The organism is Streptosporangium sp. NPDC023963 (assembly GCF_040639135.1).
In the GTDB taxonomy this organism is placed as follows: Bacteria; Actinomycetota; Actinomycetes; order Streptosporangiales; family Streptosporangiaceae; genus Streptosporangium.
The window spans coordinates 406,358-520,470 of sequence record NZ_JBEZZK010000001.1 but is presented as its reverse complement, the minus strand read 5'-3'; the positions used below and the strand labels follow the sequence as shown (position 1 = coordinate 520,470).

The 114,113-nt window shown below is 72.4% G+C and carries 103 protein-coding genes (2 of these 103 running past the window's edge); 68 read left to right on the top strand and 35 right to left on the bottom strand.

Translation table 11 applies throughout. The annotated features are described in order from the left end of the window. Together AB0F88_RS02145 and AB0F88_RS02140 are read right to left on the bottom strand one after the other, a co-directional pair. Positions 1-520, bottom strand: the beginning of a protein-coding gene (locus tag AB0F88_RS02145) for a DUF58 domain-containing protein (RefSeq protein WP_362676402.1). The gene continues 737 nt to the left of window position 1, outside the view; 520 of the gene's 1,257 nt are visible here — the first part of the coding sequence; it begins with the start codon at positions 518-520; its stop codon lies beyond the left edge, outside the window. Beyond that, positions 517-1,494: a MoxR family ATPase gene (locus AB0F88_RS02140; protein ID WP_362676400.1), complete on the bottom strand. Its 978-nt coding sequence runs from the start codon at positions 1,492-1,494 to the stop codon at positions 517-519. Before AB0F88_RS02140 ends, AB0F88_RS02145 begins: the two co-directional genes overlap by 4 nt. Before the next feature lie 490 nt (positions 1,495-1,984). Between AB0F88_RS02140 and mraZ the strand changes: the two genes are divergently transcribed. The 18 genes from mraZ to AB0F88_RS02050 all read left to right on the top strand — a co-directional run bounded on the left by mraZ (position 1,985) and on the right by AB0F88_RS02050 (position 23,958). Beyond that, positions 1,985-2,416: a division/cell wall cluster transcriptional repressor MraZ gene (mraZ, locus tag AB0F88_RS02135; protein WP_362676398.1), complete on the top strand. Its 432-nt coding sequence runs from the start codon at positions 1,985-1,987 to the stop codon at positions 2,414-2,416. 226 nt (positions 2,417-2,642) lie between these two features. After that, on the top strand, positions 2,643-3,635 hold the full coding sequence (gene rsmH / locus AB0F88_RS02130) for a 16S rRNA (cytosine(1402)-N(4))-methyltransferase RsmH (RefSeq protein WP_362676396.1): 993 nt from the start codon (positions 2,643-2,645) through the stop codon (positions 3,633-3,635). A 133-nt stretch (positions 3,636-3,768) separates the two neighbouring features. Continuing rightward, entirely contained in the window at positions 3,769-4,140 is a 372-nt protein-coding gene (locus AB0F88_RS02125; protein ID WP_362676394.1) for a hypothetical protein, read from the top strand. A gap of 941 nt (positions 4,141-5,081) precedes the next feature. Then, positions 5,082-6,971, top strand: coding sequence for a penicillin-binding protein 2 (locus AB0F88_RS02120; RefSeq protein WP_362676393.1), 1,890 nt, complete (start codon positions 5,082-5,084; stop codon positions 6,969-6,971). 40 nt (positions 6,972-7,011) lie between these two features. After that, the gene (locus AB0F88_RS02115; protein ID WP_362676392.1) at positions 7,012-8,556 is read left to right on the top strand and encodes a UDP-N-acetylmuramoyl-L-alanyl-D-glutamate--2,6-diaminopimelate ligase; all 1,545 of its coding nucleotides are present in this window, start codon (positions 7,012-7,014) and stop codon (positions 8,554-8,556) included. 12 nt (positions 8,557-8,568) lie between these two features. Beyond that, the gene (gene murF / locus AB0F88_RS02110; protein ID WP_362676391.1) at positions 8,569-10,206 is read left to right on the top strand and encodes a UDP-N-acetylmuramoyl-tripeptide--D-alanyl-D-alanine ligase; all 1,638 of its coding nucleotides are present in this window, start codon (positions 8,569-8,571) and stop codon (positions 10,204-10,206) included. Further along, the gene (gene mraY / locus AB0F88_RS02105; RefSeq protein WP_362676390.1) at positions 10,203-11,261 is read left to right on the top strand and encodes a phospho-N-acetylmuramoyl-pentapeptide-transferase; all 1,059 of its coding nucleotides are present in this window, start codon (positions 10,203-10,205) and stop codon (positions 11,259-11,261) included. The genes murF and mraY overlap by 4 nt, the downstream gene beginning before the upstream one ends. A gap of 40 nt (positions 11,262-11,301) precedes the next feature. Then, entirely contained in the window at positions 11,302-12,705 is a 1,404-nt protein-coding gene (gene murD / locus AB0F88_RS02100) for a UDP-N-acetylmuramoyl-L-alanine--D-glutamate ligase (RefSeq protein ID WP_362676388.1), read from the top strand. Continuing rightward, positions 12,702-14,000 carry a putative lipid II flippase FtsW gene (gene ftsW, locus AB0F88_RS02095; RefSeq protein WP_362676386.1) on the top strand — a complete coding sequence of 433 codons (1,299 nt, stop codon included), beginning with the start codon at positions 12,702-12,704 and terminating at the stop codon, positions 13,998-14,000. The genes murD and ftsW overlap by 4 nt, the downstream gene beginning before the upstream one ends. A 14-nt stretch (positions 14,001-14,014) precedes the next feature. Then, positions 14,015-15,103 carry an undecaprenyldiphospho-muramoylpentapeptide beta-N-acetylglucosaminyltransferase gene (gene murG / locus AB0F88_RS02090; RefSeq protein ID WP_362676384.1) on the top strand — a complete coding sequence of 363 codons (1,089 nt, stop codon included), beginning with the start codon at positions 14,015-14,017 and terminating at the stop codon, positions 15,101-15,103. Positions 15,104-15,224: 121 nt separating this feature from the next. Then, on the top strand, positions 15,225-16,631 hold the full coding sequence (gene murC, locus AB0F88_RS02085) for a UDP-N-acetylmuramate--L-alanine ligase (RefSeq protein WP_362676382.1): 1,407 nt from the start codon (positions 15,225-15,227) through the stop codon (positions 16,629-16,631). A 40-nt stretch (positions 16,632-16,671) separates the two neighbouring features. Beyond that, on the top strand, positions 16,672-17,340 hold the full coding sequence (locus AB0F88_RS02080; protein WP_362676380.1) for an FtsQ-type POTRA domain-containing protein: 669 nt from the start codon (positions 16,672-16,674) through the stop codon (positions 17,338-17,340). A 235-nt stretch (positions 17,341-17,575) separates the two neighbouring features. Continuing rightward, on the top strand, positions 17,576-18,982 hold the full coding sequence (gene ftsZ / locus AB0F88_RS02075; protein ID WP_362676378.1) for a cell division protein FtsZ: 1,407 nt from the start codon (positions 17,576-17,578) through the stop codon (positions 18,980-18,982). Positions 18,983-19,072: 90 nt separating this feature from the next. After that, on the top strand, positions 19,073-19,777 hold the full coding sequence (locus AB0F88_RS02070) for a YggS family pyridoxal phosphate-dependent enzyme (protein WP_362676376.1): 705 nt from the start codon (positions 19,073-19,075) through the stop codon (positions 19,775-19,777). A 120-nt stretch (positions 19,778-19,897) separates the two neighbouring features. Next, entirely contained in the window at positions 19,898-20,401 is a 504-nt protein-coding gene (sepF, locus tag AB0F88_RS02065; protein WP_329093101.1) for a cell division protein SepF, read from the top strand. Between the two features lie 82 nt (positions 20,402-20,483). Beyond that, entirely contained in the window at positions 20,484-20,771 is a 288-nt protein-coding gene (locus AB0F88_RS02060; RefSeq protein ID WP_362676374.1) for a YggT family protein, read from the top strand. Positions 20,772-20,820: 49 nt separating this feature from the next. Beyond that, positions 20,821-21,678 (top strand): DivIVA domain-containing protein, encoded by an 858-nt coding sequence (locus AB0F88_RS02055; RefSeq protein WP_350973933.1) that lies wholly within the window; start codon positions 20,821-20,823, stop codon positions 21,676-21,678. Between the two features lie 42 nt (positions 21,679-21,720). Further along, complete coding sequence (locus AB0F88_RS02050; RefSeq protein ID WP_362676372.1) at positions 21,721-23,958, top strand: hypothetical protein; 2,238 nt, start codon at positions 21,721-21,723, stop codon at positions 23,956-23,958. 238 nt (positions 23,959-24,196) lie between these two features. On the opposite strand, the gene ileS is transcribed toward AB0F88_RS02050, so the two are convergent. Then, on the bottom strand, positions 24,197-27,355 hold the full coding sequence (gene ileS, locus AB0F88_RS02045) for an isoleucine--tRNA ligase (RefSeq protein ID WP_362676370.1): 3,159 nt from the start codon (positions 27,353-27,355) through the stop codon (positions 24,197-24,199). A 480-nt stretch (positions 27,356-27,835) separates the two neighbouring features. Between ileS and AB0F88_RS02040 the strand changes: the two genes are divergently transcribed. From AB0F88_RS02040 to AB0F88_RS02030, 3 genes are read left to right on the top strand one after another with little or no spacing between them, the layout of a single operon-like run. Then, entirely contained in the window at positions 27,836-28,255 is a 420-nt protein-coding gene (locus AB0F88_RS02040) for a TraR/DksA C4-type zinc finger protein (protein ID WP_362676368.1), read from the top strand. Continuing rightward, positions 28,219-28,863 (top strand): signal peptidase II, encoded by a 645-nt coding sequence (locus AB0F88_RS02035; protein ID WP_362676366.1) that lies wholly within the window; start codon positions 28,219-28,221, stop codon positions 28,861-28,863. The genes AB0F88_RS02040 and AB0F88_RS02035 overlap by 37 nt, the downstream gene beginning before the upstream one ends. Continuing rightward, a complete protein-coding gene (locus AB0F88_RS02030; protein WP_362676364.1) occupies positions 28,856-29,785 on the top strand; it encodes an RluA family pseudouridine synthase in 930 nt (309 codons plus the stop codon). The genes AB0F88_RS02035 and AB0F88_RS02030 overlap by 8 nt, the downstream gene beginning before the upstream one ends. Here AB0F88_RS02030 and AB0F88_RS02025 read toward each other — a convergent pair. From AB0F88_RS02025 to AB0F88_RS01995, 7 genes are all read right to left on the bottom strand, one after another. Then, positions 29,782-31,410, bottom strand: a complete 1,629-nt coding sequence (locus AB0F88_RS02025) for a protein kinase (RefSeq protein ID WP_362676362.1) — start codon at positions 31,408-31,410, stop codon at positions 29,782-29,784. The two genes, AB0F88_RS02030 and AB0F88_RS02025, sit on opposite strands and share 4 nt — an antisense overlap. Positions 31,411-31,453: 43 nt before the next feature. Beyond that, positions 31,454-32,830 (bottom strand): acetyl-CoA carboxylase biotin carboxylase subunit, encoded by a 1,377-nt coding sequence (locus AB0F88_RS02020; RefSeq protein ID WP_362676360.1) that lies wholly within the window; start codon positions 32,828-32,830, stop codon positions 31,454-31,456. Continuing rightward, on the bottom strand, positions 32,827-33,417 hold the full coding sequence (locus AB0F88_RS02015; RefSeq protein WP_362676358.1) for a biotin/lipoyl-containing protein: 591 nt from the start codon (positions 33,415-33,417) through the stop codon (positions 32,827-32,829). Before AB0F88_RS02015 ends, AB0F88_RS02020 begins: the two co-directional genes overlap by 4 nt. Further along, positions 33,410-35,095: an acetyl-CoA carboxylase carboxyltransferase subunit alpha gene (locus AB0F88_RS02010; RefSeq protein ID WP_362676356.1), complete on the bottom strand. Its 1,686-nt coding sequence runs from the start codon at positions 35,093-35,095 to the stop codon at positions 33,410-33,412. Before AB0F88_RS02010 ends, AB0F88_RS02015 begins: the two co-directional genes overlap by 8 nt. Beyond that, positions 35,092-35,430, bottom strand: a complete 339-nt coding sequence (locus AB0F88_RS02005) for a TcmI family type II polyketide cyclase (RefSeq protein WP_362676354.1) — start codon at positions 35,428-35,430, stop codon at positions 35,092-35,094. Before AB0F88_RS02005 ends, AB0F88_RS02010 begins: the two co-directional genes overlap by 4 nt. 217 nt (positions 35,431-35,647) lie before the next feature. Then, positions 35,648-36,322 (bottom strand): response regulator transcription factor, encoded by a 675-nt coding sequence (locus tag AB0F88_RS02000; protein WP_362676352.1) that lies wholly within the window; start codon positions 36,320-36,322, stop codon positions 35,648-35,650. After that, the gene (locus AB0F88_RS01995; protein WP_362676350.1) at positions 36,301-37,182 is read right to left on the bottom strand and encodes a histidine kinase; all 882 of its coding nucleotides are present in this window, start codon (positions 37,180-37,182) and stop codon (positions 36,301-36,303) included. Before AB0F88_RS01995 ends, AB0F88_RS02000 begins: the two co-directional genes overlap by 22 nt. Before the next feature lie 636 nt (positions 37,183-37,818). Between AB0F88_RS01995 and AB0F88_RS01990 the strand changes: the two genes are divergently transcribed. The 9 genes from AB0F88_RS01990 (at position 37,819) to AB0F88_RS01950 (ending at position 45,109) form a co-directional block, all read left to right on the top strand. Beyond that, complete coding sequence (locus tag AB0F88_RS01990; protein ID WP_362676348.1) at positions 37,819-38,172, top strand: SchA/CurD-like domain-containing protein; 354 nt, start codon at positions 37,819-37,821, stop codon at positions 38,170-38,172. Then, positions 38,169-38,915, top strand: coding sequence for an SDR family oxidoreductase (locus tag AB0F88_RS01985; protein ID WP_362676346.1), 747 nt, complete (start codon positions 38,169-38,171; stop codon positions 38,913-38,915). The genes AB0F88_RS01990 and AB0F88_RS01985 overlap by 4 nt, the downstream gene beginning before the upstream one ends. Further along, complete coding sequence (locus AB0F88_RS01980) at positions 38,912-39,334, top strand: antibiotic biosynthesis monooxygenase family protein (protein WP_362676344.1); 423 nt, start codon at positions 38,912-38,914, stop codon at positions 39,332-39,334. The genes AB0F88_RS01985 and AB0F88_RS01980 overlap by 4 nt, the downstream gene beginning before the upstream one ends. Beyond that, positions 39,331-40,497: an FAD-dependent monooxygenase gene (locus tag AB0F88_RS01975; RefSeq protein WP_362676342.1), complete on the top strand. Its 1,167-nt coding sequence runs from the start codon at positions 39,331-39,333 to the stop codon at positions 40,495-40,497. Before AB0F88_RS01980 ends, AB0F88_RS01975 begins: the two co-directional genes overlap by 4 nt. Further along, positions 40,494-41,363 carry an SAM-dependent methyltransferase gene (locus AB0F88_RS01970; protein ID WP_362676340.1) on the top strand — a complete coding sequence of 290 codons (870 nt, stop codon included), beginning with the start codon at positions 40,494-40,496 and terminating at the stop codon, positions 41,361-41,363. Before AB0F88_RS01975 ends, AB0F88_RS01970 begins: the two co-directional genes overlap by 4 nt. A gap of 144 nt (positions 41,364-41,507) precedes the next feature. After that, positions 41,508-41,753, top strand: a complete 246-nt coding sequence (locus AB0F88_RS01965) for an acyl carrier protein (RefSeq protein WP_362676339.1) — start codon at positions 41,508-41,510, stop codon at positions 41,751-41,753. A 16-nt stretch (positions 41,754-41,769) separates the two neighbouring features. After that, entirely contained in the window at positions 41,770-42,606 is an 837-nt protein-coding gene (locus AB0F88_RS01960; RefSeq protein ID WP_362676337.1) for a cupin domain-containing protein, read from the top strand. Next, positions 42,603-43,865, top strand: coding sequence for a beta-ketoacyl-[acyl-carrier-protein] synthase family protein (locus tag AB0F88_RS01955; protein WP_362676335.1), 1,263 nt, complete (start codon positions 42,603-42,605; stop codon positions 43,863-43,865). The genes AB0F88_RS01960 and AB0F88_RS01955 overlap by 4 nt, the downstream gene beginning before the upstream one ends. After that, positions 43,862-45,109: a beta-ketoacyl synthase N-terminal-like domain-containing protein gene (locus AB0F88_RS01950; RefSeq protein ID WP_362676333.1), complete on the top strand. Its 1,248-nt coding sequence runs from the start codon at positions 43,862-43,864 to the stop codon at positions 45,107-45,109. The genes AB0F88_RS01955 and AB0F88_RS01950 overlap by 4 nt, the downstream gene beginning before the upstream one ends. A gap of 252 nt (positions 45,110-45,361) precedes the next feature. Here AB0F88_RS01950 and AB0F88_RS01945 read toward each other — a convergent pair whose 3' ends face one another. Beyond that, positions 45,362-47,545, bottom strand: coding sequence for an MMPL family transporter (locus AB0F88_RS01945; protein WP_362676331.1), 2,184 nt, complete (start codon positions 47,543-47,545; stop codon positions 45,362-45,364). A gap of 121 nt (positions 47,546-47,666) precedes the next feature. On the opposite strand from AB0F88_RS01945, the gene AB0F88_RS01940 reads away from it, so the two are divergent. Then, positions 47,667-48,353 carry a response regulator transcription factor gene (locus AB0F88_RS01940; protein WP_362676329.1) on the top strand — a complete coding sequence of 229 codons (687 nt, stop codon included), beginning with the start codon at positions 47,667-47,669 and terminating at the stop codon, positions 48,351-48,353. Next, the gene (locus AB0F88_RS01935) at positions 48,353-49,522 is read left to right on the top strand and encodes a HAMP domain-containing sensor histidine kinase (RefSeq protein ID WP_362676327.1); all 1,170 of its coding nucleotides are present in this window, start codon (positions 48,353-48,355) and stop codon (positions 49,520-49,522) included. The genes AB0F88_RS01940 and AB0F88_RS01935 overlap by 1 nt, the downstream gene beginning before the upstream one ends. Here AB0F88_RS01935 and AB0F88_RS01930 read toward each other — a convergent pair. The 6 genes from AB0F88_RS01930 to AB0F88_RS01905 form a co-directional block, all read right to left on the bottom strand. Then, on the bottom strand, positions 49,491-49,802 hold the full coding sequence (locus tag AB0F88_RS01930) for an AzlD domain-containing protein (protein WP_362676325.1): 312 nt from the start codon (positions 49,800-49,802) through the stop codon (positions 49,491-49,493). The two genes, AB0F88_RS01935 and AB0F88_RS01930, sit on opposite strands and share 32 nt — an antisense overlap. Then, on the bottom strand, positions 49,799-50,479 hold the full coding sequence (locus AB0F88_RS01925) for an AzlC family ABC transporter permease (protein WP_362676323.1): 681 nt from the start codon (positions 50,477-50,479) through the stop codon (positions 49,799-49,801). The genes AB0F88_RS01930 and AB0F88_RS01925 overlap by 4 nt, the downstream gene beginning before the upstream one ends. Before the next feature lie 23 nt (positions 50,480-50,502). Then, complete coding sequence (locus tag AB0F88_RS01920) at positions 50,503-51,336, bottom strand: AraC family transcriptional regulator (protein ID WP_362676321.1); 834 nt, start codon at positions 51,334-51,336, stop codon at positions 50,503-50,505. Beyond that, a complete protein-coding gene (locus AB0F88_RS01915; protein WP_362676319.1) occupies positions 51,333-53,336 on the bottom strand; it encodes a protein kinase in 2,004 nt (667 codons plus the stop codon). Before AB0F88_RS01915 ends, AB0F88_RS01920 begins: the two co-directional genes overlap by 4 nt. Before the next feature lie 45 nt (positions 53,337-53,381). After that, the gene (locus tag AB0F88_RS01910; protein ID WP_362676317.1) at positions 53,382-55,913 is read right to left on the bottom strand and encodes a protein kinase; all 2,532 of its coding nucleotides are present in this window, start codon (positions 55,911-55,913) and stop codon (positions 53,382-53,384) included. Positions 55,914-56,175: 262 nt separating this feature from the next. Further along, the gene (locus AB0F88_RS01905; protein WP_362676315.1) at positions 56,176-56,508 is read right to left on the bottom strand and encodes a helix-turn-helix transcriptional regulator; all 333 of its coding nucleotides are present in this window, start codon (positions 56,506-56,508) and stop codon (positions 56,176-56,178) included. A 163-nt stretch (positions 56,509-56,671) separates the two neighbouring features. Between AB0F88_RS01905 and dnaE the strand changes: the two genes are divergently transcribed. Then, the gene (gene dnaE, locus AB0F88_RS01900; protein WP_362676313.1) at positions 56,672-60,193 is read left to right on the top strand and encodes a DNA polymerase III subunit alpha; all 3,522 of its coding nucleotides are present in this window, start codon (positions 56,672-56,674) and stop codon (positions 60,191-60,193) included. A gap of 75 nt (positions 60,194-60,268) precedes the next feature. On the opposite strand, the gene AB0F88_RS01895 is transcribed toward dnaE, so the two are convergent. Together AB0F88_RS01895 and AB0F88_RS01890 are read right to left on the bottom strand one after the other, a co-directional pair. Beyond that, positions 60,269-61,336, bottom strand: a complete 1,068-nt coding sequence (locus tag AB0F88_RS01895; protein ID WP_362676311.1) for a ferritin-like protein — start codon at positions 61,334-61,336, stop codon at positions 60,269-60,271. Between the two features lie 84 nt (positions 61,337-61,420). After that, complete coding sequence (locus AB0F88_RS01890) at positions 61,421-61,552, bottom strand: hypothetical protein (protein ID WP_362676309.1); 132 nt, start codon at positions 61,550-61,552, stop codon at positions 61,421-61,423. Positions 61,553-62,113: 561 nt separating this feature from the next. Here AB0F88_RS01890 and AB0F88_RS01885 point away from each other — a divergent pair. Both AB0F88_RS01885 and AB0F88_RS01880 read left to right on the top strand, forming a co-directional pair. Further along, positions 62,114-62,824 carry a HAMP domain-containing sensor histidine kinase gene (locus tag AB0F88_RS01885; RefSeq protein WP_362676307.1) on the top strand — a complete coding sequence of 237 codons (711 nt, stop codon included), beginning with the start codon at positions 62,114-62,116 and terminating at the stop codon, positions 62,822-62,824. Positions 62,825-62,852: 28 nt separating this feature from the next. Beyond that, on the top strand, positions 62,853-64,079 hold the full coding sequence (locus tag AB0F88_RS01880; RefSeq protein ID WP_362676305.1) for a PAS domain-containing sensor histidine kinase: 1,227 nt from the start codon (positions 62,853-62,855) through the stop codon (positions 64,077-64,079). On the opposite strand, the gene AB0F88_RS01875 is transcribed toward AB0F88_RS01880, so the two are convergent. Then, a complete protein-coding gene (locus tag AB0F88_RS01875; protein WP_362676303.1) occupies positions 64,076-64,252 on the bottom strand; it encodes a hypothetical protein in 177 nt (58 codons plus the stop codon). The genes AB0F88_RS01880 and AB0F88_RS01875 overlap by 4 nt on opposite strands. Positions 64,253-64,379: 127 nt before the next feature. On the opposite strand from AB0F88_RS01875, the gene AB0F88_RS01870 reads away from it, so the two are divergent. Further along, positions 64,380-65,681: a serine hydrolase domain-containing protein gene (locus AB0F88_RS01870; RefSeq protein ID WP_362676301.1), complete on the top strand. Its 1,302-nt coding sequence runs from the start codon at positions 64,380-64,382 to the stop codon at positions 65,679-65,681. A 102-nt stretch (positions 65,682-65,783) separates the two neighbouring features. On the opposite strand, the gene AB0F88_RS01865 is transcribed toward AB0F88_RS01870, so the two are convergent. Both AB0F88_RS01865 and murA read right to left on the bottom strand, forming a co-directional pair. Continuing rightward, positions 65,784-68,159, bottom strand: a complete 2,376-nt coding sequence (locus AB0F88_RS01865) for a transglycosylase domain-containing protein (RefSeq protein WP_362676299.1) — start codon at positions 68,157-68,159, stop codon at positions 65,784-65,786. Between the two features lie 52 nt (positions 68,160-68,211). Continuing rightward, complete coding sequence (gene murA / locus AB0F88_RS01860; RefSeq protein WP_329093170.1) at positions 68,212-69,528, bottom strand: UDP-N-acetylglucosamine 1-carboxyvinyltransferase; 1,317 nt, start codon at positions 69,526-69,528, stop codon at positions 68,212-68,214. 98 nt (positions 69,529-69,626) lie between these two features. On the opposite strand from murA, the gene AB0F88_RS01855 reads away from it, so the two are divergent. Further along, a complete protein-coding gene (locus AB0F88_RS01855) occupies positions 69,627-70,175 on the top strand; it encodes a hypothetical protein (RefSeq protein WP_362676297.1) in 549 nt (182 codons plus the stop codon). A 38-nt stretch (positions 70,176-70,213) separates the two neighbouring features. On the opposite strand, the gene AB0F88_RS01850 is transcribed toward AB0F88_RS01855, so the two are convergent. Together AB0F88_RS01850 and ybaK are read right to left on the bottom strand one after the other, a co-directional pair. Beyond that, positions 70,214-71,602 (bottom strand): amidase, encoded by a 1,389-nt coding sequence (locus tag AB0F88_RS01850; protein WP_362676295.1) that lies wholly within the window; start codon positions 71,600-71,602, stop codon positions 70,214-70,216. 182 nt (positions 71,603-71,784) lie between these two features. After that, positions 71,785-72,285 carry a Cys-tRNA(Pro) deacylase gene (gene ybaK, locus AB0F88_RS01845; RefSeq protein ID WP_362676293.1) on the bottom strand — a complete coding sequence of 167 codons (501 nt, stop codon included), beginning with the start codon at positions 72,283-72,285 and terminating at the stop codon, positions 71,785-71,787. A gap of 99 nt (positions 72,286-72,384) precedes the next feature. Between ybaK and hisD the strand changes: the two genes are divergently transcribed. From hisD to AB0F88_RS01785, 12 genes are all read left to right on the top strand, one after another. Beyond that, the gene (hisD, locus tag AB0F88_RS01840; RefSeq protein WP_362676291.1) at positions 72,385-73,692 is read left to right on the top strand and encodes a histidinol dehydrogenase; all 1,308 of its coding nucleotides are present in this window, start codon (positions 72,385-72,387) and stop codon (positions 73,690-73,692) included. A gap of 181 nt (positions 73,693-73,873) precedes the next feature. Further along, on the top strand, positions 73,874-74,944 hold the full coding sequence (locus tag AB0F88_RS01835; RefSeq protein WP_362676289.1) for a histidinol-phosphate transaminase: 1,071 nt from the start codon (positions 73,874-73,876) through the stop codon (positions 74,942-74,944). 53 nt (positions 74,945-74,997) lie between these two features. Further along, entirely contained in the window at positions 74,998-75,597 is a 600-nt protein-coding gene (hisB, locus tag AB0F88_RS01830) for an imidazoleglycerol-phosphate dehydratase HisB (protein ID WP_362677907.1), read from the top strand. Positions 75,598-75,628: 31 nt separating this feature from the next. Beyond that, on the top strand, positions 75,629-75,784 hold the full coding sequence (locus AB0F88_RS01825; protein ID WP_350950340.1) for a hypothetical protein: 156 nt from the start codon (positions 75,629-75,631) through the stop codon (positions 75,782-75,784). Then, positions 75,778-76,413 carry an imidazole glycerol phosphate synthase subunit HisH gene (hisH, locus tag AB0F88_RS01820; RefSeq protein WP_362676286.1) on the top strand — a complete coding sequence of 212 codons (636 nt, stop codon included), beginning with the start codon at positions 75,778-75,780 and terminating at the stop codon, positions 76,411-76,413. Before AB0F88_RS01825 ends, hisH begins: the two co-directional genes overlap by 7 nt. A 144-nt stretch (positions 76,414-76,557) precedes the next feature. Further along, positions 76,558-76,899, top strand: a complete 342-nt coding sequence (locus AB0F88_RS01815) for a hypothetical protein (RefSeq protein ID WP_362676284.1) — start codon at positions 76,558-76,560, stop codon at positions 76,897-76,899. A 4-nt stretch (positions 76,900-76,903) separates the two neighbouring features. Next, positions 76,904-77,626, top strand: coding sequence for a bifunctional 1-(5-phosphoribosyl)-5-((5-phosphoribosylamino)methylideneamino)imidazole-4-carboxamide isomerase/phosphoribosylanthranilate isomerase PriA (gene priA, locus AB0F88_RS01810; protein ID WP_362676282.1), 723 nt, complete (start codon positions 76,904-76,906; stop codon positions 77,624-77,626). A 10-nt stretch (positions 77,627-77,636) separates the two neighbouring features. Then, positions 77,637-78,407, top strand: coding sequence for an imidazole glycerol phosphate synthase subunit HisF (gene hisF, locus AB0F88_RS01805; protein ID WP_362676280.1), 771 nt, complete (start codon positions 77,637-77,639; stop codon positions 78,405-78,407). Positions 78,408-78,629: 222 nt separating this feature from the next. After that, positions 78,630-80,276 (top strand): serine/threonine-protein kinase, encoded by a 1,647-nt coding sequence (locus AB0F88_RS01800; RefSeq protein WP_362677905.1) that lies wholly within the window; start codon positions 78,630-78,632, stop codon positions 80,274-80,276. Continuing rightward, positions 80,273-83,167: a BTAD domain-containing putative transcriptional regulator gene (locus AB0F88_RS01795; RefSeq protein WP_362676278.1), complete on the top strand. Its 2,895-nt coding sequence runs from the start codon at positions 80,273-80,275 to the stop codon at positions 83,165-83,167. Before AB0F88_RS01800 ends, AB0F88_RS01795 begins: the two co-directional genes overlap by 4 nt. 95 nt (positions 83,168-83,262) lie before the next feature. Beyond that, the gene (locus AB0F88_RS01790; RefSeq protein ID WP_362676276.1) at positions 83,263-83,907 is read left to right on the top strand and encodes a hypothetical protein; all 645 of its coding nucleotides are present in this window, start codon (positions 83,263-83,265) and stop codon (positions 83,905-83,907) included. Further along, complete coding sequence (locus tag AB0F88_RS01785) at positions 83,891-84,451, top strand: OmpA family protein (protein ID WP_362676274.1); 561 nt, start codon at positions 83,891-83,893, stop codon at positions 84,449-84,451. The genes AB0F88_RS01790 and AB0F88_RS01785 overlap by 17 nt, the downstream gene beginning before the upstream one ends. On the opposite strand, the gene AB0F88_RS01780 is transcribed toward AB0F88_RS01785, so the two are convergent. After that, on the bottom strand, positions 84,435-85,175 hold the full coding sequence (locus AB0F88_RS01780) for a hypothetical protein (RefSeq protein WP_362676272.1): 741 nt from the start codon (positions 85,173-85,175) through the stop codon (positions 84,435-84,437). The two genes, AB0F88_RS01785 and AB0F88_RS01780, sit on opposite strands and share 17 nt — an antisense overlap. A 223-nt stretch (positions 85,176-85,398) precedes the next feature. Here AB0F88_RS01780 and AB0F88_RS01775 point away from each other — a divergent pair, with 223 nt between their 5' ends. Then, positions 85,399-85,857: an ATP-binding protein gene (locus AB0F88_RS01775; protein ID WP_362676270.1), complete on the top strand. Its 459-nt coding sequence runs from the start codon at positions 85,399-85,401 to the stop codon at positions 85,855-85,857. A 219-nt stretch (positions 85,858-86,076) separates the two neighbouring features. Further along, positions 86,077-86,619 (top strand): Uma2 family endonuclease, encoded by a 543-nt coding sequence (locus AB0F88_RS01770; protein ID WP_362676268.1) that lies wholly within the window; start codon positions 86,077-86,079, stop codon positions 86,617-86,619. 29 nt (positions 86,620-86,648) lie between these two features. Here the strand turns inward: AB0F88_RS01770 and AB0F88_RS01765 are convergent, their stop codons facing one another. The 4 genes from AB0F88_RS01765 to AB0F88_RS01750 all read right to left on the bottom strand — a co-directional run bounded on the left by AB0F88_RS01765 (position 86,649) and on the right by AB0F88_RS01750 (position 90,865). After that, positions 86,649-88,076: a VCBS repeat-containing protein gene (locus AB0F88_RS01765; RefSeq protein WP_362676266.1), complete on the bottom strand. Its 1,428-nt coding sequence runs from the start codon at positions 88,074-88,076 to the stop codon at positions 86,649-86,651. A 52-nt stretch (positions 88,077-88,128) separates the two neighbouring features. After that, positions 88,129-89,526 carry a glutamine synthetase family protein gene (locus AB0F88_RS01760; RefSeq protein ID WP_362676264.1) on the bottom strand — a complete coding sequence of 466 codons (1,398 nt, stop codon included), beginning with the start codon at positions 89,524-89,526 and terminating at the stop codon, positions 88,129-88,131. 117 nt (positions 89,527-89,643) lie between these two features. Beyond that, on the bottom strand, positions 89,644-90,285 hold the full coding sequence (locus AB0F88_RS01755) for a putative Ig domain-containing protein (protein ID WP_362676262.1): 642 nt from the start codon (positions 90,283-90,285) through the stop codon (positions 89,644-89,646). A gap of 418 nt (positions 90,286-90,703) precedes the next feature. Continuing rightward, positions 90,704-90,865, bottom strand: a complete 162-nt coding sequence (locus tag AB0F88_RS01750; protein WP_362676260.1) for a hypothetical protein — start codon at positions 90,863-90,865, stop codon at positions 90,704-90,706. A 676-nt stretch (positions 90,866-91,541) separates the two neighbouring features. On the opposite strand from AB0F88_RS01750, the gene AB0F88_RS01745 reads away from it, so the two are divergent. Beyond that, positions 91,542-91,835: a hypothetical protein gene (locus tag AB0F88_RS01745; RefSeq protein WP_362676258.1), complete on the top strand. Its 294-nt coding sequence runs from the start codon at positions 91,542-91,544 to the stop codon at positions 91,833-91,835. Between the two features lie 175 nt (positions 91,836-92,010). On the opposite strand, the gene AB0F88_RS01740 is transcribed toward AB0F88_RS01745, so the two are convergent. Continuing rightward, on the bottom strand, positions 92,011-92,640 hold the full coding sequence (locus AB0F88_RS01740) for a TIGR03085 family metal-binding protein (RefSeq protein ID WP_362676256.1): 630 nt from the start codon (positions 92,638-92,640) through the stop codon (positions 92,011-92,013). A gap of 152 nt (positions 92,641-92,792) precedes the next feature. On the opposite strand from AB0F88_RS01740, the gene AB0F88_RS01735 reads away from it, so the two are divergent. Beyond that, a complete protein-coding gene (locus AB0F88_RS01735) occupies positions 92,793-94,595 on the top strand; it encodes an ABC transporter ATP-binding protein (RefSeq protein WP_362677903.1) in 1,803 nt (600 codons plus the stop codon). 106 nt (positions 94,596-94,701) lie between these two features. Next, positions 94,702-96,474, top strand: a complete 1,773-nt coding sequence (locus tag AB0F88_RS01730) for an ABC transporter ATP-binding protein (protein WP_362676254.1) — start codon at positions 94,702-94,704, stop codon at positions 96,472-96,474. A 4-nt stretch (positions 96,475-96,478) separates the two neighbouring features. On the opposite strand, the gene AB0F88_RS01725 is transcribed toward AB0F88_RS01730, so the two are convergent. The 4 genes from AB0F88_RS01725 to AB0F88_RS01710 form a co-directional block, all read right to left on the bottom strand. Continuing rightward, a complete protein-coding gene (locus AB0F88_RS01725) occupies positions 96,479-97,099 on the bottom strand; it encodes a GNAT family N-acetyltransferase (protein WP_362676252.1) in 621 nt (206 codons plus the stop codon). Continuing rightward, on the bottom strand, positions 97,096-98,094 hold the full coding sequence (locus AB0F88_RS01720) for an ABC transporter substrate-binding protein (RefSeq protein ID WP_362676250.1): 999 nt from the start codon (positions 98,092-98,094) through the stop codon (positions 97,096-97,098). The genes AB0F88_RS01725 and AB0F88_RS01720 overlap by 4 nt, the downstream gene beginning before the upstream one ends. Before the next feature lie 127 nt (positions 98,095-98,221). Further along, the gene (locus tag AB0F88_RS01715; RefSeq protein ID WP_362676248.1) at positions 98,222-98,986 is read right to left on the bottom strand and encodes an amino acid ABC transporter ATP-binding protein; all 765 of its coding nucleotides are present in this window, start codon (positions 98,984-98,986) and stop codon (positions 98,222-98,224) included. Then, positions 98,983-100,071, bottom strand: a complete 1,089-nt coding sequence (locus AB0F88_RS01710; protein WP_362676246.1) for an amino acid ABC transporter permease — start codon at positions 100,069-100,071, stop codon at positions 98,983-98,985. The genes AB0F88_RS01715 and AB0F88_RS01710 overlap by 4 nt, the downstream gene beginning before the upstream one ends. A gap of 387 nt (positions 100,072-100,458) precedes the next feature. Between AB0F88_RS01710 and ppk2 the strand changes: the two genes are divergently transcribed. From ppk2 to AB0F88_RS01640, 14 genes are all read left to right on the top strand, one after another. Further along, positions 100,459-101,415: a polyphosphate kinase 2 gene (gene ppk2 / locus AB0F88_RS01705; RefSeq protein WP_362676244.1), complete on the top strand. Its 957-nt coding sequence runs from the start codon at positions 100,459-100,461 to the stop codon at positions 101,413-101,415. 231 nt (positions 101,416-101,646) lie between these two features. Beyond that, complete coding sequence (gene hisI, locus AB0F88_RS01700; RefSeq protein WP_362676242.1) at positions 101,647-101,994, top strand: phosphoribosyl-AMP cyclohydrolase; 348 nt, start codon at positions 101,647-101,649, stop codon at positions 101,992-101,994. After that, complete coding sequence (locus AB0F88_RS01695) at positions 101,991-102,593, top strand: Trp biosynthesis-associated membrane protein (RefSeq protein WP_362676240.1); 603 nt, start codon at positions 101,991-101,993, stop codon at positions 102,591-102,593. The genes hisI and AB0F88_RS01695 overlap by 4 nt, the downstream gene beginning before the upstream one ends. 141 nt (positions 102,594-102,734) lie before the next feature. Further along, complete coding sequence (locus AB0F88_RS01690; protein ID WP_362676238.1) at positions 102,735-103,193, top strand: DUF4190 domain-containing protein; 459 nt, start codon at positions 102,735-102,737, stop codon at positions 103,191-103,193. Between the two features lie 161 nt (positions 103,194-103,354). After that, entirely contained in the window at positions 103,355-103,798 is a 444-nt protein-coding gene (locus tag AB0F88_RS01685; protein ID WP_362676236.1) for a DUF2752 domain-containing protein, read from the top strand. A 170-nt stretch (positions 103,799-103,968) separates the two neighbouring features. Continuing rightward, on the top strand, positions 103,969-104,778 hold the full coding sequence (gene trpC, locus AB0F88_RS01680) for an indole-3-glycerol phosphate synthase TrpC (protein ID WP_362676234.1): 810 nt from the start codon (positions 103,969-103,971) through the stop codon (positions 104,776-104,778). 27 nt (positions 104,779-104,805) lie between these two features. Further along, positions 104,806-106,026 carry a tryptophan synthase subunit beta gene (trpB, locus tag AB0F88_RS01675; protein WP_362677901.1) on the top strand — a complete coding sequence of 407 codons (1,221 nt, stop codon included), beginning with the start codon at positions 104,806-104,808 and terminating at the stop codon, positions 106,024-106,026. A 65-nt stretch (positions 106,027-106,091) separates the two neighbouring features. After that, entirely contained in the window at positions 106,092-106,886 is a 795-nt protein-coding gene (gene trpA, locus AB0F88_RS01670; protein WP_362676232.1) for a tryptophan synthase subunit alpha, read from the top strand. A gap of 205 nt (positions 106,887-107,091) precedes the next feature. Then, entirely contained in the window at positions 107,092-107,625 is a 534-nt protein-coding gene (locus AB0F88_RS01665; RefSeq protein ID WP_362676230.1) for a MauE/DoxX family redox-associated membrane protein, read from the top strand. Continuing rightward, positions 107,625-108,389: a thioredoxin domain-containing protein gene (locus tag AB0F88_RS01660; RefSeq protein ID WP_362676228.1), complete on the top strand. Its 765-nt coding sequence runs from the start codon at positions 107,625-107,627 to the stop codon at positions 108,387-108,389. The genes AB0F88_RS01665 and AB0F88_RS01660 overlap by 1 nt, the downstream gene beginning before the upstream one ends. Positions 108,390-108,415: 26 nt before the next feature. Further along, positions 108,416-109,762: a prolipoprotein diacylglyceryl transferase gene (lgt, locus tag AB0F88_RS01655; RefSeq protein WP_362676226.1), complete on the top strand. Its 1,347-nt coding sequence runs from the start codon at positions 108,416-108,418 to the stop codon at positions 109,760-109,762. Between the two features lie 148 nt (positions 109,763-109,910). After that, entirely contained in the window at positions 109,911-110,630 is a 720-nt protein-coding gene (locus tag AB0F88_RS01650; RefSeq protein WP_362676224.1) for a VIT1/CCC1 transporter family protein, read from the top strand. Beyond that, positions 110,627-111,469, top strand: a complete 843-nt coding sequence (locus tag AB0F88_RS01645; RefSeq protein WP_362676222.1) for a hypothetical protein — start codon at positions 110,627-110,629, stop codon at positions 111,467-111,469. The genes AB0F88_RS01650 and AB0F88_RS01645 overlap by 4 nt, the downstream gene beginning before the upstream one ends. 285 nt (positions 111,470-111,754) lie before the next feature. Then, complete coding sequence (locus AB0F88_RS01640; RefSeq protein ID WP_362676220.1) at positions 111,755-112,369, top strand: hypothetical protein; 615 nt, start codon at positions 111,755-111,757, stop codon at positions 112,367-112,369. On the opposite strand, the gene AB0F88_RS01635 is transcribed toward AB0F88_RS01640, so the two are convergent. Continuing rightward, positions 112,344-114,113, bottom strand: the 3' portion of a protein-coding gene (locus AB0F88_RS01635; RefSeq protein WP_362676218.1) for a bis-aminopropyl spermidine synthase family protein. Its footprint extends 9 nt past the window's final position; only the last 1,770 of its 1,779 coding nucleotides appear in the window; its start codon lies beyond the right edge, outside the window — the gene reads right to left on this strand; it ends in the stop codon at positions 112,344-112,346. The genes AB0F88_RS01640 and AB0F88_RS01635 overlap by 26 nt on opposite strands.

Below are 114,113 nucleotides of genomic sequence, written 5' to 3'. Positions count from 1 at the left end.
CGTGGGGCAGGGCCACCACCTGGGGCGTCACCATCAGGGTGTCGCTGATGGTGAACGACCTGGTCAGCTCGACCAGGCCGAAGGGATCGCTGATCCGGATGGAGAGCGGTCCGATGCCGAAACGCCCGCGCAGGTCGGAGCGGACCCGGTAGTCGATCTCCCGGATGCCCTGCGCCTCCACCCGGTCCAGGACGAACCTGGGGCGGGCGCCGAGGGCGTAGGGAACGGTGTCCTCGATCATCAGCAGGCCGGTCGGCAGCCGGGTGACGTTCTCCAGCCGCAGCGTCACGGTGGCCTCGCTGCCCACCTCGGCCCTGGGCGGGTCCAGGCGCCGGGCGCAGCTCAGCCGGTAACGGGTGCGGGCGACGACCATGGCCGCCAGCAGCGGCAGCGAGATGACCAGCACGCCGATCCTGAGCAGGTCGTGCTCGCCGAGGATGAAGGCGCACAGCAGCGCCGCGACGCCGGACGCGAGGAAGGACCGGCCGCGGGCGGTGAGCGCCTTGAGGCCGGAGGTCACCGGGTCTGAGCCTCGGGCACGGGCACCCGGCGGACCAGGTCGGCGATCACCTGCTCGGGCGGGCGGCGCTGCCCCTGGGCCTCGATGCTGGGCAGCAGCCGGTGCGCCAGGACGGGGACGCACAGTTCCTGCAGGTCGTCCGGGATGACGTAGTCGCGGCCCGCGAGCGCGGCGTGCGCCCGCGCGGCCCTGACCAGCTGCAGGGTCGAACGGGGGGAGGCGCCCAGTCGCAGGTCGGGGGACTGGCGGGTGGCGGTCACCAGGTCGATCGCGTACTTCTTGATCGGCTGGGAGACGTAGACCCCGCGCACCGCCTCGATCAGCGCCTTCACCTGCTCGGTGGTGGCCACCGGCTCCAGCTTGTCCAGCGGGGAGGCGGCGCCGTGCACGTCGAGCATCTCCAGCTCCGCGGAGGGCGCGGGGTAGCCCATCGCGATCCGTGCGGTGAACCGGTCGCGCTGTGCCTCGGGAAGGGGATAGGTGCCCTCCATCTCGATCGGGTTCTGCGTCGCGATCACCATGAAGGGGGAGTCCAGCCGGTAGGTCGCGCCGTCGACGGTGACCTGATGCTCCTCCATGCACTCCAGCAGCGCCGACTGGGTCTTCGGCGACGCGCGGTTGATCTCGTCGCCCACCACGATGTTGGCGAAGACCGGGCCGGGCTTGAACTCGAACTCCCTGGTCTGCTGGTTGTAGGCGCTCACTCCGGTGATGTCGCTCGGCAGCAGGTCGGGGGTGAACTGCACGCGGCGCACCGGGCAGTCGATGGATCGCGCCAGCGCCTTGGCGAGCATGGTCTTGCCGACTCCGGGCACGTCCTCGATGAGGAGGTGCCCCTCGGCGAGCAGTACGGTCAAGGTCAGGCGGACGACGTCGCTCTTGCCCTCGATCACCGATTCGATCGACTGGCGGATCCGGTGCGCGGTGACGACAAGATCATCGAGCTGTGGTGAGACGTCATGGGTTACTGCCACCAGGCCTCCATGAGGGTGCGGCGGTTGCGCGCCGGGGGGTTGCCGTTGCGGAATCTTTGCGATCCCGTAACTCATTCTGCTTACCGACACTACGGCGCCGTGCGTTCCCTCGGCGACTTTATGCGGTCATCAGGGCTGATTCCGGGTAAACGTCCATAGTGTGTGTCGCCACCGTCGCGGTCCTGTACGGAAGGCGTGCCGATCCGGTGACGGGACGGGGATCCGCCTTCCACCATTCTTCACCGCGCTCCGGTTTATTTCATGATCTTTAGTCTATTCGGCGGCCTTACCCGACACGCCCAGGGCGTACGAGGGGCCGCTTACCCCCTCCACTCCGCACCACCCCATTTGAACTGGGGAAATGGCGGCGAAACCCGTCGTGAAGAGGCGTGGAATCAGTTGACGGTGGAGAGAAGTGGAGTATGGTGGTGCGCAGTGGAGGGCAGGGCTGTGACGCCTGGCGCTCCGCTGGGCACGGGAGGTGAGGCCGGTGTTCCTCGGCACCCACCACCCGCGTCTCGATGACAAGGGACGGCTGTTCCTGCCGGCGAAGTACCGCGAGGAGCTGGCGGAGGGTCTGGTGATCACCAAAGGCCAGGAGCGCTGCCTCTACGTCTTTCCCGTAGAGGAGTTCCAGCGCATAACCGAGGCTCTGCGCACCGCGCCGGTCACCGCCAAGGCGGTCCGTGACTACAGCCGTGTCCTCTTCGCCAGCGCGTCCGACGAGGTCGCCGACAAGCAGGGCCGGATCACCGTTCCACATGCTCTGCGCGAATACGCCAGCCTGCGCCGCGACTGCGTCGTCATCGGGGCCAACACCCGGCTGGAAATCTGGGACGCGCACGCCTGGAGCGCCTATCTGGCCGACCAAGAGCAGGCTTTTGCCGATCTGTCGGAGGAGGTGCTGCCAGGGATTCTGTGACTCCACGGTCGACTCATCGGTAAAACGTCGTTCGGCGAGGTCTCCACCCGCAACCACCTGCCCGTCAGCTGATGCACCTTCCCCGGTGTCAGGTGACGGGCGGACACGCGGGTGCGGATGGGGACCTGGCCGGACGGCCCCGGGGGTGGGGGCCAGTTTTCAAGACACCGGTGAGCGTCCGCCGCGCGTCCACGGGACGGGGCGGGAAAGAGGGGGGTTGCGCTTCATGCGCGCCGAGAACCACAACCATGATCTCCAAACGCCTGGGGGTCACGTCCCCGTCATGCTCGACCGGGTGCTGGAGTTGCTCGCTCCGGCGCTGGCCCGCCCCGCGCCCGTCCTCGTCGACGCCAACCTGGGCCTCGGCGGTCACGCCGAGGCGCTGCTCGCCGCGCATCCCTCGCTCCACCTGATCGGGATCGACCGCGACCCCACCGCCATCGAGCGCTCCACCGCCAGGCTCGCCCCGTACGCCGACCGGATCACGCTGGTCCGCGCGGTCTCCGACGAGCTCCCCGAGGTGCTGGCCGAGGTGGGTCGCCCGCGCGTCGACGCGGCGCTGTTCGACCTGGGCGTCTCCTCCCCGCAGCTGGACGAGGCCGAGCGGGGTTTCGCCTACTCCTACGACGCGCCGCTGGACATGCGGATGGACCGCGACGAGGAGCTGACGGCCGAGGTCGTGGTCAACACCTACCCGGCCGCCGAGCTGATCCGGATCCTGCGGGATTACGGAGAAGAACGATTCGCCCCGCGTGTCGCGCACTTAATCATCAAGGAAAGGGCCAGAGAGGCCATAACGTCTACCAAGCGGCTTGCGGAGATCGTCAGGACGGCGATCCCGGCCGCTACGCGCAGGACCGGGGGAAACCCCGCCAAAAGGACTTTTCAGGCGTTGCGGATCGAGGTGAACGCGGAGTTGACGGCGCTGGAACGCGCGCTCCCAGCCGCGCTCGACGCATTGACGCTGGGCGGGCGCGTCGTCGTGCTCGCCTACCACTCCCTTGAGGACCGGCTGACGAAGCAGGTCATCACCGCGCGGACCAGGGACACCGGCCCTCCCGGCCTGCCGGTCCCGCTGCCGGCTCACCAGCCGCGGTTCGCGCTCCTGACAAGGGGAGCCGAGCTTCCGAGCGAAGAGGAGGTGGCCCGCAACCCGCGGGCGGCCTCCGCCCGGTGTCGGGCGGCAGAGAGGATCCGTGAGGCAGTTGACGAGGAGTGAGACAGACGTCCGTCGCGCCGCGCCCAGCCGCGGCGCGCGCCCTGTGCGCGTCCCCCGCGCGGTGCCGCAGGGATACGGGACCAGGCCGGCCAGGCCGGCGCCCGCCGCCGCCCCGGCCGCGCAGGTCAAGGCTGTGGCATCCGGGGGCCCCGCGCCCCGTCGCGCCCGGCCGCCGAGGGCTCCCTTCCTGCTGCTCGTGGTCGGCCTGCTCTGCGGCGGCCTGGTCAGCCTGCTGCTGCTGAACGCCGTGCTCGCCAAGGACTCCTTCAGGGCCAACGGGCTGCGCAACGAGATCAACGGCCTGCGCATCGCGAAGGAGAGCAAGGAGAGCGCCATCATGCGGCAGGAGATGCCCGAGGCGGTCGCGAGGAGGAACGAGCTCCAGGGGCTGGGGTCCGACTGGGACAGGATGCACGTCATCGACCCCGACAAGCCCTCCGTCGGGGTCGCCGGTGACGTCCGGACGCCCGCGGGGCAGGAGCGAGTGCCGGGCACGGGCCAGTGAGGGAGAGCGGCGGCCAGACCGGCGGCCCCGGCCCCGGACAGGGCCCCGGGCAGGGTCGCGGTGGTTCCACCGGGGGGTCGGCCGGAGGTTCGGGCCGCCGCTCTCCCGGCGGCCCCGGCCGCGCGGCCAGGCCGGAGGGTTCACCGGACGTTCCGGGCAGGCAGGGGAGACCGGGAGCGTCCGGGGACGCCGGTGCTCCCGGCGTGCCCGGCGGCCCCCAGGGGCCCGCCTCCCCGCGCAGGTCTCCGGCCCCCGGTTCGCCGGGCAGGCCGGCCGGTTCGGGCTCCTCCGGCGGTTCCGGCCGCGCGGGTTCCTCCGGCGCGGCGCGCAAGGCCGACGGGACGGGCAGGTCCGGTGCGCCGGGCGGGCCGTCCGGCTCCGGCCGCGGGGGTTCCCCCGATGGGCCGGGCTCCCCGGGCAGGCCGTCCGCCGCCTCCGGCAGGGGAGGCTCTCCCGCCAGGGGGCAGGGGGCCGACAGGGGGCGGCCGTCCCCCGCCGACGGTCCCGGCAAGGGGACCGGCAGGCCCGGTCCGGCCGGGAGACCACCCGCCCAGGGCGGTTCCGGCAGGGCGTCCGGCTCCGGTGGTTCCGGCAGGTCCGGCTCGTCGGGCAGGCCCCCGGCGCCGGGCGGGACCGGCAGGTCCGACAGATCTGACAAATACGATAAATCGGCTAGGCCGGGCTCCTCGGCGAGGCCGCCGGCCGCGGGCCCGTCCGGCAGGTCCGGCGCCCCGGGCAGGCCGGGCCCCGCGGGCAGGTCCGGCCCCGGCGCGCGACCGTCCGCCTCCGACGGGCCGGGCAGGACCGCGCGGCCCGACGGCAGGAGCGGTGTTCCCGGCTCCTCCGGGGCTCCAGGCAGGCCCGCCCGCCCCGAGGCGCCGGGCAGGACCTCAGGCTCCCGGCCGGGTGGCCCGCCGGGTTCCGGGGAGCCGCGAGGGCCGGTGCGTTCCTCGCGGTCGGAGGAGCCGCCGGACCCGCTGGGCTGGGTGCGGTCCGTGCCGAGGCGCGCGGCCGGGCGGCCCGGGGATCACGAGCACACCCGCACGACGACGCGCGGTGGCGGTGGCAGGCCGCCGCGACCCCCGGCGCGCCCGTCCGCGGTGCTGCGCCTGGGCAACCCCCGCAGGCGCATCGGCATCGGCCTGATGGCGATGACCTTCGTGCTGTCCATCTTCGCGGGGCGGCTCATCCAGCTCCAGGGCCTCGACTCGAAGGTCTACACGGCGGAGGCGGCCAAGCAGCGCGTGCAGGGTGAGAAGCTGCCCGCCAGGCGAGGCTCGATCACCGACGTCAACGGCCACGAGCTCGCGCTGACCCTGGAGGCCCGCGAGATCTTCGTGGACCCGTCCGAGGTCTCCGCCGCGCAGCGCGACCGGGTGGCCACGATCCTGGCCAAGGAGCTGGGCACGCCCAAGGAGCCGATCGCCGCCAAGCTGGCCCAGAGCACCAGCCACTACCAGCAGCTCGCCGCGGCCGTCGACCCGGCGCTCGCGCAGCGGATCATGGCGTACGACCTCAAGGGGGTCGGCAGCAAGCACCGCTACCGGCGCGACTACCCGGGCGGCGACCTGGCGGGCACCCTGCTGGGTTTCGTCGGCACCGACGGCACCGGGCTGGCCGGGCTGGAGAGCACCTACGACAAGCTGCTCGCGGGCCGCGACGGCGAGCAGATCATCGAGACGGGCGCCAGGGGGCAGCGCATCCCGATGACCCGCAGCACCGTGCGGGCGCCCGTCGAGGGCAGGGACGTGCGGCTCACCATCGACCGCGACGTCCAGTGGGCCGCGCAGAAGGCGATCAGCGAGCAGGTCAAGGCGACCGGGGCGCGCACCGGCAGCGCCATCGTGATGGACACCCGGACCGGCCGGGTGGTCGCCATGGCCAACGCGCCCGAGCTCGACCTGAGGAACTGGATGAACTCTCCCGGCGCCGACCGGGTCAACCGGTCCGTCACGGACGTGTTCGAGCCGGGCAGCACCAACAAGGTCATCACCGCCGCGGCGGCCCTGGAGTCGGGAGCCGTGCGGCCGGACAGCCTGTTCACGGTCGACGACGAGATCAGGTGCGCCGACCGGGTGCTGAAGGACTCCCACCCGCACCCCACCGAGCGCCTGACCTTCTCCGGCATCGTGGCGACCTCCAGCAACGTGGGCACGATCCTCGCCACCCAGAAGATCGGCGACGAGAAGCTCCACTCGATGCTCCAGCGCTTCGGGTTCGGCACGAAGCCCGGCACCGGGCTGCCGGGGGAGGAGGCCGGGCTCCTGCCCGACTGGAAGAACTGGTCGGGCAGCCAGCGCTGCACGATCGCGTACGGCCAGGGGGTCTCGGTGACGGCGCTGCAGACGGCCAGCGTCTACCAGACCATCGCCAACGGCGGGGTGCGCGTCACCCCGCAGATCGTGGCCGGCACCACCGGGGAGAACGGCGTGTTCACGCCGTCCCCGCCGGGCAGGCAGACCCGGGTGGTCGGCGAGCGCACGGCGCGGGAGGTCGCCACCATGCTGGAGGCCGCCGTGAGCGAGGAGGGCACTGGGAACCTCGCCGCGATCGACGGCTACCGGGTGGCGGGCAAGACGGGGACCGCGATGCGCTACGACACCAGATGTCAGGGCTACTGCGGGTACACCGCGACATTTGTTGGTTTCGCCCCCGCGGACAAGCCTCGGCTGGTCGTCCTGGCGGTCCTCCAGGACCCCCAGGAGGGCCACTACGGTGGGGAGATCGCCGCCCCGGTCTTCAAGAAGGTGATGACGTTCGCGTTGAAGAGCGGGAAGATCCCGCCGACCGGAACCAGGCCGTCCCCGGTGCGGATACGCGCCGGAGAGTGACGAGTGAAGGTACGCTCTCGCCGTGCATCCCCCGTCGTCAATGCGACCCTCAACCAGTTCACCCCGTCCGCTCTCGGGGCTGGCGAGCCTCATCGGCGCGCCCTCGGGCACGTCGCGCGCTCCGCTGGCCGCGGTGTCCGGGATCACCATCGACTCGCGCCAGGTGTGCCGGGGAGATCTCTACGTCGCGCTGCCGGGGGCCACGGCCCACGGGGCCGACTTCTCCGCCCAGGCCCTCGCCGCGGGTGCCAGCGCGATCCTGACCGACGAGGCGGGCAGGCGGGCCGCGGTCGCGACCGGCCTGCCGGTCCTCGTCGTGCCGAATCCGCGCGGCCTGCTCGGGCAGGTCTCCGCCTGGGTGTACGGCAACCCGGTGGCGGACGTGATGGTCATCGGGGTCACCGGGACCAGCGGCAAGTCCACCGTCACCTTCCTGCTGGAGGCGGGCCTGCGGGCCGCGGGGCACACCCCCGGGCTCGTCGGGGGCGTGGAGATCCACGTCGGTGATCTGCGCTTCACCCCGAAGCTCACCACGCCGGAGGCCAGTGACCTGCAGGCCCTGTTCGCCCTGATGCGCGAGCGGGGCGTCACCGCCGCGGCCATGGAGGTCTCCAGCCACGCGCTGGCGCTCGGCCGGGTCGACGCGGTGTCCTACGACGTGGCGCTGTTCACCAACCTGTCCCAGGACCACCTCGACTTCCACCGTGACCTCGACGACTACTTCGCGACGAAGGCCCGGCTGTTCACCCCCGAGATGAGCCGCGTGGGGGTCGTCAACATCGACGACGCCCACGGGCGGGAGCTCCTGGGCATCGCGAAGATCCCGATGACCACCTTCTCCGCCGAGGGCGCCCTCGAGGCCGACTGGCGGGCGGTGGACGTGCGCCTGGGCCCCGAGGGCAGCACCTTCACGGTCGTGGGCCCCGGAGGCGTCGAGGAGGCCGCGTCGGTCGCGCTGCCCGGGCCCTTCAACGTGGCCAACGCCCTGGGCGCGATCGTCGCGCTGGTGGAGGCGGGTGTGCCGCTGCGGGCCGCGGTGGCGGGCGTCGGTACGCTGGCGGGGGTTCCCGGCCGGATGGAGCGGGTCCCCGGCGGCGAGGACTTCCAGGCCATCGTCGACTACTCGCACAAGCCCGGCGCGGTCGAGTCGGTCCTGCGCTCGCTGCGCGAGGTCACCGAGGGCAGGCTCATCGTCGTGCTCGGCTGCGGAGGTGACCGTGACCGTGGTAAACGCCCAATGATGGGAGAAGCCGCCGCAAGGTTGGCAGATGTGGTTATTCTCACCAGCGACAACCCCCGCTCCGAGGACCCCCTGCGGATCCTCGCGGAGATGATGGACGGAGTTCTCGGCGTGTCCCAGGACGGGCGCGCACATGTGATCATTGAGCCGGACCGCGCCGCGGCCATCGACCTGGCCATCGGCCGGGCGGGTCTCGGTGACGTCGTCGTCGTGGCCGGCAAGGGCCACGAGCAGGGCCAGTACGTCGGCGACCAGGTGCTTCCTTTCGACGACAGGCAGGTCGTGGCCGACGCGATCGTCAGGCGCAGGAACCGCACCGGGCGCCGAAGCACGTATGGAGAGTAGGGAAGACGCATCATGATCCCGTTGCCGCTGGCCAGGATCGCCGAGATCACCTCGGGGGCCCTCGCGGGCATGGCCGACCCACGCGCGGTGGTGCGCGGCCCGGTCGTCACCGACTCCCGCGCCGTCGAACCGGGGTCGCTGTTCGTCGCGATCAAGGGCGAACGGGTCGACGGGCACGACTTCGCCGCCCAGGCCGTCGCGGCCGGGGCGGTCGCCGTGCTGGCCTCCCGGCCCGTCGACGCTCCCGCCGTCATCGTCGGCGACACCGTGGCCGCCATGACGGCCCTGGCCACCGCGGTCTGCGCGGCCCTGCCGGCGACCACGGTCATCGGCCTCACCGGCTCCGCGGGCAAGACCACCACCAAGGACCTGCTGGCCAGGCTCACCGCCAGGATCGGCCCGACGGTCGCCACGTCCGGCTCGTTCAACAACGAGATCGGCCACCCGCTGACCGTGCTGAAGTCCGGCGAGGACACCCGCTACCTGGTGCTGGAACTCGGCGCGCGGAGCGCGGGGCACATCACCCACCTGACCCGCGTCGCCCCGCCGAGGATCGGCGTGGTCCTCAACGTCGGCACCGCCCACCTGGGCGTCTTCGGCGGCAAGGACGAGATCGCCAGGGCCAAGGGCGAGCTGGTCGAGGCGCTGCCCGCCGAGGGCGTGGCCGTGCTCAACGCCGACGACCCGCTGGTGGCCGCGATGGCCGGCCGCACCGGCGCCCGCGTCACCTGGTACGGCCGGGCCGAGGGCGCGACCGTGCGGGCCGAGAACGTGACCGTCGACGAGCGCGGACGCGCCTCCTTCACGCTGCGCACCCCCTCGGGCGCCGCCCCGGTGGCCTTGCGCCTGTACGGCGAGCACGCGGTGGAGAACGCGCTGGCCGCCGCCGCGGCCGCCTACGAGCTCGGCCTGCCGGTCGCCACCATCGCCGAGGAGTTGTCGGAGGCCGAGCCCCGCAGCCGCTGGCGGATGGAGGTCACCGACCGCGCGGACGGCGTGACCGTGATCAACGACGCCTACAACGCCAACCCCGACTCCATGCGGGCCGCCTTCGGCGCCCTGGACGCGCTCGCGGGCGACCGCCGCCGCTTCGCGGTCGTCGCCGCCCTGCGCGAGCTGGGTGACGAGAGCGTCGCGCTCAACGAGGGCCTGGGGCGCCTGGCCGGGGGCGCGGGCCTCACGGGCCTGTTCGTCGTCGGCCCCGACGCCGATCCGGTCCTGGCCGGGGCCAGGGCCGCCGTACGGGCCGCGCGGGAGGCCGCGGGTCCCGTACCGGCCGGTGTCCCCGCCGTCGCGCACGCCGGAGCGGTCTCACACGCGGCCGCCTCGCACGGGGCGCCCTACGGGACGGGGGAGCCGCCGGGCGGCGCGGGCGAGCCGCCCGGCAACGGCGCGGCCGGCCGTCTCTCGCCCGTGGCCGCGTTCGGCGAGGCCACCGAAGACGCTGCGGACGCCGAGGACGCCGAGGACGCTGCGACCGGCGGCGGGGTTCCGGCCGTCACCCGGGTCTCGCACGCCGCCGACGCGGCCCAGGCGGGCGCGGAGCTGTCGGCGATGCTGGCACCGGGAGACGTCGTGCTGGTCAAGGGACCGCGCGCCGCGGGCCTCGAACGCGTGGCCGCGGCGCTGCTCGGAGGTGACGGCCGATGAGGGAGATCCTTGTCGCGGCCGTGGTCAGCCTGCTGCTGTCCATGCTGGGCACGCCGCTGGCGATCCGCCTGTTCTCCCGGCGCGGCTACGGGCAGAGCATCCGGGAGGAGGGACCCTCCGGCCACCACGACAAGCGCGGCACCCCCACCATGGGCGGCACCGTGATCGTGATCGCCGCGCTGGTCGGCTTCGCCTGTGCCCACCTGTACAGCTTCACGCCCCCCACGGTCTCCGCCGTCCTCGTGCTGTTCCTGATGACGGGACTGGGCGCGGTCGGCTTCCTCGACGACTTCATCAAGATCTACAAGCAGCGCAGCCTCGGTCTGCGTAGCGGTGCCAAGGCGCTGGGCCAGCTCATCGTCGGCGCGGTCTTCGCGGTCCTGGTGACCCGTTTCCCCAACGCCTACCTGATCACCCCGGCCGAGACGCGCCTGTCGTTCCTGCGGGACTTCGGCCCCTCCATCGGCCTCATCGGGTTCATCATCTGGGTGCTGATCATGATCGTCGGCTTCTCCAACGCGGTGAACCTCACCGACGGCCTCGACGGCCTGGCCAGCGGCGCCACCGGCGTGGTGCTGACCTCGTACGTGCTGATCGGCAACTGGCAGCTGCGCAACAGCTGCACCACCCAGCTCGGCCCCAACTGCTACTGGGTCCGCGACCCGCTGGACCTGGCCGTGGTCGCCGCCGCGGTGCTCGGCGCGCTGGTCGGGTTCCTGTGGTGGAACGCCCCGCCGGCGAAGATCTTCATGGGCGACACCGGCTCGCTGGCCCTGGGCGGCGTGCTGGCCGGGCTGGCCATCACCACCAGGACCCAGCTCCTGCTGATCATCCTCGCCGGGATGTGCGTGCTGATCACCATGTCAGTGATCATCCAGGTCGGGTCCTTCAAGCTGACCGGTAAACGGGTCTTCAGGATGGCCCCGCTCCAGCACCACTTCGAGCTGAAGGGCTGGGCCGAGACGACCATCGTGGTCCGCTTCTGGCTGATCGCCGCCCTGTGCGCCGCCGGCGGGCTGGGGATCTTCTACGTGGAATGGATGCCCAGGCTGTGAACGAGCGGACGAGGCGGGCGAGCGCGGCGGGGGAGGGCGCGTGATCTGCGTCGCGGGGCTGGGGGTCTCGGGCGTCGCCGTCGCCCGCACGATGGCCGGGCGCGGCGAGAAGGTCGTCGTCCTGGAGGGCCGGGACGGCGAGCGGGCCAGGGCGGTCGCCGCGGAGCTGGCCGCGCTCGGCGTCGAGGTCCGCTTCGGCGAGCCCGCCGAACCTCCCGCGGGCACCTCCCTGATCGTCACCACGGGCTGGCCGCCGCACCACCCGCTGCTCGCCGCCGCCGCGGCGGCCGGGATCGAGGTGATCGGCGAGGTCGAGCTGGCCTGGCGGATCCGCCCCGAGGGCGCCGCCCCCTGGCTGGCGCTGACCGGCACCAACGGCAAGACCACCGCAGTGCGCATGCTCACCTCGATGCTGCTGGCCGCGGGCCGCCGGGCGCTCGCCGTCGGCAACGTCGGCACCCCGGTGGTGGAGGCCGTCACCGGGCCCTCGGACGTGCTGGCGGTGGAGCTGTCCAGCTTCCAGCTGCACCGCGCACCGGGCATCGCCCCGTACGCGGCCGCGGTGCTCAACGTGGCGCCCGACCACCTCGACTGGCACGGCTCCATGGAGGAGTACGCCCGCGTCAAGGGGGAGATCTTCGCCAGGGCCGGGACGGTCGTGCACAACGCCGACGACGAGTGGGCGGCCCGCCTCGCCGCGCCGTACGAGGACGCGGCCGGGCGCGGCGGCGCGGTGCGGAGCGTGGGCTTCACCCTCGGGGTGCCCCGGCCCGGCCAGCTGGGCGTGGTCGAGGACCTGCTGGTGGACCGGGCGTTCGTGGCCGAGCCGGAGAGCAACGCCGAGGAGCTCGCCTCGCTCGCCGACGTGCGCCCGTTCGCCCCGCACAACGTGGCCAACGCGCTCGCCGCCGCGGCCCTGGCCAGGGCCTACGGGGTGCCCGCCGCCGCCGTACGCCGGGGGCTGCTGGACTTCGTGCCCGACCCCCACCGGATCGCGCACGTGGCCAGGGTCGCCGAGGTCGACTACGTGGACGACTCCAAGGCCACCAACCCGCACGCCGCCTCCGCCTCGCTGGCCGCCTACCCGTCGATCGTCTGGGTCGCCGGAGGACAGCTCAAGGGCGCCGACGTCGGCGAGCTGGTGCGCCGCGCCGCGCCCCGCCTGCGCGGCGCGGTGCTTCTGGGCGCCGACCGCGAGCGAATTCGCGAGGCTCTGGCGCGACACGCCGGGAATGTTCCGGTGGTGGAGGTCGCGGGGCAAGACACTGGGGTCATGGACCGTGTCGTCACCGAAGCCGCCAGGCTCGCCGCCCCCGGAGACACCGTGCTGCTGGCCCCGGCCGGCGCCTCTCTGGACATGTTCGCCGGTTACCCCGCCCGAGGGGAGGCGTTCGCCCGGGCCGTGCACCGTCTCGCCGAGGGGCACGACGGGGGAGCGGCGTGAGCGCGACCACCCAAGAGGGAGCGCCCGCCCACAAGGGGGCGCCCGCGCGGCCCGACGGGTTCCGCGAGCACCTGCTCGCCTTCCGCGAGCTGCTCAACCGGCCGCTGACCTCGTACTACCTGATCCTGGGGTGCAGCGCCCTGCTGCTCACCCTCGGCCTGATGATGGTGCTGTCGGCCTCCAGCATCGAGGCGCTGCAGGAGATGGGCGACCCCTTCTACTGGTTCTTCAAGCAGTCGATCTCGGCCGCGCTCGGCCTCCCGCTGATGTGGATCTGCGCGCAGCTGCCGCCGAGGTTCTTCAGGCTCGCCGGATACCCGCTGATGGCGCTGGCGATCCTCGGGCTGGTGCTGGTGCTGTTCGTCGGCACCTCCCAGCTCGGCGCCCAGCGGTGGATCGACCTCGGACCCATCTACCTGCAGCCGTCCGAGCCCGCCAAGCTCGGGCTGATGCTCTGGGGCGCCGACCTGCTGGCCCGCAAGGCGCGCAACGGCATGATCGAGTGGCGCAGCCTGTTCATCCCGCTGATGCCGGGCACCGCCATCCTGGCCGTCATGGTCATGCTGGGCAGTGACCTCGGCACCACGCTGGTGCTGATGATGATCTTCCTGTCGCTGCTGTGGGTGGTGGGGGCGCCGCTGAAGCTGTTCGGCGGGATCCTCGCGGTGGCCGTGCTCGCGACCATCGTCATGATCAGTACGGAGGGGTACCGCTCGGAGCGGATCACCGGGTGGCTCGACCCGTGGGGCAACGCCCAGGGCTCGGGCTTCCAGGCCGTGCAGGGACAGATCGCCATCGGCAGCGGCGGCTGGTTCGGGCTGGGCCTGGGCTCCAGCAGGCAGAAGTGGAGCTGGATCCCGCACGCCGAGAGCGACTTCATCTTCTCCATCCTCGGCGAGGAGCTCGGCCTGATGGGCACGCTCGTCGTGGTGGCCCTGTTCGGGCTGCTCGGCTACGCGGGGCTGCGGGTGGCGACCAGGGTCAAGGACCCGTTCGTCAGGCTCGCCTCCGCCGCCGCGGTCGCCTGGATCGCGGGCCAGGCGATCGTCAACATCGGCGCGGTCATCGGCGTGCTGCCCATCACCGGCATCCCGTTGCCGCTGGTCTCCTACGGTGGATCGGCCCTGCTGCCCACCCTCGCCGCCCTCGGCATGCTCCTGTCGTTCGCCAAGCACGAGCCCGGCGCACGCGAGGCTCTCGCGGCCCATGGCCCCGGACCGGTGGCGCGGGGCCTAAGCTGGCTTGGCCTGGGTGGTCCGGCCGGAAAACGACGGCCGGGCCGCGGAAGACGATAAGCGAAAGGACCGACATGAGGGTGGTCCTCGCCGGTGGCGGGACGGCCGGTCATATCGAACCGGCGCTGGCTCTGGCCGACGCGTTGCGCCAACTCGACCCGAACATCGGGATCACCTGCCTCGGCACCGAGCGCGGTCTGGAGACCAGGCTGGTGCCCGCCCGGGGATACGACCTGCAGCTGGTGCCCGCGGTGCCGCTGCCCCGCGCCCTGACGCCCCAGCTGCTGAGCGTGCCCGGACGCCTGGCCGGCGCCATCAACGCGGCCGCCGGCATCATGGACCAGGTCCGGGCCGACGTCCTGGTCGGCTTCGGCGGCTACGTGGCGACCCCCGCCTACCTCGCGGCGCGCCGGCGCAACGTGCCGATCGTGGTGCACGAGGCCAACCCGCGCCCCGGCCTGGCCAACCGGCTGGGCGCGCGCCTCACCGAGCACGTGTTCACCGGCCACCCCGACACCCCGCTGAACCGCGCCGAGCACATCGGGATCCCGCTCCGCAGGGAGATCGTCAACCTGGACCGGCTGTCCATGGGCGACAAGGCCCGGTCCTGGTTCGGCCTGGAGGCCGACCTGCCCACGCTGCTGGTCACCGGCGGCTCCCAGGGGGCCCGCTCGCTCAACCGGGCGGCCCTGGCCGCCGCCCCCGCGCTGCGCGGGGCCGGGGTGCAGGTGCTGCACGTCATCGGCCCGAAGAACACCCTGGAGGAGGAGCCGCCACCGGGTGACCCGCAGTACGTCGTGCTGCAGTACGTCGACCGGATGGACCTGGCCTACGCGGCGGCCGACTTCGCCCTGTGCCGCGGCGGCGCGATGACCTGCGCCGAGATGACGGCCGTGGGCCTGCCGGCCGCGTACATCCCGCTGCCGCACGGCAACGGCGAGCAGCGGCTCAACGCCACCCCGATCGTGCAGGGCGGCGGCGGCCTGATGATCGACGACGCGGAGCTGTCGGCGGAGTGGATCGTCCGGAACGTGCTGCCCATCCTGTCCGACCCCGATCGCGTGGGCACCATGTCGGAGGCGGCCTCCAGGATGGGCCGGAAGGACGCCGACGTGACGCTGGCGCGCAGGGTGCTGCAGATCGCGGCGCGGGGGAGGGGCTGAGTGGGCACGGAGGGATCACGGGGCGGGTCCGGCGCGCCGGGCGCGAGGCCGGGGAAGACGGAAGACGGCCGGACGCGGCGCGGACGCGCCCGCACGGCGAACGAGGAGAAGTGAGCGGCCGATGAGCCTGGTCAAGCTGGTGGATCCGGTCGCGGCCGGTGACCTGGGACGGGTCCATTTCATCGGGATCGGCGGTTCCGGGATGTCCGGGATCGCGCGCATCCTGCTCAAGCGGGGCGTGCCGGTCTCCGGCAGCGACGCGCGAGGCTCGGACATGGTGACGGAGCTGCGTGACCTGGGGGCGAGGGTCCACATCGGCCACGCCGCCTCGCACATCAAGCACGTCGACACCGTCGTGGTGTCCACCGCGATCCGCGACTCCAACCCCGAGCTGGGCGAGGCGCTCCGCCAGGGCCTGCGGGTCATCCCCAGGGCCGCGGCGCTCGCCTCCGTGATGGCGGGCAAGACCGGCGTCGCGCTGGCCGGCACCCACGGCAAGACCACCACGACCTCGATGCTCACCGTGGCGCTGCAGAAGTGCGGCACCGACCCCTCGTACTGCGTGGGCGGGCAGCTGGTGACGACGGGCCTGGGCGCCGACGAGGGCTCGGGCGAGGTGTTCGTCGCCGAGGCCGACGAGAGCGACGGCTCCTTCCTGATGCTCGCCCCCGACATCGCCGTGGTGACCAACGTCGAACCCGACCACCTGGACAACTACGGCGACCCGCGCGCGGTCCACGACAGCTTCGCCAGGTTCGTCGAGCGCGTCACCGGCACCATGGTCCTCTGCGCGGACGACCCCGGCTCCGCCGCGCTGATCCCGATCGCCCGCGCCCGCGGCCTGAAGGTGATCACGTACGGTGAGGCGGAGGACGCCGACCTGCGGGTGAGCGGGATCGTCCCCGAAGGGCTGGGCATCACCTTCACGATCGTGGGACGCGGGGAGGTCAGGCTCGCGGTGCCCGGCCGCCACAACGCGCTCAACGCCGCCTCCGCCATCGCGGTGGCCGGGGAGCTGGGCGTCTCCTTCGACGAGATCCGCGACGGCCTGGCGGCCTTCACCGGTGCCAAGCGCCGCTTCGAGGCGAAGGGGGAGGCGGGCGGGGTGGCGGTCTTCGACAGCTACGCCCACCACCCGACCGAACTCGCCGCCGACCTGCGCGCGGCACGGGACGTGGTGGCGTCCTTCTCGGGCGACGGCAGGGTCATCGCGGTCTTCCAGCCGCACCTGTACTCGCGCACGAGGTTCTTCGCCGACGAGTTCGGCGCCGCGCTCGGGCTGGCCGACGAGGCCATCGTCCTGGACGTCTACGGAGCCCGCGAGGACCCCGAGCCCGGCGTGTCGGGCGCGCTGGTGGCGGGCAAGGTGCCGCTGCCCGCGGAGCGGGTGGCCTACGCCCCCCACCGCGACGGCGTGCCGGCCCTGGTGGCGGGCCGGGCCAGGCCCGGCGACATCGTCCTGACCATGGGCGCGGGCGACGTGACGGAGCTGGGCCCCAGGATCGTGGCGGAGCTGGCCGCGCGGTGACCCACGTCGGCGGGCGCGGGTCGCCGGAGGGGGAGTGGCGATGAACGGGGTCTGGCGGTCGGCCTTCCTGGCCCTGCTCACCGTGGGGGTGGTGGGCATCGCCGCGTGGCTGGTGTTCTTCTCCCCGGTGCTCGGGGTGCGGGACATCCAGGTGGTCGGCAACGCGGGCCTGTCCGCCGAGCAGATCCGGCGGGCGGCGCAGGTGGCCGCGGACACGCCTTTGGCCACCGTCGACGTGGCCGAGGTCGAGGGCAGGGTCGGCAGGATCCCGCAGGTCGAGTCGGTGACGGTCAGCCGCGGCTGGCCGGCCACCCTGCGCGTCGAGGTCGTGGAGCGCGAGCCGGTCGCGGTGGTGCCGGTCGGTGAGAGGTCCGCGCTGATGGACCGCCACGGGATGGTCACCGAGGTCAAGGACGTCGCGCCCCCGGCGCTGCCGGTGCTGCGGGTGTCGCGCCCCGGCCCGGCGGATCCGGCGACCGCGGCGGCGCTCACCGTCATCACCGCGCTGCCGGAGAATCTCGCCCGCAAGGTCGCGGAGGTGCTCGCGCCGTCGGCGGAGACGGTCTCGCTGCGCCTCAAGGACGGCCGCGCGATCGTGTGGGGCGGCGGTGACCGTCCCGCCGACAAGGCGCGGATCCTTGTTACGCTGCTCAAGCGCCCGGCCGACACCTATGACGTCAGTTCGCCTGACGTCGTGACGGTCAGGTGATCTCATCGGATGGCGGGCGTTCCCGGAGCGTTCCCGGAAAAGGGCGGCCCGCGACACGCTGGACGCGCTGCGGCGCGGTTAGTTGACCCGCCAGGAGCGCAACTCCTACTGTCCGTATCACTCCTCAGGTTGACATAAAGCTAAATCTCAACTTGAGGGTGAGGGTTTTGGAAACGACGGCACGGGCCCCGTGCCGCATGAAATTGCAAGTCAACGAGCGGAAAGGCCCCTCGTCGTGGCAGCACCGCAGAACTACCTCGCGGTCATCAAGGTTGTAGGAATCGGCGGAGGCGGAGTCAACGCCGTCAACCGGATGATCGAGGAGGGACTCAAGGGCGTCGAGTTCATCGCCATCAATACCGACGCCCAGGCGCTGCTGATGAGTGACGCCGACGTCAAGCTCGACGTCGGGCGCGAACTCACCCGCGGCCTCGGCGCGGGAGCCAACCCCGAAGTCGGGCGCAAGGCGGCCGAGGACCACCGCGAGGAGATCGAGGAGGTCCTCAAGGGGGCCGACATGGTTTTCGTCACGGCCGGTGAGGGCGGCGGCACGGGCACCGGCGGCGCCCCGGTGGTGGCCAACATCGCCCGCACGCTGGGCGCGCTGACCATCGGCGTGGTGACCCGGCCCTTCAGCTTCGAGGGACGGCGCAGGGCGATGCAGGCCGACGCCGGCATCGAGACCCTCCGCGAGGAGGTCGACACCCTCATCGTGATCCCGAACGACCGGCTGCTGTCGATCTCCGACCGGCAGGTGAGCGTGCTGGACGCCTTCAAGGCGGCCGACCAGGTGCTGCTCTCCGGTGTCCAGGGCATCACCGACCTGATCACCACGCCCGGCCTGATCAACCTCGACTTCGCCGACGTGAAGTCGGTCATGTCCGGGGCCGGCTCCGCCCTGATGGGCATCGGCCACGCCCGCGGCGACGACCGCTCGGTCGCGGCGGCCGAGATGGCCGTCTCCAGCCCGCTGCTGGAGGCCAGCATCGACGGCGCGCACGGCGTGCTGCTGTCGATCGCCGGCGGCTCCGACCTCGGTCTGTTCGAGATCAACGAGGCGGCCCAGCTCGTCTCCACCGCCGCGGCGCCGGACGCCAACATCATCTTCGGTACGGTCATCGACGACGCCCTCGGCGACGAGGTGCGCGTCACCGTGATCGCGGCCGGGTTCGACGAGCCGGCTCCCGAGCCCAAGCCGCTCGCGCAGCCGGCCGCGCGCCCGCAGTCCGTCTCGCGGCCGGCCCAGCCGCCCTCGGCGACCCCTCCGGTCCGCCCGCTGGCGCCCACGGTCAAGGCCGAGCCCCGTCCGGAGCCCCGCCCCGAACCGCGCCCCGAGCCCAGGGTCGAGCACGCGCCGCCCCCGCCGATGCGGCCGGTCTCCAGCCCGCAGCCCGCCCCGGCCGAGCCGGCGCCCCAGCCGCAGCAGATCTACCCGGTCCAGCAGGCGCAGTCCTCGGCGGAGCACGCCGAGCCGCACCGCGTGGAGGAGCCGCACTCTCCGCCGTTGTCGATCCCGCGCCCGGCTCCCGAGCCCTCGCAGCCGACGCCGATCTCCGCCAGGGCCGCCGACCCCGCCCGGCGCCGGCCGGTGATCTTCGAGGAGCAGGAAGAGGAGCTGGACGTCCCCGACTTCCTGAAGTGACATCTCTCACGGTGGGGGCGGTGCCGGACCGCCCGGCCGTGCCGGGAAGAATGGGCTCCGCCGGTTTGCCAGTGTCCGAGCGGCGGAGATGTGACGGAAACAACACGACGTGACGAGATCGCGGCCGGGCTGGCCCGGGTCGAGGCGGAGATCGCCGAAGCCTGCCGGGCCGCCGGCCGTCGCCGTGAGGAACTGACCCTCATCGCGGTGAGCAAGACCTACCCCGCCTCCGACGTGCGGTTCCTGGCCGAACTCGGGATCACCGACGTCGGGGAGAACCGCGACCAGGAGGCCGCCGCCAAGGCGCGCGAATGCGCCGGGCTCGGTCTCCGCTGGCACTTCGTCGGCCAGCTGCAGACCAACAAGGTCCGCTCGGTGGTCGGCTACGCGGACGTCGTCCACTCGGTCGACCGCCCGCGCCTGGTCACCGCGCTCAGCAGGGAGGCGCTCGCGGCGGGACGCCCGGTCACCTGCCTGGTGCAGGTCGCGCTCGACGGCGATCCCGGCAGGGGCGGGGCGAGACCCGGGGAGGTGGAGGCCCTGGCCGACGCCGTCGCCGCGGCGGAGGGGCTGGAGCTGGGCGGGGTGATGGCGGTCGCGCCGCTGGGCGAGGAGGCGGGCGGGGCGTTCGCGAGGCTGAGGGAGATCGCGCGGTCGGTCCAGAAGACCCACCCGGGCGCCGGTGTCATATCGGCGGGAATGAGCGGGGACATATCCCAGGCTATCGCCAACGGCGCGACACACCTGCGTGTTGGTACGGCGTTGCTCGGTCGCAGGAAGCCCTTCGTCAGGTAATGTCCCTTCAAGTGGGCCTTGGCGTCCGCGTATCCGGACAGCGGTCGAACGGTGGTGAGCTCAAGGCGGTCGGGCTGGCCCCTCGGGCACATCTGAAGTAAGACGGAGGAAGAAGTAGCGATGGCCGGCGCGATGCGCAAGATGGCGGTCTACCTCGGTCTTGTTGAGGACGACCGCTACGAGAGATACGACAGCTACCCCGACGACGAGTACGAGGAGTTCGACGACGCGCGCCGCGAGGGTGACGAACGCCCTGGCACGGTCCACGACCTCCAGGACGACACCGATCCCGGTGTGCCCGCTCCGAGGCCCGCGACGGCCCTCCTGGAGCGCCGTACGACCGATCTGGCGCGCATCACCACGCTCCACCCTCGCACGTACAACGAGGCGCGGACCATCGGTGAGCACTTCCGTGACGGCACCCCCGTCATCATGAACCTGACCGAGATGGTTGACAGCGACGCCAAGCGGCTCGTCGATTTCGCGGCAGGTCTGGTCTTTGGCCTACACGGCAGCATCGAACGTGTTACCAACAAGGTGTTCCTGTTGTCCCCAGCCAATGTTGAGGTGACCGCCGAGGACAAGGCCCGAATCGCGGAACGCGGATTCTTCAACCAGAGCTAGAGTTCCACCATGAACAGTGACCGGCCCGACAGGTCCCGACAGGACAGAGGACGGCAGAGCGGAGTGGAGGCGGGTACGGACCGTGGGGATCGTTAGCGGGATCTTGGTCTTCATCCTGTCCATCTATCTCATCCTGCTGATCGGCAGAATGATCTTCGAGACGGTGCAGGCGTTCGCACGTCAGTGGCGCCCCACCGGCATCGTCCTGGTGCTGGCGGAAGCCGTGTACACGGTGACCGATCCGCCTCTCAAGTTCCTCCGCCGTTTCATTCCACCACTCCGGTTGGGTACGGTGGCCTTTGACCTAAGCTTCACAGTGCTGTTCATTGTGGTCTTGGTCTTGATCCAACTCGTGTCCGCGCTTCGTTGATCGGGTACCGTCCCCCCGGACAGACTCCAAGCGCGCCAAGGAGACCGAAATGCCGCTGACGCCCGCCGACGTGCGGAACAAGCAATTCAGTACGACCCGACTCAGGCCGGGTTACGACGAGGAAGAGGTAGACGCCTTCCTCGATGAGGTCGAGTCCGAGTTGGACCGTCTCATTCAGGAGAACGAGGAGCTCCGCGCCAAGCTGGCGGAGTGCCTGCGGGGCAAGGTCCCCGGCGGTATGGGCATGGCCATGGCGCCCGCCCCCATCGCCGAGCCCAAGCCCGAGATGATGATGCAGCAGCCGGAGCCGATGCGCGCTCCCGAGCCGGTGCAGCATCAGCAGCCCGTTCCCGTCGGAATGGGAATGCCTCCGGCCGAGGACAACATGGACACCGCGGCCCGGGTGCTCGCCCTCGCGCAGCAGACCGCCGACCAGGCCATCGCCGACGCCCGCCGGGAGGCGGACGAGACGGTGACCCGGGCGCGCCGCGAGGCCGACGACATCCTCGGCAAGGCACGTCGCCAGGCCGAGCAGGTCATCGGTGACGCGCGTGCCCGAGCGGAGACGCTGGAGCGCGACGCGCAGGAGCGGCACCGTCAGGCCATGGGCTCCCTGGTGCAGACCCGCGACGAGCTCGAGCGCAAGGTCGAGGAGCTTCGCAGCTTCGAGCGCGAGTATCGCAGCCGTCTGAAGCTGTACCTGGAGAACCAGCTTGCCGAGCTGAACGTGGCTGCCGAGGGCAGCGGCGGGTTCCCGATCGTGAGCGGGCCTCCGGCCATGTCCCACGCGGTGGCTCAGGGCGGTCAGCCGACCCTCCAGAGCGCGCCCAACCCGTTCGGCGGCGACCCCTCGCAGCATTCTGGCGCCTTCCAGGGCGTTGACGGTCCTCACAACGACCGCCGCTAAGGTGTCGGGTCATCCCTTTGGCCCGCATCCGGGAGTCTTTCTGTGATCCTCATCAGCGCCGGTTTGGTACTCACGGCCATCGTCCTGCTCATCGCGGGGTTCGTGCTGGCCAAGCCGTTCCTGGTCATATGGTCGATCGCGGTCAGCATGCTGTCCGCAGTCTTCCTGGTGATCGGGGCGTTGTTGCGCCGCCACGAGTTGTTCCCCGGCGGGGACGCCGGGGCCTCTCAGCCCCTTCCCCCGAAGGGACCGATGCCGGCCGGGCCACTCCCCGCGCCGCACGGTATGCCGGTCCGGCCGCACGGCATGCAGGCCCAGCTGCCGAACCAGCCCTCCGCGCCGCAGCAGATGATGGTGCGGCACGGGATGCCGCAGGTGCCCGCCGTCCCGACCCAGCCGCGACGCGGTCCGGTGGCCGGGCCGGCCACCGCCGCCGCGGCGAGGCGGGGCGCCCTGGACCCCGAGGCGATCGTGCTGGTCATCCCCGGCCGCAAGCGCTACCACGTCGCGGGATGCCGCCAGCTGGCCGGCAGGGATCATGAGGAGCTCACCTACGAGGAGGCGCGGGAGGAGGGCTTCACGCCCTGCACCACGTGCCTGCCCGCCGACGCCGGCTCCGGGCCCCAGCCGCGGGAGACCTCTCCCGGGGCGCGCAAGCCCGAAGCGCCGCTGAGCGTCTCCCACGAGTCCGGCTCCCCCGGCGACGCTCGCGAGCCGGGCCCTCAGGAGGCCACAGCCCGCTTCGCCTCCCCGTACCGTCCCGTGCAACCCCCCGTGCAATCCGCGGCCCCGTCCGGCGGGCAGCAGGCTCCCGGAGCGCGGCCCGAGTCCCAGCGGCCCGAAGCTCAGCGGCCCGAAGCTCAGCGGTCCGAAGCTCAGCGGTCCGAGTCGCAGAGGCCCGGAGGCGAGGCCACGCAGGCCCGCTTCGAGGCTTCGCAGACCAGGGCTGAGTCTCCAGTGGCTCCGGCGTCCCGGGTCTCCCCGGCGTCCTCGGTGTCCTCGGCGCCTCCGGCCGCCGGACGCGACGCCGCACCCGCAGGGCCGGCAACCTCCGCGACCGGGCGCGAGAGCACCGCGTCCCGCCAGGAGGCCGCGTCCCGCCAGGAGACCCAGCGCTCCCCGCAGGAGCCCGTCGTCCCGGTAGCCCGGCCCTACGTCCAGTCTCCCGAGCCGCAGGGGCGGCCTCAGGAGGCCGCGAGCTCCCCGGCCCGCCCGGCGGAGCAGCCGACCCGCCCGGCGATCCAGCTGCCGAGGGTTCCCGAGATCCCGCACGCCGCGTCCGAGGCCACCAGCTGGTTCAGCCGCGACGTGGTCGCGCAGGCCTCCGGGCAGGAGAGCACGGAGACCTCCGCGAAGACCGACTCCGCGCAGGCCGAGCCCGCGAAGGCCGGGTCCAAGGCCGCCACCTCCGGTCCGGACCGGCCCGCCGAGAGCGAGCCCGCCGTCTCCGGCTCCTCCGGGACGCCCGCCTCCGCGAGCCGGGCCGAGGCGCCCGAGTCCGAGCCGGGCACCCCCGGGGTCGCGTCCGCGAGGCCCGGGTCCACCGAGCCCGAGCATGCCGAGGCCGAGCCGACCAGGCCCGCCAGGACCAGGCCCGCGAAGGCCGAGGCCGCCGAAAGCGATTCGGCCAAGCCCGAGTCCGCGAAGACCGAGCCCGCGAAGCCCGGTCCCGCAGGCGGGAAGGCCCGCGCCGGGGCCGTCTCCGGAGGCGAGGCCTCCACGGAGGCGGAAGCGGAGACCACGACCGCCGCCGGGCGGGACGCCTCCCCGGAGCCCTCGGGTTCCGGGAGAGAGACGACCGCCGAGGGCGGCGCCCCCGAACCGGTGGAGCCGGCCGAGACCGCACCCGGGCGCGCCGGGCGGCAGGTAGCGGCCGACTCCACCTCCGCGGAACCCGCTCCGTCCCCCGGGGCGGCCCCGGCCGGCGCGACGCCCGAGGCCACCGTGGCCGGGGCACCCGCCACCGGCTCCTCCCACGACGACTATGACGTCCCCGACCGTGACGCCTCCCATGACCAGGGCGATGACCGGGGCGACGACACCTCCCCCGGCGGTGTCCCCGCCGTCAAGGACCGGCCGCGTCCCGCGCCCCGGGAGCGGGAGGCGGACGGCGAGACGGTCACGGTCATCGTCGGCACCCGCCGCTTCCACGATTCCGACTGCCCCCTCGTCAAGGGCGCCGGCATCGGCGGCAGCGGCGTCGAGACCATGTCCCGGGCCGAGGCCGAGAAGGCCGGCCTGAGCAACTGCCCGATCTGCCGGCAGGACCGCCGGACGTGAACCGGCCGGGCCTCGGGCCGCTCACCTCCGAGCCACCCGGGCACCGGGCCCGTCATCGTGGTGAACCAGGATCGTGGTGAACCAGGACGGCCGGGGTCGCGGGGAGACATCCCCGCGACCCCGGCCGTTTTCGATCTCATCGGCCTTCCCCGGCCCGCTGGAACGGGTCTGATCGGCCTTCCCCGGCCCGCCTGAACGGGCCTGACCAGACTTGACGGTCAGGCCCGTTCGAACCGGTTCAGACCGTCGTCGTCGTGCGGCGGAGCTGGAAGGTCAGGCCCAGCTCGGCGTCGCTGTGGGCGGGGAGGTCGTCGGCGCCGCCCTCGGTGAGGGAGACGGCGAGGACCTCGTCGGCCACCGCCTGGCCCTGGGTCCGCAGAGCCTCGGCCAGGTCGGCGTCACCGGTGGACCACCACACGTCGATCCGGTCGGTGATCGACAGGCCGGTGGACTTGCGGGTGTCCTGGAGCAGGCGGATGACGTCGCGGATCAGGCCCGAGCGGCGCAGCTCGTCGGTGATGGTCAGGTCGAGGGCGACGGTCTCACCGGCGCCGGCCTCCACCGCCCAGCCGGACCTGGGCTGCTCGGTGACGATCACGTCGTCGGCGCCGAGCTCCACGGTGCCGAGCTCTGCCGCGTCCACCGAGACCGGCGAGCCGGTACGGAGCGCGCGGGCGAGCTCGGCGGGGTCGGCGGCGGTGACGGCCGAGGCGACCAGCTTGGTCTGCGAGCCGAACCGCTTGCCCAGCGCCCGGAAGTTGGGCTTCACGGTGAAGGACACCAGGTCCGCCCCGATCCCGGACAGGTCCTCCAGGTCCTTCACGTTGAGCTCGTCGGCGATGAGCTCGCGCAGCTCCGGGGGGAGCGAGGCCCAGCCGGGGGCGCCGACCAGGGCGCGGCCGAGCGGCTGGCGGGTCTTGACCCCGCTGGAGGCGCGGGCCGAACGGCCCAGCTCCACCAGGCGGCGGACCAGCGCCATCCGCTCGGACAGCTCCGGGTCCAGCAGCTCGCCGTCGACCTCGGGCCAGGTGGCCAGGTGGACCGAGGAGGGGGCGTCCGCGTCGCGGAGCACGTCCCAGACGTAGTCGGTGGTGAACGGCACCACCGGTGCCATCAGCCGGGTGACGGTCTCCAGGCACTCGTACAGCGTGGCGAACGCCGCGGGGTCACCGGTCCAGAAGCGGCGCCGGGAGCGCCGCACGTACCAGTTGGACAGGTCGTCGAGGAACTCGGCGAGGCGCCGCCCGACGCGGGCGGTGTCGAAGACGTCCAGCGACGCGGTGACCTCGGCCACGGTCCGGTGCAGCTCGGCGAGGGCCCACCGGTCGATCAGCGGGCGCTCGTCGTACGCGGGCGCCTCGGCGAGCCGGGACGGCGACCAGGACTCGGTGTTGGCGTACAGGGTGAAGAACGACGTGGTGTTCCAGTAGGTGAGCAGGACCTTGCGGACGATCTCCTCCAGGGCGCCGTGTCCCACCCTGCGGGCCGCCCACGGCGAGCCCGAGCAGGCCATGTACCAGCGCAGCGCGTCGGCGCCGTGCTGGTCCATCAGCGGCATCGGCTTGAGCACGTTGCCCAGGTGCTTGCTCATCTTGCGGCCGTCCTCGGCCAGGATGAGGCCGAGGCAGAGCACGTTCTCGTACGATGACCTGCCGAAGACGAGCGTGCCGACCGCCATCAGCGAGTAGAACCAGCCGCGGGTCTGGTCGGTGGCCTCGCAGATGAACTGCGCCGGGTAGGCCTTCTCCAGCATCTCCTCGTTCATGTACGGGGCGCCCCACTGGGCGAACGGCATCGAGCCGGAGTCGTACCAGGCGTCGATCACGTCGGGCACCCGGCGCGCCTCGTTGCCGCAGGTGGGGCAGGGCAGCGTGACGTCGTCCACGTAGGGGCGGTGCGGGTCGAGCGCGGAGACGTCCTGGCCGGACAGGCGGCCCAGCTCGTCCAGCGAGCCCACGCAGGTGACGTGCGACTCGTCGGCCGTGCAGATCCACAGCGGCAGCGGGGTGCCCCAGTAGCGCGAGCGCGACAGCGACCAGTCGACGTTGTTGCGCAGCCACTCGCCGAACCGGCCCCACTTGATCGTCTCGGGGTACCAGCTGGTCTTCTCGTTCTCGGCGAGGAGCTGGTCCTTGATCGCGGTGGTGCGGATGTACCAGGCGGGGAGGGCGTAGTAGAGCAGCGCGGTGTGGCAGCGCCAGCAGTGCGGGTAGCTGTGCTCGAAGTGGCTGCCCCGGTAGAGCAGGCCGCGCTCGCGCAGGTCGGCGGTGAGCCCCTCGTCGGCGTCCTTGAAGAACTGCCCGCCGACCTGGGGCACGCTGTCGAGGAACCGGCCGTCGGGGCCGATCGGGTTGACCACGGGCAGCCCGTACCGCTTACAGGTCGTCATGTCGTCGGCGCCGAAGGCGGGCGCCTGGTGGACCAGGCCGGTGCCGTCCTCGGTGGTGACGTAGTAGCCGAGCACCACGTAGTGCGCGCCGGGGATGTCGACCAGCTCGAACGGCCGCGTGTAGGTGGTGTGCTCCAGGTCGGCGCCCTGGAATGCGGCCAGCACCTCGGCGCCCTCGCCCAGCGCGGCGGCCAGCAGCGGCTCGGCCACCACCAGGACCTCGTCGGACCCGGCGGGGCGGGCCGCGACGTAGGTCACGTCGGGGTGCACGGCCACGGCGGTGTTGGAGACCAGGGTCCACGGCGTGGTGGTCCAGATCAGCAGCGAGGCGCCGAGGTCGGCGAGCGGTCCCGAGGTCGCGGGCATGCGGACGTAGACCGACGGGCTGGTGACGGTCTCGTAGCCGCCCGGCTGGCCCAGCTCGTGGTCGGACAGGCCGGTGCCGCAGCGGGGGCAGTACGGGGTGATGCGGAAGTCGCGGGACAGCAGGTCCTTGTCGAAGATGACCTTGAGCGACCACCAGACGGACTCCACGTAGGCCGGGTCCATCGTGCGGTAGGCCTGGGACAGGTCGATCCAGTACCCCATCCGCTCGGTCATCTCCTCGAAGGCGTCCACGTGCTTCAGCACGGACTCGCGACACCTGTCGTTGAACTCGGCGATGCCGTACGCCTCGATCTCCTTCTTGCCGGAGAGGCCGAGTTCCTTCTCGACGGCGACCTCGACGGGCAGGCCGTGGCAGTCCCAGCCCGCCTTGCGGGGCACGTTGAAGCCGCGCATCGACTTGTAGCGGGGGAAGAGGTCCTTGAAGACGCGGGCCTCGACGTGGTGGACGCCGGGCATGCCGTTGGCGGTGGGCGGACCCTCGTAGAAGACCCAGTTGGGGCCGCCGGCGTTCTGCTCGACCGAACGCTCGAAGATCTTGCCGTCCCGCCACCGGTCGAGCACCTCGTGCTCGAGCGCGGGAAGATCGACCTGCGCAGGAAGGGAACGGAAATAGGCGGACATGATGGGCTGGACCTCCACGCTGGAACCGGCTGTGGCGTGGAGGGACGAGGCTGTTGGGGCCCCGCGGTACCACCCTCCTTGACCTCGCGCGCACGCAAGGCCCTCTTCCTTCGGTCTGCTGCCGGGTCTACTGGGCCGCCGCGGGCCTGAGGTCGGGTCGTCGCGGCCGTTCTTCCGGCGGCTCCGGGGTGATCGTGCCTTCGCGCCTCGCCCCGGGCTCGCACCGTCCCCGGGTCGCTCGTGCGAGGTGATGCGGAGGTTGCTGTCCCCATCAACGCCTTGCAGGCTCACACGATAACGCACCCGCCCCCTGGAAGCTTCCCCGTATTGAGGTCCGCTGGGCGGAATCAGAGGGAAGCGACCGGATGTTACGTGAGTGGTAAAGAATGCGGCGGGTCGTTTGCCGTTCTGTTATGGGAGACCTAAGCTGCCCGCACCGTTTACCACATCGGAGACGGTCCATCGAACAAGGAGGCCGCCATGGCCGCGACCGTGCGCGCAGACAACAGCGCGGTGGCGCCGTCCCAGGACGGTGCCGTCGTCACCTGGTCGGCCGAGGAACTCAAGGAGGTCCGCGGGCAACTGGCCACGGAGATCCACGAGCTCACCGAGGAGATCGCCAAGGCCGAGACGGAGATCGCGTCGAGCGACGTCACCGACGGTGCGGGAGACGATCAGGCCGACGCCGGAGCCCGGACGTATGAACGCGAGCGCGAAATCGCCCTTACCCTGAACTCGCGCGACCTGGTCGCGCAGAACGAGCGAGCGATCGCCCGGATCGACGCGGGGACCTACGGAGTGTGCGAATCGTGCCATCAGCCGATCGGAAAGGAGCGCCTTCAGGCGTTTCCGAGGGCGACGCTGTGCGTGGCCTGCAAGCAGCGGGAGGAGCGCCGCTGACCGGCGACACCGAGGAGGGGGCGGTTCCGGCCGCCCCGCTCCCCGGACGGCGGATCGCCGTGCTCGCGACGATCGTCCCCATCGTCTACGCCCTCGACCTCGCCACGAAGACCCTCGTGCTGAGGACCCTGGAGGGCAGGGAACCGTTCGTGGTCATCCCGGACCTCCTCCAGTTCCGGGTGATCTTCAACTCGGGGGCCGCCTTCAGTCTCGGCACCGGGATGACGATCATCTTCACCTGTGTCGCGGCCGCCGTCGTGGTGGCGATCCTGCGCACCGCGCGCAACCTGCGCAGCCTGCCCTGGGCGATCACGCTGAGCCTGCTGCTCGGCGGGGCGCTCGGCAACCTCACCGACCGGATCTTCCGCTGGCCCTCGGGCTTCGGCCCCGGCAGGCCCTCGCCGCTCCAGGGGCACGTGGTCGACTTCATCGAGACCTTCCCCGGTCGCTTCCCGGTCTGGAACATCGCCGACTCGGCGATCGTCTGCGGCGGCATCCTGGCGGTCCTCCTCGCCTGGCGGGGTTACCAGATCGACGGCACGCGCGACACGGGAGCCGCGAAGACCACGAAGGACACGAAGGAAAGCAAGGAGAACAACGATGGCTGACCGGCGAAGCCTCCCCGTCCCCGACGGGCTGGAGGGCGAGCGCCTCGACGCCGCCCTGTCACGCCTGTTCGGCCTCTCCCGCACGCGCGCGGCCGAGCTGATCGTCGCCGGCGACGTGCTGGTGGACGGTTCGACCGCGATCAAGTCCGACCGGGTCCACGGCGGCGCGTGGCTGGAGGTCACCCTCCCGCCGCCGCCCACCACGCCGATGCCGGTGGCCGAGCCGGTGCCGGGCATGCACATCGTGTACGAGGACGACGACATCGTCGTCGTCAACAAGCCCATCGGCGTGGCCGCCCACCCGACCACCGGCTGGACCGGGCCCACCGTGATCGGCGGCCTGCTGGGCACCGGCCACCGGGTGGCCACCAGCGGCGCGGCCGAGCGCCAGGGCATCGTGCACCGGCTGGACGCCAACACCACCGGCGCGATGGTCGTCGCCAAGAGCGAGCACGCCTACTCCCACCTGAAGCGGGCCTTCAAGGAGCGCACGGTCGACAAGCGCTACCACGCGCTGGTCCAGGGCCACCCCGACCCGCACCGCGGCACCGTGGACGCGCCGATCGACCGCCATCCCGTCGGGGACGGCCGCTGGGCGGTCGTGTCCGGGGGCAAGGACTCGGTCACCCACTACGACACGATCGAGGCGTTCCGCGCGGCGTCGCTGCTGGACATCAAGCTGGAGACGGGCCGCACCCACCAGATCCGGGTCCACATGTCGGCGCTGCGCCACCCGTGCGTCGGCGACATGCTGTACGGGGCCGACCCCACCCTGGCCGCGCGCCTGGGGGTGAGCCGGCAGTGGCTGCACGCGGTCTCCCTGGCCTTCGAGCACCCCTCCACCGGCGAGTGGGTCTCCTTCAGCACCGCCTACCCCGACGATCTGGCCAACGCCCTGACGATCGTCGCCGCCGAGTCCTAGCGGGTCGCCCCGGCCCTCCCGGCCTCGCCCTCGCCTCCGGTGTCCGTCTCGAGCGAGGCCGCCCCGGCGTTGGGGTCGACCTGGTCGGGTGAGTCACCCTGCTGGTTCTCGCCCGGCGTGTCGTTCTGCCCCGGACCCTCGCCGGTCCCCCCGCCCTGGTCCTGCTCGCCGTTCTCCCCCTCGTCGGCGGGGTCCTCCTCGGGCTCGTCCGGGGGCGCCTGCGTCGGCTTGTCGGTCGGTTTCCTCGTCGGCTTGTCCGTCGGTTCGTCCGACGGCCTGTCCTGCGGGGCGGGGTCGCCGTTCCCCTGCCTCTCCGGGGCCGGGCGGTCCGAGATCCCGCCCTCGTCGTTGCGCGCGGGCTCGTTGCGCGCGGGCACCTTCGCCTGCTCGGGCTCGTCCGAGGGCTTCTTCTTGTCGGGGGCCACGCTCGACGAGGCCGGGGGGTCCTTGGGGCCCTGGGACGGGGAGTTGGCGGCGACCCACGCCATCCCGCCCGCGGTCGCGGCGACGGCGATGGCCGCCGCGACCAGGGCGGCCATCGCCGGGCGCCGCCGCCTCGGGGAGGCGAGGTCCGTGTCCGGCCCGGGCTCCGGCCCGGACCAGGCCGGTGCGGACGGCGGCACGGCCGGCATGGGCGGCACAGGCGGCACGACCCCGGCCGGAGTGGTGGGAGCGCCCTCCGGGGCCGCGACGACCGCGGGGATCACCGGGGACGGCCCGGTCGACCATCCGGCGGCCCGCGTCTCGACCGGCGGTTCGACGGGCATCTCGACGGGCATCTCGATGGGCATGGTCGGCTGCGGCGCGGTCCCGTTCACCAGCGAGGTCAGCTGGATCTGCACCTCGCGGGCGGCCATACGCCGCGCCGGATCCTTGTGAAGCAGGCCGTGGATCACCGGGGCGAGCGGTCCGGCGAACCGCATCGGTGACGGCTCCTGGTGCATGACGGCGCTGAGCGTCGCCAGCGGGTGAGCCCGCTCGAAGGGGGAGCGTCCCTCGACGGCCACGTAGAGCGTCACGCCGAGCGACCACAGGTCGGAGGCGAACTCGGCCGGCCCGCCGCTCGCCCGCTCCGGCGCGATGAACGCCGGGGTGCCGATGAGCGAACCGGTCCTGGTGATCGACGAGTCGCCCTCCAGGACGGCGATGCCGAAGTCGGTGAGCACGGCCCGCCCGTCCGCGGCGATCAGCACGTTGTCCGGCTTCACGTCGCGGTGCAGGACGCCCGCGTGGTGGGCGGCGAGCAGCGCGCCCAGCACCTCCAGCCCGATCCGCGCCACCCGCATCGGCGGCAGCGGCCCGTCCTCCCTGATCATCGCTCCGAGCGTGCGGGAGTCGACCAGCTGCATGACGATCCAGGGACGCCCCTGCTCCTCGATCACGTCGTAGACCGTCGCCACCCCGGGGTGGCCGATCCGCCCGGCGGCACGGGCCTCCCTGAGGGTCCGTACGGTGAAGACCTCGCGTTCGGGATCGGTGAGGTCGGGGGAGGGGATGACCTCCTTGACCGCCACCTCGCGGCCCAGGACCTCGTCGCGCGCTCGCCAGACCGTTCCCATGCCTCCTCGGCCGATGCGTTCGAGCAGGCGGTAGCGGGCTCCGATGATCCCCTGAGAATCGGTCATGTGGTGGCGAGTACCCCGGATTTACGTCAGCATTCAGAAAAGTTTACGCAGACCAGCGTATATGTCCCTGCTCGCTCATGAACGTGTCCACAAATCCGGTGCTGTGCTCGCCCGCGGCGAACCGCGGCTGGGCGAGCAGCTCGCGCAGCAGCGGGATGGTGGTCGCCACCCCCGGCCCCTCCACGGCGAACTCGGCGAGCGCGCGATCGGCCCTGGCGACGGCCTCCTGCCGGGTGGGCGCCCAGACGACCAGTTTCGCGATCATCGAGTCGTAGTCCGGCGGTATCGCGTCGCCCTGGGTGAATCCGGAGTCGACCCGCACACCGGGCCCGCCGGGCGGGCGGAAGACCGCCAGGCGGCCGGGGGCGGGGCGGAACCCCGCGGCGGGGTCCTCGGCGTTCACCCGGCACTCGATGGCCGCGCCGGTGAAGCGGACCTGCTCCTGGGTGAAGGGCAGGCGCTCTCCCGCGGCCACCCGGATCTGCTCCCTGACCAGGTCGACGCCGGTGAGCATCTCGGTGACCGGGTGCTCGACCTGGATGCGGGCGTTGATCTCCATGAAGGTCGCTTCCCCGCCCGGGCCGACCAGGAACTCCATCGTCCCCGCGCCGGTGTAGCCGACGTGCCGCGCCCCGGCCACCGCGTACTCGCCGAGCCGCCCGCGCACCTCCTCGGACAGCCCGGGGGAGGGCGCCTCCTCGACGAGTTTCTGGTTGCGCCGCTGCAGCGAGCAGTCGCGCTCTCCCAGGTGGACGACGGTCCCGGCGGAGTCTCCCAGCAGTTGCACCTCCACGTGGCGGGCCACCGGCACGAACCGCTCGAGGTAGACGTCGCCGTTGCCGAACATCTGCCGGGCGAACGCGGTGGTGCGCCGGTAGACGTCGCGCAGTTCGGCCCGGTCGCGCGCCACCTCGATGCCCCGCCCGCCGCCGCCCGCGGCGGCCTTCACGATGACCGGATAGCCGATCTCGGCGCCGATCCGCTCGGCCTCGGCCGCCGAGGGTACGGAGCCCTCGCTGCCGGGCAGGACGGGCAGCCCGGCCTCGGCCATCAGGGAGCGCACCCGCGCCTTGTCGCCGACGCACTCCATGACCTCGGGAGTGGGACCGATGAAGGTGATCCCGTTGTCCGCGCAGATCCTGGCGAAGTCGGCGTCCTCCGACAGGAAGCCGTAGCCCGGGTGGATCGCCTCCGCCCCGGTCTGCAGGGCCGCCTCGATGACGGCGGGCACGGAGAGGTAGCTGCGCCGGGCCGGGGGCGGGCCGATGTGGACGGCCCTGTCGGCGTAGGCCGTGAACCGGGCGTCGCGGTCGGCGGTGGAGTACACGGCGACGGTCTCGATGCCCATCTCGCGGCAGGTCCTGGCCACGCGCAGCGCGATCTCGCCCCGGTTGGCGATGAGTATCCTCGCGAAACTCATGCGTCGTCCGTCCGCAGCCGTACCAGGACCTGCCCGTACTCCACCGGCTCGCCGTTGCCCGCGACCACCTCGACGACCTCGCCCGCGTGCCCGGCGGCGACCGGGTTCATCAGCTTCATGGCCTCGACGATGCCGATCGTCTGGCCGGCGTCCACCCGGTCGCCCGGCTGTACGAAGGGCGGGGCCCCCGGCTCGGCGGCGACGTAGAAGGTGCCGACCAGGGGGGCGGTCACCGCGTGCGAGGAGGAGTGCTCCCGCGCCTCGTCGAGGGGGCCGGTCTCCGCCGGTCGCGCGGCCTGATCGGCGGCGGCCACGGCGACGGGCCGCAGGTCCGGCGCGGCGGGCTGCGGGAAGGCCCAGGTCACCTCCAGGGCGCACTCGCCCAGGCGCAGGGAGATGGCCGCCACCGGGCCGGGAACGGTCTTGACGAGGTTGCCGACCTCCTCGCGCAGCAGCCGCATCGCCGCGTGCGCGTCCTCCTCGGGGGCGGATCTCCCCGGGGTATCGGGAGCCGGTCTCCCGGTGGCGTCGGGGGCCGGTCTCCCGGTGGCCTTGGGGGCCGGTCTGCCGGCGGTCCGCTCATCCACCTTCGATCACTCCCAGCCCGCGGAACCGCTCGTGGCGATGCTTGCGCAGCTCGTCGCCGCTCAGCCCGGACAGCTCGCGCAGCGACTCCAGGACGGCCGCCTTGAGCGCGTCCATCGCCGCCGCCGGATCCTCCTGCGCGCCGCCGCGCGGTTCGGGCACGACCCCGTCGACGACGCCGAGCCGCAGCAGCTCCGGCGCGGTGATCCGCAGGGACTCGGCCAGCTCGGGAGCGTGCGAGGGGTCGCCGTACAGGATCGTCGAGCAGCTCTCCGGGCTGATCACCGAGTAGACGGCGTGGCGCAGCATCAGCACCCGGTTGGCGACCGCCAGGGCCAGCGCCCCGCCGCTGCCGCCCTCGCCGACCACGGTCGCGACCACCGGGACCGACAGCTCCGACATGCCGGCGAGGCACTCGGCGATCGCCCAGGACTGTCCGCGTTCCTCGGCTCCGACGCCCGGGGCGGCGCCCTGGGTGTCGACGAGGGTCACCACCGGCAGGCCGAGCCGGTCGGCCAGCGACATCAGCCGCAGCGCCTTGCGGTACCCCTCGGGGTGGGCGAGGCCGAAGTTCCTGGCGACCAGCTCCGAGGTGTCGTGGCCCTTCTGGTGGCCGACGACCATCACGGGCGTCCCGTCGATCAGGCCGGTGCCGCCGACGATCGCCGGATCGTCGCCGTGCGTGCGGTCCCCGTGCAGCTCCACGAAGTCCGAGAACAGGTGCCAGATGTAGTCGAGGGCGGTCGGGCGCCGGGTGTCGCGGGCCAGCCGCACGGTCTCCTGGGCGGTCAGCACGCCGGACAGCTCACCCGGGTCGCGGATCACCGCCGCGGGCCCGCCGGGGGGCGGATCCTGGGCGTGTCCGTCCCCGGTCCGGCAGGTCGTGGACAGCAGCCGGGCGAGCAGGGGACGCAGGCCGTCGCGGGGCTCGACCCGGTCGAGCATGCCGCGCCCGGCGAGGTACTCGGCGCTCTGGAAGCCCCGGGGGAGCTTCTCCCGGGTCGCCGAGGCGATGACGCGCGGCCCGGCGAAGCCGACGAGCGCGCCGCGCTCGGCGATCAGCACGTCCCCGAGGGTGGCGAACGAGGCGGTGACCCCGCCGAAGGTGGGGTCGGTCAGCACGCAGACGCTGAACACGCCCGCTCGCCGCAGGCGCCGCATCGCCTGGGCGGTCTTGCCCATCTGCATCAGGGACAGGACGCCCTCCTGCATGCGGGCGCCGCCGGAGGCGATGGCCAGGACCAGCGGGACGCGCTCGTCCAGCGCCTGCTCGCAGGCGCGGGTGACGGCCTCGCCGACCGCCGAACCCATGCTGCCGCCGAGAAAGGAGAAGTCCATGACGGCGACGACCACGCGGTGGCCGCCGACGGTGGCGGTGCCGTGGAGGACGGCGTCGTCCAGGCCGGTGCGCCCGCGCGCCCGGGCCAGGCGCTCGGTGTAGGGCCGGGAGTCGGTGAAGCCCAGCGGGTCGCCGCCGCGCACCTGCGGGGCGGCGCGGAAGGAGCCGTCGTCCACCAGGGTGCGCAGCCGCTCGACGGCGTTCAGCCGGTGATGGTGACCGCACTCGGGGCAGACACTCTGGCTACGGGCCAGGCGGGGGGCGTACACGATGGCGGCGCAGCCGGGGCAGCGCGCCCACGTTCCGGGCGCGGTGGCCGGCGCGGCGGGTGAGATCGTCACAGGGCGCGCTCCTCGGGAGTCCAGTGGTAGAACCGCCGCGCCATCGCGTCGGCGGGGCCGCGCCAGGTGTCCGGGTCGTACGGCCTGACGTGCGGGTCGAGGTCCTCGCTCAGCCGCCGGAAGTCCTCCCGCCCGCGGGCGAGCGCCATCGCCTCGGCGGCGGAGCCCTCGAACTCGACGTGGTGGAAGTAGAGGTCCCGGTAGAGGAACAGGTCGCGGCGCGTCACCCCGAGCGCGCGGGGGAGCTCGCCGGCGTCGGACTCGCCGAAGAGGCGGGAGACCTCGCCGGAACCGCCGGGACTGAGGCGGGCGACGATCAGGATCTGGTCGGGCACGGGCACTCCTCGGTGGCCGGTCGATCGGGTCCGTCTCACCGTAGGAACCCGGCCCGGCCGGTGTCGCCCGCCGCCGGCGTGAACCCGGGGCTCCTCCGGGGAGGGGACCGTCTCCTTCCCCGAGGGGAGCCGGCCCGTGTTCGTGGAGGCGGGCCGGACGCGAGGTGGCCGCCGTCCCGCGGGGGAGACGGGGCCGCCTTCGCGCACCGGAGCCGCGTCAGCCCCGGGGAGTGGCCGCGACCAGGCCGTTCTCGTACGCGAAGATCACGATCTGCACCCGGTCGCGCACGCCGAGCTTCTGGTAGAGATGCTGGACGTGCGACTTGATCGTGCTGTCGCCGAGTACGAGCGCGCGTGCGATCTCGTCGTTGCCGTATCCCCGTACGAGCAGCTGGAACACCTCGCGCTCCCGCTCGGTGAGCTGGTCGAGCACGGCGGTCGGCGCGGCCGAGAGCACCGGGCGCCTGGCGAACTCGTCGATGAGCTTGCGCGTCACCGAGGGCGACAGCAGGGCGTCGCCCTCGGCGACCTCGCGCACGGCGTCCACCAGCCGGTCGGTGGGCGTGTGCTTGAGGATGAAGCCGCTGGCACCGCTGCGCAGCGCCTCGAAGACGTGCTCGTCCTGGTCGTAGATGGTCAGGATGACGACCTTCGCGGGGTAGGCGGCACCCAGCTTGCAGATCTCCCTGGTGGCGGTGATGCCGTCCATGCGCGGCATGTTGATGTCCATCAGCACGACGTCCGGGCGGAGGGTCTTGACCGACTGCACCGCCTGTACCCCGTGCCGCGCCTCCCCGACCACCACGATGTCCGGCACCCCGTCGAAGATGGCGTGCAGGCCGCTGCGGATCAGCGGCTGGTCGTCGGCGATCAGGACGCGGATCTTCCGCATGGCTCGTCCTCTCTGAAGATGGCGGGAGTCACCGGAATGACGGCCCGGGTGACGAATCCGCCCCCGGTCAGCGGTCCTGACTCCAGGTGACCTCCCTGCTCGGCGACGCGTTCCGACAGGCCCCGCAGTCCCGTGCCGCCGCCCTGCCTGCGGGGAAGGGGCATGGCCACCGCCATCACCCCGAGGGCGTGCGTCTCGTTGACCACCGAGACGCTCAGCTTCTCGCCGAAGCAGACCTCCAGGTGGACCGGGCCGGCGTTGTGCTTGAGCGCGTTCGTCAGCGCCTCCTGGGCGACGCGGAACGCCGTCCGGGCGACCTCGGGCGGTACGTGGCGTTCGGCGGCGACGTTGCGCAGCCGTACGGCCAGGTCGGGAAAGGGAAAGCGCCCGGCGAGCTCGGTCAGCCTGGCCGACAGGAGCGCGCCGTCGTCGTGGCGCCGCGGCTCCTCCCCCGGGTCCCCCGGGTCCACCGGGTCCCCCGGGGGGAGGTCGCGCCGCCCCCTCGGGGGAGGCGGCTCGTGCCGCAGGTCGGTCAGGGTCCCTCGCAGGTCGGCCAGGGTCGCCTGGACCGTCTCCTCGATGATCTGGGCCACGTGGTGGGCCGTCGCCGGTGAGCCGGTCAGCCGCCGGGCCTGGAGGGCGATGACGGTCAGGCCGTGTCCCACCCCGTCGTGCAGGTTGCGGGCGATCCGGCGCCGTTCGCGCAGTGTGGCGGCGCTCTCGCTCCTGGCCAGCATGGACTTGGTGTGCCGGCGGGTGCCGAGTGTGAACGACACGACGGCCAGGAGCGCCGCCACCGTCGAGCACAGCAGGTCGGTCCAGCTCAGCTCTGAGACGAGATAGCCGAGGAAGGTGCTCATCGAACCCACCCCGTTGGGATCCGCTGAGATCGGCTACTCGCTAGACATGAGAGGTGCTTGCATTCTTGGGTTGTTTTGCCCCGTCGTTCCCCCATGAAAGGTGAGCGTAGTCAGAAAAAGTGACTATATCAAGCAAATCATATGGGCTGTCACAGACTTCATTAAGATTCTATTCTTTGGCTATTGAGGACGCCTGCCGGACGCCCGCCGGAGCCCTTGGGATGGCACGTCGAAGGACTTAACAGCCTCCCGTCAGCGCTTACCACCAGCGCCTGTGTCGCCCGACCGTTCTATGGGTTCTCACAGAAGCGGCTCAGGGATTCCTAAGGTCCAACAGGATAAATCATGTTATCTGTGGACGCTTGATACACGAGTGAAATATTTGTGAATTGCGATGTCCGCAATTCAATTAATCAGGCGTAAGGCAACCGGCTGCTTGGGCGAATGTGATTCTGTTTCGCCCGGGCGGAGGCCGGGGACCGCCGGTGAGGAGCGGCGGGCTCCCGCCCGTGGCGGAGAGGACCCCACCGCCGGGGGAGCGCAGGTTCGGCCACGTGGCGGAAGACAGCCCGGCCCCTCGCGAACAGGCTGATCCCAGAAGGCGGCGGACGGCCGCCCCCGACCCAAGGAAGCCCGATGCAGCGCTACGCGATCACCTTCCAGATCAGGCCCGGTGCGGAGGCGGCGGTGCGGGAACTGCTGTCGAGTTACGCTCCCCCCGAGTGGGAGACCCCCGACGGAACCCGGCTGCTGAGCACCTCGATCTTCATGAAGGACACCACGGTCATCCGTGTCATCGAGATCGACGGCAACCTGCCGAGCGTGATGGCCCACCTGTCCCGGCAGCCGGGCATCCAGAGGCTGGAACGCGAGCTGGACGCCTACCTCGCGGTCCCGCGCGACATGAGCAGCCCCGAGGGCGCGCGATCCTTCTTCCTGTCGGCGCTGATGGACCACGTGACCACCCGGGTCGCGGAGCCGGTCCGATGACCGCCCCCGTCTTCCTGATCACCGGGGCGACCGGGCAGCTCGCCGAGGCCGTGATCGAACTGCTCGGCGCCCGGGGGGACCGGCTGCTGCTCACCGGCCGCGACAAGGACCGCCTCGCCCTGCTGGAGCGGCGGCACGGCGTCGCGGGGCGGATCGAGACGCTGGCCGCGGACGTCTCCGACCCCGAGGGCGCCCGGCTGGCCGCCGAGGAGGCGGTCAGGCGCTTCGGCCGGCTCGACGGCCTGGTCCACATGGTCGGCGGCTTCCGGGCCGGGCCGCTGTTCCTGATGGACACCGGCGTCTACGAGCAGATGCTGCGCGACAACTTCCTGTCGGCCGTCACCGCCACCCAGGCGGTCCTGCCGCACCTGACCGAGGGGGCGCGGCTGGTCTACTTCAGCACCCCGCTCGCGGACGAGCCGCTGCCCGCGCTGTCGGCGTACGCCGCCGCGAAGGCGGCCCTGGTCGCCTGGGTGCGCTCCATCGCGCACGAGGTGAAGCGAAGCGGCATCCACGCCAACACGGTCGTGATGACCATGGCGGACACCCCGGACAAGCGCCGGGAACGCCCGGGGATGAACTTCGACCACACCGTCACCCCGGACCTGGTCGCCAACGTCGTGGCCTTCCTGACCAGCGAGGCCGCGGACGGCCTGTACGGAAGCAGCGTGCCGGTGCTGGGCAGGTTCGAGTTCAAATCCGAACTCGGCGGACCACCGCCCGGTGTGGGAGGCCCCCGGTGAGGGCCCGGATCGTCTTCCTGGTCAGGGTGCCCGCCGAGCGGCAGGAGGACTTCCTGGCCGCCTACGAGAAGATCCGGTACCGGGTGTCCGGCGGCGTACCCGGGCACCTCAAGGACCAGGTCTGCCAGTCGCTCACCGACCCCGAGCAGTGGCTGATCACCAGCGAGTGGCGCCGGCCGGCGGACTTCCTCGCCTGGGAGGCCACCGAGGAGCACCGCGAGCTCGTCCGGCCGATGCGGGAGTGCATGACCGAGGCCCGCTCCCTGCGCTTCCTGGTCCGGGCGGAGACGGCGGCGGGCGCGCCGGTGGGCGATGAGACCCCGGAGAGCGAGGAGGCGGACACCCCGCCCGGAGCGGAGCCCTCCGCGGAGCTTTCCGGGCAGCCCTCCGCGGAGGCCGTCGTGCGGGGCCCCGCGTGAGGGTGGTCGTCGTCGGGGGCGGCATCGGCGGGCTGGCCGCGGCGCTGGCGCTGCGGGCCGCGGGAGCCGAGGTCAGCGTGCACGAACGCGCTCCAGGGCTGCGCGCGGCACAGGCCGGACACGGGCTGGTGCTCTGGCACAACGCCGTGCTGGCACTGCGCGAGCTCGGGCTGGAGCCCGGGGTCCGCAAGGCCGGGCACGAGTTGCACCGGCACCTGTTCAGGGACGCGCGCGGCCGCCGGATCGCGGAGTGGTCCATGGCGCGCATGGCCGGCCCCCTCGGCGCACCCGTCTACAGCGTCAGCCGCCCCGAGCTGCACGCCCTCCTCGCCGGTCAGGTGGGGGGCGACCTCGTGACGGGCTCCCGGTTCACCGGCCTCACCGTGACGGGCGACCGCGTCGTGGCCCGGTTCGGCGACGGCCGCGAGGAGCGGGCGGACCTGCTCGTCGGCGCGGACGGGCTGCGCTCGGCCGTACGCGCCGCGCTGCTCCCCGGAGACCCGCCGCCCCGCTACGCCGGGTTCACCGCCTTCCAGGGAGTGATCCGGCTGCCGGGTTCGGGGGTGCCCGCGAACACCTTCCTCAGCACGTGGGGCCGCGGCCGGTGGTTCGTCTGCTACCGGCTCGCCGACGACCACGTCTACTGGGACGGGGTGCTCGGCGACCGGGTCGCCCCGAGGCTCGGAGTGGGCGCCCTCGACATGCTGGCCGCGGAGTTCGCCGGCTGGCCCGACCCGATCCCCGGCCTGATCGCGGCCACCGGGGCGGACGACGTCACCCCGGTGCACATCTTCGACCGGCCCCCGCTGCGGCGCTGGAGCCACGGCCCGGTGACGCTGCTGGGGGACGCGGCACACCCCATGACGTTCAACCTCGGCCAGGGCGCGGGCCAGGCGATCGAGGACGCCCTCGTGCTGGCCGGCGAGCTCGCCGGCGGTGACGTGCCGCGGGCACTGGCCGCCTACGAGGCCCGGCGGGTGGACCGCACCACCCGGATGGTCCGGCGGTCACGGGTCAACGGCGAGCTCACCCGCTGGCGGCACCCGGTCGCCTGCGCGGCGCGCGACGCGTTCATGCGCCTGACCTTCGACCGGCTGGTCTACCGCAAGACCTACGAGCTCACCATGGCCATCGACTTCATCGGCGACAGGAGCGAGGAATGACCCGACCCACCGGAGAACCCGGCCTGCCCACCGGCGTGAGCCGCACCGCGGTGGTGATCGCCCAGGCCAGGGAGGCCGAGAGCGCGCGGACCGACCGGCTCTTCGGCGACCCGCTGGCGGGTCCGCTCGCCGACGCCGCGGGGCGGATCGCCGGGATCAGCGAGGCGGGCCGCCGCGCAGGGGAGCACTTCGTCCTGCGCACCCGCTTCTTCGACGACCGGTTGCGCGAGGCCGTGTCGGCGGGAGCGCGGCAGGTGGTCCTGCTCGCCGCGGGCCTGGACACCCGCGCGTTCCGGCTGGAATGGCCCGAGGGCACCCGCCTGTTCGAGGTCGACCTGCCGGACCTGATCTCCTTCAAGGAGAAGGCGCTGGCCGACCAGGGGGCCCAGCCCGCCTGCGACCGTACGGTCGTCCCCGCCGACCTGCGCGAGGACTGGCCGGCGCCGCTGCTGGCCGCGGGCCTCGACCCGGACGAGCCGATCGCCTGGCTGATCGAGGGCGTGCTGATGTATCTCACGCCGGGAGACGGCGCGCGCGTCCTCGGCCGGGTCTCCGAGCTGTCGTCCCCCGGCAGCAGGCTCGCCGTCGAGCACGTCAACCGGGCGTACGTCGAGCTGCCGCAGATGCGGCCCGCCGTGAGCAGGCTCGCCTCCACCCAGGCCGCCTGGCGGTCGGCCGTGGAGGACCCGCGGGCGTGGCTCGCCGGGTACGGCTGGCGCGCCTCGGTGACCCACCAGGCCGACCTCGCGCGAGAGCTGGGCCGTCCCGTTCCCGCGATGGCGGACCCGCGGGCGGTCGGCGCGGCCCGGATCTGGCTCGTCGACGCCGTGCGCGACGACGGCCGGCACCCGGGGACACCGGCCTGAGCCTTCCGAGACGACCGGCAGGCGCCTCGGAGACAGCGTCCTGAGCCTCCCGAGACGACCGGCAGGCGCCTCGGAGACAGCGTCCCGCGCCTCGGGGACACCGACCCGCACTTTTGTGACACCGACCGACGACAGGAAACGACGATGCCATTCACCGACGAGAACGTGCGCGAACTGCTGCTCGCCGTGGGCCTGGACCCCGCCACCGGGGACGACGCCCTGGAGCGCAGCTTCGACGAGCTGGACCTCGACTCGCTGGCCCGGGTGGAGATCGCCACCCGGATCCAGGACCGGTTCGGGGTGGACGTGGAGGAACAGCTGACGGCCGAGGCCACGCCGTCCCTGATGAGAGAACTCGTGACCGAGCGGCTGGCGGCGGCCGGCGCCTGAGGGGAGAACGCACATCATGATCGGGCACACCGACAACGCGATCGAGATCGACGCGCCCATCGGATTCGTCTGGGACCAGACGAACGACGTCCAGACCTGGCCGGAGCTCTTCTCCGAGTACGCCAAGGTGGAGGTGCTCGCCGAGTCGGACGACTCGGTGACCTTCCGGCTCACCATGCACCCCGACGAGCAGGACCGCGTCTGGTCCTGGGTGTCGGAGCGCACCTGGGACCGCGACACCTGGACGGTCCGGGCGCGCCGGGTGGAGACCGGGCCGTTCGAGTTCATGAACATCACCTGGGTCTACGAGGAGCTCGGCCCCGACCGTACCCGCATGCGCTGGGTGCAGGACTTCCACATGAGGCCCGACGCACCGGTCGACACCCGGGGGATGACCGACCGGATCAACGCCGGCTCCGCGGTCCAGATGTCGCTGATCAAGGAGAAGGTGGAGCGGCGCCGCCGCCGCGTCGTGGGCTTCCACGACGTGCCGTCCAACACCAAACGCGGCGGCGACCTGCGCACCCTGGTCTCCCCGGCGACCTGCGGTTCCTCGTCGGGCTTCTGCGGGGCCGTGCGGCTGGCGCCGGGGGAGGGGGTCTCCGAGCACTACCACCCCTACTCCGAGGAGTACGTGTTCGTCGCGACCGGCACGCTCAGGGTGGACCTCGACGGCGAGCCGCTCACCGTCGGCGCCGAGCAGGCGCTGCTCGTCCCCCGCCAGGTCAGGCACCGCCTCACCAACGTCGGCGAGGACGACGTGCTCGTGGTCTTCCAGCTCAGCCCGCTCGCCCCGAGGCCCGAACTCGGGCACGTGGACACCGAGCCCTATCCCGAGAAGGTGGGAACGTGAGACGGGTCGTCGTCACCGGCATCGGGGTGATCGCCCCGGGCGGGGTGGGCCGGGAGGAGTTCTGGAACCGGATCGTGGACGGCAAACCGGCCGTCCGCCGGGTCACCGCCTTCGACCCGTCCCCGTTCCGCTCCCAGATCGCGGCCGAGGTCGACTTCGACCCGGCCGCCCACGGGCTCACCCCGCGCGAGACCCGGCGGATGGACCGTTTCACCCAGCTCGCCGTCGCCTGCGCCGACGAGGCACTGGCCGACTCCGGTCTCGACCTCGGCGCGGCCGACCCCGAGCGGGCCGGAATCAGCCTCGGCTCGGCGGTGGGGGCCACCATCACCCTGGAGGAGGAGTACGTGGTCGCCAGCGACCGCGGCAGGGACTGGGAGGTGGACCACCGCCACCTCAAGCCGTTCCTCTACCAGTCGCTGGTGCCCTCCAGCGCGGCGGCCGAGCTCGCGGTCCGGTTCGGCGTGAACGGTCCGGCCGCCGTCGTCTCGACCGGCTGCACCTCCGGCATCGACGCGATCGGCCGGGCCTACCGGCTCATCCAGGACGGCGAGGCGGACATGATGATCACGGGGGCGTCGGACGCGCCGATCTCCCCGATCACCGTGGCGTGCTTCGACGCCATCCGCGCCACCAGCCCGAGCAACGGCGAGCCCGAGACGGCCTCGCGGCCCTTCGACGCCGGGCGCAAGGGCTTCGTCCTCGGCGAGGGCGCGGCGGTGCTGGTGGTGGAGGAGCTGGAGCACGCCCGCAGGCGCGGCGCCCGCGTCTACTGCGAGGTCACCGGCTACGCCGCGCGGGCCAACGGTTTCCACATGACCGGGCTGCGGCCCGACGGTCTCGAACTGGGCGAGGCCATCGGCGACGCGCTCGGCCAGGCCGGGCTCAACCCCGAGGACATCGGCTACATCAGCGCCCACGGGTCGGGGACCAAGCAGAACGACCGGCACGAGACGTCCGCCTACAAGCGGAGCCTCGGCGACCACGCCCGGCGGGTGCCGATCAGCTCGATCAAGTCGGTGATCGGCCACTCGCTCGGCGCGATCGGCTCGATCGAGATGGCCGCCTGCGCCCTGGTGCTGCAGCGGGGCGTGGTCCCGCCCACCGCCAACCTGACCGTTCCCGACCCCGAATGCGACCTGGACTACACCCCCCTGGTCGCACGCGAGGTGACCGCCAGGCACGCGCTCTCCGCCGGCAGCGGCTTCGGCGGCTTCCAGTCCGCGATGATCTTCTCTGAGCCGGGGGCGGGCCGATGAGCGACCGCAGAGCCGTGATCACCGGGATCGGTGTGGTCGCCCCCACGGGGATCGGCGTGGTCGAGCACTGGGAGGGGTCCCTGACGGGGCGGAGCCGGATCGGCCCGGTGACGTCGTTCGACGCCACCGGGGCGCCGATCGGGCTGGCGGGGGAGGTCACCGGCTTCGACGAGCGCGAGTTCGTCGACAGCAAGCTGCTGGTGCAGACCGACCGGTGGACCTGGTTCGCCCTCGCCGCCACCGAGCTCGCCCTGGCCGACGCCGCCCTCGACCCCGCGAGGGAGGACCCGTTCGACCTGTCGGTGGTGACCGCCGGGGCCTCGGGAGGGAACGCCTTCGGGCAGCGGGAGATCCAGGCGCTGTGGAGCAAGGGCCCGCGGGCGGTGAGCGCCTACCAGTCCATCGGCTGGTTCTACGCCGCCAGCAGCGGCCAGCTGTCCATCAAGCACCAGCTCAAGGGCGCCTGCGGGGTGCTGGTCGCGGACGCGGCCGGGGCGATCGACGCGCTGGCCGAGGCGGCCCGGCTGATCCGCCGGGGCACCGAGGTCGTCGTGACCGGGGGCACCGAGGCGCCGCTGTCGCCGTACGCGCTGGCCTGCCAGGCCGGTGAGGCGAAGGCCGGCCGCGGGAGCGACCCGGCCGTCGCCTCACCGGCCTACCGGCCCTTCGCCCCCGACGCCGGCGGCCACGTCCCCGGCGAGGGAGGCGCGATGCTCATCGTGGAGGACCGGCACAGCGCCCTCGGCCGGGGCGCCCCCACGGTCTACGCCGAGATCGCCGGGACCGCCTCCACCCACGACGCCCACCACGTGGCCGACCCGGCACCCGGCCACCGCCAGTACGCCAGGGCCATGCGCGAGGCGATCGCCCGCGCCGGGCTCGGCCCTGACGACGTCGGGGTGGTCTTCGCCGACGGCGCCGGTGATCCGGTCAGGGACGCCCAGGAGCTGGCGGCGCTGCGGGAGGTGTTCGGCGGCCGCCGCGTGCCGGTGACGGTGCCCAAGACGATGACCGGCCGCCTGTGTTCCGGCGGCGCGGCCCTCGACGTCGCGTGGGCGGCCCTGTCCCTGACCGGCGGGGTGATCCCGCCGACCGTCGTCACCTCCGGCACCGCCGGCAGCGCCGTTGTCGAGGGCGTGGACCTGGTCACCGAGGCCAGGGTCGTGAACGGGCTGTCGGCCGCGCTGGTCGTGGCCCGCGGCTCCGGCGGCTTCAACTCCGCGGCGGTGCTGACCGCCGTCTGACGGGCCGGGTACCTGAGGGACTCGTGAACGGCCACCGCTCCCCGGGGCGGTGGCCGTTCCGCTGTCCGGCGGCGGGCGCCTTCCGCGGCGGCGTCGTCCCGCCGGCGGGCCGGGGGAGATCCGGGGAACGCGGGAACTCGGAAACGCTGGAACGGCCGCCGCCTCTCGCGGGCGACGGCCGTTCCGCTCGACGTCCGGCGGACCGACGGCCCCGGACCCTGGACCGGTTCGGATCCTGGACCGGTTCGGACCCTAGACCGGTTCCGGGATCCGGACCGGTTCGGGGTTCTCCCCCCTCAGCGGCGAGGGCTCCACCCGCAGGAGCCGCGCCGCCCAGACGGGCAGCCACCAGTTCCAACGGCCCATCATCGCGACCACCGCCGGGACCAGGATGCCGCGGATCAGGGTGGCGTCCAGGAAGATGCCCAGGGCGAGGCCGCTGGCGAACACCTTCACGTCCAGCTCGGGGGTCATGGCCAGCGCGGTGAAGGAGATGAACAGGATCAGCGCCGCCGAGGTGACCAGCCGCCCGGTGCGGCCCACGCCCTCGATCACCGCGTGCTCCGTGCTGCCCGACCTGTCGTACTCCTCGCGCATCCTGGCCAGGATGAACACCTCGTAGTCCATGCTCAGGCCGTACAGGAAGGCGAAGATGGTGAGCGGCACGAACTCGCCGATCGAGCCGGTGGGCTGGATGTCCAGCAGTTCCCTGGTCCCCCAGCCGAACTGCCACAGCACCACCATCGCGCCGATCACCGCGCCCAGCGAGAGCAGGTTCAGGACGATCGCCTTCAACGGCAGCAGCAGCGAGCGGAACGCCCGCGCCAGCATGACGAACGTGACCAGCGCGATCAGGCCGAGCATCCAGGGGAACGCCCCGTAGGTGCGCTCCTGGAAGTCCATGCTCTGCGCCGCGTTGCCGCCGACCCGCGCGCCGGCCGGGGCCGCCTCGCGCACCCGGGTGATGGTCGCCTCGCCCTCCTCGGTGCCGTTCTCCGCGGCCGGGAGCACGGTGACGACGGCGGTGCCGTCGCGGCGCCAGGACGGGCCGTCGGGGGCGAGCACGGCCGACACGCCCTCCACGCCCCGCAGCCTCTCGGCGGTCCGCGCGGGGTCGCCGGTCACCAGGACGTCGAACGGGGTGATCGAGCCGGAGGGCACGCCCGCCTGGCGCAGCGCGGACAGCCCCTCGTGGCCGGGCCCCGAGGTCAGCAGGTTCCTGCTCTCCGGCAGGCCGAGGTTGACGCCCAGGGCGGTCACCGTCAGCGCGACCAGCACCCCGCCGGTGAGCAGGGCGGCGGGCCATCGCAGCCGCACCACGCCGCGCGCCCACGCCGACCAGGCCCGCCCGGCCCGCGCCTCGCGCCGGAAGGGAGGCTCGTCCCGGCCGTCGCGGGCGCGCCTGCGGTCGAGCCGCTGCCCGGTGAGGGCGAGCAGCACCGGCAGCACGGTCAGCGTCGTGGCCACGCTCACCGCCGCGATGATCATCCCGGCGAGGCCGAGGCTGCGCAGGAACGGCACCGGCAGCACCACCATGGTCACCAGGCCGATCGCGACCGCGACGCCGCTGAACAGCACCGCCCGCCCCGCGCCCGCCATGGCCCGGTGCACGGCCTCGTCGCCGCGGTGCCCGCCCGCCTGCTCCTCCCGCCAGCGGGCCACCAGCAGCAGCGAGTAGTCGACCGCGATGCCCAGGCCCAGCAGGGGCATGGTGGTGAGGGCCACGTCGTGCACGGTCGTCACCAGCGTCAGCGCCAGGATCACGATGAACGACACGAAGATGGACAGCACCGCGATGAGGAGCGGTACGAAGGCCAGCGCCGAGCGGAACACCAGCAGCAGGACGAGCACCGCGGCGATCACCCCGATGCCGATCTTGGCGGGGACGTCCACGCCGCCCGCGTCCACGCTCGGCGCGAGGGTGTCCAGCCCCGTGACGTGGACGCTCGCGCCCGGCGGCAGCGCCGGGGTCATCGCCTCGACGATGACCGGGCTCTCGTCCGGCGTCTCGCCGAGGCCGCCGCCCGGCGGGCTGCCGTCGGAGTAGGTGCCGGGGAAGACCAGCCCGAACGTGGTCCGGCCGTCGGCGCCGACCAGTCGGGGGTCGCCGGTGCTCGCGTACGAGACCACACGGGCCTCGGGAAGCCTGGCGGAGACGGCGGCGAAGGCGCGGCCGAGGGTCTCCCTCCGCTCGTCGGCGCGCATTCCCTCGGGGAGCACGACCACCGGGACGAACGGCCGCTGGTAGCCGCCGTTCCCGTAAATTCTGACAATTTCCTGATTGGCCTCGAAAGCGGGCATTCCCGGATGTGAGTATTCCTCGGAGAGCCGCTGAATCGCGATCGGCGTCGCGCCCATACCCACCAGGAATCCCAGCACGGCCAGCAGGGCGACCAGCCCTTTGCGTCGCAGTACGAAAACCGAGATTCTCTCCATGCCACCCAGTGCAACAAAACGATCTTCGATGCCCGTGTGCCCGTCCTTAGAGCGGCATGTGAATCGCTCTTCACAGAGTTTTCTATGGTCTTTCCAAGATCTTCTGGGTGAGACTTGTCAGGTGAGCCGCATACTGGTCGTAGATGACGAGCCATATCTCGCCGATCTGGTCGCAACCGCCCTTCGCTACGAGGGGTTCGAGACGGCGATCGCCGGAACCGGTGCCGCGGCGGTGTCGCTGGCCGAGACCTTCGATCCCGACCTGATCGTCCTGGACGTGATGTTGCCCGACGTGCTCGGCACGGAGGTCTGTCACCGGATCAGGATGACGGGTTCGCAGGTGCCGGTGGTCTTCCTCACCGCGCTCGACGCCACCGAGGACAAGATCGGCGGACTGACCGTGGGGGGTGACGACTACGTCACCAAGCCGTTCAGCCTGGAGGAGCTGATCGCCAGGATCCGCGCCGTGCTGCGCCGCACCCAGCGGGCCGGCGCCGAGGGCGGCAGGGTGACCTTCGCCGACCTGGTCATCGAGGAGGACGCCCACGAGGTGTGGCGCGACGGCCGCCGCGTCGACCTCACCCCGACGGAGTTCAAGCTGCTGCGCTTCCTGGTGGCCAACGCGGGCAAGGTCGTCTCCAAGAGGCAGATCCTGGACCACGTGTGGGAGTACGACTTCGGCGGCAACGACGGGGTGGTGCAGACCTACATCAGCTACCTGCGCCGCAAGGTCGACGCCTCACACCCGCCGCTCATCCACACCGTGCCCAGGGTGGGATACGTCGTGCGCCTGCCCAGGGAGGACTGATGTCGCTGCGGACCCGCCTCGTGCTGACCGTCGTGGGCCTGGTCGCCCTGGCTCTCGGGACGGCGGCGGGGGCGACGTTCGGCGCGCTGCAGGACTGGCGCGGCCACAACAGCGCGCGGCTGCTCGCCCTGACCACCCCCGAGGCGCTGGTGGCCGCCTCCGACGAGCTGACCGAACGCGTCGCCCTGGTGATGATCGGCTCCTCGGTGTTCGCGCTCGCCTGCCTGACCCTGCTCGCCACCCACCTGATCCGGCGGGGACTGCGCCCGCTGGACCGCATCGTCGAGACCGCGGCGGCCATCGGCGACGGCAACCTGGAGCGCCGCATCGAGGCGGCGCCGGCCGCCGGGGAGGTGGGCCGTCTGGGCCACGCGCTCAACCAGATGCTCGCCCAGATCGAGGAGGCGTTCCGCGAACGGGAGGCGTCGGAGGACCGGCTGCGCCGTTTCGTCGCCGACGCCTCCCACGAGCTGCGCACCCCGATCGCCTCCATCCGCGGCTACGCCGAGCTGTTCAGGCGCGGCGCGGCCACCCGGCCGGAGGACCTGGCCAAGGCCATGCGCAGGATCGAGGCCGAGGCCACCCGGATGGGCTCCCTGGTCGACGAGATGCTGCTGCTGGCCCGCCTCGACCAGGGCCGTCCCCTGGAGCGCTCCCCGGTGGAGCTGACCTCGCTCGCCGCCGACGCGGTGGCCGACACCCTGGCCATCGAGCCGCTCAGGCCGCTGTCGCTGGAGTGCGAGGGACCCGTCGAGGTGCCCGGCGACGCCGCCAGGATCCGCCAGATCGTCGGCAACCTGCTGGCCAACGTGCTCAGCCACACCCCCGAGGGGACCCCGGCGGTCGTCAGGATCCGGGTGGACGACGAGCACGCCGTGGTCGAGGTGGCCGACGAGGGACCCGGTCTCACCGAGGAGCAGGGCGCCCTGGTCTTCGAGCGTTTCCACCGGGCCGGTCATCCCCGCGACGGCACCCGCCAGGGGGGCGCGGGCCTCGGGCTGTCCATCGTCGCCGCGGTCGCCGCCGCGCACGGCGGCGACGCCACGGTGACCTCACGCCCCGGCGCCGGCGCCACCTTCCGCGTACGGTTCCCGCTCGGCACGGGCGGCCCCGGTCCCGGTCCGGGACGTGACGATCTCAGCTCAGCAGGTGGCGCAGCGCGGCGGTGACGACGGCCGCCGCCGCGAGGACGACCAGGAACGGGGCGCGCAGCAGCAGTGCCACGACGGCGGCGCCCATCCCCGCGGTGCGCGGCCAGTCGAGGTGCAGAGCCTGCCCGTCGCCGAAGGTCTGCACCGCGATCAGCGCCGCCAGCAGGGCCACCGGGACCAGTGTCGCGAAGCGCTGCACCCCGGGGTGGTCGAGGATCCGGCGCGGGGCCGACAGCCCGGCGAGCTTCAGCGCGTAACAGGCGGCGCAGGTGGCGACGACGGCCCACCAGACGGTCACTTGGGCCTCCTCAGGATCACCGCGAGCACGGCCACGGACGCGAGCAGCACGGGCACGCCCGGCGGGGTGAACGGGGTGGCGGCCAGCGCGACCGCCGCGCCGCAGCCCGCGATCAGGCGCAGCGCGCGGGCCTCGGCGCCGCTCCCGGTGAGCCGGGGCCACAGGATGGCCAGGAACGTCGCGGGACCGACCGCGTCCAGGCCGAACACCGCGGGGTCGGCCACCCAGGAGGTGCCCAGCGCGCCGACCAGGGTGGTGGCGTTCCAGGTCAGATAGAGGCTGACGAAGGTGAACAGGAACGCCGTCCTGGCCGACTCCTCGTCCGGCTGGGCCAGGGCGACCGCCGTCGTCTCGTCGATCACCCCCTGGGCCGCCAGCGGCCGGCGCCAGCCCCGGATGTCGAGCACCCCGGCCATGCGGAGGCCGTACAGGCTGTTGCGGGCGCCCAGCAGCATCGCGCCGGCCGTGCCCGCGACCAGGTTGCCGCCGCCCGCGACGACGCCGACCAGGGCGAACTGCGAGGCGCCGGTGAAGGCGAACAGGCTCAGCACGCACGCCTGCGCCACGCTGAGCCCCGCGGTGACGGCCGCGGCGCCGAAGGCCACCCCCGCCAGGCCGACGGCGATCCCCACGCCCAGTCCGTCCCTGATCGCGGAGGAACGAGTGGTTGTTTCCATGGCAGGTGAGCCTATGTCCGGTATCAACCGCCGGTCTTGTACGTTCCTGCGCGCTGGTACGCGGCCGGCGGCACGCCCACCGTCCGGGTGAAATGCCTGCTCAGGTGGGCCTGGTCGGTGAACCCCACATCCCCGGCGACCTGCGCGGGAGGTGTGCCGGACTGGAGCAGCCGCCGGGCCCGGATGATCCGCAGCGTGTTCAGGTAGGCGTGCGGGGGAAGCCCGGTGGCCGCCTTGAAGGCCCGGATCAGGGTGAAGGGCCTCGCGTCCACCGCCCGCGCCAGGTCCTCGATCGTGGGCGGGTCGACGAGCCGCTCGTGCAGGATCTCCCGGGCACGCCGCACCGCCGGGTCGTCGTCCCGGCGAGGCGCGTCCGCGGGGCGGCGGGCGGCGTGCCGGCTGAGCAGGGCGGCGAAGGCCGTGCGGGCCAGCGTCGAGGAGGCGAGGTCGTCGCCTCCCTCCGCGGCGTCGTGCGCGGCCCGCAGCAGCGCGACGGTGGGCCGGTGGTAGGTGACGGTCTCGGGGAAGCAGGGCGTGCCGTGCCCGGCCATCAGCTCGGCGGCGATCCCGGAGACGAACTCGACCGAGGGGTACAGCACCCGGTAGGACCACCCGCCCGGAACGCCCGCGTAGCCGTCGTGCGCCTCCTCGGGGTTGAGCGTGCTGAGGCTACCCGGTCCCGCGCGGTGCAGGGTGCCCCGGTAGGCGAACTCCTCCACCCCCGACAGGACCATCGCGATCGCGTAGCCCTCGTGCGCGTGCGGCGGGAAGCGGTGGGTCACGTATCTGGCCTTGAGAAGATCCACCCCCGGCAGGGCCGGGGTACGCCAGAAACGCGCCCTCTCCAGGCCGCTCACGGCCGGAAGGTCCTGGTGAACACGTCGAAGAACGAGCGGTCCCACCTGGACGCCGGGCTCTCCCAGTAGATCGCGTACGGCTTGTCGGCGAGGGTGCGGAAGCCCCGGTCCAGGACGCGGGTGCGGACCCCGTTCTTGAGGTAGGTGAACTCCCAGTCGGCGGCCGGCACCCCCCGGTACACCAGCGCGGTGATGCCGATCCGCCGGTAGCCGGGCCAGACGTTGTCGGCCGTCCCGGCCTTCTCCACCTTCTGCCAGTGCCTGACCGGGTTCTTCTCCGGGTCGTCGGTCGACTCGATCCACAGGAAGGCGCTCGCGCCGGGGGCGCGGAACTCCACCCTGTCACGGCCGGCGAACCGCTTGACCCGCCAGTTCCCGGGCACCGCGACGGAGAAGCCCATCGGGTCGCGGTGCAGCCGCCAGCCCGCGGGGACGGTCCTGGCCGGGCGCGGCGTCACCGTCGGGGTCGGCTCCGGGGCGGGGGTCGTCTCCGGCGCGGTGGGGGTGGGGCCGGTGATCGGGCCCGTGGCCTCGGCCCGGCCGTCACCGGTGTCCACCGTGGTGTCCATCTCCTTGAGGAACAGCCACCCGCCGACCCCGATCGCCACCGCGAGCGCGGGCACCCCGGCCAGGAGCGCCAGCCGCCCCGCCCTCGCCCGCCGCGCGGGCTCGGCCCCTGTTTCCGTAGGCTGCTCCCGCCCCGGCCGGGAACCGGGAGGCGGGGGCTCGTAACCGTAGGGCTGTTGCCCGGGATGCGGGTACGGGAACTGTTCGTGGCGCGGAGGCTGCTCGGGGTGCGCGTACGGCTCGGGGCGCGTGTACGGAGGCTGCTCGGGGTGCGCGTACGGCTCGGAGGGCGCGTACGGGGACTGCTCGGGCCGGGTGCGCGAGGCCGGGGGGCGGGACCCCTCGGGCTGGGTGTGCCCGGCCGCGTACGGCGGCTGCCCCGGGTGCGTGGGCGCGGCCGGGTGCGGCGGTCGTCCCGGACCGCCAGGGAAGTCCCCGTACTCCCCGTACCCCTGCCGCCACGCGCCCCGCGCCGGGTCCTGACGCGGTGGCGGGTCGGCGCGCGGCGGGTCGGTGTGGAACCCGGAGGAGGCGTACGCCTGCTGCCCGGGATACGCCTGCTGCCCGGGATGCGCCGCCCGCCCGGAGACCGGCCCGGCGGAGGGGGAGGGGGAGGGGGAGGGGGAGGGGGAGGAGGCGCGGCCGAGCAGGGCCTCGACCTGGTCGGGGACCATCCGGGCGGCGGGGTCCCTGGCCATCAGGCCGAGGATCGCCGTCGGCAGCGGCCCGGAATGGGCCATGGGGCTGGGCTCGCCGTGCAGGACGGCCATCATGGTGGCGGCGGCCGTGGCCCGCTCGAACGGAGGCCGGCCCTCCAGCGCCGCGTACAGCGTCGCGCCGAGCGACCACAGGTCCGACTCGGGGGTGGCGGGCAGCCCGTGCAGCCGCTCGGGCGGCAGGAACGCCGGGGTGCCGACCATCGCGCCCGTACGGGTGATGCCGGTCTCCTGCGTCATGGAGGCGATGCCGAAGTCGGTCAGCACCACCCGGCCGTCGTCGGCCAGCAGCACGTTCTCCGGCTTGACGTCGCGGTGCAGCACCCCCGCGGCGTGCGCGGCCCGCAGCGCGCCCAGCACGTGCAGCCCCACCGAGGCGACCCGCTCGGGAGGGAGCGGCCCGCCCGAGCGGACGATCTCCCCCAGCGACCGGGACCGGACCAGCTGCATGACGATCCAGGGCCGCCCGTCCTCCTCGACCACGTCGTGCACGATGACCACGGAGGGGTGGTCGAGGCGCCCGGCGGTCCTGGCCTCGCGGATGGTGCGCCGGTTCAGGTCGGTGCGCGCGGCCTCGTCGACCCCCCGGTAACGGACCTCCTTGACGGCCACCACCCGGTCGAGGAGCTCGTCGTGGGCGCGCCAGACGATGCCCATGCCGCCCTCGCCGATGTGTTCGAGCAGCCGGTAGCGGCCCGCCACCTTTCTCTCCGCCATCCCCGCCCTCCCAAGCTCACCGACCGCGGGCGGTAGGGCTCCCGCTCACTTCTTCGAGGAGAAGGTCGCGGTGAACCCCTCGAAGAGGTGCATGTTCTTCTTCCAGTCCTTGGCCAGGGTATGCCAGTAAATCGCATACCCCCGGCCGCCCTTGGTGACGAATCCCCGGTTGATCACGCGGGCCTTGCCCGAGCTGGTGTTCCAGGTGAACTCCCAGTCGGCGGCCTTCACCATGTACTTGACGTTCGCGATCCGGATCCGGTCGTAGCCGTTGAACCGGCTTCGCACGGACGGTTCGTAGTCGAGCCAGTCCTGCTTGGGATCGGGGCCCGCCTTGTCGACGTACTCGACCATCACGTAGCTCACCCGGTCGGGCCCGCGGAACCACACCTGCTGTCCCGGCCGCCGATCCACGCCCCACCCCTTGGGCAGGCCGATCGAGAAGCCGTTGCCGTCCTTGTGCATCTTCCAGCCGGAGGGAAGGGGGGACTTCTCCTCCGTCTTGGTGGGGCTCGGGCTGGACGAGGGGGACGCCGAGGGCGACCCCGACGGGGACGCGGAGGCGGACGGCGGCGACGTCTCCGGGTCCGGCGAGCCCTCCGGTGCCGTCTCGGTGGTGCCGCTCGGGGCGTTCGACGCGCTGGACGCGCCCGGATCGCCCGGCCCGGCCTGCGGGGTCTCGTCGCCGTCGCCGCTGCGCAGGCCGAGCCAGCCGGCGATCCCGCCGACGACGAGCAGCGCGGGCAGGAGCACCATCAGCCCCCGCCTCACCGGGGAGCCGCCCGACCTTCGCGAGGCGAGCGTGTCGTGGTTCCCGGCGTAGGCGGGCGAGGGCTCCTCCCACGGAGCGGGCTCGGCCCTGGAGGCGGAGACGGGCTCCGCGGCGGGCTCGGGCCTCGGCGCGGGCTCGCGCCCCACGGGCGGGAAGGGGTTGGGGCGCGCGGCGGGCTTCTGCCGCGCGGCTTCCGGCTCGCCGGCCGGCGGGGCGTCCTCGCGGCTCGCCCGGGGCGCGGGCTTCCTCCCGGCCGCGGAGCCGGAAGCCGCCGCGCCGGGGGACGCGGAGGGCGCCGTGCCCGGCTTCGCCTCGCGGGCCGGTGCGACGCCGGCGGCGGGTTCGGGCTTCGGGTCGGCGGCGGGCCTCGGCTTGGGGGCGAACCTGGGCAGGACGGGGGACGCCGGGGACGCCGCCGCAGCCCCGGCCCTGGGACCGGGTTCCGGGGTGGGCTCGGGCTTCGAGTCGGCGGCGGGCCTCGGCTTGGGGGCGAACCTGGACAGGACCGGCGGTGCGGCCTCGGCGGGGGTCGCCGGGGGGACGGGCGCGCCCTTGCCGGCGGGACGGCCGGCCTTCGAACCCGCTCCCGCCTCGGAGCCCGGTGAACCCGCTCCGGCATCCGAGACGGGGGAGCCGGCCGCGGCTGCGGCTGCGGCTTTGGAAGCCTGGCCGCCCTTCGCGCCGGGTGCGTCCTTCGCCGGTGCCGGCCCGGCCTTCTCCACGGAACCGGCGGCCGCGGAACCGGCCGCCGCGGGGGCGGACTCCTGCCGTGCGTTCGCGGCGGGCGCCTTCGCGGCGGCCTTCCGCTGCTCCTCGCGGCGCGCGGGCGGGGGAGGGGCGTCCTTCTTGGCGCCCGGGCGCGCGGCGTCCAACTTCGCGCCCGTCTCGGGGACGGCGCCGGGCCGGGGACCGATCCCGGGGTCGGTCTCGTCCCCCGGGTTCACGGCCGGCATGACGGCGGTCCTGGCGGGCCGGTCCCGGTCGCCCTCGGCCACCCTGCGCAGCAGCCGCTCGGCCTCCTTGTAGGGCATGCGCAGCGCGGGATCCTTGCGGAGCAGCCCCTCGAGGACCGGGGCCAGCGGCCCGGCGTGGAGCGGGGGCTCGGGCTCGTCGTTCAGGATGGCGTGCATGGTCGGCAGCGCCCCGCCCCGGTCGTGCGGGGGCTTGCCCTCGACGGCGGCGTACAGGGTCGCGCCGAGCGACCACAGGTCGGACTCGCGCTGCGCGCTGCCGCCCTTGATGCGTTCCGGCGGGATGAACGCGGGGGTGCCCGCGATGCCGGTCATGGTCAGCGCGGTCTCGGCCTCGAGGGTCGCGATGCCGAAGTCGGTCAGCACCACCCGGCCGTCGTCCGCCAGCAGCACGTTCTCCGGCTTGACGTCGCGGTGCAGCACTCCCTGGGCGTGGGCGGCGCGCAGCGCCTCCAGCAGCTTGAGGCCGATCTCCGCGACCCGCTGCGGCGGCAGCGGCCCGTCCTGGCGCAGCACCTTGCCGAGGGAGCGCGACTCCACCAGCTGCATGACGATCCAGGGACGCCCGTCCTCCTCGACGACGTCGTGGACGACCACCACGTTCGGGTGCGTCAGGCGCCCGGCGGCACGCGCCTCGCGCTTGGTGCGCCGGTTGAAGTCCTCCTGGTTGTCCTCGCCGAGCATGTCGGCGTAACGGACCTCCTTGATCGCGACCTCGCGGTCGAGGAGCTCGTCATGGGCCCGCCACACGATGCCCATGCCACCCCGGCCGATGGCTTCGAGCAGCTGGTAGCGGGAGGCGACACGGCGCCCCTCGGGCTGTGCTTCGGCCATCAACCGGCTTACCTCCTTCTGAACCCCCGAATACTCTCATAGCCCGGTAAAGTGATCGACTCACCCGCCGCAGAAAAGTCCACATCCTGAGATCTGATGTCCAGTACGTGGCGGATGCCGGGAAAATGATCGAGGGTTGGCCGCGTGACCTGCCACTTTACGTTCAACGGGCCGGGTCAGGAGGGCTGATCGTGACAGTGTCGAACCAGTGTCGAACCAGTGACCGGCCGGAGCCGGAACGGGTCGTCGAGGCCGTCGTGGGTCACAGGGCGCCCGGCAGGAGGTCGAGCCGGCGACGGGCGGTGGCGGCGAGGCGGGTCAGCCGGGCGGTCTCCTCGGCCAGGACCGTGCGGCCCTCTCCCCTGAGGCCGTAGTAGCGCCGGTGGCGGCCGCCGACGACCTCCTCCTTGACCATGCCGATCAGGCCCTCTCCCGACAGGCGCTCCAGGGCGCCGTAGAGGGTGCCCGCGCCGAGCCGCACGCGGTCCTCCGACAGCTCGCGCACCGTCTTGATCACGCCGTATCCGTGCAGCGGGCCTTCGGACAGGGCCAGCAGGATCAGGTAGCTCTGCTCGCGTAGCGCCATGATCGACATATATCGTTACCCGTACTATGGGTCAAGGGTAGGCCTCGCGCCGGGAGTGGTCCGTGGCGCCGCCGGGGGGAGAGGCGACCCGGAGCGCATGAGTCACTTTCGAAACTCAGATTTGGATACGCTTTCCCCGCCGACGGTGCGACTAGGGGGAGGACGGGGCCGCATGTCAGACTCGTTTGTGCATCTGCACGTTCACACGGAATACTCCATGCTGGATGGAGCCGCCCGTTTGAAGCAGATGTTCAAACAGGTCGGTGACCTGGGCATGCCGGCCATCGCGATCACCGACCACGGCAACATGCACGGCGCCTACGACTTCTACAAGCAGGCGACCGGTGCCGGGATCAAGCCGATCATCGGCATCGAGGCCTACGTCGCACCCGCCTCCCGGCACCAGAAGAAGCCGGTGCTGTGGGGCGAGCCGCACCAGAGGCGCGACGACGTCTCGGCGGGTGGCTACTACACCCACATGACCATCTGGGCGAAGAACGCCACGGGCCTGGGCAACCTGATGAAGCTCTCCTCGCGCGCCTACACCGAGGGCTTCGTCCGCAAGTGGGCCCGGATGGACGCCGAGATCCTCGCCGAGCACTCCGAGGGCCTGATGGCCACCACCGGCTGCCCGTCGGGCGAGGTGCAGACCCGCCTGCGCCTGGGCCAGTACGACGAGGCGGTCGCGGCGGCGGCCAGGTTCCAGGACCTGTTCGGCAAGGACAACTACTACCTGGAGATCATGGACCACGGGCTCGACATCGAGCGCCGGGTCCGCGACGGCCTGACCCGCATCTCGCGCGAGCTGGACATCCCGCCGCTGGTCACCAACGACTCCCACTACACCTACGAGTCGGACGCGACCTCGCACGACGCGCTCCTGTGCATCCAGACCGGCAAGCAGCTGTCCGACCCCGACCGCTTCCGCTTCGACGGCAGCGGTTACTACATCAAGAACGCCGACGAGATGCGCGCCGTCGACTCCTCGGACCTGTGGGCCGAGGGCTGCCGCAACACGCTGCTGGTCGCCGAGAAGGTCGACCCGACCGGCATGTTCGGCTTCAAGAACCTGATGCCCACCTTCCCGATCCCCGAGGGGGACACCGAGGAGAGCTGGTTCCGGAAGGAGATCTGGCGGGGCATGGAGCGGCGCTTCCCCGAGGGCGTCGACGAGGAGCACCGCGCCCAGATCGAGTTCGAGATGAACGTCATCCTGCAGATGGGGTTCCCCTCCTACTTCCTCGTGGTCGCCGACTTCATCATGTGGGCCAAGAACAACGGCATCCGGGTCGGACCGGGCCGTGGTTCGGCGGCGGGCTCGCTGGCCGCGTACGCGCTGGGCATCACCGACCTCGACCCGCTGCCGCACGGCCTGATCTTCGAGCGGTTCCTCAACCCCGACCGCGTCTCCATGCCCGACGTCGACATCGACTTCGACGAGCGCCGGCGCGGCGACGTGATCCGCTACGTGACCGAGAAGTACGGCGCCGACAAGGTCGCGATGATCGCCACCTTCGGCACCATCAAGGCGAAGGCGGCCATCAAGGACGCGGCCCGCGTCCTCGGGCACCCGTACGCGCTGGGCGACAAGGTCTCCAAGGCGTTCCCGCCCGCGGTGATGGGCAAGGACATCCCGCTGTCGGGCATCTTCGACAAGGACCACCCGCGCTACAACGAGGCGGGCGAGCTGCGCAGGCTGTACGAGGAGGACGTCGACGTCAAGTCGGCCATCGACCTCGGCAGGGGCCTGGAGGGCCTGATCCGGCAGACCGGCGTGCACGCCGCCGGCGTGATCATGTCCTCGGAGGTGCTGACCGACTACATCCCGATCATGCGCCGCGACTCCGACGGTGTGATCATCACGCAGTTCGACTATCCGACCTGCGAGACGCTCGGCCTGCTCAAGATGGACTTCCTGGGCCTGCGCAACCTCACGATCATCGACGACTGCCTGAAGGCCATCGAGGTCAACACCGGCACCATGATCGATCTGCTCGACCTGCCCCTCGACGACGTCAAGACCTACGAGCTGCTGTCCCGGGGCGACACGCTCGGCGTGTTCCAGGTCGACGGCGGCGGCATGCGCTCGCTGCTGCGGCTGATGCGTCCCGACAACTTCGAGGACATCTCGGCGGCGCTCGCGCTGTACCGGCCGGGTCCGATGGGCGCCAACTCCCACACCAACTACGCGATGCGCAAGAACGGCCAGCAGGAGATCACCCCGATCCACCCCGAGCTGGAGGAACCGCTCAGGGAGATCCTCGACACGACCTACGGCCTGATCGTCTACCAGGAGCAGGTCATGGCCATCGCGCAGAAGGTCGCCGGGTTCTCGCTCGGCAAGGCCGACCTGCTGCGCCGCGCGATGGGCAAGAAGAAGAAGTCGGAGCTGGACAAGCAGTACGAGTTCTTCGAGCAGGGCATGAAGGACAACGGCTACTCGGCCGCCGCGATCAAGGCCCTGTGGGACATCCTGCTGCCCTTCTCCGACTACGCCTTCAACAAGGCGCACACCGCCGCCTACGGCCTGGTCTGCTACTGGACCGGCTATCTCAAGGCCAACTACCCGGCCGAGTACATGGCCGCCCTGCTGACCTCGGTCAAGGACGACAAGGACAAGTCGGCCCTCTACCTCAACGAGTGCCGCCGCATGGGCATCAAGGTGCTCCCGCCGGACGTCAACGACTCCGACTTCGACTTCACCCCGCGCGGCACCGACGTCCGGTTCGGCCTGTCGGCGATCCGCAACGTCGGCGGCAACGTGGTCGACGGGATCATCGCCGCGCGCAAGGAGAAGACCCGCTTCGCCGACTTCAAGGACTTCCTGCGCAAGGTTCCCATGGTGGTCTGCAACAAGCGGGTCATCGAGTCGCTGGTCAAGGCCGGTGCCTTCGACTCCTTCGGGCACGTGCGCAAGGGCCTGGTGATGATCCACGAGCAGGCCGTCGACAGCATCATCGGGATCAAGAAGAACGAGGCCCAGGGACAGGACTCCCTGTTCGGCGCCGTCGAGGGCGCCGAGGACGAGACCTTCGACGTGCAGATCCCGCTGGGCGAGTGGGACAAGAACACCCTGCTGCAGTTCGAGCGGGAGATGCTCGGCCTGTACGTCTCCGACCACCCGCTCTTCGGCGTGGAGCACATCCTCGCCTCCGGCGCCGACTGCTCGATCGCCTCGCTGCAGGACGAGCACCGTACCGACGGCCAGGTCGTCACCGTCGGCGGCATCCTGAGCGGCCTGCAGCGCAAGGTCACCAAGAAGGGCGACACCTGGGTCCTGACCCAGCTGGAGGACCTGGAGGGCGCGATCGAGGTGATGATCTTCCCGTCCGCGTACCAGCTCTGCGCGACGGTGCTCGCCGAGGACGCGATCGTGTTCGTCAAGGGGCGCCTGGACAAGCGCGAGGACGTCGGGAAGATCATCGCGATGGAGGTGACGGCCCCCGACCTGACCCGCGAGGCCGGTGGCCCGCTGGCCGTCAGCCTCGCCCTGGCCCGCTGCACCCCGCCGGTGGTCGGCCGCCTCAAGGAGGTGCTGACCGCGCACCCCGGCACCACCGAGGTGCACCTGCAGGTCCACAACGGTCCGAAGACCACGATCGTGCGCCTCGACGACCGCCTGCGGGTGTCGCCGTCCCCGGCCCTGATGGGCGACCTGAAGCAGCTCCTCGGCCCCGCCTGCCTCGGGGCCTGAGAGCCGGCGGGTCCGCGCCCTCACGCGGAAGGCGGGCAGCCGGCGGCCGTGCGGGCGCCGGTCGCCGGCGCCTCGTCAACGTGACTCGGGTGGCACGTACTCGAAGGTCGGCCCGGCCGTGGCGCCGTCCTCGTCGGGCATCTGCATCAGGGCCTGGACCTGGGCCTTGAGCGCGTACATGGCGTGCGTCGCGTCCACGAGCAGCTTCGGGCTGCCGTTGAACGCATGGTGCAGCAGGTGCAGGAGGTCGCAGTAGGTGTGGTCGAACTCCTCCTGCGCCGTGCGGATCGCGCTGCCCGGGGCGTGGTCGGCCAGTCGCGGGTTGTGCCGCATCGGCCGTACTCCGGCCCAGTCCACGGAGATCGTCTCGCCGGTGGGCCCGGACCGCGAGGTGTCGCCGCGCAGGTAACGCCGCCCGATCTTGAGCTCCTGGAACCGGTAGTAGTGCCCGACCTCGTCCCGCTCGGGGTGGAAGACGTCCTGATCGCCGTCCCAGACCTCGCCGCGGGAGGTGCCCTCGCCCTGCTCGACGATCTCCTGCAGGGCCGCCAGCGCGGAGTCCAGACCGTCGACGGCGACCAGCCGCCCGGCGGTGTGCCGGAAGTGGCCGGCGCTCACCTGGCGGGCCGGATCGCCGCCGAAGACCGCCCGCTCGCCGAGCCGGTCGCACAGGTGACGCAATCCTTGTTCGATGGCGGTGTAGAACTGCCCGATCGTCTCGTAGTCGTCGCCCTCGGCCGCGGCGCCGGGCGGTGCGGGCCGTTCGAGACGCAGGAACATCTCCAGCGCCTCGGCACCGAAGGGAAGCAGCGACAACACCAGGGACCGGTCGCCGTGCGGCAGGGGCCGGGGGTGCGGCGGCAGCATCTCCGGAGTGTCCAGCCGCGGCCGGCCACCGACGGCGTTGAGCAGGTTGGCGGCCAGCACGAGGTGCAGCATCTCCTCGGCGAAGACGCTGCCCACCACCTCGACGGCTTCCGGGTTGCGCTCCGGGTCGAGCGAGTACAGCGCGCACAGGTACGGCGGCAAGGTCGCGTGTTCCAGCTCGATCGCCCACTGCAGATGCTCACGAAGGCTGTCGAGCGTGTCGATCCGTGCCGATGAGGCGGCAGCGGCGGGCTTTTGCGATGGTGCGTTTCTCATTGACGTCATACCTCGGTTTGTCGGAAGGGGTGGATCGCGCCGTCCTGTAAGGGGCCCCGAGGGGCCCGAGGGCGCTTGGGCGCGTCACGCGACGTGATCGCCGGGCCGGAGGCCGCCCTCCAGCGCCTTGATCGCGTAGAGCGCGCCCCGTGGGAGGAGCCGGGCGGTCCGGCCGGCGACGTCATCGAACTCGGCGATCAACGCCGACGCGGTCACGGCGGAACTCCCTGAAGGCCCCTGCGGCGTCCGCGGGGCACTGGCTCGCCCTCGGTCTCCAGCTAGGACAGGACGGCCCCCCGGCCTGTGACAGATCCTGCGGAAAATCTTCAGCGCCCGGGACCGGCCGGGGCCGATCACCGTCTGACGGTGCCACACGCCACCACGATTGTTCGCGCACCTGTCACAGGACGATGACCTGCCCTGTCATAGCTGACGACCGGACGGCGACGTATGTCCGGCGACGAAGGTCCGCCATGAACATCTGTGGTCCGCAGATCGGCGTGATCGGGTCAGGGCCGTGACGACGCTCGCCGTGCGGGATCCCGGGTGGTGGGCGCCGCACCGAACATCGCCATCAAGGGTGTGCCGCATCTTCCCCGCGACGACCAAGGGTGTGCCGCATCTGTCCCGTGACGACCCTCGGACGATATCCCCCACGAAATCGCATGAAAGGAAGTCTGTGTCTTGACAGCACACTCAGGACCCCGTTTCGACCGTGGGGTTTCCCTCCAGGCTGGTGAAGGCCAGATTGCGCAGACGATCCGGATCTCTTCCGACATGGTGCGCGAGCTCCAGCGCGAACTGCAGAAAAAGCAGCGTTTCGCGTCCGACGCCTCGCACGAGCTCCGCACGGCGGTCGCGGGGCTGCGCATGGAGTTGGAGGAGGCCCGCCTGCATCCCGATGAGACCGACCTCTGCGACCTGCTCGCCAACGCGCTGAGGAACGTCGAGCGGCTGAACGCGATCATCACCGACATGCGCATCCTCGCCGAGATGGAGGCCGGCCCGCCCAACGAGCCGCAGCGGGTCGATCTCGCCGAACTCGTCCATGACGAGATCGGCCGCAGGGCCGACTGCATCGCGGTCCGGCACCGGCTGGAGACCGGGGTGACCGTTGTGGCCATCCCTATCCGGATCAGCCGGGTGCTCACCAACCTGCTGGACAACGCCCAGCGGCACGCCCAGCAGATGATCGAGGTCCGGGTGAGCCGCGACGGCGACAGCGCCGAGCTGACGGTCACCGACGACGGCGAAGGAATCGCGGAATCCGAACGAGAACGCATCTTCCAGCGCTTCACCCGCCTGCAAGCCGCGCGCCGGCTCGACCACACCGGCACCGGACTGGGGCTGGCCATCGCCCGCGACATCGCCCAGGCCCACATCGGCAGCCTGCATGTCCGGGAGGCCGAGACCGGCGGCGCGTGCTTCGTGCTGAGACTGCCCCTGGCGGGTTCGGCCGCCCCGGTGGGCACATCGCTGGACCCATGAGCTCACCGAGCGTTGGAAGAGGACTCTGATGGCATACAACATCGACGTCGCCGCCCTGGTCACGGCCGTTTCCGGTCCTTGCCTGGTCATGACACTGGATATGATCATCGTGGCCGTCAACCAGACCTATCTTGACCTCTGCGGACGCCGGCGGGAGGACGTGCTGGGCCGGCACGTGTCCGACCCGTTTCCCCGGGACCGCGCCGATCCCGATGACCAGTGCGCGCTGCGGTACTTCGAATCGTCACTGGGCCGGGTCCGTGTGGCCGCCAAGGCGGTGACGCCGCAGAAGCACGACGCGGTGCCCTCCGGCGGCGCGATCCGGAACCGGTACGGGAACATGATCGACTCTTCCGTCCTCGGTCCGGGCGGAGCGGTGATGCTGTTCGTCCCCCGCACGCAGGAAGTGACCGAGCTCGGCCAGCACCCTCCGCGGACAAGTCCGCCCATGCTCGGGCCGGGCACGGGCGAGAAGGCGACGGGGGCGGCGGGGGCGATGGAGGCGATGGAGGCGATGGAGGCGCGGCTCTGCGCACGCTCCACGAAGCTGCGGAAGCTGAACGAACAGGTCAGGGAGGCCCGAACACACTCGGAGCACGTGCTGGACCGGCAACGTCAATTCGCCGCCGACGCCTCACACGAGCTGCGTACGCCGCTCGCCGCGCTGCGCGTGCAGGTCGAGTCGGCGCAGCTGCACCCGGACGACATCCACCTGCCCGACCTGCTGGACCACGTGACGAACGACCTCGACCGGCTGGAGAGCATCGTCGACGACCTGCTCCTGCTGTCCACGATCGAGTCCGACCTCGACAGAACGCGGGAAGAAGTGGATCTGACCGCCCTGGTCGAGACGGCGGCGGCCCGGTGGACCGACGGTCATGACCTCCGGCTCGACGTCGATCCGGAGGTGATCGTGGAGGCCGCGCCCTGGCAGCTCGCCCGCCTGCTCGCCAACCTGCTGGACAACGCCCGGCGTCACGCCATCCGCAGGCTGAAGGTCGACCTGCGCCGCGTCGGCGGCCACGCGGAGCTGGCGGTGACCGACGACGGGAAAGGAATCGCCGCCGCCGACCGCGAACGCGTGTTCCAGCGATTCGTCCGCCTGGACACCGCCCGCAGCCGCGGCCGCGGAGGCACCGGCCTGGGCCTGGCCATCGCCCGCGACATCGCCCAGGCCCACCGGGGCAGCCTGCACGTCGAGGACGTGACCGAGGGTGGCGCCTGCTTCGTGCTGCGCATTCCGCTGGTCCGCTAGAGCGTGTCCGACGGTTCGAGGCGGATCTGGAGCGTCAGGGCGCCGGCGAGCCTGCCGAAACGGGTGGTGATCGCTCGCCACCGCTCGAGCTCGGGGCCGGGGGCCGGGGGCCGGGGGCGAGGGCCGGGGGCGGGGGCGGGGCGGCCCGGGTCGCCCGTCATGACATTTTGCATCGGGGCGCGCTCCCGGATTTCGTCCTGGCGGACCAGAGACAGGTCGTCCGCGGTGAGGAGGGGGAACCGGGCCGGAATTGCGATGATCGTCTTGTCGTATATTCCGGATCTGAGGAGCTGACAGCCGATGACTCTCGCGCGATCTCCCCACCGTGGACGGACGATCGCCGGCCTCGGGCTGAGCGCGATACTCGTGACCTGGGCCGTCGCGCCTTCCGCGTCCGCCGAACCCGTCCCCGGGCCCGCGGCGCCGGCCGGTCGGGAGGCAGGGATCGACCGCGAGGCGCTGCGGCGGAGCCTCGACGCGGTCCACGAGGCCGGCATGTACGGCACCTACTCCGCCGTCCGCGACGGCGGCGCGCGATGGCTCGGCGCGGCGGGGGTCGCCGACGTGCGGACCCGGCGGCCCGTCCACCCCCGGATGGTCCACCGGGTGGGCAGCATCACCAAGACCTTCACGGCCGTGGCGATCCTCCAGCAGGTCGGGCGGGGCCGCGTCGAGCTGGACGCGCCCGTCGCCCGCTATCTCCCCGGCCTGCTGCCGGACGAGCTCGGCCAGAATATCACGGTCCGGATGCTGCTCAACCACACCAGCGGCATCGGCGACTACGTCGCGGGCGCCTTCCCCTCCCTCGTCCAGGCGTCCCCGCAGAGCATCGACGAGCACCGGTTCCGCAGGATCGCCCCGCTGGAGCTGGTGAGGTTCGGGCTGCAGGCGCCGCGCACGGGCGAGCCGGGGCAGCTGTGGTCGTACTCCAACACCAACTACGTGATCGCCGGCCTGCTCCTGGAGAAGGTGACCGGCACCGGGGCGGAGGAGTACATCACCCGCCACGTGATCCGTGCGGCCGGGCTGCGCGACACGTCCTTCCCGCGCACGCCGGTCGTCCCCGGGCCGCATTCCAAGGCGTACGAGGCGCTGTACGGCTACATCGACCCGCCGCGCGACTACAGCGTCTACGACATGTCGTGGGCGGGCACGGCGGGCGCCGTCGTCGCGACCATGGAGGACCTCAACCGGTTCTACCGGGAACTGCTGGGCGGCGGGCTGCTCGCGCCCGCGCAGCTCGCCCAGATGCGGACGACGGTGCCGGTCACCGACGCCCAGGGCGACGTCATCATGAACTACGGTCTCGGCATCTACTCCCAGGACCTGCCCTGCGGCCGGTTCTGGGGCCACGACGGGGGCGTGTTCGGCATGGGCACGATCTCCATGTCCGGCGAGGACGGCCGGCGCCAGCTCTCCCTGGGGTTCAACCTCATGAAGTACCAGCAGCTCGACGCGAACGGCTACCCGCAGCCGCACGCGATCGACTACGCGATGGGGAGCCATTTCGTGCAGGCGCTGTGCGGCCCGTCTGCCGCGGCGGCGAAGAGCGCCCGGCCCCCGGTGCTCCTCCCGACCCAGCAGGTGCTGGTCAAGCGCTGACCCGCCGGCCGGCCGGTCCGCCGATCGAGACGCTCACCCGACGGCCGGGCACCGGTCCGCCGTCCTGCCCCGCCCCATCGCCGGGACGGGGCAGGACGGCGGTCAGCGCGGGCGGCCGCGGTACCGGCGGTGCGCGCCGTTGTCGCGATACCGGCGCTCCCCCCGATACCGTCGCTCCTCCCGGTAGGTGCGCTCCTCGCGGAAGCGGCGTCCGCGGTCCCCCCGGGTGCCGCGGTCCCCCCGGACGCCGCGGTCCTCGCGGTCCCCCCGGGCGCCGCGACGCCTGTCGCCCTCGCGGCCCTCGCCGTCCTCGCCCTCCTCCTCGCGTTCCCTGGCCAGTTCCTCCTCCATGCCGGGGGTGAACCCGCCGCCGAACCGGCCCATGTCGGGGTGGTGGAAGCGGCTCTCGCGCGTACCGTCGAGAGCCGCCGACATCGACGAGACCCAGATCGGCCCCGGCAGGGAGGCCCCCTGGACCGCGCCGAAGTACTCGTCGCCGATCTCGACGTCGGTCAGCGGATAGCGGTAGGAGCCCCGGATGTCGCCCACGCTGACCGCCGCCGCCAGGTCCGGGGTGTAGCCGGCGAACCAGGCCGACGTGTAGCCGTTGTTGGTGCCCGTCTTGCCCGCGGCCGGGCGGCCGATGCTCTGGCCGGTCATGGTGCCCTTGGTGAACACCCCGGCCAGGAGGTGGTTGACCGCGTCGGCCACGTCGCGCTCGATCGCCCGCGAGCAGCTGGGCGGCACCTTGAAGCGCCTGCCGTCCCGCTCGACGATCTCGACGATGGCCATCGGGCGGCAGTAGCGGCCCCGCGCCCCGAACGCGGCGAACGCGGCCGCCACGGTCACCGGGTCCATCTCGTTCACGCCCAGGGTGAAGGTCGGCACCTCCCGCAGCGGGGTGCCGTCGGCGCGGGCGATGCCCAGCGCCCTGGCGGTCGTGACGACCGGGCACAGGCCCACCCGCTGCTCCAGCATCATGTAGAAGATGTTCACCGACTTCCAGGTGCCGGTGGACAGGCTCTGCGGGCCGCCCTTGCCCTCGCCGCTCGCATTGAAGATCTCCGCGCGGGGGTCGTTGACCTTGCGGCCCCGGCAGTCGGTGAAACCGCTGTCGGGCACGAAACTGCCGGGCGTCATGAAGCCCTGGTCGAACCGCCAGCCCTGGGCCAGCGCGGTCGCCAGGGTGAACACCTTGAACGTCGAGCCCGCCTGGAAACCCTGTCCACCGCCGTGCGCCATGTCGGCGGCCAGGTTGTAGGTGGTGTCGGGGCCGTTCCTGGTGCCGGCGGTGTTGCCGGTGTTGCCGGTGTTGCGGTTTCCGCTGTTGCTGCCGTACCTCTTGCTCGCCGCCATGGCCCGGATCCGCCCGGTGCCCGGCTGGATCATGGCCTCGGCCGCCACCTCGGTGTCCTTCCTGCCGACCCGCGCGGCGATGGCGCGTTGCGCGGCCCGCTGCGCCTTCGGCGCCAGGGTGGTGCGCAGCACGATGCCGCCCCTGGCCAGGCGGCGCTCCCGCTCCGCGCGGGTGTGGCCGAAGGCCGTGTCGGTCAGCAGCTCCCGGTGCACGTAGAGGCAGAAGTAGGGGTAGTCGCTCCCCTGGCAGCCGCCGGGTTCGGGCTTGAGGCGGATGGCCAGCGGGCGCCTTTTGGCGGCCTCGGCCCGCGCCGGGGTGACGTACGACAGCTGGGCCATCCGGTCCAGGACGATGTCCCTGCGCTCGCGCAGCCGCTCCCTGCGCTTGACGTCCAGCGACGGGTCGGTGGCGTACGGCGTGCGGACCGCGCCGGCCAGCGTCGCCGCCTGGGGCAGGGTCAGCCGGGCGGCGGGGACCGAGAAGAACCGCTGGGCGGCGGCCTCGACCCCGAAGGCGCCCGCGCCGAAGTAGGCGATGTTGAGGTAGCGCTCCAGGATCTCGGCCTTGCTGTACTTGCGCTCCATCGCCAGCGCGTACCGCAGCTCGTTGATCTTGCGCTGGATGCTGGGCGCGCGGGCCTGGGCGCGCTCGGTGTCGCTCTCGGAGTTCTCGACCAGGATGTTCTTCACGAGCTGCTGGGTGAGCGAGGACCCGCCCTGCCGCACCTCGCCCGCCTTGGTGTTGGTGACCAGGGCACGCAGGGTGCCCTTGACGTCCAGGCCCGCGTGCTCGTAGAAACGCGAGTCCTCGATCGCCACGATCGCGTCACGCATGACGGGGGCGACCTGGGCGAGCGTCACCACCGTCCGGTTCTCCGTGTAGAACTGGGCGAACCGCTTGCCGTTCCTGTCCAGCAGCACGGTGCGCTGGGGGAGCGGGTTCTCCCGGGGGCTCGGGGGCAGGTCGGTGAGGGTCCTCGCGACGTTGTTGACGGTGAGCCCGGCCGTGCCGACCAGTGGCAGCGCGGCCAGGGCGGCCAGCAGCCCGCCGAACACCCCGCAGGCCACCAGCCGGCGCAGGCACGCGCCGGGACCACGTCTCACCTCTGGGCGCGATGTCACGCATAGTAACGTGCGACCGGGTGATCACCCACAAACGCCCGATTGCCAATCCTTACCCGTCCTGCACCTTTTCTCGACTGATCTTCAGCCCGAGCGAGGCGAACTGCTCGAACGGCCGGTGGTAGCCCCGTTCGATGTGGTGCACCCCGCGCAGCGTGGAGGTGCCCTCGGCTGCGGCGGCGGCCAGCACGGCCGAGAACCCGGCCCGGATGTCGGGCAGCGTCACGTCGGCGCCGCTCAGCCTGGACACGCCGCGCACGACCGCCGAGTGCTTGGCGTTGGTGTCGTGGTAACGGCAGGCGGGGCCGCCGAGGCAGACGTCGAACACCTCGATCTCGCAGCCCATCTTCTGCAGCGCGGGCACGTAGACCAGGCGGTTCTCGAAGACCGTCTCGTGCAGCACCGACATGCCCTGGGCCTGCGTGAACAGCACCATCAGGGGCGTCTGCCAGTCGGTCATGAACCCCGGGTGCGTGTCGGTCTGCACCGCCGCGGCCCGCAGCCCGTGCGGCGCGGACGCCGACAGGTAGTCGTCGGTGATGTCGACCTCGGCGCCCATCCTGGCCAGGGTGGTGATCGCGGTCACCAGCCGGTCCTGCGGGCAGCCGTGCACCCGCACCTGCCCGCCGGTGATCAGACCGGCTGCCAGGTAGGAGAACGCCTCGATGCGGTCGCCGTTGAGCCAGGTGGAGGCGCCGTGCAGGCGCTCCACGCCCTCGATCACGATGCGCCGGTCGGGGCTCAGCTCGATGCGGGCGCCCATGCGTTGCAGGAACAGGGCGAGCTCCACCACCTCGGGCTCCATCGCCGCGCCCTTCAGCACGGTCTTGCCCTCGGCCAGCACCGCCGACATCAGGATCGTCTCGGTGGCCCCGACGCTGGGGTAGGGCAGCTCGATCCGGGTGCCGCGCAGCCGCTTGGCCTTGGCGTACACCCCCGTGTCGCTCACCTCGACCTCGGCGCCCATCGCGCGCAGCGCCTCGACGTGGAAGTCGACGGGCCGGCGGCCGATCGGGTCGCCGCCCACCAGCGGCACGAACGCCTCGCCCGCCAGGTGCAGCAGCGGGCCGAGCATCAGGATCGGGATCCTGTTGAGACCGGTGAACGCCGCGGGGACGTGCGGGTTGATCTGCTTTCCCGGGGCGACGGAGATCTCCCCGGCGCTGATCTCCACGTCGATGCCGAGCGCCCGCAGCATCTGCGCGGTGATCCCCACCTCGCCCACGTCCGGGGCGTTCTGGATCGTGCTCTCACCGGTGCCCAGCATCGCGGCGACCATGTGCTTGGAGACGCCGTTCTTGGAGCCGCGGACCTCGACATCACCGCGTAGCGGCCCGGAGGGTTCGATCAGCCATACCTCTTCATTCACACCGCCAGAGTAACGGGATTCGGTCGAAGCCTCGGATGGCGCCGGGCCGAGGGCTATGTAACATCGGGCACATCTGCACAGAGGGTGAGGGAACCATGGTGCGCGGCGTACGTGACTTCGTGATCACCGTGCTGGTGCTCGCGCCGGCCGGAGTCGTCGCCGGGATCCTGTGGTCGCTGGTGGCGCCGCGCGCCCCGTACGTCGCGACGAGCCGGGGACCGCTGCTGGCCGACCCCTCGACGCAGGCGCTGATCGCCGCCGACGGCTGGTTCGCCGTGATCACCGGTGCGCTCGGGCTCGTCTGCGGAGCCGTCGGTTACCGCGTGTCGCGCGGGGGCCGGCCGCTGCCGGTGGTGGTGGGCCTGGCCGCGGGCGGCCTGCTCGGCGCGTACCTGGCGCTGGTGGTCGGGGCGGCGGTCAACCTCGGGGCCGTGAGCGTCACCGCCTCGGGAACGTCCAGCCCGCTGATCGCGGGGCCGCTGGCGCTGACCGCCGGCGGGGTGCTGTTCGCGTGGCCGACGCTGGCCGCCGGTCTCTTCTTCGCCCTGGAGGGCATCGCGGGTTACCGCGACTCCCCGCTGCGCCGCCCGTTCGGCGGGAACGATCCCTACGGGCCGCTGTCGTCGTACGACATCAGCGGCCGGTAGGCGCCGGGGTCCGAGGGGCCTGAGCCCGGGGGCCGGGGTCAGAGGGGCGGCCTGCGCGAGCCGTGGCCGGTGGCGCGCTCGAACGCGTGGGCCAGCCGCAGCACCGCCATGTCGGCGAAGGGGCGCCCGATGATCTGCACGCCCACCGGCAGCCCGCCGGGGGTGAACCCGCACGGCACCGACGCCGCCGGGGCGTGCAGCACGCTGACCCAGTAGGCCGAGCGCATCCACGCCAGGTAGTCGGGCAGCGCCTCCCCGTTGATCTCCGAGACGTACGGGTCGTCCACCGGGAACGGCGGCACCTGGCTGACCGGCGCGATCAGGAAGTCGTAGGTGTCGAAGAAGGAGTTCATCCGCTGGTAGAGCCCGCTGCGCAGCCGCTCCGCGCGGGCCAGGTCGGCGCCGGTCACCTCGCGCCCCCGCTCGACGTTCCAGCGCACGTTCGCCCCCAGGCTCTCCTGCGGCAGGTCGCCGAAGGACAGCGCGTAGTACCACGCCCGGTAGATCCGGAAGGCGTCCTCGGCGGCGGACAGGTCCAGCTCCACACGCTCCACCCGCGCGCCCAGCCCCGCGAGCGCGGCCGGCGCGTCCGCGGTGACCTCGGCCGTCTCCGCGTCGACCGGCAGCCCGCCCAGGTCGGGGCTCCAGGCCACGCGCAGCCCGGTCAGGTCGAGGTCCAGCGGCCCGGCGAAGGCGGAGCCGCTCCCGATGATCGACAGGGGGGAGGCGGCGTCGAACCCCGCCACCGCGCTCATCAGCAGCGCCAGGTCCTCCGCGGTACGGGCCATGGGACCCGGCACGCCGAGGGTGAACCAGGCCGCGACGGGCGACGGGGAGGGGACCCGCCCCGGGGTGGGCCGCAGCCCCGCCACGTTGCAGAAGGAGGCCGGGTTGCGCAGCGAGCCGCCCATGTCGGAGCCGTCGGCCAGCGCCACCATGCCGGTCGCCAGCGCCGCCGCGGCCCCGCCGCTGCTGCCCCCGGCCGACCTCGACAGGTCGTAGGGGTTGCGGGTGGCGCCGAAGATCTCGTTCACGGTGTGCGAGCCGGTGCCGAACTCCGGGGTGTTGGTCTTGCCGACCGTGATCGCCCCGGCCTCGCGCATCCGCCGCACGATCGGCGCGTCGGTGTCGGGGACGTGGCCGGCGAAGATCGGGGAGCCGTACGTGGTGCGGATCCCCGCGGTGTCGGCCAGGTCCTTGTGCGCGACCGGCAGGCCGTGCAGCGGCCCCCGCCACCGGCCGCGGGCCAGGTCCCGGTCGGCCTCCTCGGCCTCCCGCCTGGCGCGCCCGGCCACCAGCGTGACGATCGCGTTGACCTGCGGGTTGACCTCCTCGATCCGCCGCAGGTGCGCGTCGAGCAGCTCGACCGCACCGACCTGCCTGGTACGCAGCAGTTCGATCATCTCGGTGGCGGTCAAGTAGTGCATCTTCCCCCCGATGTCCCTGGTCAGGTGTGTCCTGTCGTAACCGAGTCTGACCGAATGCCGCCGCGCGCCGCGTCGGCAACCTTCGACAGGACCTGGCGGGGGGAGCGGGTCCGTCTTGTGGACCTCGTGAGGTGGGTTCTGCGGGATCCGCGAGGCGGGTCCTGATGAGACCCGCGAGGTGGTCAGCCGGTTTTGCCGATGGGGGCGGTGACGGCCTGGGTGAGCCGGACCAGCTCCGCGGGGGCGGTCTCGATCTGCAGCCCGCGCCGCCCGGCGGAGAAGTAGATCGTCGCGAAGTCGAGCGCGGAGGCGTCGACCACGGTCGGCAGCCGCTTGCGCTGCCCGAGGGGGCTGATGCCGCCGACCACGTAGCCGGTGACCCGCTCGACCTTGGCCGCGTCGGCCATCGCCGCCCGCTTACTCCCCAGCGCCGCCGCGAAGGCCTTGAGGTCGAGCTTGCCGGCCACCGGGACCACCGCGACGGCGAGCCCGCTCTCCACCTCGGCCACCAGGGTTTTGAAGATCTGCCCGTACGGCACCCCGAGGGCGTCGGCCGCCTCCTCGCCGTAGGCCTGCGCGTTCGCGTCGTGCTCGTAGGGGTGCAGGGTGAAATCGACCTTGGCCTGGGCCAGGGCCACCGTCGCGGGGGTTCCCTGGCCGCCCTTGTTCTTGCTCTTGCTCACGGGGGAAGCGTAGCGGCTGGTTAAAATCTACATAGTAAAGGCATCGTCCGGATGATGGACGGGACGATATCGGGTGGCGGACCTCCGTAGACTGAACGGGTGATTTCGCGTACCGACCTGCGAGGGCCTCTGCCCGAGGACCTTCGCGACGTGCTGCCCCGTGCCGACCTCGACGTCGAAGCCGCCCTGGAGAAGGTGCGGCCCATCTGCGAGGACGTGCATCATCGCGGGGTCGCCGCCGTGCGCGAGCTGACCGCCAGGTTCGAGGGGGTCGAGCTGGAGTCCACCCGGGTGCCCGCCGAGGCGATCACCGGGGCGCTGGAGACGCTCGACCCGAAGGTGAGGGCGGCGCTGGAGGAGTCGATCCGCCGCGCCCGCCTCGTCCACCGCGACCAGCGGCGCGCCGACGTCACCACCCAGGTCGTGCCCGGCGGCACCGTCACCGAGCGCTGGGTGCCCGTCGACCGCGTGGGGCTGTACGTCCCCGGCGGCCGGGCGGTCTACCCCTCCAGCGTGGTCATGAACGTCGTCCCCGCCCAGGAGGCGGGGGTGCCCTCCCTGGCGGTCTCCTCGCCCGCGCAGCGCGAGTTCGGCGGGCTGCCGCACCCGGCCATCCTGGCGGCGTGCGCGCTGCTCGGCGTGGACGAGGTCTACGCGGTCGGCGGCGCCCAGGCGGTGGCGATGTTCGCGTACGGCACCGAGGAGTGCCCGCCGGTCACCATGGTCACCGGCCCCGGCAGCATCTGGGTCGCCGCCGCCAAGCGCCTGCTCAAGGGGCGCATCGGCATCGACTCCGAGGCCGGTCCCACCGAGATCGCGATCCTCGCCGACTCCACGGCCGACCCGGTGCACGTCGCCGCCGACCTGATCAGCCAGGCCGAGCACGACACGATCGCCGCCGCCGTGCTCGTCACCGACTCGGTGGAGCTGGCCGAGGCCGTCGAGCGGGAGCTGCCCCGCCAGGTCGCCGCGACCAAGCACGCCGAGCGGATCACCGAGGCCCTGTCGGGGCGCCAGTCGGGCATCCTGCTGGTCGACGACATGGAGGCCGGGCTGCGGGTCGTCGACGCGTACGCCGCCGAGCACCTGGAGATCCACGCCGCCGGGGCGCACGCGCTGGCCGCCCGGGTGCGCAACGCCGGAGCGATCTTCGTCGGCTCCTACGCGCCGGTCTCGCTCGGCGACTACATGGCCGGCTCCAACCACGTGCTGCCCACCGGCGGCTGCGCCTGCCACTCCTCGGGATTGTCGGTGCAGACGTTCCTGCGCGGCATCCACGTCGTCGACTACAGCCGCGAGGCCCTCGCCGGTGCCGCCGCCCACGTGTGCGTGCTGGCCGACACCGAGGACCTCCCTGCGCACGGTGCGGCGATCCGCGCGCGGTTCGACTGGGAGGTGCCCTCGTGAGGACCTCCCGGCTCGTGCTCACCAGGCGTGCGGCGATCCGCGCGGTTCGACGGGGAGGTGCCCTCGTGAGGACCTTCCCGACGGCGCCCACCGGGCGTGCGGCGGTCCGCGCCTCGATGGGGAACCCTCTCCCCGGGCCCACCGGGGATGTCCGTGCCCGATTCGACGGGGGGATCCCGGCGTGAGGCTCGAAGACCTGCCGATCCGCGACGACCTCCGGGGGCGCACGCCGTACGGCGCCCCCCAGATCGACGTCCCGGTCAGGCTCAACACCAACGAGAACCCCTACGGGCCCTCCGCGTCCCTGGTCGCCGACCTGGCCGAGGCCGTACGGGCCCGGGCGGGCGAGCTCAACCGCTACCCCGACCGCGACGCTCTCGCCCTGCGCGGGGAGCTGGCCGCGTACCTGGGACACGGGCTGGCCGTGGAGCAGGTCTGGGCGGCCAACGGCTCCAACGAGATCCTCCAGCAGATCCTGCAGGCCTTCGGCGGCCACGGCCGCGTCGCGATGGGCTTCGAACCCTCCTACTCGATGCACCCGATCATCACCACCGGCGCCTCGACCGAGTGGATCTCCGGGATGCGCGAGGACGACTTCGGGATCGACCCGGACAAGGCCGTCGCCGCGATCGAGGAGCACCGGCCCGACGTCGTCTTCCTGACGTCGCCCAACAACCCGACCGGCACCGCCCTGGACCCGGAGGTGATCGCCGGGATCGTCGAGGCGGCGCCGGGCATGGTGGTGGTGGACGAGGCCTACTTCGAGTTCGCCCGCACCGGCACCCCGTCGGCGCTGACCCTGCTGCCGGACAATCCCCGGCTGATCGTCACGCGGACGATGTCCAAGGCGTTCGCGATGGCCGGGACCCGGCTCGGCTACCTGGCCGCCCACCCGGCGGTGATCGAGGCGCTGCTGCTGGTCCGGCTGCCGTACCACCTGTCCACGCTCACCCAGACGGCGGCGCGGGTCGCGCTCGCCCACGGCGCCGAGCTGCTCGGTGCCGTCGACGCGCTGCGGGCCGAGCGGGACGCCACGGTGGAGTGGCTGCGCGGCCGGGGGCTGACGGTCGCCGACTCGGACGCCAACTTCGTGCTGTTCGGGCTCTTCGAGGACAGGCACGCGGTGTGGCGGGGCATGCTGGAGCGCGGGGTGCTGATCCGCGAGGTGGGGCCGCCCGAGTGGCTGAGAGTTTCGATCGGTACGCCTGAGGAGATGGCGGCGTTCCGCGCCGCCCTGGAGGAGATTCTGTGAGCAGCATCACCGGCGGCACCGGCGGCATCGGTGGCACCTACGACACCGACGTCGTGGCCGCGCCGCGTCGCGGTCGCGTCGAGCGTGTCACCAAGGAGACCTCGGTGCTGGTCGAGGTCGACCTCGACGGCACCGGGAACGTCGAGGTGGCCACCGGTGTCGGGTTCTTCGACCACATGCTGAACCAGCTCGGCAAGCACGGCCTGTTCGACCTGACCGTGAAGACCGAGGGCGACCTGCACATCGACGCCCACCACACGATCGAGGACACCTCGCTCGCGCTGGGTGCGGCGTTCCGCGAGGCCCTGGGCGACAAGTCGGGCCTGCGGAGGTTCGGCAACGCGTCCTGCCCGCTGGACGAGTCGCTCGCGGAGGTCACGGTCGACCTGTCGGGGCGCCCCTACCTGGTGCACAGCGAGCCCGAGGGCATGGCTCCCATGATCGGGCCTGACTACGACACGACGATGACCAGGCACATCCTGGAGTCGTTCGTCGCGCAGGCCGCGATCTGCCTGCACGTGCGCGTCCCGTACGGCCGCAACGCCCACCACATCGTGGAGGCGCAGTTCAAGGCGCTGGCCAGGGCGCTGCGGGCGGCCTCGGAGCGCGACCCGCGCGCCACCGGGGTGCCCAGCACGAAGGGCGTGCTGTGACCGTTTCTCGTACGGGGAGGGGGCGGCGCCGGTGAGCGACAACTGGACGGCCGTCGCGATGGCCTTCGTGGCCCTCTTCCTCGTCGGCGGGATCGTCTCATTCCTCAAACAGGGTCTGAAGAAGGGCGCGGTGCTGCTCGCCGCCCTCGCGGCCCTGGCGACCACGGCGGCGGTGCTCTGGTGGTGAAGAAGGTAACCGTTCTCGACTACGGCTCGGGCAACCTCCGCTCGGCGGAGCGCGCGCTGGCCCGGGTCGGCGCGGAGGTCACGGTGACGGCCGACTACGAGGCGGCGATGGAGGCCGACGGCCTCGTCGTGCCGGGCGTGGGGGCGTTCGCCGCGTGCATGGCGGGGCTGCGCGCCGTGCGCGGCGAGCGGATCATCGCGCGGCGCCTGTCGGCCGGGCGGCCGGTCCTCGGCATCTGCGTCGGCATGCAGATCCTCTTCGAGACGGGCGTCGAGCACGGCGTCACGACCGAGGGCTGCGGGGAGTGGCCGGGCACGGTGGAGCGCCTGGAGGCTCCGGTCCTGCCTCACATGGGCTGGAACACGGTCAAGGCGCCCGCCGAGACCGTGTTGTTCGCCGGGCTCGACGCCGGCACGCGTTTCTACTTCGTGCACTCGTACGGCGTGCGCTCCTGGGAGCTCCAGGCGGGCCCGGGTTTCGACGATCCGCTGGTCACCTGGTCCGAGCACGGGGTGCCGTTCGTCGCCGCGGTGGAGAACGGCCCGCTGACGGCCACCCAGTTCCACCCGGAGAAGTCGGGCGACGCCGGAGCGCAGCTGCTCACCAACTGGCTCGGGACCCTCACGTGATCTCGCGGGCCGCGGGCGGGTTTCCGGCCGGGGGTTCGGCCGGGATTCCGTTCGGGTTTCCGGCCGGGGTCTCGTTCGGTTTCCCGTCCGGTTTCTCGGCCGCGGTACCGGCCGGGTTTCCGGTGAGCGCCCGGTGAGTTCCCGATGAGTAAGGAGCGGGCCAGGCGCAGGGCCGAGCGGGAGGCCGAGCAGGCGCGCCAGACGGCCCTGCGCGCCGAGCGGGAGGCGCGGCTGGCGCGGCGGCGCGAGCGGGTCGGCCGGATGGTCGCGCTGCTGCCGGGCAGGCCCGTCCGCATCGTGTCCCAGGGCGGGATCATGGCCCGCCGCCGCCGGGCGCAGAACGGTGTCGCGGTGGTGCTGTTCCTGATCGTCCAGGTGATCGTCTGGCTGCTGTGGTCCTCGTGGGCAGCCCGGTTCGGGGCGCTTGTCATCTCTTTGCTGTTCGTACCGCTTTTTCTCACCCTTGTCTTCGACCGGAGGTCGTGAACCGATGTCGCTTGAGCTGCTCCCCGCCGTGGACGTCGCCGACGGTCAGGCGGTCCGCCTGGTCCAGGGCGCGGCCGGCACCGAGACGTCGTACGGCGACCCCCTGTCCGCGGCGCTCGCCTGGCAGGAGGCCGGTGCCGAGTGGATCCATCTGGTCGACCTCGACGCGGCCTTCGGCCGGGGCAGCAACCGCGAGCTGCTCGCCACCGTGGTCGGCGCGCTCGACGTCAACGTGGAGATGTCCGGCGGCATCCGTGACGACGCCTCCCTGGAGATCGCGCTGGCCACCGGCTGCCGCCGGGTGAACATCGGCACCGCGGCGCTGGAGAACCCCGCCTGGTGCTCCAAGATCATCGCTGAGTACGGTGACCGGATCGCGATCGGGCTGGACGTGCGGGGGACGACCCTGGCCGCCCGTGGCTGGACCCAGGAGGGCGGCGACCTGTGGGAGGTCCTCGCCCGCCTGGAGGGCGACGGCTGTCCCCGCTACGTCGTCACCGACGTCACCAAGGACGGCACGCTGCGCGGCCCCAACCTCGACCTGCTGCGCGAGGTCTGCTCCCGCACCGACAAGCCGGTGGTCGCCAGCGGCGGCGTCTCGTCCCTGGACGACCTGCGCGCCCTGGCCTCGCTGGTCCCGATCGGCGTCGAGGGGGCCATCGTGGGTAAGGCCCTGTACGCGCAGGCCTTCACCCTCGAGGACGCCCTCGCCGCCGTGAGTTCCTGAGAGGTTGCAGATGACTGTCGCGGTACGAGTGATTCCCTGCCTGGACGTGGACGCCGGGCGGGTGGTCAAGGGCGTCAACTTCGAGAACCTCCGTGACGCGGGCGACCCGGTCGAGCTGGCCCGCCGCTACGACGCGGAGGGGGCCGACGAGCTGACGTTCCTGGACATCACGGCCTCCAGCTCCGACCGGTCGACGATGTACGACGTGGTCAGCCGGACGGCCGAGCAGGTGTTCATCCCGCTGACTGTGGGCGGGGGGGTGCGTTCGGTCGAGGACGTCGACAGGCTGCTGCGGGCCGGTGCCGACAAGGTGGGCCTGAACACGGCGGCGATCGCCCGGCCCGAGTTGCTGACCGAGGCGTCGCGGCGGTACGGGGCGCAGTGCATCGTGCTGTCGGTGGACGCCCGCCGGGTCGTCGACGGACCGCCGACGCCGTCCGGGTTCGAGGTGACCACGCACGGCGGCCGCCGGGGCACCGGCATCGACGCGGTGGAGTGGGCCCGCCGGGGCGAGGAGCTCGGGGTCGGTGAGATCCTGCTCAACTCCATGGACGGTGACGGCACCCGCGACGGCTACGACCTGGAGATGATCCGGGCCGTGCGTGCCGCGGTGTCGGTTCCGGTCATCGCCAGCGGCGGGGCCGGTTCCGTCGAGGACTTCCCTCCGGCGGTCGAGGCGGGGGCGGACGCGGTGCTGGCGGCGTCGGTGTTCCACTTCGGGCAGCTCAAGATCGGTGACGTCAAGGACGCGCTGCGGGGGGCGGGGCATCCGGTTCGCTGACCTTTTCCTCGTCCGGTTCCGTCGTACGGGGGTGCGGGCCGTGGTCGCCCCGTTTCCGGCCGCCCAGGACGCGTTCCCGTGCTGAAGCCTCCGTGCGGGGCGGTTCGAGGACCGGTCGCCGCAGCCGGGGCGTCCCCGCGGGAAGGGGCTCAGGGCTGAGCTCTTTGGCGTACAAAATGCCGGTGTGCGCGGATTTGACGGCATAAGGTGACTCCGGTGAACATGATCGGCGGCTACGTGCTCAGGCGTGAGCTGGGCCAGGGCGGCATGGGCGTGGTGCACCTCGCCACGACCCCGACGGGGGGCCTGGCCGCGGTGAAGGTGATCCACCCGCAGCTGGCCTGTGACCCGGCCTTCCGGCGGCGTTTCGACCGCGAGGTCGCGGCGGCGCGCAGGGTGGCCAGGTTCTGCACCGCTCCCGTGCTCGACGCCGGGGTCGAGGACGGCGTCGCCTACCTCGTCACCGAGTACGTCAAGGGACCCGACCTGGCGCAGGCCGTACGCGAGCAGGGACCGCTGACCGGTGCCAACCTGGAGGCGCTCGCGGTCGGGATCGCCACCGCGCTCCACGCGATCCACGGGGCCGGAGTGATCCACCGCGACCTGAAACCGTCGAACGTGCTGCTGTCGCCGCTCGGCCCGCGCGTGATCGACTTCGGCATCGCGCAACTCGTCGACACCCAGAGCCTGGCCAGCCAGACGATCCTGGGCACGCCGGCGTTCATGGCGCCCGAGCAGGTGCGCGGCGAGCCGCTGACGCCCGCGGCCGACGTCTACGCGTGGGGCGGGGTGATCGCGTTCGCCGGCACGGGACGGTTGCCGTTCGGCGGCGGCGCGCCGTCCGAGGTCCTCTACCGGATCGTCAACGAGGGGCCGAACCTCGACGGTCTCGACGAGCGCGTGCGTGCCGTCGTCGAGGGGGCCATGGCCAAGGACCCCGCGCGACGGCCGAGCGCGCAGCGGCTGCTGGACGAGCTGGTCGGCGGCCGGCCGACCCCGGCGACGGCCAGCCAGGCCGTCGAGCGCGCCTGGACCGGTGGCGGAGACGAGGGCGGGGGCGGCGGACCGGCCCTGCCCGGCGGACCGGCCCTGCCTGGAGGACCCGCTCTGTCCGGCGGGCCGGTCCTGCCCGGCGGGCCGGTCCTGCCCGGGGAACCGGTCCTGCCCGGGGAACCGGTCCTGCCCGGCGAGCCGGGCGTGCCCGCCGGGGCCGGCGCGGCGACCGCGAGGGGGCGGCGGTGGCCGTGGATCGCGGGTACCGCCGCGCTCGTCGCGGTTCTGGCGGGCGGGTGGACGTTCTACGCCGGTCTCGGTACGTCCGCGTCGTCCTACCGGGCCGGCTTCGCCGGCTCCTGGGCCGTCGGCGCGTCCGACGGCGGCAGTGCCAGGCTGGACGGCGGGGTCTACCGGCTGACCGCCAACTCCGGATGGCGGCTGTGGAAGTCGGCCCCCTTCTCCGAGGGGTCCGCCGGGGGCGTCGTGGTCAGCTCCAGAATGCGGCTGGAGGAGGGCTCGGGGGATTTCGGCGTGTGGTGCCGAGGCGACGTGGGCACCGGTGACCGCTACGAGTTCGCGGTGACCGCCTCGGGCGAGGCCTCGATCGTCAAGCGGCGCGGCGGGCGGGGCGTCGTCCTGCACGGACCGGTGCGGATGGGGAAGGCGGACGACAACCGTGTGGTCGCCCGGTGCGCGCAGCGGGGCGAGCGGGTCGTCCTCGGCATGTGGCTGAACGAGGAGCCGGTGGGGGAGGTCGCCGACGCGGAGGACCCCTACGGCCCGGGGGCCACCGGCGTCTACGCGGCGCCGGACGCGGCCACGCCCGTCCGGGTCGGGTTCCGCACGTTCGAGGTCCGCCCGGCGGAGGGATGAACGTGCGGTTCGGCGTGCTGGGAACGCTGCGGGTCGTCGAGGGGGAGCGTGACCTGACGCCCGGCCCCGCCAAGCACCGCACGCTCCTGGCCGCCCTGTCGCTGAGGCCGGGACGCACGCTGACCGTCGACCGGCTGATCGCCGAGGTGTGGGGCGAGGAGCCGCCCGCCTCGGCGGAACCGGTGCTGCGGGTGTACGTCAGCGCGCTGCGCAAGGTGGTCGGCGGGATCCGCACCGTACCCGGCGGCTACCTCCTCGACGTCGATCCCGACGAGGTGGACGCGCACAGGTTCGAGCGCCTGGTGAGCGCGGGCCGGCGGGCCAGGGACGCGGGCAGGACCGCCGAGGCGGCCGACGGCCTGCGTGCCGCCCTGGCGCTGTGGCGGGGGCCCGCGCTGGCCGGTGTCGACTCGGCCGAACTGCGGCGGGCGTACGCCCTGCCGCTGGAGGAGCTGCGGCTGACCGCCCTGGAGGAGCGCGTCGAGCTGGACGTGGCGCTCGGCCGTGGCGCCGAGGTGACGGGGGAACTGCGCGCGCTCGTGGCCTCGCACCCCCTGCGGGAGCGGGCGTGGGCGCAGCTCGTCCTCGCGCTCGGCCAGGCGGGGCGCAGGTCGGAGGCGCTGGGCGCCTACCGGGAGGCGCGGCGGCTGCTCGTCGGGGAGCTCGGCCTCGAGCCGGGTCCCGAGCTGCGGGAGGCGCACGAGCGCGTGCTGGCGGGCGGCGCTCCCGCGCGGGCCGTGCCGAACGAGACGGCGGGCGGCGCTCCCGCGCGGGCCGTGCCGAACGAGACGGCGGGCGGCGCTCCCGCGCGGGCCGTGCCGAACGAGACGCCGCCCGACGTCGCCGACTTCACCGGGCGCGAGCACGCGCTGGAGTGGATCCGCCGGTCCGTTCCCGTCGCCGGGAGCGCGCCCGTCCACCTGGTGCTGCACGGTCCCGCGGGGACGGGCAAGTCCGCGCTGGCGGTTCACGCGGCCGCCGGGCTCGACTTCCCCGGCGGGCGGCTGCACGCCTCGCTCGGGGCCAGGACGCCAGGCGCGGTGCTGGAGGACCTGCTGCGCTCGCTCGGCTGCCCGCAGGGGGCGGTACCCGCCGACCTGGCCGAGCGGACGCGCCTCTACCGCAGCATGGTGAGCGGCCGGCGGCTGCTGGTGGTGCTGGACGACGCGGCCGAAGAGGCCCAGGTACGCCCGCTGCTGCCCCCGGGGCCCGGCTGCATGACGCTGGTGACCAGCCGCTCGCCGCTGTCCGGCCTGGAGGCGGCGCGAGCCTTCGAGCTCGGCGTGTTCGACGCGGACGAGTCCGTGGAGATGCTGGCGCGGGTGGCGGGGGAGCGGCGGGTGCGGGCCGAGCCGCGGGCGGCCACGCGGATCGCGGTGCTGTGCGGAGGGCTGCCGCTGGCGCTGAGGATCGCCGGTTCCAGGCTCGCGCGGCGGCAGAGCTGGACGCTGGAGCACCTGGCGGGACGTCTGGAGGACGAGCGTGGCCGCCTCGACGAGCTCAGCGCGGGGGACCTGGCCGTGCGCGGCAGCCTGGCGCTCGGCTACCACGCGCTCTCGGAGCGGGAACGCCTGCTGCTGCGCCGTCTCGGCGCGCTGTCCGCGCCGCACGTCGCCTCGTGGGCGGCCACCGCCGTTCTCGGGGAGCCCTCCGGCCGGTTGCTGGAGGCGCTGGCCGAGGCGGGCCTGCTGCGGGCGCGCGGGCTCGACGCGAGCGGCCAGGAGAGGTACGACTGGCACGACCTGACCAGGCTCTACGCCGCCGAGCGGCTGGCCGCCGAGGAGGGGCCGCCCGCCGGGGTCCTCGCCGCGGCCGCGGGGGAGATCCTCGACCGCGCCCGGCGGGCCAGGGCACTGCTCCTGCCCGCCGAACCGGGCTCCGGCCGGACCGTGGCCCGTACGGCGGAGCAGGCCGCGGACCTGGACACCGCGCGGCTGCGGGAGTCGGCCCGCTGGCTCGCCGCCGAGCGGGACTTCCTGGTCGCGACCGTCGCCGACCTCCGGCGGGCCGGACTGGACGAGGCGACCTGGCGGCTGGCGTTCTACCTGACCCCGTTCCTCGAGCTGGGCGCGTACCGCGAGGACTGGCACGCGGTCGTGGAACTCGGCCTGCGGGCCGCGCGGCGCGCGGGCCACCGCCACGGCGAGGCGCTGCTGCTGCGCTCTTCGGCCGACCTGCACCGTGCGGAGGGCCGCCTGGAGGAGGCCGCCGACGTCCTGCGGCGGGCGCTTCCGCTGACGGAGGCGCACGAGGTGCCCCGTACCCGCCACCGGCTCGGCCTGGTACGCCTCGCCCAGGGGCGGCGGCCGGAGGCGGAGGCCTGTTTCGTGGCCTGCCTGGCCGCGTTCTCGGCGGCGGGGGACCGGCGCGGCAGGGCCGACGCGCTGCGCGCGCTCGGCGGGGCGCGGCAGGCCGAGGACCTGCTGCACGGGAGCCTCGCGGCCTACCGCGAGCTGGGCGATCCGCGCGGCGAGGCGGCCGTCTCGCTCGACCTCGCCGGGCTCTACCTGGACCGCAAACGCCCCGCGGAGGCGCGTGAGCGGGCCGAACGCGGTCTCGGTCTGGTCAGGCGTCTGGGGGACCGGCTCCCCGAGGCCGCGGGACTGGTGCTCGTCGCCAGGGTCGCCCTGGCCGAAGGACGGCCCGACGCCGCCCGCGGGGCCGCTGAGGAGGCGCTCGGGACGTTCCGCGAGTACGCGGACCGCCGGGGCGTCGCGCGGGCGCTGCTGACCCTGGCGGCGGCCCTGCTGGATCTCGACGAGGTGGCTGAGGCGGTTGATGCCGTATCGGGCGCTGTGGGAGAGTTTGACGCTCTCGGTGACCGGCACGGCCTCACCGAGGCCGAAGAGCTCGCCCGTGAGGCGGCGCGGCGCCGTGGCCTGCGCATATAGCGCGCTGTACGGGTCTGTGCGGTTCTATGCGGGTTCTGAAGGTGGCCCGCGTACGGTCGGGCTCGATGCGATCCACGACGGGCGGAGGGGGACGGATGCGAAGAGGGCTCACACCGGGGGCGGTCGCGGTGGTGCTGGCGGCCGCGTTGAGCGGCTGCGGGATGCTTCCCGGGCAGCAGGGGGGCGGCGGGGAGGAGCGGGTGACGACGACGCTGGAGGTCGCGGACCCCGTGGCCACCGCGAAGGCGACAAAGGCCACGGAGGCCACGGAGACGACGGAGACCGCCGAGCCTTCCGAGCCTTCCGGGCAGGTGGACGCGCCCGCCGAGAGCGAGCGGGTGATCGCCCGCAGGAAGGTCAAGGCGAGTGGCGCCGACCTGACCGTGGGGATCACCGGCATCCGGCGCCAGGGCCGGCTCTCCACGCTGACCTGGACGGTCACCAACGACGGTGACGAGCGGTGGCAGATGAACAGCGACATGGGCGACACCCCGGGCGGTCTCGGCCTGACCGTGGCCGGGGTCAGCCTGGTCGACCCGGTCAACGGCAAGCGGTACGTCGTCGCGCGCACCGGGAAGTATCCGAGGGCCAAGTGCCTGTGCTCCGAGTACGACGTGTTCACCGAGGCCGGTGAGGTGCTGTCCCTGCATGCCACGTTCGCCGCTCCGCCGCCGGACGTCACGAAGATCAATGTGGACCTCAAGGTGCTGGGTGTGTTCACCGATGTCCCGATCTCCTGAGCGCCTCGCGATCCTGGCACTCGGGCTCTCCCTGGCCGCGGGCCCCGCGACGGCCGCGTGGGCGGATCCGGGGGGCGACGTCACGGCCGGGGTGGAGGACGTCGTCGCTCCCGTCGAGGACGTCGTCGCCGAGGTGGAGTCGCTCGACGGCGCCGAGAGCGAGGCGCGGCAGGGCGAGCAGGTCACCGTGGCGATCGCCGGCGACGTGCTGTTCGCGCTCGACAAAGCCGTGCTGACGCCGCGGGCGCGGCAGCGGCTGGGGCGGGTCGCCGCGAGGGTCCGGGCGGACTCCGCGGGCGGGACGGTCAGGATCGAGGGGCACACCGACGACCAGGGCGACGACGCCTACAACACCGCGCTGTCGCTCAGGCGGGCACAGGCCGTGCGGCGGTCCCTCCAGGAAACGTTGACGGGGGCGGTCTTCCAGGTCGCGGGCTTCGGCGAGAGGCGGCCCCGGGTGCCCAACGTCGTCCAGGGACGGCCGCTGGAGGAGAACCGGGCCAAGAACCGGAGAGTGGAGATCGTCTTCACCGCGAGGGGGTGACCCGCGTGGCCGCTCTCCTGGCGGACGGCGATCCGGAGCGGCCGGGGGTGCCCCCGAAGAGGAGGGCGAGTTCGAAGAGCAGTTCGCGTCGTTTCACGTCCGTCTCCTCGGCGCGCAGGGCGCATAGAAGTTCGGTGCAGTGGGCGGGGGTGGGGGGTTGAGCCCATGAGAGGTGCCGTTCGATGTTGTCACGGGCGTCTGGGGCGAGCGCCAGAGTCCAGGTGGCCAGCCCTTCGTGGCGGTTGGCCGGGGCGGGCGTTCGGCCCTTTGGGAGGATCGCGTCGCTCGGGGTGGGTGGGGGCGGGGAGAGCTGCTGGTGGGGGTCGAGGTGGCGGTAATCGGCCTGGTCGAGGAGGTCACGGTGGGCGGCGTTGTAGCGGGCGTAGATCTCGTCGGTGAGCAGGCTGCGGGCGGTGGTCTGGTAGATGCGGGAGAGGATGACGACGGTGCGGGCGGGGATGCGGCGGCCGGTGGCGGGCCAGGCCTCGTAGTCGTAGAGGCGGGCCTCGCGGAGAGAGGCGGTGCCCGCGGGGTCGAGGTCGTTGTGAGCGGCGACGATGTCGCCGGCGGTGCGGCCGTGGGCGTAGCGGTACAGGCGCAGGGGACTGACGTCGTGATCGAGGGCCAGGATGTAGGCGATCTGGTCGAAGGTGAACGAGCGGGCGCGCAGTGCCCTGCTGCGGCGACGGCAGTCGAGCAGGGTGCGGTATCCCTCACCTGGCATGACCCCGCCTTGAATCGAACGTGAGCGAATGGTATCCGAATGATTACTCAGAGCGACGGACATGCGACGAAAAGGGGATGCCGAAGAGGTGAGGTCAGTATTTGTGCAGGTCAGTGAGGTGGAGGGTGGGGTGGTGCGGTGTTTCGAGGACGGGGGTTACCGAGCGGGGCGGGGTGGGTCACCCCGCTGGAGGTGAATTTCCCGACACTCCGCAGGAGATGACATGGCCGTTGTCTGGAACGATGTGGCCCCCGCGCTGATCGAGGCGATGGTGGGGCTGCGGTCCGGTGGGATGACCTACCGGCGGGTCTTTCCGGGTCGGATGGATCAGGTTCCGGTCGCTCGACGGTTCATCCGGTTCCTGCTGGAGGACTCACCGTGCCGGAACGACGCCGAGCAGATCGTCACCGAGCTCGCGGCGAACGCCGTCGCCCACACGAGCAGCGGGAGCCCGCAGGGGACGTTCATCGTCGAGTTGACACGCAGAACCACGGTCATCCGCATCACCGTCTACGACTGCGGCTGGGGAGCCACTCCCAGGTTCAGCTCGCGCCGCGACGCCGATCCGCTCGCCGAGGGCGGCCGAGGTCTGGCCGTGGTCGCCGCCCTGGCCTCCAGGGCCGGCTTCCGCGGCACCCAAACGAAGGGGCACGCTGTCTGGGCCGAACTCTCTCCCGTTTGACCGCCTTGTACGACGCCATCGCTATCACGAGAGGGGGCTCGTTCTGTGTGACGACGGCGGGCCTCGGGCCTGATTGAGGTAGCGCCTGGTCTCCCCGCGGACAACGCGTCTGATTCGGGTTCGAGCACACCGTCACGCTGAGATTTCATGGTTGATGACCTAAAGGCGGCGGGTTGCCTGGTCCGTCGACTCCATTGGATATGAGCGAGGAGGGCCGAGATGCCAGATGATGCGAGGACGTTCAGTGAACTCCTCGCGCCGGCGGCGGAGCGTGACGGCTACAAGGTCGAGTGGTACGCAGGGAAGATCGTGATGCGGCCGTCCGCGTCGGCCTTTCACAATCTGATCGTCAGCGAGACGATCCGCCAGATTCCCTCCGACGCGTGGTGGGCCCTGCCGGATATGGGGGTCGGGACCCCGGGTGACCATCGGGGGCCGCAGCCCGACATCGTGATCATCCCTGCCGGAAGCCTCAGCGACGACGAGAACCCGGTGCGCAAGGAGATCGTGGCGGCTGTCATCGAGGTCGTGTCGAAGAACACCCGCTCCGAGGACTACGGCGACAAGCCGGAGGCGTACGCCTCGATGGGGATCCCCGTCTACGTGATCATCGATCGTAAGTGCGAGACCATCAGGGTGTTCAGCGAGCCTGACGTCAACCGTTACACCCGCGAGAACGTGAGCTCCTTCGGCAAACCGTTCACGATGCCGGAGCCGGTGCTGCTGACGATCAGCACGGAAGGTTATCCGGCCGCTCTGTAGCGGCGGTGATCTCGTCGGGACCCGGTGCCTCACCAGCCGCCGGTGCCGAAGGCGTTCTCGTCGCGGTCGCCGTCCGTCACCCACCACAGGGACAGCGCCGAGCCCCATTCCGGGACGTGGTTGACGGAGGACCAGCTCAGCACCAGTTCGTCCCGTCCGTCGCCGTCGTAGTCGGCCGATGCCCGGGGAAACGCCGGGCGCTCGTCGGGGCGCAGCTTGTGGCCGGACGGGTCCGTGGCCGGTCCGAGCCGGCGGATCGTCCTCCCGCCGCGCCGCAGCCCGTTTCCCCCGCCGCGCAGCAGCTCGACGCCGCCGGGGCGGCGGGCGATCGCGAGGTCGTCGGTCCCGTCGCCGTCGAAGTCTCCCGCCACCATCGTCCGCGCGGCTTTGAAGTTCCTGAACACCTGTGGCGCGCGCCCGGCCCCGCCGAAGTGGACGGTCATCACGCCGTCGACGTGGGACGGCTCGGTCTCGTACCCCGGCTCGTTGTTGCGGCCGCCGCTGTCGGCGACCACGACGTCGCCCCTGCCGTCCCCGTCGAAGTCCCCCAGCGCGACGGCGTTGCCCTCGTTCAGCCGGTGACTCCGGCGGGACAGCCCGCCCGGGCCGCCCCTGACGAGCCACGACGCCGACTGCCCGCCGTCGTTCGGCTCGCGCACGAGCAGGTCGGTGGCGCGCCCTTCGCCGATCCTGCCCGCGACCAGGCCACCGGAGTCCAGGGTGACCTCCGAGGGCTGGACGGTGCGACGGCGGGGGACGCCCTCCCGGGTGAACGGCCCGTACAGCACGGCCAGGCTCTTCATGGTCGACTCGTTCCCGCTCGCCCCCTTCGTCGTCGGCGTCCACAGCGCCAGATCGGCCGCGCCGTCGCCGTCGAAGTCGCCCGGCACCGTTTCCGCGGAGAAGTGGTCGGGGGGCAGGGGCGTTCGGACGGCGGTCGGCCTCGCCTCCGGATCCACCCCCTTCGGGCCGCCCCACAGGACGTAGGGGATGTCCGGGTGACCGCCCGCCCTCGCCACGTGGCCGTGGACGAGGACGTCGGCGAAGCCGTCGCCGTCGAGGTCGGCCGTGTTCGTGGACCAGCCGAACACGAGGTGGGCGCCGGGTACCACCGTCCTGGTCAGGGGATCCAGGCCGTTCTTCGAGCCGTACACGATCACGAGGTCGGGCGACCAGGGACCGTGGAACATGACGAAGGTCAGGTCCGCGAAGCCGTCGCCGTTGACGTCGCCGGGGTCGCGGCCGCCCTTTCCCTCGGCGGGCGGTGATCCCTGTGACCTCAGTGACGCGGGCCGGGGGGACAGTGACGGCGACGGCGGCGGCGACGGTGGCGGCGGTTCGGGAAGCAGCGCCGACGGCGTCACGTACGGGACCGGAGACGCGTCCCGCTCGCCTCCGAGGTCGCATCCGCCGAGCAGGAGGACGAGTGCCAGGGCCGTTCCGGTTCCGCTCTTCATCGCGTCCTCCCGCATATGTGGGGATGTACGGCGATATTAGGGCTTAGGGGATCTAGAAGACCCGGGAGTGGTGGAACAGCTCGTAGGCGGCGTCCTGGGCGGCGAAGGACCTGGCCTCGGAGCGTTTGACGGCCAGGTAGGCGGAGGCGCGCAGGGGGCCGAGGGCGTTCATGAGGACGTCGTCGGCCTCCAGGGCGTCCAGGGCCTCGTCCAGGGAGGCCGGGAGGCGGCGGACGCGTCCGGCGGGGAGGGTGGCGGGGTCGACGTTGACGGGGTCGCCGGGGTCGAGGCCGCGGCGGATGCCGTCCAGGCCCGCGTGGATGACGGCGCCCAGCGACAGGTAGGGGTTGGCCGAGGAGTCGGAGGGCTTGAGTTCCAGGTTGGCGGACGCCGCGGCGTCGCGTCCCGTGGGGGAGCAGATCCGCACCGCCGCCTCGCGGTTGTCCATGCCGTAGCAGGCGTACGCGCTCGACCACGACCTCGGTGTCAGGCGCCGGAAGCTGTTCACCGATCCGCAGGTCAGCGCGGTGAGTGCCGGGAGGTGGGCGACCAGGCCGCCGATGAAGCGATAGGCGACGGCCGACATGCCGTAGCGGTCGGAGGGGTCGCCGAAGGCGTTGGCCCGGAGTCCGGGGTCCCAGAGCGAGACGTGGAGGTGGGCGCCGTTGCCCGGCTGGCCGGCGAGGGGCTTGGGAGCGAGGGAGGCCCACATCGACATGCGCGCGGCGACGCCCCTGACCGTCTCGCGGTAGATCACGTGGTTGTCGGCGGCCTGGAGGGCGGGGGCGTGGTGGATCGACAGCTCGTGCTGGCCGTGGCCGAGTTCGGGATGGTAGTGCTCGGGCCGCAGGCCCTGGCTCTCCAGGGCGTGCAGCAGGGTCATCGTGTAGTCGTGGAGCTGGTTGAAGCCGGTGGTGGAGTAACACAGGCTGTCGTCGGCGGGGACCAGCCGGTCCAGGCCGCCGGCGGGGTCGGGTTCGCGGCGGCCCAGGGTGAACTCGGGCTCGTAGGCGGCGACGAGGGCGTGACCCTCGGCGGCCAGGTCGGCGACGGCCTCGCGCAGGAAGGTGCGCGGGCAGACGGGCCAGGCGGAGCCGTCGACCTGGCGCAGGTCCGCCAGCATGGCCGCGGCGCCGGGAGCGTAGGGCAGGTGGACGAACGTGGCCGGATCGGGGACGAGGCGGACCTCTCCCACCGGGCCGAGGCTCTCGACGTCCTGGAGTTCGTCGAGCATGTTCATCGCCATCATCGCCACGGTGTGCCCGATGCCGGTGTGGAGCCGCTCCGCCAGCCGGGAGCGGGAGGTGGCCTTGCCCCTGATCACGCCGCCGTGGTCGGCGTACAGGAAGCGGACCAGCTCGGCGCCCTCGGTGTCGGCGCGTTCGACGACGCGACGCGCCGCGGCGGTGTCGAGCGGGTGGGGGCCGGTCATGGCCTGCTGATCTCCCATGCCTCCTGCGTAACACGTCCTCGGGGGGAGGGGAAGCACCCGGGACGCTCGCCCCGGGGCGAGCCGGGGCGGTCGCGGGAATTCCCGCGGTTACCGGTCGCGGGAATTCGCCCGCGGCTATTCGGTGGGCACGTCGCCGTCGGAGTCGCCGTCGGAGCAGGGCGCACCGGCGAGGGAGGGAGCCGGGGGGAGCGAGCGGGCGCACTCGCAGGTGACGGTGATCGTCACCGTGCCGGTGGCGCAGCCGCCGGAGGAGACGCACGCCTCGATCGGGACCGTCCAGGTGCCGGGCACCCGGGAGGCGCCGCCGAGCAGGCCGTCGGCGTCGAGCGTGATCCCGGCGGGCAGGAGGGCGGGGTTGACCAGCCTGAAGGCGACCGTCTCGCCGGTCGGGCCGGCCAGGGTGATCCTTCCCCGCAGCGGCCGGTCGACGGGAGCGCCGAAGTGGCCGAGGGAGGGGTGGGCCGAGAGGGGCGAGGAGCCTCCCGCGAGAGGCCGTCCGGTCCCGCCGCCGATCGATGTCCGGACGGAGGCCTGAACGGGTGCCTGAACGGGGGCCTGGACGGGGGCCTGGACCGGTGCCGGTGCCGGTGCCGAGGTCTGGGGCGGTGCCGGTGCCGGGATCTGGACGGGGGACGGAGCCGGAGGCGGGTCCGGTACCGGGATCGCGAGGGCGACCCGTGGGGTCGCCAGCACGCCGCACACGACGGCTCCGGCGACGACGGCCCCGATTCCGGGGAAACCCCGCTTGCCACGCATGAACGATCCCCCCGTACGAGAAACGGACTTCCCCCAGGGTGCCGGAAAGATCATCAAGGGAGTGCCGTGATGTCTTCCGCGGTCATCCATGATCGGGTCAGGACGTTCGCCGTACGGGTGGTCTCCGTGTCATGTCACCTGGGTGTCGTCCGTACCGCCCTGGTTCCGTACCACTCTGTACGGCATTCCGTACCACGCTGTACGGCGGGGCCGCGCGACTTCGGGCGGCGGGGCGCGGGTGTGACCTCGTGGCTGGTTCGCGGGTACGGGGGTGCTGCGGCGGCTTCCGGTGATCGCCGCGATACGTTTCCGGGATCGGCGGGGCCGACGGCATGGCGTTCGGAGCGGGGCGCGCTCCCCTGTGGGTCAGCCGGGAACGCGGGTGACGCGATTCGGGCGGGAGGACCCCGCCGGGTGGTTAGGTGAGCACTCGGGTGAAGAACAGAGCCAACTGGTCTGCTCCCCTTATGATCCCGTCGAAGACTCCGTTGACCGCATTCGCCGCTTCGGCGGGTTTGGTGAACAGATAGAAGACCACGAAAGCTACCGCGAGGTAGGTGAGGATCTTCTTGACCTGCATGGGGGCCTCCTGGCAGTTCCAATCCCAGCCGTATATACCCGAATTTTATCGATCTTTGGCATCTGCGGCCCGGGTGGCTCCCGGATTTTGATGATCATACCCGTCTCGCGGGGGCGAGCCGCGGTCCGGTCGCGAGTTTGGCATAGGTCACACCCGCCATCGTGCGGTCGCGAGACGCTCCTGTCCAATCTTCATTGCCAGGTATACCGGTAGGGCTAGCCCGGCGCCGGGCGTACGCCGATCACGGGGATTGTTTTTGCTGGTCACCGCCGATCAGGCGGTCGGTCGTCCGCGCCGGGAGTCCGGTGTTACCGGCAGATGTCGGGAAATGTGAGTCCGGTGTTCCGGCAGATGTCAGGAAGTATTCGGCCTGCCGCCGGGCGGGCCGGGGAGCGCCGCCTCCGGCCGGGTCGCCGCCGGAGCTCATGACGTACCTCCCGGCCTCCCGGCGGGCAGGACCGGCGGGCCGCCGGGGGAGACGGCAGTCGCGGCCCCGTCTCAGTGACGCCGGGGGAGGGGGACGGGCGGCAGGGGGTTCTTCCCGCTCCCGCCCAGGTCACCGCGCGGGACGGACGGCGCGTAGGCGGCTGGTGCGGCGTTTGTGGCTACAAAAAGAGGGGAATTGGTCGATGTATAGTAACTATAGGTAATTATTCATAAGCAAGGAGTGAGTGCGATGACATCACCCGTCGGAGGCCAGCCAGGTGATCGGCCGCGGAGCGCCGGCTCTCGCGGGTTGTCCGGTGAGACCAAGCCGGCGTTCCAGACCACCGAGTTCATCGCGTACGTCGTCATCCTGGTCGCGATCGTGATCACGGCCTTCGCGGTCGGCGGTGACTCGCGCGGTTACGGTGACCCCTTCGGCGCGGAGCACGCCATCAAGTACATCACCCTCCTCACGGTCGGTTACATGATCGCCCGAGGTCTGGCGAAGGCCGGAAGCCGGGACCGGGGCGACGGCGTCCGCTAGCCCGCCCGGTTCCCCGCCGCCGACCGGCGGCTGATCGCCGGTCGTCCGGCGACAGGCCGTCGGCCGCCAGCCGGTCGCCAGCCGGCCGCCGCGGTCGCGAACCGTCGACGCCCGGACCGGGATGGTCCGGGTCGTCGCCCACGACCTCTTCCCGCTCCCCGGGGAGCGGTCCCGCTCAGACGCCCAGGGAGGCGTCCATCAGCCTGGCCACGGCCTCGTCGTCGCCGCTCACGTCGACCTTGGCGTGGGACTGGCGGCCGAAGCAGAACAGCAGCAGCTCCCCGGCCGTGCCCGTCACCTCGACCTGAGGCCCCTCCTTGCGGCCGCCGATCGCGACACCCCCGCCGATGCGGTGCAGGACCACCCGGACGGGAGAGCGGCGCAGGAACAGCCGGGCGCCGCTGTGGACCTGCTTCCAGAACCTCTCCTCCAGCTCTGCGGGCAGCTCCCGCGGCTCCCAGACCCGCTGCGCCCGCCGCACGTCCTCGTGGTGGATGAAGAGCTCCGTCGTGTTGACCGCCTGGTCCAGGCCGGGCAGGCGGTAGACCCCCGAAGGCCCGGAACGTACGAGCTCGACGAGGCCCGCGTACCCCTTCCTGGTCTTCGTGGACTCCTGCACCCTGGCGGTGTATCCGGCCAGCGGCTTGAGGAGGATGCCTCCGGCGGCGTCGGGGCGGCTCTCGCGGACGACGAGGTGGGCGGCGAGGTCGAAGGTGGTCCAGCCCTCGCAGAGCGTGGGAGCGTCCGGGCCGAGCTGGGCGAACAGGTCGCTGAGCGCGGATCGTTCGGCGCGGGCGTAGTTCATTTCAGATCCTAACGAGCCGTTGTACGAGCAACCGGAGGTGTGAACGTGACACTAACCGAAGGTGGTTCGGGAATAACCGGATGATCCACAGTGATAGGGACTTAGGTAGCAACGTTCCCCGTCGAAAGGACACCCCCCGCGTGGCGAGCAAGATGACCACCGCAGTCATGCGCAGGGGACTCGGGGTCCTCGGGGTCGCCATCCGGGCGGAGAAGTCGATCTTCTCCGCCGCGGTGCTGTCCAGCGCCCTGTACGGCGTGATGACCGTCGCCGCGGCGTGGGCGCTGGGCTGGGCCACCGAGCACGTCGTGCTCCCGGCCTTCAGGGACGGGCGGATCACGACGGGCACCCTCACCCTCGGCGCGCTCCTCATCCTCGGGGTCTCCCTGCTCAAGGCACTGGGCGTGGCAGGGCGCCGGTATTTCGCCGGGGTCATGCAGTATCGGATGCAGGCCCGCTCCCGCCGCGACGTCACCCGCCAGTATCTGAAACTTCCGCTCGCCTGGCACCACAGGCACCCGACCGGGCAGCTGCTGTCGAACGCCGGGTCCGACGTGGAGGCCGCCTGGGCGCCGCTCGCCCCGCTGCCGATGGCCGTCGGCGTGGTCGTGATGCTGGTGACCGCCGCCGTCGCGATGGTGATCACCGATCCGATCCTCGCTCTCGTCGGGTTCCTCGTCTTTCCCGCGATCGCCGTGCTCAACCTGGTCTACCAGCGCAAGCTCAACCCGCTGGCCACCCGCGCCCAGCAGTTGCGGGCCGAGGTCAGCGAGATCGCCCACGAGAGCTTCGACGGCGCCCTGGTCGTCAAGACCCTCGGCCGCGAGGACGAGGAGACCGCCAGGTTCCAGGTCAAGGCGGGCGAGCTGCGCGACGCCAACATCGCCGTGGGCCGGGTCCGCGGCCTGTTCGACCCGATGCTGGAGGCGCTGCCCACCCTGGGCGTGCTCGCCGTGCTGCTGATCGGCGTGATGCGGCTGGAGAGCGGCGCGATCGGCTCCGGCGTGCTCGTCCAGGTCGCCTACCTGTTCACCCTGCTGGCCTTCCCGATCCGCGCGCTCGGCTGGGTGCTCGCCGAGCTGCCCAGGTCCGTCGTCGGCTACGAGCGGATCCAGGCCGTGCTCGAGGCCACCGGCTCCATGGAGCACGGCGCCGTCGAGCTGCCCGGCACCGAACCCGCCAGGCTGGAGGTCCGCGACCTCGGCTACGCCTACGGCGACGGCGAGTTTCCCGTCCTGCGCGAGGTGAGCCTGGAGGTCGGGCCCGGCCGTACCGTCGCCCTGGTCGGACCCACCGGCTCGGGCAAGTCGACGCTCGCCCAGGCCCTCGTCCGCCTGGTCGACCCGGCGGAGGGCGTCGTGCTGGTGGACGGCACGGACCTGCGCGACGTCGCCAGGAACGGGGTCAGCGACGCGGTGGCGCTGGTGCCGCAGCAGACGTTCCTGTTCGACGACACCGTACGCGGCAACGTCACCCTCGGCCGGCCGGTCGGGGACGAGGACGTCTGGGCGGCGCTGCGCCTGGCGCAGGCCGAGGGATTCGTCAGCGCCCTGCCCTCGGGGCTGGACACCCGGGTCGGCGAGCGCGGCACCACCCTGTCGGGCGGCCAGCGCCAGCGGATCGCCCTGGCCCGCGCGCTGGTGCGCCGCCCGCGGCTGCTCGTCCTGGACGACGCCACCTCCAGCGTCGACCCGCAGGTCGAGGCGAGGATCCTGTACGGGCTGCGGGACGCGGCCCAGGTCTCCACCGTGGTCGTCATCGCCTACCGGATGGCCACCATCGCCCTGGCCGACGAGGTCGTCTACCTCGACCACGGCCGGGTCGTCGACCGGGGCGGCCACGCGGAGCTGCTCGCCCGCTGCGAGGGCTACCGCAACCTGGTCACCGCCTACGAACGCCAGGGCGCCGAGCGCGAGGCGCTCGACGCCGAGCAAGAGGAAGAGGTCAGCGCGTGAGGAAGCACCACCGGCCGGGGGAGCACCCCGCCGGGACGACGCGGGGCGAGCGGGGCCGCGGCCCGCTGGGGCCGGAGCTGGGACCGGGACTGGGAGGACGGTGCCGGTGAGCTCGTTCCAGGGGGTCGAGCGCTCGGGGCTGGCCACCGTCAGGCACGGCCTGTCGCTCACGCCGGAGTTCCGCAAGGGGCTGGCCGGTACGCTCGCGCTGGCCGTGGTGGCCACGGTCGGCAAGATCATCGTGCCGATCGCCGTCCAGCAGACCATCGACACGGGGCTCGCGAAGGGCGCCCCGGACGTGGCCTACGTCCGCACCGCCGTGCTGCTGTGCGCCGCCGCCGTGGTGTTCACCGCGCTGTGCGCGTACCTGATGAACGTCCGCCTCTACCGGGCCACCGAGTCCTCGCTCGCCACGCTCAGGGTGCGCGGCTTCCGGCACGTGCACGACCTGTCGGTGCTCACCCAGAACTCCGAGCGGCGCGGCGCCCTCGTCTCCCGGGTCACCGGCGACGTCGACCAGATCAGCGTTTTCATGCAGTGGGGCGGGCTGATGATCATCATCGCCCTGGGCCAGCTCCTGGTCGCCACCGGGCTGATGTTCGTCTACTCCTGGCAGCTCGCCCTGCTGGTGTGGCTGTGCTTCCTGCCGCTCATGGTCGTCCTGCCGCGCTTCCAGCGGTGGCTGTCGGGCGCCTACACGCGGGTCCGCGAGCGCACCGGCGACATGCTCTCGGCCGTCAGCGAGTCGGTCGTGGGCGCGGCCGTGATCAGGGCCCACGGCTCCGAGGCCCGTACGGCCGAGCGGCTCGACGTCGCGATCGACGCCAACATGGCGGCGCAGGCCCGCACCCAGCGGATCGTCGCGACCGTGTTCCCGCTGACCGAGATCGTCGCCGCCGTGACCCTGGCGGCCGTGGTGCTGGTCGGGGTGCGGCTCGGGCTGGCGCAGGACATCACCGAGGGACGCCTGGTCGCCTTCCTGTTCCTCATCACGCTGTTCGTCTCGCCGATGCAGATCGCCACCGAGGTGCTCAACGAGGCGCAGAACGCCGTCGCCGGGTGGCGGCGCATCCTCGGCGTGCTCGACACCCCCGCTGACGTCGCCGACCCGGGCCCCGAGGGCGTCGAGCTGCCGCGCGGTCCCATCTCGGTCTCCTTCGAGGACGTGGAGTTCTCCTATCCCGGCGGGGTCCCGGTGCTGCACGGGGTCTCGGCGGACATCCCGCCGCGCTCGCGGATCGCCGTGGTGGGGGAGACCGGTTCCGGCAAGACGACCTTCGCCAAGCTGCTCACCCGCCTGATGGACCCCGTCTCGGGGCGGATCACGGTCGACGGCCACGACCTGCGGACCGTCCGGTTCTCCTCGCTGCGCAGCCGCATCGTCATGGTGCCGCAGGACGGCTTCCTGTTCGACGGCACCCTGGCGGAGAACATCGCCTTCGGCCGTCCCTCGGCGACCGAGGCGGAGATCCGGCTCGCCATGACCGAGCTGGGGCTCACCGACTGGCTGGAGGGGCTGCCCGCCGACCTGTCGACCAGGGTCGGCCAGCGCGGCGAGTCGCTGTCGGCGGGCGAGCGCCAGCTCGTCGCGCTCGCCCGCGCCTACCTGGCCGACCCCGACCTGCTGCTGCTGGACGAGGCCACCTCCGCGGTGGACCCGGCGACGGAGGTGCGGCTGGCCCGTGCCCTGGAGGGTGTCACGCGGGGCCGCACCGCCGTCTCCATCGCCCACCGGCTCTCCACCGCCGAGGCGGCGGACGAGGTGTTCGTCTTCGACAAGGGCCGGATCGTGCAGCGCGGCCCGCACGCCGAGCTGGTACGCCGGCCCGGCGTCTACGCGGACCTGCACGCCTCCTGGGTCTCGGCCGCCCGCTCCTAGCGGTTCACGCCGAACCTCGGATGATCTTCTCGAAGGGGTGGGGGCCGACCGTCTCGGGGTCAGCCCCCAGGTCGTAGAGCGGGGTGTATCCGGTCGAGAGGTAGAGCCCGGCCGCCTCGGGCTGCCGGGGGCCCGTGGTCAGGTAGATCCTGCGGTAGCCCTGCCGCGCGGCCTCCCGCTCCAGCTCCCGTACGACGGCGACGCCCAGGCCGCGCCGGCGGTGGTCCGGATGGGTCCAGATCCGCTTGAGCTCGGCGGTCTCCCCGTCGTGCCGGAAGAACGCGCCCCCGGCGACGGTCCGCCCGTGCTCGACGAGGACGAGGAACGCGCCCCCGTGCTCCGGGGTGAACCGCTCGCCGGGATAGCGGTTGATCTCGTCGTTGGGACCGTACCGGCTGGTGTACTCGGCGTGCAGGCCCTCCAGGAGCGGTTCGACCTCGGGGTCGGGAACGGCCACGTGCCGCACCTTGAGGGGGACGGCCGGGGCCTGCGGGGAACACCCGCCCGGTGCCGGTGCCGGTGCCGGTGCCGGTGGCGCGTGCTTCGTGTAGGAGGGCGGGGGGCGTTCGGTGCCCGGGGCGGCGGGCGCGGCGGGCGCGGCGGGCCTCGCGGAGTCGATCGTCACTTGGGCTGCCTCGGCAGGCCGGGCGGGTTGATCCTCGACGTGGGCAGTGCCTCGTTGTCCAGGCCCCAGCGCTTGAGCACCTCGGCGTACTTGCCGTTCTCGATGAGCGTGTTGATCGCCTCGTTGACCGGCTGGACCAGGCCGTTGCCCTTCAGGGTCATGACCGCGATCAGGCCCTCGACCGACCCTCCGCCCGAGAGCGTCCCGACGATCCTGCTGTCACTGCCCACCGCGACCTGGTAGGCGATGGGAGGGTTCGGGCCCAGGTAGGCCTGGACGCGGCCGGACTTCAGCGCCAGCAGGACGTCGCCGTACTTCTGGTAGTACTGGATGTTCGCGGCCTCGAGCCCGGCCTTCTGGTTCTGCGCGTCCCACTCCAGCAGGATCTTCTCCTGGTTGGTACCGGATCCGACGGAGACGTTCAGCCCGGCGATGTCGGCGGCCTTCTCGATCTTGGTGATCGGGCTCCCCTTGCTCACCTGCCAGGCGAGCTGGTCCACCCGGTATGTGGCGAAGTCGTAGATGTCCTTGCGCTCCTCCGTCACCGTGACGTTGTTGAGCACCAGGTCGTACTTGCCGGACTTGACCGCGAGGAACAGGTTCTCCCAGGAGGTGTTCTCCTCCTTCAGGGGCAGGCCCAGCACGTCGGCGATCAGATGGGCGAGGTCGGTCTCCACGCCGACCAGGGTGGTGTCGTCGTCGGCCAGGAACACCAGGGGCGGCGCGCCCTCGCCGTTGAAACCGGCGGTGAGCGCGCCCTTGGACCGGATCGCCTCGGGGACCTTGGCGGCGATCGCCTCCACCTTGTCGGCGCGGACGCGGTTCTGCTCGGGCGAGGTGTTGATCTTCACCCCGCCGGTTCCCGACGGGGCCGCGGCCGGGGCGGCCTGCGCCCTGTCCGTGGTGGCGGCCGGGGTTCCGGCGCCGCCGCAGGCGGCGGCGAGGAGGAGAGGCAGGGCGGCGACGGCGGGGGCGAGCCTCGATATGAACGACATGTCGGTCCTTGCTGGGGTCGGGTGGCGGGTGCGGGTGGTGCCGGGAAATCCGGGAGAGGGCTTCGTGGAAGGTCTTTTCTGAAGGGGCTTCGTGAGGGGTCGGAGGACCTTGCCGAGGAGTGAGGGGTCAGAGGACCTTGCTGAGGAAGAGGCGGGTGCGCTCGTGCCGGGGGGCGTCCAGCACCTCGGCGGGGGTGCCCCGCTCGACGATCCGGCCCTCGTCCATGAAGACCACGGTGTCGGCGGCCTCGCGGGCGAAACCGATCTCGTGGGTGACGACGATCATGGTGGTGCCGCTCCCTGCGAGGCCCTTGACCACGTCGAGCACCTCGCCGACGAGTTCCGGATCCAGCGCGGACGTCGGCTCGTCGAAGAGGATGACCTTGGGCTCCAGCGCCAGGGCGCGGGCGATGGCCACCCGCTGCTGCTGCCCGCCGGAGAGCTTGCGGGGGTAGGAGTGCGCCTTGTCGGAGAGCCCGACCCGCTCCAGCAGCCGGGTCGCCAGCGCGTCCACCTCCGCCTTCGGCCTGCGCTGGGCCGACCGGGGCGCCTCGGTGACGTTCTGGTGCACGGTCAGGTGCGGGAAGAGGTTGAAGTTCTGGAAGACGAATCCGATCCTGGTCCGCTGCCGGAGGATCTCGCGCTCGGGCAGCTCGTACAGCCTGTCGCCGGACCTGCGGTAGCCGACCAGCTCGCCGTCGACGCTGACCGAACCGCTGTCCACCTTCTCCAGGTGGTTGACGGTACGGAGAAGCGTGGACTTCCCCGACCCCGACGGGCCCAGGATCACCGTGACCTCGCCCGCGGCGACCCGCAGGTCCACCCCGCGCAGCACCTCCAGCGACCCGAAGCTCTTGTGCACGCCCCGCAGCTCGACCATCGCGGCGCTCATGCCCGGCCCTTTCCGTAGTGCCGCTCGACGTAGTGCTGCGCGACGGACATCACGGAGGTCATCACGAGATACCAGATGGTCGCCACCAGCAGCAGGGCGATGACCCTGCCGTTGCGGTTGTAGATCACCTGGACCTGGTAGAAGAGCTCGGGCAGGGCCATGATGTAGACGACCGAGGTGCCCTTGACCAGGCCGATGATCTCGTTGCCGGCGGTCGGCACGATCGATCGCATGGCCTGCGGCAGGACGATCCGGAACAGCTGCCTGGCCTTGGGGATGCCCAGTGCCGCGGCCGCCTCCCGCTGGCCGTGGTCCACCGAGAGCAGCCCGGCCCGGACGATCTCCGCGGCGTAGGCGGCCTGGTGCAGGGCCAGGCCCAGCGCGGCGGCGGTGACCGGTCCGATCAGGTCCATCGTCCCGATGTCGAAGAACGCCGGGCCGAACGGCACGCCGAAGGAGATCCTCGGATACAGCAGGGCCAGGTTGTACCAGAACAGCAGCTGCAGGATCAGCGGTACCGACCGGAACAGGGCGATGTAGCCCCAGGCGACCGAGTTGAGCAGCGGATTCCCCGACAGCCGCATGAGCGCCAGGACCGTGCCGAGCAGGAAGCCGAAGACGATTCCCAGCGCGGTCAGCTCCAGCGTGAACACGACCGCCCGCAGCACGGAGGGCGCGAACAGGTACTCTCCGACCACCTCCCACTCCCAGGCCGGGTTGGTGACCAGCGCGCTGACCGCCATGGCCAGCAGCACCGCGACGCCCAGGGCCGCCACCCACCGCCCCGGGTGGCGGGTGGTGACCACCTTCGGCGGGGGCCCGCCGGCCTCCGCGCCTTCCGGGCCGCCGGGGGTTTCGCCCGAGGGGGGAGTGGCGGCCAGGATCACGCGGGGCCCGGCGGACCCGGCGGACCCGCCGGACCCGCCGGGGGCGGACGCGGAGACGAGCCGGGCCCGGCTCCACGTGTACCCGTGGTGTGCGCGCCCCCGGCCGCCCGTCACCGGGGGCGGTGCCTTCGCGGGGGACGCGAGGGCCGCGGGATCGTGCGTGTCACCACCGTCGGCGCCTGGGAATTCGACGGGCATGGTTGAGGCCTTTCTGGCTGGTCGTACCGGACGGGTGCGGGTCTGGCTGGTCGTACCGGACGGGTGCGGGGCGCGCTCCGCGGGCGGAGCGCCGGGCGGTCGGCGGCGACGCGGGTCGGCGGCGACAGGGAACGGATCGGGCGCGGCACGGGGCGACGCGCCCGCCCGCCGCCGGCGGGAACTCTGGGCGCACGGCATCACTCCAACACACGTTCACAATCCCGTCAAGACCTACTGGTTTAGTAGGTTTTTTGGCGGAGTGGATCGTCCGGCGCGGAAGGGGCGGATCGCCCGCGAAGAAAGGGGTGCCCGGGGAGGATTAGCCTGCTCAGGGCGTGGTAGGGGCAGGGCGAGGCGGGCCCCACGCCCGCCCGAGGGAAGGGACCGATGGCAGAGTTGGTTGGCGGGGAGCCGTCGGACGGCCAGTTCCCCGTCGTGGACGTCCACGCGGCGATAGACCGCAGCGATCTGCTCGACGAGCTGACCGATCTGCGGGTCAACGACGATGACGACGACGACCCCGTCCTGGTCCGCAAGGACGGCAGCCCGGTCGACACCTGGCGGGAGAAGTATCCCTACGGCGAGCGGATGGGGCGGGCGGAGTACGAGCGGTTCAAGCGGCTGCTCCAGATCGAGCTGCTCAAGCTCCAGTACTGGATCAAGGACACCGGGGGACGCATGGTCGTCCTCTTCGAGGGGCGCGACGCCGCGGGCAAGGGCGGCACGATCAAGCGGTTCATGGAGCACCTCAACCCCCGGGGCGCGAACGTGGTGGCGCTGGAGAAACCGAGCGAGCGCGAGAGCACCCAGTGGTACTTCCAGCGCTACGTCTCCCACCTGCCCGCCGCCGGCGAGATGGTCTTCTTCGACCGCTCCTGGTACAACCGCGCCGGGGTCGAGCGGGTGATGCGCTTCTGCACCCCCGAGGAATACCTGGAGTTCCTGGAGCAGGCCCCCGAGTTCGAGCGGATGCTCGTCCGCGACGGCATCCACCTGGTGAAGTTCTGGTTCTCGGTCTCGCGGTCCGAGCAGCGCACCCGGTTCGTGATCCGCCAGGTCGACCCGGTGCGGCAGTGGAAGCTGTCGCCGATGGACCTGGAGTCGCTCGACAAGTGGGAGGACTACACCGCCGCCAAGGAGGACATGTTCGTCAACACCGACACGGAGGAGGCTCCGTGGACGGTGATCAAGAGCAATGACAAGAAGCGGGCCCGGATCGAGGCGATGCGGCACGTCCTGAGCCTGTTCGAGTACGAGAACAAGGACCACGAGGTCGTCGGCGTCCCCGACCCCAAGATCGTCGTCAACGCCGCCGACGTGCTCGACGACGACCGCAGCCGCTGAGCCGCCCCGCCGTCCCCGTCCCGGCTTCTGCTCCCGCCGCCCCTGCCGCCCCCGCTGTCTCCGCCGTCCCCGTCCCGGCTTCCGCTCCCGCCGCTCCCGCCGCTCCCGCCGCTCCCGCCGCTCCCGCCGCTCCCGCCGCCCCCGCCGTCTCCGTTCCGGCCTGCGGCGGCGGGCGTCCGGCCCGGCCGGGCCGGACACGACCCCTCCTCCCGGTTGCGGCACAATTGCCGCATGTCCCTTGACCTCGCCATCGCGGCCCGGCTGAAGCGCACCGCCGACGGGCTGGTTCCCGTCGTCGTCCAGCAGTACGACACCGGCGAGGTGCTCATGCTCGCCTGGATGGACGACGAGGCGCTGCACCGCACGCTCACCACGGGAAGGGCCACCTACTGGTCGCGCAGCCGCGGAGCCTACTGGGTGAAGGGCGACACCTCCGGCCACGTCCAGCACGTCAAGTCCGCCGCGCTCGACTGCGACGGCGACACCGTCCTGCTCAAGGTCGACCAGGTGGGCGCCGCCTGCCACACCGGCGACCGGACCTGCTTCGACGCCGACGAGCTGGCGGTGACCCGGGCGTGACGGGCAGGCGGGAGCTGTGGATCTGGCTGGCCGCGTGCGTGGCGGGCGCCGCGCTCGTGCTCCTCGCCGCCGGGCGCGACTGGTTCACCGTGACGTACGACACCCGCGAGGTGGCGGTCTCCGCCGCCGAACTGGTCCCCGCGCTTGGCCCGGCCGCCTGGGCGGCGCTCGCCGCGGTCGTCGCCGTCCTCGCCACGGGAGGCGTGTGGCGCGGGCTCGTCGGAGCGGTGATGGCGCTCGGCGGGGCCGGGATGATCGCCGGTTCCTGGTGGGGAAACGGCGCGAGTGCCGCGCTGCGGATCTCCGCCGAGCGGGCGCCGACGTCCGCGGGCGCCGCCCCGCAGGTCGCGTCGGCCGTCGTCTGGCCGATCCTCGCCTCCGCCGGGGGGCTCCTGCTGCTGGCCGGAGGAGTGGCGGTGATCCTGCGCGGCGGGCGCTGGCCGGGCATGTCCGGCCGCTACGACCGGCAGGGGGCCGGTCCCGGCGGCGCCGCGAACCGTCCCGCTCCCGCCGAGAGCGCCCTCGGCGAGCGGGCACTGTGGGACGCCCTCGACGAGGGCGTCGACCCCACGGCCGACCCGGACCCCCGCGAGCGCTGACCTCCGGCGAGCACTGAGCCTCGGTCCGCGCTTTCGGCTACGACTTGCTCACAACGCGCTCACAAGCGCGAACGGATCCTCTCCTTCCGGGAGCATTTTCGCTAGGATTTTGCCCGCAACTCGGATAATTGGGGGTCATTCATGAGCTATGGCAATCACTCGGATGGCTATGGCCAGACCCCAGGGGGCGGCGGCGGTTACGGCCCCCCGGGTGGCCACGACTCGTCCGGCGGTCACGGCGCCGGAGGGTACGGAGGGTACGGCCAGCCCGGTGGCGGTTACGACCCCTACGGCCAGCCCGGCGGCTACGACCCCTACGGGGGGTACGGCAAGCCGCCCAAGGGCAACAACGGCATGGCCATCGCCGCGCTGATCATGGGCATCGTGGGGTTGTTCAGCTGCGGGCTCCCCTCGATCGTGGGTGCGGTGCTCGGCCACATCTCGCTGGGACAGATCAACCGGACGGGCGAGGAGGGCCGGGGCATGGCCGTCGCGGGCCTGGTCCTGTCCTATTTCGGCATCCTGTGCTGGCTCGGCGTGGTGTTGCTGTTCTGGCTGATCGGGGCCGGCGCCCTCATCGGCAGCGGGGTGAGCTACTGACGCGGGGCTCGCGGCCGGTCCCGGTTCGCGCGGGGGTTCGCGCCCGGGTTCCCGCGGGGGTTCGCGCCCGGCGGCGCACCGGCGGCGTGAGTAGGGTGACCGGTGAGGGACGGCCACCGGTGAAGGGTGCTGACGGACCGCGATGACGGCATGATGACGGCATGGTGACGGGGAGGACCGAGGGTCCGCGCGGGGCGCGCGCGACGGCCCTGCTGGCGCCGCTCGGCGTCGCGCTGGCGGCGGGCGCGGCGGTGGCGTTCGTGGGGGCGGTGGACCCCGGCGAGCCGGGCCACTACCCGATCTGCCCGTTCCTCATGCTCACAGGCCTCTACTGCCCCGGCTGCGGCGGCCTGCGAACGGTGTACGCGCTCGTCCACGGGGATCCCGTGGCGGCTCTGGGGCTCAACCCGTTCGTCGCGCTCATGATCCCGGTGCTGGTCGTGCTCTGGGGCCGGTGGACGCTGCGTGCCTGGTCGGGCGGTACGTCCAGGGGCGCGCCCGCCGGGAGATCCGTGCACCCGGCATACGTGTGGTCATTGCTCGCTTTGATGGTCGTGTTTTGGATAGTGCGAAATCTTCCTTTTGGGGAATTCCTGGCCCCATAGTCACCGATAGGTCTCACCCCGTGGCGGAGCGACCCCGGCAGGGCCGATAGCATCGGCGGAACAAGGGCAGTCGATTCGGGAGGGGCCTTACTCGTGAGCGAGCGGAGCGAGCGAACCACGGATACGGCAGCGTTCGCGAACCTGGCCCCGGAGCTTCGCGAGGAGGGCAAGTGAGCGTGCTCGAGGAGATCCTCGAAGGAGTCCGCGCCGATCTGGCCGAGCGGCAGGAGAAGGTGACGCTGGCCGAGCTCAAGGAGCGGGCCGGACGGGCACCCGCCCCCCGTGACGCGTACGCGGCGCTGGGCGGCGACCAGGTGGCGGTCATCGCCGAGGTCAAGCGCTCCAGCCCGTCCAAGGGCGCCCTGGCCGCGATCGCCGACCCCGCCGCGCTGGCGGGCGACTACGAGTCGGGCGGCGCCCACGTCATCAGCGTGCTCACCGAGCGGCGCCGCTTCGGCGGCAGCCTCGACGACCTGGCCGCCGTGCGCGCCGTCGTCGACATCCCGGTGCTGCGCAAGGACTTCATCGTCACCTCGTACCAGCTCTGGGAGGCCCGTGCCTACGGCGCCGACCTGGCGTTGCTGATCGTCGCGGCACTCGACCAGAACGCGCTGGTCTCGCTGATCGAGCGGGCCGAGTCGATCGGGCTGGCCCCGCTGGTCGAGGTGCACACCGAGGAGGAGCTCGACCGGGCGCTCGCCGCCGGAGCGAAGATCATCGGTGTCAACGCGCGGAACCTCAAGACCCTCGAGGTCGACCGCGAGGTGTTCGCCAAGCTGGCTCCCAAGATCCCCGACGGCGTCATCAAGATCGCCGAGTCGGGCGTGCGCGGCCCCCACGACCTGCTCGCCTACGCCAGGGCGGGAGCCGACGCCGTCCTGGTCGGCGAGAGCCTGGTGACCGGCAAGGACCCGCGGGCCGCCGTGGTCGACCTGGTCACCGCCGGTGCCCATCCCGCATCCCGACCCGAGGGGCAGTAAGCAGTGACAACGCACGACGGAACCGTCATCACCACCGCCGACCTCGCGGGCAACGCCGCCCACGGCGACGACCCCGACATCAACGGCAAGTTCGGCGTCTTCGGCGGGCGCTACGTGCCCGAGGCGCTCATCCCGGCGCTGGACGAGGTCGCGGCGGAGTACGACAAGGCGAAGAACGACGAGGCGTTCCTGCGCGAGTTCGACCACCTGCTGCGCACCTACGCCGGGCGGCCGACCACGCTGACCGAGATCCCCCGCTTCGCCGAGCAGGCGGGCGGCGCCCGGATCATCCTCAAGCGCGAGGACCTGACCCACACCGGCGCCCACAAGATCAACAACGTGCTCGGCCAGGCCCTGCTGACCAAGCGGCTGGGCAAGACGCGGGTGATCGCCGAGACCGGCGCCGGCCAGCACGGCGTCGCCACCGCGACCGCCGCCGCCCTGATGGGCCTGGAGTGCGTCATCTACATGGGGGCCGTCGACTGCGAGCGCCAGGCGCTCAACGTCGCCCGCATGAAGCTGCTCGGCGCCACCGTCGTCCCGGTCACCAACGGCAGCCAGACCCTCAAGGACGCCATCAACGAGGCGTTCCGCGACTGGGTCGCCAACGTCGACCGCACTCACTACCTCTTCGGCACCATCGCGGGCCCGCACCCGTTCCCGGAGATCGTCCGCGACTTCGCCCGCATCATCGGCGTCGAGGCCCGCCGCCAGATGCTGGAGCTCACCGGCGGGCTGCCCGACGCGGTCGCCGCCGCCGTCGGCGGGGGATCGAACGCCATCGGCGTCTTCCACGCCTTCCTCGACGACAAGGACGTCCAGCTGCACGGCTACGAGGCGGGCGGCCGGGGCCGGGAGAGCGGCGAGCACGCCCTCACCCTCACCGAGGGCTCCATCGGCGTGCTGCACGGCTCGCGCACCTACGTGCTGCAGGACGACGAGGGCCAGACGATCGAGTCGCACTCGATCTCGGCCGGGCTCGACTACCCCGGCGTCGGCCCCGAGCACGCCTGGCTCAAGGACAGCGGCCGCGCCACCTACCACGGCATCACCGACGCCGAGGCGATGGACGCCTTCGCACTGCTCGCCCGCACCGAGGGCATCATCCCCGCGATCGAGTCCTCGCACGCGCTCGCCGGAGCCCTCAAGCTCGGTCGCGAGATGGGTCCCGAGGCGACGATCCTGGTCAACCTCTCGGGCCGGGGCGACAAGGACATGGGCACCGCGATGAAGTACTTCAACCTCTGACCCTCTGACGACCGACTTGCTTCTCTCCGGCGGCCCGGAGGGGACGGACCGCAACGGAAGCAACGATGACGACTCTCCAGACGGTGTTCGCCAAGGCTAAGGCGGACGACCGCGCCGCCCTCATCGGATACCTGCCCGCCGGGTTCCCCAGCAAGGACGGTGCGATCGCCGTCGCCACCGCCATGGTGGAGGCGGGCTGCGACGTGATCGAGATCGGCCTGCCCTACTCGGACCCCCTCATGGACGGCCCGACGATCCAGGACGCCGTCCACCGGGCGCTGACCAACGGCACCCGCATCGCCGACGTGCTGCGCACGGTCGAGGGCGTGGCCGCCACCGGTGCCGCCACCCTGGTCATGACGTACTGGAACCCGATCGACCGCTACGGCGCCGACCGCTTCGCCCGGGACCTGGCGAACGCGGGCGGGGTGGGCACCATCACGCCCGACCTGACCCCCGAGGAGGCCGGTCCCTGGCGCGAGGCCAGCGCCGCGGCCGGGATCGACACGGTCTTCCTGGTCGCCCCGAGCTCTACCGAGGCCCGCATCAAGGCCGTCGTCGACAGCTGCACCGGCTTCGTCTACGCGGCGTCGCTGATGGGCGTCACCGGTGCCCGCGAATCGGTCGGCGAGGCCGCGCAGGGCCTGGTCGAGCGCACCCGCCCGCACACCTCCCTGCCGGTGTGCGTCGGCCTGGGCGTCGGCACCGGGCGGCAGGCCGCCGAGGTCGCCGGCTACGCCGACGGCGTCATCGTGGGGTCGGCGTTCATCCGCCGCGTCCTGGACGCCCCCGACGAGACCTCGGGTCTGGCGGCGGTCCGCGAGCTGGGCGCCGAGCTGGCGGCGGGCGTCCGAGGCTGAGGACCCGCCCGGGTGCGATCCCTCCGCCGGAGGGGTCGCACCCCGGTCACTGCCTGTCAGGCAGGCTTATTCGACGCTTATCCAGCCCGTGATGAGGTTTCCTTCGGATACCTTGCGTTCGCCGGAGACGTCCGCGCCCGGGGCCTGGAATAGGAGAATGATGCACGTGACCTCTGATAACCCCGCGCCCAATAGGTCGCGTATCGTGATTTCGGCGCTACCCTGGGTAACGACCGTCTCACGGCTGGTGCTGGCGGGCGTGCTGATCGTCGCGGGTTGGGGCAAGATCGGCACCCCGGTGCTCTCGGTTCAGGCGGTCGAGGCATATGAACTGCTCCCTGAATCGCTCGCCACGGCGGTCGGCTACGGCCTGCCGATCCTGGAGATCGTCGTGGGGGTGTTGCTGGTCGTCGGGCTGCTCACCCGGGCGGCGGGTGTCATCTCGGCACTGCTCATGCTGGCGTTCGTCATCGGGATCGCCTCGGCGTGGGCGCGCGGGTTGCGCATCGACTGCGGCTGCTTCGGCGGCGGCGGTCAGCTGGCGGCCGGGGTGGAGCCCGACTACCTCATCGACATCCTGCGTGATTTCGGTCTCTTCGGGCTCGGTGTGCTCGTCGCCTGGTTTCCTCCGGGCCGCTTCGCGCTGGACTCCGCCCTGGGACTCACCCCGGGACGGGAGCCGTACGACGACCCTGACGGCGACGACGAGGAGGAGCACCAGGAAAAGGAGACTGACTGATGGGCAAGGCCGCGCGGGAGCAGTCGGCGCGTGATCGGATCAAGGCACAGCGCGAAGAGCAGATGGTGAAGGAGAGGCGCAAGCGTATGGCGACCATCGGAACGGCCGCCGTCGTCGCGATCGCCGCCGTCGGGGCGGGCTGGTGGTTCGCCGCCCAGAGCAGCAGGTCCGAGGAGGTCGGTGCCGCGCTCGCGCCGGTCACCGTCGCCGCGGACGGCTCGGTGGTCATGGCCAAGGCGGGCGTGGAGAAGCCGGTCCTGGACGTCTTCGAGGACTTCCAGTGCCCCGCCTGCGAGGCGCTGGAGAGGACCAGCGGCGCCACGATCAAGAACCTGGCGGCCGAGGGCAAGGCCAAGGTGGTCTACCACCCGATCACGATCTTCTCGGAGCAGACCAACAAGGGCATCACCCGGGGCAACTCCCTGCGCGCCGGGGCGGCCTCCCGCTGCATTCCCGGGGGCGCGCCCTGGAGCAGGTTCCACGACAGGTTGTTCGAGGAGCAGCCGTCGGAGAGCGCGGAGGGCTTCACGATCCCCGACCTGATCGCCTGGGGCAAGGACGCCGGGGTGACCGACGCCGGCTTCGAGAAGTGCGTGACCAGCCAGGAGAAGGCGTCCGCGCACCTCGCCTACAGCGCCGAGGTTCTGAAGAGCCAGAAGCTCACGGGCACCCCGACGCTGAAGCTCAACGGCACCGAGGTGGACACCGCGGTGGCTTTCAAGCCGGCCGAGCTACGCCAGGCCGTTCTCGATGCCGCCAAGTAGCGCGCGACACGGTAACGTCACCTGACATGCCCCTCGCCTCGATTCCCAGCCCCTCCCAGGGGGTCTGGCACCTTTTCGGCGTGGTCCCCATCCGGGCCTACGCACTGTGCATCGTGCTCGGCGTCGTCGTCGCGGTCGCCATCGGCGAGCGCCGCTGGCGCGCCCGCGGCGGTGTTCCCGGAACGATCGTGGACCTCGCCGTCTGGGCCGTGCCGTTCGGCCTGGTCGGTGGCCGCCTCTACCACGTCATCACCGACTGGCAGCTCTACTTCGGGCCGGACGCGCCCAACGAGCCGATCGAGGCGCTGTTCATCTGGAACGGCGGCCTGGGCATCTGGGGCGCCGTCGCGCTCGGCGGCGTGGGCGTCTGGCTGGGCTGCCGCGGCCGGGGCATCTCCCTGACCGCGGTGGCCGACACCGTGGCCCCCGGGATCGTGGTGGCCCAGGCCATCGGCCGCTGGGGCAACTACTTCAACCAGGAGCTGTTCGGCAGGCCCACCGACCTGCCGTGGGGCCTGGAGATCGACCCCGACCGGCCCGGCACGGTGCCCGGTGAGGACACCTACCACCCCGCGTTCCTGTACGAGTCGATCTGGGACCTGGGCCTGGCGCTGGTCCTCATCTGGCTCGGCCGCAAGTTCGTGCTCCGGCACGGCCGCCTGTTCGCGCTCTACGTCGCCGGTTACACCGTGGGCCGCTTCTGGATCGAGGGCCTGCGGGTCGACACCGCCCACCACATCCTCGGCCTGCGGCTCAACCAGTGGACCTCGATCATCCTGTTCATCGGGGCGATGGCCTACTTCTGGTACGCCAGGAACAAGACCGGCGAGGAGCGGGTCATCCCGGTGACCGATCCCGACGGCCTCAAGGGCGGGGTCGTCGTCCCGGGCGAGGACGAGAGCGCGGGTCCGGCGAAGGGCGAGGACGCCGCCGTACCGGCCGGCACCCTGGCCGCGTCGGACGTGGGAGACGGCGCGGGGGATCCCGTCGACCCGGCCCACCCGTCCGACCAGGCCGACCCGGCCGAGAACGACGGCGAGAGCGGGCAGGGCAGCGGGGCGCGACCCGCCTCGGCGACGCTCGCGACCGCGGACCCGGGCACGGCCGGAGGTTCGGCCGATCCCGCCCACCCGGCTGACCAGGCCGAGCCGGTCGAGAGCGACCGGGACGGGAGCGACCCGGCCGGCGACGAGCCGGGCAGAGCGGTTCCGGCCGCCGCCCCGGACAGTGCCACTCCGGCCGGCGCCGCCTCGGACAGCACCGTCCCGGACAGCACCGTCCCGGACGGGGCCGCCTCCGGCGCGGAGAGAGGCGATCTCCGCGGGGAGGCCACGACGAAGGGTGTTCCCGAAGGCGAGAAAGAACGACGTTGACGTTCCTTTCACGGTCGAGGCCCCGGGGCCCCGGACGCGCCGCCGGATCGTCCGGCACGCCGGCGTACTCCCCCTCCGGGGCCGAGACCGGCGGCTCGCCGCCTCCCCCGGGCGCTGAGTCCCCGGGGCCGTCCTCCGAGGGATCGGAGTGAGCCCGGACGCCTCCGGGGGGCGCGCCGAGATGCACCACCGGCATCGCGACGTCAACGGCGGCTGGCTGCGGCCGTCGGTGTTCGGCGCGATGGACGGCCTCGTCTCCAACTTCGCCCTGATCGCCGGTGTCGCCGGCGGCGATGCCGGCACCAGGGTCATCCTGCTGGCCGGCATCGCCGGACTGGCCGCGGGCGCGTTCTCCATGGCCGGCGGCGAGTACGTCTCGGTGGCCAGCCAGCGGGAACTCGCCCTGGCCGAGATCGACGTCGAGCGGCGCGAGCTGGAACGCCACCCCGAGGCCGAGCTGGAGGAGCTCGCCAAGCTCTACGAGGAGCGGGGCGTCGACCCCGCGGTGGCGGCCGAGGTGGCCAGGCAGATCTCGATGGACCCCGAAAGGGCCCTGGAGGTGCACACCGAGGCCGAGCTCGGCGTCACCCTCCGTGACCTGCCCTCGCCCAGGATCGCCGCGGTCTCCTCCTTCCTGTCGTTCGGCGTGGGCGCGCTCCTGCCCCTCCTGCCGTACCTGTTCGGCGTCACCAGCCTGGTGGCCTCGGCGGTGATCTCCTGCCTGGCGCTGTTCGGCGCGGGCGCGCTGGTCTCCCGGGTCACCGCGCGCAGCTGGTGGTACAGCGGGCTGCGCCAGCTCGTCGTCGGCGCGGTCGCCGCCGGCCTGACCTTCGCCCTGGGCACCTTCCTGGGAGGAACCGCACTTTGACCCCTCCACCTCCGGCCCCCACCCCGACCCCCGGGCGCAAGCGTCGCCGTACCTCCGGCAAGGCGCAGACCTGGAGCGTCCCCCTGCTGGAGGAGTGGGGGCTGACCCGGACCCAGCAGCGGCTGGTGCTGGTGTTCGGATCGCTGGCGGGAGTGCTGGTCGCCGCGCTCGCCCTCACCCTGGCCATCTCCGCGATCGGCAACGACTTCGAGCCCGAGCGGGCCACCGCCTCGGTCATCGGCACCGAACCCCGGCCGGACGTCTACCGGGGATGGCCCTCCTCCAAGGTGTTCGCGCCGATCGCGGAGAGCAGGGCCGACCCCAAGCCGCTGACGGTCAAGGACCTCTTCGCCAAGACCCTCAAGGAGGGCAGGACCACGCTGAGACTGGCGGGCAGCCCCAAGCTGGAGACCGACTGCGTGGCGGCGACCTGGGGCCAGGGGTTCGCCGACCTGCTCACCCAGGGAGGGTGCACCCAGGTGGCGAGGGGCCTGTACGCCAGTGCCGACGGCCGTTACGTCGCCCAGTACACCATGTTCAACCTGCGCGACACCGCCGCCGCCGACGCGCTGGCGAACACGCTGACCACCCTGCACCGGGGCGGCTGGGTCCGGCCGCTCCAGACGCCCAGGGTCGCCTTCCCCGCCGGTGGCCACACCGAGGCCAGCGGTCACGCCATGGGGCACTACGCGGGCCTGGTCTGGATCGGCAGGGCCGACGGAGCGGAGCCGGGCCCGAGGGACGACTTCGTCTCGCTGTCCCTGACGGTCCGCGCGACAGAGAAGGCGATCTTCCGTCGCATCGTCGCCGCCTCCCCGGCGCCCGCCCCGGCCCAGTAGTTCCCGCACGCCGGGTCGTTCCCCGGATTTTCCGGCCGGTGCCGCCGCACCGGCCGAGCCGGCGGTGTCCGGCCGTCCTGGCGGTGTCCGGCCGTCCTGGCGGTGCCCGGCCTCTCCGGCGGTGCCTGGCCTCTCCGGCGGTGCCTGGCCGCTCCGGAGGCCGGGGCGGCGGCGCGGGGGAGCCCGCCGGCCGCCGGGCGGGGTCACCGACCGTGAGCCTCTGATTCCGTTCGGGAATCCCGGTTCTTCGAGGACCGGGGAGATCTCGAAGTAAGCTTTTTCCTCATGCGCAAGTGGATCATCATTGTCGTGCTGGCCGGGGTCGCCGGGTCGGGAGCCTTCCTGTGGCTGGGCAACGAGCCCGCCCCGCGCGCCGCGGTCCTGCGGGCGGAGTCCGGTACGGCCCACTACGCGCCCATCGCGACCCGTGTCCTCGATCCCCGGCCGCTCACCGTCGCCGAGATGTTCCCCGGCCCCTCGGTGTCGGCGGGCACGACCAGGCTCGCGCTCAGGAACACCGAGACCCTCGCCGACTGCGCCGAAGCGGTCTGGGGGAGCGCCGGGGACGCGCTCGGCGGATGCACGCAGGTGCTGCGGGCCCGCTACGAGACCGGGGACGGAGCGGTCTCCGGCCAGTTCCTGATCTTCAATCTCGCCGACTCCGCCGCCGCCGACAGGCTCGTGGCGGCGCTCAAGACCGGCGGATTCGTCCGGCCCGCCCCCGACACCCCCGACGGCTTCGACGGCTCGCGCAGCTGGGCCCAGGTCCGTGGCCTCGGGCACTACGTCACGGTGAGCTGGGTCGCCCCCGTCGTGCCGGGGAGCAAGGTGGATCTCACCTACCCGCAGGTCGCGGTGGACGGCCTCGGCCTGGTCATCCAGCGCCGGCTGGTGAGCTGAGGGAGCTCTCCACCGCGGCCCGCAGCTCCAGCAGCCGGTGGGCGGGCAGTTCGAGGACGGTGACGTCGCCCGCCCACGGGGCCACGGCGGCGACGACCGCCCTGGCCTGCCTCTTCGTCAGGTCACCCCTGACCCTGATCAGGGCCTCGCGCCAGGTGTTGGCGAGCTTGCCGTGCGCGTTGTCCAGGACGCGGCGCAGGATCCTGGCCGCGTCGTCTCCGGTCTCACCGTTCCCGGCGTCCCCGGCGGGCGGCGCCACCCGTACGGCGCGCACGGACGCGCCCTCGGCGGTGAGCTCGTAGACGGGGGCGAGCAGGTCGGCGGGGAGGTCCTTCGGGGCCGTGGCCAGCGTGACCCGGACCTCCGCGGCGCGGGTGGCGAGCAGCAGCCGGGGCAGCGCGGCCTCCAGGCCGGCGGGTACGGAGATCGCCACCCTGGCCGGGTCGCTGGCGTAGGGCTTGGCCAGCCAGGTCGCCAGACGTGCTCTGGGCGCCCTGGGCAGCACGTCACGGGGCCATTCGCCCACCAGCACCTCCGGGACGAACCCGTCGCCGGAGTCCGCGGCCAGGGCCGCCGAGGGTGCTGCGGAGGGGGGCGCCGACTCCACGGACTGCGGGCCCTGCGTGTAGATGGCGGTGCCGGACGCCTCGGTCCTGGCGGCCGCGGCGGGCCAGGTTCTCGTCGTGGGACGCAGGACGTACAGGTCGGCGGCCGAACCGATGGCCTCGGCGCCGAGGTAGCGGTTGAAGTCGGGGTAGATCGCCTCGTTGACGAGGTTGAGCTGCGACAGGGCCTGCTGCACCTTGAGGGCGAGCGCGGGGGTGCGCTCGCTGGCGCCGTACGCCAGCATGATCCGGCCCTGCTCGCGGTCGCGCAGCCCCTCCGCGCAGCGGGCGACGAACAGCCCGACGCCCTCGGGGGTGTAGGGAGGGTCGGTGATCGCCAGATCGGCCCAGGACTGCGCGGAGGCGGGCAGTCCCAGGCGCAGGTCGGCCCACCGGGTCCGCACGGCCAGGCCGAGCCGGTCGGCGTGCCCGGCGATGTAGGCGAGGATGCGCTCGTCGACGTCGACGACGGTCACCTCGACGCCCGGGTGCAGCATCGCGGTGGCCAGCGAGGTCAGGTCGTGGTCGCCCACGCACAGCAGCCTGGCGCCGTCCAGCCAGAACCGGGCGTCCAGCAGCAGCGCCCGCCTGACCACGGTCTCGCCGGTCGCGGCGACGTGGTCCAGCGTGTGGCGGCCCCGGGGGGCCTTGGCGATCAGCTCGTCCATGCGCGCGACCAGGTCCGCGTGGCCGGCAAGCAGGTGGGCCACGGGATCCGCCGGTCCCGGGGCGCTCCCTCCCGGTCCGGCGGGCGGGAAGGCGCTCTCTCGCCGGGCCGGACCCGGCCGGTCCCGGTTCGCCGGGACCGGACCCGGCCCGGCGGGACCTGGCCCGGCGGGACTCGGCGGGGCGGGACTCAGCCAGGCCGGCGGGGCCGGGAGCCTGAAGCGGTCGCCGGACCGCTCCAGCTCCCCGTCCACCTCGCGCAGCAGCGCCTCGACGGTCCGCCGCGACGTCGCGGTCTCCCTGACCAGGTCGGCGAGCGTCCACCAGCGGCCGTCGCCCAGGGCGGCGAGCGCGTTCCGCAGCCGCCTGCCGTCGACGCCCGCCCGCGCGACGAGCGCCTCGATCCCGGTCCCGGCTCCGGCCGGGTCACCGGTCTCGCCGGGAGCGCCGGGGGAGTCCGGTGCGCCGGACCG

Coding starts and splice junctions, on each gene's coding strand:
- rsmH (WP_362676396.1), top strand. CDS start 2,643: ATGCGCGCCGAGAACCACAACCATGATCTCCAAACGCCTGGGGGTCAC.
- AB0F88_RS02115 (WP_362676392.1), top strand. CDS start 7,012: ATGCGACCCTCAACCAGTTCACCCCGTCCGCTCTCGGGGCTGGCGAGC.
- murF (WP_362676391.1), top strand. CDS start 8,569: ATGATCCCGTTGCCGCTGGCCAGGATCGCCGAGATCACCTCGGGGGCC.
- mraY (WP_362676390.1), top strand. CDS start 10,203: ATGAGGGAGATCCTTGTCGCGGCCGTGGTCAGCCTGCTGCTGTCCATG.
- murG (WP_362676384.1), top strand. CDS start 14,015: ATGAGGGTGGTCCTCGCCGGTGGCGGGACGGCCGGTCATATCGAACCG.
- murC (WP_362676382.1), top strand. CDS start 15,225: ATGAGCCTGGTCAAGCTGGTGGATCCGGTCGCGGCCGGTGACCTGGGA.
- AB0F88_RS02080 (WP_362676380.1), top strand. CDS start 16,672: ATGAACGGGGTCTGGCGGTCGGCCTTCCTGGCCCTGCTCACCGTGGGG.
- sepF (WP_329093101.1), top strand. CDS start 19,898: ATGGCCGGCGCGATGCGCAAGATGGCGGTCTACCTCGGTCTTGTTGAG.
- AB0F88_RS02055 (WP_350973933.1), top strand. CDS start 20,821: ATGCCGCTGACGCCCGCCGACGTGCGGAACAAGCAATTCAGTACGACC.
- ileS (WP_362676370.1), bottom strand. CDS start 27,355: ATGTCCGCCTATTTCCGTTCCCTTCCTGCGCAGGTCGATCTTCCCGCG.
- AB0F88_RS02040 (WP_362676368.1), top strand. CDS start 27,836: ATGGCCGCGACCGTGCGCGCAGACAACAGCGCGGTGGCGCCGTCCCAG.
- AB0F88_RS02030 (WP_362676364.1), top strand. CDS start 28,856: ATGGCTGACCGGCGAAGCCTCCCCGTCCCCGACGGGCTGGAGGGCGAG.
- AB0F88_RS02025 (WP_362676362.1), bottom strand. CDS start 31,410: ATGACCGATTCTCAGGGGATCATCGGAGCCCGCTACCGCCTGCTCGAA.
- AB0F88_RS02020 (WP_362676360.1), bottom strand. CDS start 32,830: ATGAGTTTCGCGAGGATACTCATCGCCAACCGGGGCGAGATCGCGCTG.
- AB0F88_RS02000 (WP_362676352.1), bottom strand. CDS start 36,322: ATGCGGAAGATCCGCGTCCTGATCGCCGACGACCAGCCGCTGATCCGC.
- AB0F88_RS01995 (WP_362676350.1), bottom strand. CDS start 37,182: ATGAGCACCTTCCTCGGCTATCTCGTCTCAGAGCTGAGCTGGACCGAC.
- AB0F88_RS01990 (WP_362676348.1), top strand. CDS start 37,819: ATGCAGCGCTACGCGATCACCTTCCAGATCAGGCCCGGTGCGGAGGCG.
- AB0F88_RS01985 (WP_362676346.1), top strand. CDS start 38,169: ATGACCGCCCCCGTCTTCCTGATCACCGGGGCGACCGGGCAGCTCGCC.
- AB0F88_RS01970 (WP_362676340.1), top strand. CDS start 40,494: ATGACCCGACCCACCGGAGAACCCGGCCTGCCCACCGGCGTGAGCCGC.
- AB0F88_RS01965 (WP_362676339.1), top strand. CDS start 41,508: ATGCCATTCACCGACGAGAACGTGCGCGAACTGCTGCTCGCCGTGGGC.
- AB0F88_RS01960 (WP_362676337.1), top strand. CDS start 41,770: ATGATCGGGCACACCGACAACGCGATCGAGATCGACGCGCCCATCGGA.
- AB0F88_RS01950 (WP_362676333.1), top strand. CDS start 43,862: ATGAGCGACCGCAGAGCCGTGATCACCGGGATCGGTGTGGTCGCCCCC.
- AB0F88_RS01945 (WP_362676331.1), bottom strand. CDS start 47,545: ATGGAGAGAATCTCGGTTTTCGTACTGCGACGCAAAGGGCTGGTCGCC.
- AB0F88_RS01935 (WP_362676327.1), top strand. CDS start 48,353: ATGTCGCTGCGGACCCGCCTCGTGCTGACCGTCGTGGGCCTGGTCGCC.
- AB0F88_RS01925 (WP_362676323.1), bottom strand. CDS start 50,479: ATGGAAACAACCACTCGTTCCTCCGCGATCAGGGACGGACTGGGCGTG.
- AB0F88_RS01915 (WP_362676319.1), bottom strand. CDS start 53,336: ATGGCGGAGAGAAAGGTGGCGGGCCGCTACCGGCTGCTCGAACACATC.
- AB0F88_RS01910 (WP_362676317.1), bottom strand. CDS start 55,913: ATGGCCGAAGCACAGCCCGAGGGGCGCCGTGTCGCCTCCCGCTACCAG.
- AB0F88_RS01905 (WP_362676315.1), bottom strand. CDS start 56,508: ATGTCGATCATGGCGCTACGCGAGCAGAGCTACCTGATCCTGCTGGCC.
- dnaE (WP_362676313.1), top strand. CDS start 56,672: ATGTCAGACTCGTTTGTGCATCTGCACGTTCACACGGAATACTCCATG.
- AB0F88_RS01895 (WP_362676311.1), bottom strand. CDS start 61,336: ATGAGAAACGCACCATCGCAAAAGCCCGCCGCTGCCGCCTCATCGGCA.
- AB0F88_RS01885 (WP_362676307.1), top strand. CDS start 62,114: ATGGTGCGCGAGCTCCAGCGCGAACTGCAGAAAAAGCAGCGTTTCGCG.
- AB0F88_RS01880 (WP_362676305.1), top strand. CDS start 62,853: ATGGCATACAACATCGACGTCGCCGCCCTGGTCACGGCCGTTTCCGGT.
- AB0F88_RS01875 (WP_362676303.1), bottom strand. CDS start 64,252: ATGCAAAATGTCATGACGGGCGACCCGGGCCGCCCCGCCCCCGCCCCC.
- AB0F88_RS01870 (WP_362676301.1), top strand. CDS start 64,380: ATGACTCTCGCGCGATCTCCCCACCGTGGACGGACGATCGCCGGCCTC.
- AB0F88_RS01850 (WP_362676295.1), bottom strand. CDS start 71,602: ATGCACTACTTGACCGCCACCGAGATGATCGAACTGCTGCGTACCAGG.
- AB0F88_RS01815 (WP_362676284.1), top strand. CDS start 76,558: ATGAGTAAGGAGCGGGCCAGGCGCAGGGCCGAGCGGGAGGCCGAGCAG.
- priA (WP_362676282.1), top strand. CDS start 76,904: ATGTCGCTTGAGCTGCTCCCCGCCGTGGACGTCGCCGACGGTCAGGCG.
- hisF (WP_362676280.1), top strand. CDS start 77,637: ATGACTGTCGCGGTACGAGTGATTCCCTGCCTGGACGTGGACGCCGGG.
- AB0F88_RS01800 (WP_362677905.1), top strand. CDS start 78,630: ATGATCGGCGGCTACGTGCTCAGGCGTGAGCTGGGCCAGGGCGGCATG.
- AB0F88_RS01795 (WP_362676278.1), top strand. CDS start 80,273: ATGAACGTGCGGTTCGGCGTGCTGGGAACGCTGCGGGTCGTCGAGGGG.
- AB0F88_RS01790 (WP_362676276.1), top strand. CDS start 83,263: ATGCGAAGAGGGCTCACACCGGGGGCGGTCGCGGTGGTGCTGGCGGCC.
- AB0F88_RS01785 (WP_362676274.1), top strand. CDS start 83,891: ATGTCCCGATCTCCTGAGCGCCTCGCGATCCTGGCACTCGGGCTCTCC.
- AB0F88_RS01780 (WP_362676272.1), bottom strand. CDS start 85,175: ATGCCAGGTGAGGGATACCGCACCCTGCTCGACTGCCGTCGCCGCAGC.
- AB0F88_RS01775 (WP_362676270.1), top strand. CDS start 85,399: ATGGCCGTTGTCTGGAACGATGTGGCCCCCGCGCTGATCGAGGCGATG.
- AB0F88_RS01770 (WP_362676268.1), top strand. CDS start 86,077: ATGCCAGATGATGCGAGGACGTTCAGTGAACTCCTCGCGCCGGCGGCG.
- AB0F88_RS01765 (WP_362676266.1), bottom strand. CDS start 88,076: ATGAAGAGCGGAACCGGAACGGCCCTGGCACTCGTCCTCCTGCTCGGC.
- AB0F88_RS01760 (WP_362676264.1), bottom strand. CDS start 89,526: ATGGGAGATCAGCAGGCCATGACCGGCCCCCACCCGCTCGACACCGCC.
- AB0F88_RS01755 (WP_362676262.1), bottom strand. CDS start 90,285: ATGCGTGGCAAGCGGGGTTTCCCCGGAATCGGGGCCGTCGTCGCCGGA.
- AB0F88_RS01750 (WP_362676260.1), bottom strand. CDS start 90,865: ATGCAGGTCAAGAAGATCCTCACCTACCTCGCGGTAGCTTTCGTGGTC.
- AB0F88_RS01745 (WP_362676258.1), top strand. CDS start 91,542: ATGACATCACCCGTCGGAGGCCAGCCAGGTGATCGGCCGCGGAGCGCC.
- AB0F88_RS01740 (WP_362676256.1), bottom strand. CDS start 92,640: ATGAACTACGCCCGCGCCGAACGATCCGCGCTCAGCGACCTGTTCGCC.
- AB0F88_RS01735 (WP_362677903.1), top strand. CDS start 92,793: ATGACCACCGCAGTCATGCGCAGGGGACTCGGGGTCCTCGGGGTCGCC.
- AB0F88_RS01720 (WP_362676250.1), bottom strand. CDS start 98,094: ATGTCGTTCATATCGAGGCTCGCCCCCGCCGTCGCCGCCCTGCCTCTC.
- AB0F88_RS01715 (WP_362676248.1), bottom strand. CDS start 98,986: ATGAGCGCCGCGATGGTCGAGCTGCGGGGCGTGCACAAGAGCTTCGGG.
- AB0F88_RS01710 (WP_362676246.1), bottom strand. CDS start 100,071: ATGCCCGTCGAATTCCCAGGCGCCGACGGTGGTGACACGCACGATCCC.
- ppk2 (WP_362676244.1), top strand. CDS start 100,459: ATGGCAGAGTTGGTTGGCGGGGAGCCGTCGGACGGCCAGTTCCCCGTC.
- hisI (WP_362676242.1), top strand. CDS start 101,647: ATGTCCCTTGACCTCGCCATCGCGGCCCGGCTGAAGCGCACCGCCGAC.
- AB0F88_RS01690 (WP_362676238.1), top strand. CDS start 102,735: ATGAGCTATGGCAATCACTCGGATGGCTATGGCCAGACCCCAGGGGGC.
- AB0F88_RS01685 (WP_362676236.1), top strand. CDS start 103,355: ATGGTGACGGGGAGGACCGAGGGTCCGCGCGGGGCGCGCGCGACGGCC.
- trpA (WP_362676232.1), top strand. CDS start 106,092: ATGACGACTCTCCAGACGGTGTTCGCCAAGGCTAAGGCGGACGACCGC.
- AB0F88_RS01660 (WP_362676228.1), top strand. CDS start 107,625: ATGGGCAAGGCCGCGCGGGAGCAGTCGGCGCGTGATCGGATCAAGGCA.
- lgt (WP_362676226.1), top strand. CDS start 108,416: ATGCCCCTCGCCTCGATTCCCAGCCCCTCCCAGGGGGTCTGGCACCTT.
- AB0F88_RS01640 (WP_362676220.1), top strand. CDS start 111,755: ATGCGCAAGTGGATCATCATTGTCGTGCTGGCCGGGGTCGCCGGGTCG.